The 115,343-nt window shown below is 38.3% G+C and carries 105 protein-coding genes, 2 tRNA genes and 2 pseudogenes (2 of these 109 cut by a window edge); 52 read left to right on the top strand and 57 right to left on the bottom strand.

Annotation, left to right across the window (positions count from 1 at the left end):
• On the bottom strand, positions 1-445 hold the 5' portion of the coding sequence (locus tag H3T44_RS06650) for a hypothetical protein (RefSeq protein WP_198196671.1). 320 nt of this gene lie to the left of the window's left edge; only the first 445 of its 765 coding nucleotides appear in the window; it begins with the start codon at positions 443-445; its stop codon lies off the left edge, out of view.
• A 146-nt stretch (positions 446-591) separates the two neighbouring features.
• Here H3T44_RS06650 and H3T44_RS06645 point away from each other — a divergent pair, with 146 nt between their 5' ends.
• Positions 592-2,085, top strand: a complete 1,494-nt coding sequence (locus H3T44_RS06645; RefSeq protein ID WP_198196670.1) for a peptide MFS transporter — start codon at positions 592-594, stop codon at positions 2,083-2,085.
• 9 nt (positions 2,086-2,094) lie between these two features.
• On the opposite strand, the gene H3T44_RS06640 is transcribed toward H3T44_RS06645, so the two are convergent.
• Entirely contained in the window at positions 2,095-3,396 is a 1,302-nt protein-coding gene (locus H3T44_RS06640; protein WP_198196669.1) for an MATE family efflux transporter, read from the bottom strand.
• Positions 3,397-3,527: 131 nt separating this feature from the next.
• Positions 3,528-4,328, bottom strand: coding sequence for an SDR family oxidoreductase (locus H3T44_RS06635; protein ID WP_232347555.1), 801 nt, complete (start codon positions 4,326-4,328; stop codon positions 3,528-3,530).
• 67 nt (positions 4,329-4,395) lie between these two features.
• Here H3T44_RS06635 and gmk point away from each other — a divergent pair, with 67 nt between their 5' ends.
• The 4 genes from gmk to H3T44_RS06615 are packed head-to-tail and all read left to right on the top strand — an operon-like array spanning position 4,396 to position 9,261.
• Positions 4,396-5,052: a guanylate kinase gene (gene gmk / locus H3T44_RS06630; RefSeq protein ID WP_155567436.1), complete on the top strand. Its 657-nt coding sequence runs from the start codon at positions 4,396-4,398 to the stop codon at positions 5,050-5,052.
• Between the two features lie 7 nt (positions 5,053-5,059).
• Positions 5,060-6,505 carry a D-glycero-beta-D-manno-heptose-7-phosphate kinase gene (gene rfaE1, locus H3T44_RS06625; RefSeq protein ID WP_198196776.1) on the top strand — a complete coding sequence of 482 codons (1,446 nt, stop codon included), beginning with the start codon at positions 5,060-5,062 and terminating at the stop codon, positions 6,503-6,505.
• Positions 6,506-6,539: 34 nt separating this feature from the next.
• Positions 6,540-7,751, top strand: a complete 1,212-nt coding sequence (locus H3T44_RS06620) for an AGE family epimerase/isomerase (protein ID WP_198196667.1) — start codon at positions 6,540-6,542, stop codon at positions 7,749-7,751.
• 4 nt (positions 7,752-7,755) lie between these two features.
• Complete coding sequence (locus tag H3T44_RS06615; protein WP_370552735.1) at positions 7,756-9,261, top strand: replicative DNA helicase; 1,506 nt, start codon at positions 7,756-7,758, stop codon at positions 9,259-9,261.
• 29 nt (positions 9,262-9,290) lie between these two features.
• Here H3T44_RS06615 and H3T44_RS06610 read toward each other — a convergent pair whose 3' ends face one another.
• The 15 genes from H3T44_RS06610 to H3T44_RS06545 all read right to left on the bottom strand — a co-directional run bounded on the left by H3T44_RS06610 (position 9,291) and on the right by H3T44_RS06545 (position 24,534).
• Positions 9,291-9,836 (bottom strand): hypothetical protein, encoded by a 546-nt coding sequence (locus H3T44_RS06610; RefSeq protein ID WP_198196666.1) that lies wholly within the window; start codon positions 9,834-9,836, stop codon positions 9,291-9,293.
• Between the two features lie 14 nt (positions 9,837-9,850).
• On the bottom strand, positions 9,851-11,425 hold the full coding sequence (gene purH / locus H3T44_RS06605) for a bifunctional phosphoribosylaminoimidazolecarboxamide formyltransferase/IMP cyclohydrolase (protein WP_198196664.1): 1,575 nt from the start codon (positions 11,423-11,425) through the stop codon (positions 9,851-9,853).
• 49 nt (positions 11,426-11,474) lie between these two features.
• A complete protein-coding gene (gene rapZ, locus H3T44_RS06600) occupies positions 11,475-12,401 on the bottom strand; it encodes an RNase adapter RapZ (RefSeq protein WP_198195037.1) in 927 nt (308 codons plus the stop codon).
• Between the two features lie 90 nt (positions 12,402-12,491).
• The gene (locus tag H3T44_RS06595; protein WP_232342162.1) at positions 12,492-13,301 is read right to left on the bottom strand and encodes a metal ABC transporter permease; all 810 of its coding nucleotides are present in this window, start codon (positions 13,299-13,301) and stop codon (positions 12,492-12,494) included.
• A gap of 23 nt (positions 13,302-13,324) precedes the next feature.
• The gene (locus H3T44_RS06590) at positions 13,325-14,083 is read right to left on the bottom strand and encodes a metal ABC transporter ATP-binding protein (protein WP_110439190.1); all 759 of its coding nucleotides are present in this window, start codon (positions 14,081-14,083) and stop codon (positions 13,325-13,327) included.
• Entirely contained in the window at positions 14,083-14,985 is a 903-nt protein-coding gene (locus tag H3T44_RS06585) for a metal ABC transporter solute-binding protein, Zn/Mn family (RefSeq protein ID WP_198196662.1), read from the bottom strand. The genes H3T44_RS06590 and H3T44_RS06585 overlap by 1 nt, the downstream gene beginning before the upstream one ends.
• A gap of 48 nt (positions 14,986-15,033) precedes the next feature.
• The gene (locus H3T44_RS09145) at positions 15,034-15,165 is read right to left on the bottom strand and encodes a hypothetical protein (protein ID WP_255412377.1); all 132 of its coding nucleotides are present in this window, start codon (positions 15,163-15,165) and stop codon (positions 15,034-15,036) included.
• A gap of 97 nt (positions 15,166-15,262) precedes the next feature.
• Positions 15,263-16,210: an electron transfer flavoprotein subunit alpha/FixB family protein gene (locus tag H3T44_RS06580; RefSeq protein ID WP_198185083.1), complete on the bottom strand. Its 948-nt coding sequence runs from the start codon at positions 16,208-16,210 to the stop codon at positions 15,263-15,265.
• 2 nt (positions 16,211-16,212) lie between these two features.
• Entirely contained in the window at positions 16,213-16,962 is a 750-nt protein-coding gene (locus H3T44_RS06575) for an electron transfer flavoprotein subunit beta/FixA family protein (protein ID WP_198185084.1), read from the bottom strand.
• A 39-nt stretch (positions 16,963-17,001) separates the two neighbouring features.
• On the bottom strand, positions 17,002-18,648 hold the full coding sequence (locus H3T44_RS06570) for an electron transfer flavoprotein-ubiquinone oxidoreductase (RefSeq protein ID WP_198185085.1): 1,647 nt from the start codon (positions 18,646-18,648) through the stop codon (positions 17,002-17,004).
• A gap of 84 nt (positions 18,649-18,732) precedes the next feature.
• Positions 18,733-19,389 (bottom strand): 2OG-Fe(II) oxygenase, encoded by a 657-nt coding sequence (locus H3T44_RS06565; protein ID WP_198196661.1) that lies wholly within the window; start codon positions 19,387-19,389, stop codon positions 18,733-18,735.
• Positions 19,390-19,403: 14 nt separating this feature from the next.
• A complete protein-coding gene (gene hemN, locus H3T44_RS06560) occupies positions 19,404-20,768 on the bottom strand; it encodes an oxygen-independent coproporphyrinogen III oxidase (protein ID WP_198196659.1) in 1,365 nt (454 codons plus the stop codon).
• Between the two features lie 18 nt (positions 20,769-20,786).
• Complete coding sequence (locus H3T44_RS06555; RefSeq protein ID WP_110439197.1) at positions 20,787-21,653, bottom strand: OmpW family protein; 867 nt, start codon at positions 21,651-21,653, stop codon at positions 20,787-20,789.
• Positions 21,654-22,019: 366 nt separating this feature from the next.
• Positions 22,020-23,780, bottom strand: coding sequence for an ATP-binding protein (locus H3T44_RS06550; RefSeq protein WP_370552739.1), 1,761 nt, complete (start codon positions 23,778-23,780; stop codon positions 22,020-22,022).
• 43 nt (positions 23,781-23,823) lie between these two features.
• On the bottom strand, positions 23,824-24,534 hold the full coding sequence (locus H3T44_RS06545; protein WP_198196655.1) for a response regulator transcription factor: 711 nt from the start codon (positions 24,532-24,534) through the stop codon (positions 23,824-23,826).
• 256 nt (positions 24,535-24,790) lie between these two features.
• Here H3T44_RS06545 and H3T44_RS06540 point away from each other — a divergent pair, with 256 nt between their 5' ends.
• The 6 genes from H3T44_RS06540 (at position 24,791) to H3T44_RS06515 (ending at position 31,727) form a co-directional block, all read left to right on the top strand.
• A complete protein-coding gene (locus H3T44_RS06540) occupies positions 24,791-25,408 on the top strand; it encodes a nucleotide exchange factor GrpE (RefSeq protein ID WP_155566139.1) in 618 nt (205 codons plus the stop codon).
• A 234-nt stretch (positions 25,409-25,642) separates the two neighbouring features.
• The gene (gene dnaK / locus H3T44_RS06535; protein WP_198196653.1) at positions 25,643-27,580 is read left to right on the top strand and encodes a molecular chaperone DnaK; all 1,938 of its coding nucleotides are present in this window, start codon (positions 25,643-25,645) and stop codon (positions 27,578-27,580) included.
• Positions 27,581-27,709: 129 nt separating this feature from the next.
• Entirely contained in the window at positions 27,710-28,846 is a 1,137-nt protein-coding gene (gene dnaJ, locus H3T44_RS06530; protein ID WP_110439202.1) for a molecular chaperone DnaJ, read from the top strand.
• Between the two features lie 34 nt (positions 28,847-28,880).
• Entirely contained in the window at positions 28,881-29,678 is a 798-nt protein-coding gene (gene dapB / locus H3T44_RS06525) for a 4-hydroxy-tetrahydrodipicolinate reductase (RefSeq protein ID WP_198196651.1), read from the top strand.
• A gap of 97 nt (positions 29,679-29,775) precedes the next feature.
• Complete coding sequence (gene metK / locus H3T44_RS06520; protein WP_198196649.1) at positions 29,776-30,963, top strand: methionine adenosyltransferase; 1,188 nt, start codon at positions 29,776-29,778, stop codon at positions 30,961-30,963.
• 11 nt (positions 30,964-30,974) lie between these two features.
• On the top strand, positions 30,975-31,727 hold the full coding sequence (locus tag H3T44_RS06515) for a tRNA (guanosine(46)-N(7))-methyltransferase TrmB (protein ID WP_198185092.1): 753 nt from the start codon (positions 30,975-30,977) through the stop codon (positions 31,725-31,727).
• Here the strand turns inward: H3T44_RS06515 and H3T44_RS06510 are convergent.
• Positions 31,722-32,300 (bottom strand): DedA family protein, encoded by a 579-nt coding sequence (locus H3T44_RS06510; protein WP_155568668.1) that lies wholly within the window; start codon positions 32,298-32,300, stop codon positions 31,722-31,724. The two genes, H3T44_RS06515 and H3T44_RS06510, sit on opposite strands and share 6 nt — an antisense overlap.
• 168 nt (positions 32,301-32,468) lie before the next feature.
• On the opposite strand from H3T44_RS06510, the gene H3T44_RS06505 reads away from it, so the two are divergent.
• Positions 32,469-34,400, top strand: a complete 1,932-nt coding sequence (locus H3T44_RS06505; protein WP_198196647.1) for a S9 family peptidase — start codon at positions 32,469-32,471, stop codon at positions 34,398-34,400.
• Between the two features lie 49 nt (positions 34,401-34,449).
• Here H3T44_RS06505 and H3T44_RS06500 read toward each other — a convergent pair whose 3' ends face one another.
• The 8 genes from H3T44_RS06500 to dalD all read right to left on the bottom strand — a co-directional run bounded on the left by H3T44_RS06500 (position 34,450) and on the right by dalD (position 42,304).
• Positions 34,450-35,142 (bottom strand): pirin family protein, encoded by a 693-nt coding sequence (locus H3T44_RS06500; RefSeq protein ID WP_198196645.1) that lies wholly within the window; start codon positions 35,140-35,142, stop codon positions 34,450-34,452.
• A 74-nt stretch (positions 35,143-35,216) separates the two neighbouring features.
• The gene (locus H3T44_RS06495) at positions 35,217-35,486 is read right to left on the bottom strand and encodes a DUF333 domain-containing protein (RefSeq protein WP_198196643.1); all 270 of its coding nucleotides are present in this window, start codon (positions 35,484-35,486) and stop codon (positions 35,217-35,219) included.
• A 159-nt stretch (positions 35,487-35,645) separates the two neighbouring features.
• Positions 35,646-36,761, bottom strand: a complete 1,116-nt coding sequence (gene nagA / locus H3T44_RS06490) for an N-acetylglucosamine-6-phosphate deacetylase (RefSeq protein ID WP_198196641.1) — start codon at positions 36,759-36,761, stop codon at positions 35,646-35,648.
• 2 nt (positions 36,762-36,763) lie between these two features.
• Positions 36,764-38,065 carry a sugar MFS transporter gene (locus tag H3T44_RS06485; protein ID WP_198196639.1) on the bottom strand — a complete coding sequence of 434 codons (1,302 nt, stop codon included), beginning with the start codon at positions 38,063-38,065 and terminating at the stop codon, positions 36,764-36,766.
• A 36-nt stretch (positions 38,066-38,101) separates the two neighbouring features.
• Positions 38,102-38,890, bottom strand: coding sequence for a glucosamine-6-phosphate deaminase (gene nagB, locus H3T44_RS06480; RefSeq protein ID WP_198196638.1), 789 nt, complete (start codon positions 38,888-38,890; stop codon positions 38,102-38,104).
• Positions 38,890-39,783: a BadF/BadG/BcrA/BcrD ATPase family protein gene (locus H3T44_RS06475; RefSeq protein ID WP_198196637.1), complete on the bottom strand. Its 894-nt coding sequence runs from the start codon at positions 39,781-39,783 to the stop codon at positions 38,890-38,892. Before H3T44_RS06475 ends, nagB begins: the two co-directional genes overlap by 1 nt.
• A gap of 142 nt (positions 39,784-39,925) precedes the next feature.
• A complete protein-coding gene (locus tag H3T44_RS06470; protein WP_198196636.1) occupies positions 39,926-40,828 on the bottom strand; it encodes a glycosyltransferase family 2 protein in 903 nt (300 codons plus the stop codon).
• 99 nt (positions 40,829-40,927) lie between these two features.
• On the bottom strand, positions 40,928-42,304 hold the full coding sequence (dalD, locus tag H3T44_RS06465) for a D-arabinitol 4-dehydrogenase (RefSeq protein ID WP_230882710.1): 1,377 nt from the start codon (positions 42,302-42,304) through the stop codon (positions 40,928-40,930).
• A gap of 280 nt (positions 42,305-42,584) precedes the next feature.
• Here dalD and H3T44_RS06460 point away from each other — a divergent pair, with 280 nt between their 5' ends.
• Positions 42,585-47,564: a type ISP restriction/modification enzyme gene (locus H3T44_RS06460; protein ID WP_198196635.1), complete on the top strand. Its 4,980-nt coding sequence runs from the start codon at positions 42,585-42,587 to the stop codon at positions 47,562-47,564.
• Between the two features lie 258 nt (positions 47,565-47,822).
• Here H3T44_RS06460 and H3T44_RS06455 read toward each other — a convergent pair.
• Positions 47,823-47,898 (bottom strand) — tRNA-Ala (locus H3T44_RS06455).
• 216 nt (positions 47,899-48,114) lie between these two features.
• Positions 48,115-48,555, bottom strand: a complete 441-nt coding sequence (locus H3T44_RS06450) for a carboxymuconolactone decarboxylase family protein (RefSeq protein WP_155579855.1) — start codon at positions 48,553-48,555, stop codon at positions 48,115-48,117.
• Positions 48,556-49,024: 469 nt separating this feature from the next.
• Here H3T44_RS06450 and hemE point away from each other — a divergent pair, with 469 nt between their 5' ends.
• From hemE to hemJ, 3 genes are read left to right on the top strand one after another with little or no spacing between them, the layout of a single operon-like run.
• Positions 49,025-50,089: a uroporphyrinogen decarboxylase gene (gene hemE / locus H3T44_RS06445; protein WP_198196634.1), complete on the top strand. Its 1,065-nt coding sequence runs from the start codon at positions 49,025-49,027 to the stop codon at positions 50,087-50,089.
• A gap of 14 nt (positions 50,090-50,103) precedes the next feature.
• Positions 50,104-50,838 carry an HAD family phosphatase gene (locus tag H3T44_RS06440; protein ID WP_110439217.1) on the top strand — a complete coding sequence of 245 codons (735 nt, stop codon included), beginning with the start codon at positions 50,104-50,106 and terminating at the stop codon, positions 50,836-50,838.
• A 2-nt stretch (positions 50,839-50,840) separates the two neighbouring features.
• Positions 50,841-51,290: a protoporphyrinogen oxidase HemJ gene (gene hemJ, locus H3T44_RS06435; RefSeq protein WP_110439218.1), complete on the top strand. Its 450-nt coding sequence runs from the start codon at positions 50,841-50,843 to the stop codon at positions 51,288-51,290.
• Positions 51,291-51,368: 78 nt separating this feature from the next.
• On the opposite strand, the gene H3T44_RS06430 is transcribed toward hemJ, so the two are convergent.
• Complete coding sequence (locus H3T44_RS06430; protein WP_198196633.1) at positions 51,369-52,148, bottom strand: hypothetical protein; 780 nt, start codon at positions 52,146-52,148, stop codon at positions 51,369-51,371.
• A 225-nt stretch (positions 52,149-52,373) separates the two neighbouring features.
• Here H3T44_RS06430 and H3T44_RS06425 point away from each other — a divergent pair, with 225 nt between their 5' ends.
• The 3 genes from H3T44_RS06425 (at position 52,374) to H3T44_RS06415 (ending at position 54,516) form a co-directional block, all read left to right on the top strand.
• Positions 52,374-52,646 carry a hypothetical protein gene (locus tag H3T44_RS06425; protein ID WP_155564751.1) on the top strand — a complete coding sequence of 91 codons (273 nt, stop codon included), beginning with the start codon at positions 52,374-52,376 and terminating at the stop codon, positions 52,644-52,646.
• A gap of 64 nt (positions 52,647-52,710) precedes the next feature.
• Positions 52,711-52,983 carry a hypothetical protein gene (locus tag H3T44_RS06420; protein WP_155568676.1) on the top strand — a complete coding sequence of 91 codons (273 nt, stop codon included), beginning with the start codon at positions 52,711-52,713 and terminating at the stop codon, positions 52,981-52,983.
• A gap of 213 nt (positions 52,984-53,196) precedes the next feature.
• Positions 53,197-54,516: an MFS transporter gene (locus tag H3T44_RS06415; protein WP_198196631.1), complete on the top strand. Its 1,320-nt coding sequence runs from the start codon at positions 53,197-53,199 to the stop codon at positions 54,514-54,516.
• Positions 54,517-54,568: 52 nt separating this feature from the next.
• Here H3T44_RS06415 and H3T44_RS09215 read toward each other — a convergent pair whose 3' ends face one another.
• From H3T44_RS09215 to H3T44_RS06385, 5 genes and pseudogenes are all read right to left on the bottom strand, one after another.
• Positions 54,569-54,658, bottom strand: coding sequence for a hypothetical protein (locus H3T44_RS09215; protein ID WP_370552734.1), 90 nt, complete (start codon positions 54,656-54,658; stop codon positions 54,569-54,571).
• A gap of 303 nt (positions 54,659-54,961) precedes the next feature.
• Positions 54,962-55,162 (bottom strand): annotated as a pseudogene (locus tag H3T44_RS09210) (SDR family NAD(P)-dependent oxidoreductase); the annotation flags it as partial.
• A gap of 153 nt (positions 55,163-55,315) precedes the next feature.
• Positions 55,316-55,933, bottom strand: a pseudogene (locus H3T44_RS06395) (SDR family oxidoreductase).
• Between the two features lie 442 nt (positions 55,934-56,375).
• Entirely contained in the window at positions 56,376-56,930 is a 555-nt protein-coding gene (locus H3T44_RS06390; protein ID WP_198185105.1) for an alcohol dehydrogenase catalytic domain-containing protein, read from the bottom strand.
• A 255-nt stretch (positions 56,931-57,185) separates the two neighbouring features.
• Complete coding sequence (locus H3T44_RS06385; RefSeq protein ID WP_370552738.1) at positions 57,186-57,965, bottom strand: LysR substrate-binding domain-containing protein; 780 nt, start codon at positions 57,963-57,965, stop codon at positions 57,186-57,188.
• On the opposite strand from H3T44_RS06385, the gene H3T44_RS09115 reads away from it, so the two are divergent.
• From H3T44_RS09115 to H3T44_RS06365, 4 genes are all read left to right on the top strand, one after another.
• Positions 57,910-58,062 carry a hypothetical protein gene (locus H3T44_RS09115; RefSeq protein ID WP_232347552.1) on the top strand — a complete coding sequence of 51 codons (153 nt, stop codon included), beginning with the start codon at positions 57,910-57,912 and terminating at the stop codon, positions 58,060-58,062. The genes H3T44_RS06385 and H3T44_RS09115 overlap by 56 nt on opposite strands.
• Before the next feature lie 250 nt (positions 58,063-58,312).
• Positions 58,313-58,948 (top strand): 7-carboxy-7-deazaguanine synthase, encoded by a 636-nt coding sequence (queE, locus tag H3T44_RS06375; protein WP_122124215.1) that lies wholly within the window; start codon positions 58,313-58,315, stop codon positions 58,946-58,948.
• The gene (gene queC, locus H3T44_RS06370) at positions 58,948-59,679 is read left to right on the top strand and encodes a 7-cyano-7-deazaguanine synthase QueC (protein WP_155564759.1); all 732 of its coding nucleotides are present in this window, start codon (positions 58,948-58,950) and stop codon (positions 59,677-59,679) included. The genes queE and queC overlap by 1 nt, the downstream gene beginning before the upstream one ends.
• Positions 59,672-60,205, top strand: coding sequence for a 6-carboxytetrahydropterin synthase (locus H3T44_RS06365; protein ID WP_110439226.1), 534 nt, complete (start codon positions 59,672-59,674; stop codon positions 60,203-60,205). Before queC ends, H3T44_RS06365 begins: the two co-directional genes overlap by 8 nt.
• Here H3T44_RS06365 and H3T44_RS06360 read toward each other — a convergent pair.
• Both H3T44_RS06360 and ubiA read right to left on the bottom strand, forming a co-directional pair.
• The gene (locus tag H3T44_RS06360; protein ID WP_198196627.1) at positions 60,202-60,852 is read right to left on the bottom strand and encodes a methyltransferase; all 651 of its coding nucleotides are present in this window, start codon (positions 60,850-60,852) and stop codon (positions 60,202-60,204) included. The two genes, H3T44_RS06365 and H3T44_RS06360, sit on opposite strands and share 4 nt — an antisense overlap.
• The gene (ubiA, locus tag H3T44_RS06355) at positions 60,849-61,766 is read right to left on the bottom strand and encodes a 4-hydroxybenzoate octaprenyltransferase (protein ID WP_198196626.1); all 918 of its coding nucleotides are present in this window, start codon (positions 61,764-61,766) and stop codon (positions 60,849-60,851) included. The genes H3T44_RS06360 and ubiA overlap by 4 nt, the downstream gene beginning before the upstream one ends.
• Before the next feature lie 133 nt (positions 61,767-61,899).
• On the opposite strand from ubiA, the gene H3T44_RS06350 reads away from it, so the two are divergent.
• From H3T44_RS06350 to H3T44_RS06335, 4 genes are all read left to right on the top strand, one after another.
• Entirely contained in the window at positions 61,900-62,634 is a 735-nt protein-coding gene (locus H3T44_RS06350) for a 16S rRNA (uracil(1498)-N(3))-methyltransferase (protein ID WP_155564763.1), read from the top strand.
• A 53-nt stretch (positions 62,635-62,687) separates the two neighbouring features.
• The gene (locus tag H3T44_RS06345; protein WP_198193612.1) at positions 62,688-64,073 is read left to right on the top strand and encodes a glutamate--cysteine ligase; all 1,386 of its coding nucleotides are present in this window, start codon (positions 62,688-62,690) and stop codon (positions 64,071-64,073) included.
• A 90-nt stretch (positions 64,074-64,163) separates the two neighbouring features.
• Positions 64,164-65,327, top strand: a complete 1,164-nt coding sequence (locus H3T44_RS06340; RefSeq protein ID WP_155564765.1) for an iron-containing alcohol dehydrogenase — start codon at positions 64,164-64,166, stop codon at positions 65,325-65,327.
• A gap of 33 nt (positions 65,328-65,360) precedes the next feature.
• Entirely contained in the window at positions 65,361-66,014 is a 654-nt protein-coding gene (locus H3T44_RS06335; RefSeq protein ID WP_198193613.1) for an outer membrane lipoprotein carrier protein LolA, read from the top strand.
• A gap of 3 nt (positions 66,015-66,017) precedes the next feature.
• On the opposite strand, the gene rsmI is transcribed toward H3T44_RS06335, so the two are convergent.
• Positions 66,018-66,941 carry a 16S rRNA (cytidine(1402)-2'-O)-methyltransferase gene (rsmI, locus tag H3T44_RS06330; protein ID WP_198196625.1) on the bottom strand — a complete coding sequence of 308 codons (924 nt, stop codon included), beginning with the start codon at positions 66,939-66,941 and terminating at the stop codon, positions 66,018-66,020.
• Between the two features lie 104 nt (positions 66,942-67,045).
• Between rsmI and H3T44_RS06325 the strand changes: the two genes are divergently transcribed.
• Positions 67,046-68,329 carry a penicillin-binding protein activator gene (locus H3T44_RS06325; protein WP_198185110.1) on the top strand — a complete coding sequence of 428 codons (1,284 nt, stop codon included), beginning with the start codon at positions 67,046-67,048 and terminating at the stop codon, positions 68,327-68,329.
• Here the strand turns inward: H3T44_RS06325 and H3T44_RS06320 are convergent.
• From H3T44_RS06320 to H3T44_RS06285, 8 genes are all read right to left on the bottom strand, one after another.
• The gene (locus tag H3T44_RS06320; protein WP_198196624.1) at positions 68,326-69,270 is read right to left on the bottom strand and encodes a lysophospholipid acyltransferase family protein; all 945 of its coding nucleotides are present in this window, start codon (positions 69,268-69,270) and stop codon (positions 68,326-68,328) included. The genes H3T44_RS06325 and H3T44_RS06320 overlap by 4 nt on opposite strands.
• Before the next feature lie 100 nt (positions 69,271-69,370).
• Positions 69,371-70,351, bottom strand: coding sequence for a tetraacyldisaccharide 4'-kinase (gene lpxK / locus H3T44_RS06315; RefSeq protein WP_198196622.1), 981 nt, complete (start codon positions 70,349-70,351; stop codon positions 69,371-69,373).
• Complete coding sequence (locus H3T44_RS06310; protein ID WP_198196620.1) at positions 70,348-71,643, bottom strand: 3-deoxy-D-manno-octulosonic acid transferase; 1,296 nt, start codon at positions 71,641-71,643, stop codon at positions 70,348-70,350. Before H3T44_RS06310 ends, lpxK begins: the two co-directional genes overlap by 4 nt.
• Positions 71,640-72,314, bottom strand: a complete 675-nt coding sequence (locus H3T44_RS06305; RefSeq protein WP_198196618.1) for a lysophospholipid acyltransferase family protein — start codon at positions 72,312-72,314, stop codon at positions 71,640-71,642. Before H3T44_RS06305 ends, H3T44_RS06310 begins: the two co-directional genes overlap by 4 nt.
• A gap of 149 nt (positions 72,315-72,463) precedes the next feature.
• The gene (locus H3T44_RS06300) at positions 72,464-72,949 is read right to left on the bottom strand and encodes a DUF934 domain-containing protein (RefSeq protein WP_155566170.1); all 486 of its coding nucleotides are present in this window, start codon (positions 72,947-72,949) and stop codon (positions 72,464-72,466) included.
• The gene (locus tag H3T44_RS06295) at positions 72,936-74,648 is read right to left on the bottom strand and encodes a nitrite/sulfite reductase (protein ID WP_198196617.1); all 1,713 of its coding nucleotides are present in this window, start codon (positions 74,646-74,648) and stop codon (positions 72,936-72,938) included. The genes H3T44_RS06300 and H3T44_RS06295 overlap by 14 nt, the downstream gene beginning before the upstream one ends.
• A 6-nt stretch (positions 74,649-74,654) precedes the next feature.
• On the bottom strand, positions 74,655-74,975 hold the full coding sequence (locus tag H3T44_RS06290; protein WP_198196616.1) for a DUF2849 domain-containing protein: 321 nt from the start codon (positions 74,973-74,975) through the stop codon (positions 74,655-74,657).
• Positions 74,976-75,100: 125 nt separating this feature from the next.
• Positions 75,101-75,976, bottom strand: a complete 876-nt coding sequence (locus H3T44_RS06285; RefSeq protein ID WP_155566172.1) for a universal stress protein — start codon at positions 75,974-75,976, stop codon at positions 75,101-75,103.
• 333 nt (positions 75,977-76,309) lie between these two features.
• On the opposite strand from H3T44_RS06285, the gene fabI reads away from it, so the two are divergent.
• From fabI to H3T44_RS06260, 5 genes are all read left to right on the top strand, one after another.
• Complete coding sequence (gene fabI, locus H3T44_RS06280; RefSeq protein ID WP_110439241.1) at positions 76,310-77,149, top strand: enoyl-ACP reductase FabI; 840 nt, start codon at positions 76,310-76,312, stop codon at positions 77,147-77,149.
• A 27-nt stretch (positions 77,150-77,176) separates the two neighbouring features.
• A complete protein-coding gene (gene aroC / locus H3T44_RS06275; RefSeq protein ID WP_198196615.1) occupies positions 77,177-78,271 on the top strand; it encodes a chorismate synthase in 1,095 nt (364 codons plus the stop codon).
• A 126-nt stretch (positions 78,272-78,397) separates the two neighbouring features.
• Positions 78,398-78,571, top strand: coding sequence for a hypothetical protein (locus tag H3T44_RS06270; RefSeq protein WP_198185117.1), 174 nt, complete (start codon positions 78,398-78,400; stop codon positions 78,569-78,571).
• 12 nt (positions 78,572-78,583) lie between these two features.
• Complete coding sequence (locus H3T44_RS06265) at positions 78,584-79,522, top strand: DnaJ C-terminal domain-containing protein (RefSeq protein ID WP_198196614.1); 939 nt, start codon at positions 78,584-78,586, stop codon at positions 79,520-79,522.
• Positions 79,523-79,549: 27 nt separating this feature from the next.
• Positions 79,550-79,891 (top strand): hypothetical protein, encoded by a 342-nt coding sequence (locus tag H3T44_RS06260; protein WP_110439244.1) that lies wholly within the window; start codon positions 79,550-79,552, stop codon positions 79,889-79,891.
• On the opposite strand, the gene folE is transcribed toward H3T44_RS06260, so the two are convergent.
• Positions 79,892-80,491 (bottom strand): GTP cyclohydrolase I FolE, encoded by a 600-nt coding sequence (gene folE, locus H3T44_RS06255; protein ID WP_198196613.1) that lies wholly within the window; start codon positions 80,489-80,491, stop codon positions 79,892-79,894.
• Between the two features lie 211 nt (positions 80,492-80,702).
• Entirely contained in the window at positions 80,703-81,911 is a 1,209-nt protein-coding gene (locus H3T44_RS06250; protein ID WP_198185120.1) for a PLP-dependent aspartate aminotransferase family protein, read from the bottom strand.
• A 155-nt stretch (positions 81,912-82,066) separates the two neighbouring features.
• Between H3T44_RS06250 and H3T44_RS06245 the strand changes: the two genes are divergently transcribed.
• From H3T44_RS06245 to H3T44_RS06235, 3 genes are all read left to right on the top strand, one after another.
• Positions 82,067-82,140: transfer RNA gene (locus H3T44_RS06245), tRNA-Gly, on the top strand.
• 137 nt (positions 82,141-82,277) lie between these two features.
• Positions 82,278-83,873, top strand: a complete 1,596-nt coding sequence (locus H3T44_RS06240) for a lycopene cyclase family protein (protein WP_198196612.1) — start codon at positions 82,278-82,280, stop codon at positions 83,871-83,873.
• Between the two features lie 314 nt (positions 83,874-84,187).
• Positions 84,188-85,663: a SulP family inorganic anion transporter gene (locus tag H3T44_RS06235; RefSeq protein ID WP_347375191.1), complete on the top strand. Its 1,476-nt coding sequence runs from the start codon at positions 84,188-84,190 to the stop codon at positions 85,661-85,663.
• A 46-nt stretch (positions 85,664-85,709) separates the two neighbouring features.
• Here the strand turns inward: H3T44_RS06235 and H3T44_RS06230 are convergent, their stop codons facing one another.
• Positions 85,710-86,264: a hypothetical protein gene (locus H3T44_RS06230; protein WP_198196611.1), complete on the bottom strand. Its 555-nt coding sequence runs from the start codon at positions 86,262-86,264 to the stop codon at positions 85,710-85,712.
• Positions 86,265-86,453: 189 nt separating this feature from the next.
• Here H3T44_RS06230 and H3T44_RS06225 point away from each other — a divergent pair, with 189 nt between their 5' ends.
• From H3T44_RS06225 to H3T44_RS06215, 3 genes are all read left to right on the top strand, one after another.
• Positions 86,454-87,641, top strand: a complete 1,188-nt coding sequence (locus H3T44_RS06225) for a homoserine O-acetyltransferase (protein WP_198196609.1) — start codon at positions 86,454-86,456, stop codon at positions 87,639-87,641.
• Positions 87,631-88,233 (top strand): methionine biosynthesis protein MetW, encoded by a 603-nt coding sequence (gene metW / locus H3T44_RS06220; RefSeq protein WP_122122823.1) that lies wholly within the window; start codon positions 87,631-87,633, stop codon positions 88,231-88,233. Before H3T44_RS06225 ends, metW begins: the two co-directional genes overlap by 11 nt.
• A 265-nt stretch (positions 88,234-88,498) precedes the next feature.
• Positions 88,499-89,452, top strand: a complete 954-nt coding sequence (locus tag H3T44_RS06215) for a YihY/virulence factor BrkB family protein (RefSeq protein ID WP_198196607.1) — start codon at positions 88,499-88,501, stop codon at positions 89,450-89,452.
• A 4-nt stretch (positions 89,453-89,456) separates the two neighbouring features.
• Here the strand turns inward: H3T44_RS06215 and H3T44_RS06210 are convergent, their stop codons facing one another.
• Positions 89,457-89,972 (bottom strand): septal ring lytic transglycosylase RlpA family protein, encoded by a 516-nt coding sequence (locus H3T44_RS06210; protein WP_198196606.1) that lies wholly within the window; start codon positions 89,970-89,972, stop codon positions 89,457-89,459.
• A 326-nt stretch (positions 89,973-90,298) separates the two neighbouring features.
• Here H3T44_RS06210 and aroQ point away from each other — a divergent pair, with 326 nt between their 5' ends.
• The 3 genes from aroQ to accC are packed head-to-tail and all read left to right on the top strand — an operon-like array spanning position 90,299 to position 92,584.
• A complete protein-coding gene (gene aroQ, locus H3T44_RS06205) occupies positions 90,299-90,751 on the top strand; it encodes a type II 3-dehydroquinate dehydratase (RefSeq protein WP_110439253.1) in 453 nt (150 codons plus the stop codon).
• Positions 90,751-91,227, top strand: coding sequence for an acetyl-CoA carboxylase biotin carboxyl carrier protein (accB, locus tag H3T44_RS06200; protein ID WP_110439254.1), 477 nt, complete (start codon positions 90,751-90,753; stop codon positions 91,225-91,227). Before aroQ ends, accB begins: the two co-directional genes overlap by 1 nt.
• Position 91,228: 1 nt before the next feature.
• Positions 91,229-92,584, top strand: a complete 1,356-nt coding sequence (accC, locus tag H3T44_RS06195; RefSeq protein WP_155567509.1) for an acetyl-CoA carboxylase biotin carboxylase subunit — start codon at positions 91,229-91,231, stop codon at positions 92,582-92,584.
• Between the two features lie 4 nt (positions 92,585-92,588).
• Here the strand turns inward: accC and H3T44_RS06190 are convergent, their stop codons facing one another.
• Both H3T44_RS06190 and H3T44_RS06185 read right to left on the bottom strand, forming a co-directional pair.
• Positions 92,589-93,149: an adenine phosphoribosyltransferase gene (locus tag H3T44_RS06190; RefSeq protein ID WP_198196604.1), complete on the bottom strand. Its 561-nt coding sequence runs from the start codon at positions 93,147-93,149 to the stop codon at positions 92,589-92,591.
• A gap of 82 nt (positions 93,150-93,231) precedes the next feature.
• Positions 93,232-94,059, bottom strand: a complete 828-nt coding sequence (locus H3T44_RS06185; protein ID WP_122122825.1) for an SDR family oxidoreductase — start codon at positions 94,057-94,059, stop codon at positions 93,232-93,234.
• 179 nt (positions 94,060-94,238) lie between these two features.
• Between H3T44_RS06185 and H3T44_RS06180 the strand changes: the two genes are divergently transcribed.
• Positions 94,239-94,952 (top strand): NAD-dependent deacylase, encoded by a 714-nt coding sequence (locus tag H3T44_RS06180; protein ID WP_110439258.1) that lies wholly within the window; start codon positions 94,239-94,241, stop codon positions 94,950-94,952.
• A 9-nt stretch (positions 94,953-94,961) separates the two neighbouring features.
• Positions 94,962-95,555 carry a uracil-DNA glycosylase family protein gene (locus H3T44_RS06175; protein WP_155567513.1) on the top strand — a complete coding sequence of 198 codons (594 nt, stop codon included), beginning with the start codon at positions 94,962-94,964 and terminating at the stop codon, positions 95,553-95,555.
• A gap of 70 nt (positions 95,556-95,625) precedes the next feature.
• Here the strand turns inward: H3T44_RS06175 and H3T44_RS06170 are convergent, their stop codons facing one another.
• Positions 95,626-97,074 carry a glycosyltransferase family 2 protein gene (locus tag H3T44_RS06170; RefSeq protein WP_198196603.1) on the bottom strand — a complete coding sequence of 483 codons (1,449 nt, stop codon included), beginning with the start codon at positions 97,072-97,074 and terminating at the stop codon, positions 95,626-95,628.
• 141 nt (positions 97,075-97,215) lie between these two features.
• A complete protein-coding gene (locus H3T44_RS06165) occupies positions 97,216-99,654 on the bottom strand; it encodes a DUF3772 domain-containing protein (protein ID WP_198196602.1) in 2,439 nt (812 codons plus the stop codon).
• 206 nt (positions 99,655-99,860) lie between these two features.
• Here H3T44_RS06165 and H3T44_RS06160 point away from each other — a divergent pair, with 206 nt between their 5' ends.
• Positions 99,861-100,463: a YigZ family protein gene (locus tag H3T44_RS06160; protein WP_110439262.1), complete on the top strand. Its 603-nt coding sequence runs from the start codon at positions 99,861-99,863 to the stop codon at positions 100,461-100,463.
• 86 nt (positions 100,464-100,549) lie between these two features.
• Here the strand turns inward: H3T44_RS06160 and tldD are convergent, their stop codons facing one another.
• Positions 100,550-102,001: a metalloprotease TldD gene (gene tldD / locus H3T44_RS06155; protein ID WP_198196601.1), complete on the bottom strand. Its 1,452-nt coding sequence runs from the start codon at positions 101,999-102,001 to the stop codon at positions 100,550-100,552.
• A gap of 40 nt (positions 102,002-102,041) precedes the next feature.
• Positions 102,042-103,082, bottom strand: a complete 1,041-nt coding sequence (locus H3T44_RS06150; protein ID WP_198196600.1) for a COX15/CtaA family protein — start codon at positions 103,080-103,082, stop codon at positions 102,042-102,044.
• 131 nt (positions 103,083-103,213) lie between these two features.
• On the opposite strand from H3T44_RS06150, the gene H3T44_RS06145 reads away from it, so the two are divergent.
• Positions 103,214-103,909 (top strand): TVP38/TMEM64 family protein, encoded by a 696-nt coding sequence (locus tag H3T44_RS06145; protein ID WP_155564791.1) that lies wholly within the window; start codon positions 103,214-103,216, stop codon positions 103,907-103,909.
• A gap of 47 nt (positions 103,910-103,956) precedes the next feature.
• Positions 103,957-104,580, top strand: coding sequence for a glutathione S-transferase family protein (locus H3T44_RS06140; protein WP_198196599.1), 624 nt, complete (start codon positions 103,957-103,959; stop codon positions 104,578-104,580).
• A 65-nt stretch (positions 104,581-104,645) separates the two neighbouring features.
• Here the strand turns inward: H3T44_RS06140 and thiM are convergent, their stop codons facing one another.
• Positions 104,646-105,467 (bottom strand): hydroxyethylthiazole kinase, encoded by an 822-nt coding sequence (thiM, locus tag H3T44_RS06135; RefSeq protein ID WP_198196598.1) that lies wholly within the window; start codon positions 105,465-105,467, stop codon positions 104,646-104,648.
• A 131-nt stretch (positions 105,468-105,598) separates the two neighbouring features.
• Between thiM and H3T44_RS06130 the strand changes: the two genes are divergently transcribed.
• The 5 genes from H3T44_RS06130 to pbpC all read left to right on the top strand — a co-directional run.
• Positions 105,599-106,345 (top strand): SDR family NAD(P)-dependent oxidoreductase, encoded by a 747-nt coding sequence (locus H3T44_RS06130; RefSeq protein ID WP_110439268.1) that lies wholly within the window; start codon positions 105,599-105,601, stop codon positions 106,343-106,345.
• Between the two features lie 160 nt (positions 106,346-106,505).
• Complete coding sequence (locus tag H3T44_RS06125; RefSeq protein ID WP_198196597.1) at positions 106,506-107,483, top strand: COG2958 family protein; 978 nt, start codon at positions 106,506-106,508, stop codon at positions 107,481-107,483.
• A 151-nt stretch (positions 107,484-107,634) separates the two neighbouring features.
• A complete protein-coding gene (locus tag H3T44_RS06120) occupies positions 107,635-108,297 on the top strand; it encodes a DUF421 domain-containing protein (protein WP_110439269.1) in 663 nt (220 codons plus the stop codon).
• 203 nt (positions 108,298-108,500) lie between these two features.
• Complete coding sequence (locus H3T44_RS06115) at positions 108,501-113,279, top strand: alpha-2-macroglobulin (RefSeq protein WP_198196596.1); 4,779 nt, start codon at positions 108,501-108,503, stop codon at positions 113,277-113,279.
• A gap of 84 nt (positions 113,280-113,363) precedes the next feature.
• On the top strand, positions 113,364-115,343 hold the 5' portion of the coding sequence (gene pbpC / locus H3T44_RS06110; protein ID WP_198196595.1) for a peptidoglycan glycosyltransferase PbpC. It continues 351 nt past the right edge of the window; the window shows 1,980 of its 2,331 coding nt (coding positions 1-1,980); its start codon is at positions 113,364-113,366; its stop codon lies beyond the right edge, outside the window.

The raw sequence follows: 115,343 nt of genomic DNA, 5'->3' as shown, positions 1-115,343 counted from the left end.
TAGGTACAGGTGAAAAGTTTGCCTCGGGACTATCCTCCTCAATCTGTTCTCCACGTTGATTGATAATCTCAAAAGCCTGGACAAAAGGTAATGAATAGGCTTTCAACCCACGAATCACCACGTCCTGACCCGGATGAACAAAGGATTTCACAATTTCCCCAAACATTGCGGAAAACATGATTTGCGTTCCATCCGTTAATAACAATCCACCCAAATTGCCATAAGGGGTAGGAAGATATTGTGCAACATTTCCCTTAACAACAGGCAATACTGAAAAATCCAGAACAGTTTTTGCAACCCGATTATTTTTCTGAACCGGATCAACCTTCCGTATATGATGTATATTTCCATTTTCTGGCCTGGCCTGGCTTTCTGACAGATTGGCATTAACAAAGATAGAACTTACCAAAAAACAGCCGGCTAATTTCCATTGATTGTTTTTCATAAACGATCACAAACCTAAATAAATTTAATAAATTTAATACGAATATACACATATTTGTGGTTTTCTGTAATTATATACTGTTTACTTCAAAATGAGAAACAATCAATTTTTTTATAATGATATCCTTTTTTTAGACCGAGACACATGTGCATACCTCTTCTGTAACCATCCATCCTTTCAGGGAGAAAAATAGAGCTTTCTCCGTTGTCCTTTTCATCGAATTATGGGAGCGCTTTGGCTATTACGGTATGCAAAGCATTTTAGTGCTGTTCCTCATTAACAGAATGCATTTCAATGATCAGAATGCCAATCTTCTAATCGGTGCATTTTCAGCGATGACTTATGCCGCACCAGTAATTGGGGGATGGATTGGCGATAAAATCATTGGAAACAGAAGAGCGATGCTTTATGGCAGCATAATTCTTGCAATAGGCTATCTTTTATTGGCAGAGGCAACCCATGATACAGCCATTCTATATCTTACCATGGCTGTCATCAGTACAGGAAACGGTCTTTTTAAACCCAATGCGGCAACGCTGGTTCGACGCATTTATGATCAAAACGATGATCAACTGGACATTGCCTTTACCCTTTATTATATGGCAGTCAATGTTGGCTCGACCGTTTCCATGCTTCTCTGTCCAATTCTTAAAGACCATTATGGATGGTCCGCTGCCTTCATCGCCTGTTTTATAGGACTTGTCCTTGGCATTCTCAATTATTTTGCCACACATAAAAGATTAAATCCCTATTTGCCCAAGAAAGATCAGGATCCATTATCCTGGCCGGTTCAAGGTCTGATTTTTCTAGGGATTGTCACTTTTATTTCCGGAATGACCTTTCTGATTCAATCGGCAACCTTGATTGCTGCATGTATGTGGGTTGCGGCTATACTGATCTTTCTTTTATGGATCATCATGTATTACAGGATTGATTCATCAAGTCGTTATGGTCTAAAAATAATGTATATCCTAACTCTGGAAGGAATGCTTTACTTTATTTTCTATCAACAAATGTCAACATCTTTGACCTTGTTCGCGCAACGGAATATAAATCCCGCTTTTTATATCGGATCATATCATCTTTTCAATTGGTCTTCGGGACAGTTTCAGGCGCTCAATCCCATTGCGATTATCATTCTCAGCCCCATTCTGGCAAAACTATATGACTATATAAACAGGCAATCATATGATATTTCCATTGCCACAAAATTCATTACCGGTTTCAGTTTTGTCGCCTTCGCCTTTGGTATTTGGTGGTTTGCCTGTTTTAGAAGCACAACCCCACAATTATCCTCCTGGGTTATGATATATGGTTATTTTTTCCTTTCTCTGGGAGAACTTTTAACCAGTGGTCTCGGTTTGGCAGTCATTGCCCGCTATGTCCCGGCATCCATGAATGGGTTTATGACCGGATCTTATTTCATGGCTTCAGGTATCTCCCTTTACATAGGCAGTAAAATCGCAAATCTTGCAGCCTCAAAAAATATCAATACAGCAACTGACCATCTTACACTTCAATTATATCAAAATTTATTTTTAAATCTTTTTATCGCTGCCATTATTGTCTTGATTTTGCTGGTTGTTTTATATCCCCTTATTCAAAAATGGGATCGTAATTTTAAAACCAATCAAATATGAAATGAGATTTCATTGATACGAAACCAAGTTTATTTTAATATTACGCAAGACATAAAAAGCGCATAAAACCGCAAAAAATCCAAAAGGCATAACCCCAATTGCCTGACCAACCAATATTCCTTTCGGGCCATAGGTTGCACCAAACCAGACAAAGGGAATTGTCCCCAACGTGGCTCTACCCCAATTAAACAGGGTCGACAATAAGGGATATCCCAAATTGTTAAAAGCCGTATTGGAAACAAATAACATCCCCAAAAATAAATTGCTTAAAATAACCCAGTGACAAAATAACCGCATCAGTTCAATACCTGCCGCCTTTAACGCAAACATTTTGACGATCCATTCCTCTCCAACAAAAAAAAGGATCCATGCACATAAAACACATAAACATACCAATTTTAGCGAGACCATCAAAGTTTCACACATCCGATCCCTAAACCCGGCACCGAAGTTTTGCGAAATAATCGGCCCCACCGAACCTGTCAAAGCAAATACAAACGCAAATGCTACAGGAACGATACGATCAATCGCGGTTTGTCCCGCGATTGCATCGCTTCCAAAAGATGCCATTGTTTTGATAACAAAAGTGTTTCCTGCTGGTGTCGCTAGATTGGTTAAAATCGCAGGAAATGCAATTACAAAAACAGGATAAGAATCAGAAAAGATCTTTTTCCAAACTGGCTTATGAATTAATTGATACTTCCTCAAACTATAAAAACCAAAAACGGCAACAGCCGCTCGTGAAAAAACGGTACTTACTGCCGCTCCTTCCAATCCCCAACCAAAATATAAAATGAACAAAGGATCCAAAACCGCCGTGACCAGGGCTCCTGCAATTGTGATATACATGGATCCTTTTGCATCACCCACCGCCCTTAACAATCCAGACAATGCCATTCCCAACCCTATAAAACATAAAAAGGGGGAAGTAATAGCTATAAACTGACCGGCTTGTTCAAGCACTAAATCCTGTGCCCCTAACAAAGATAAAATTGGATATCGGAAAACCATGATCGCAATACCAATTACAATCATAATTACCGTCATCAATAATAAAAACGAATTTATAATCTGACCTGCCAAATCATGTTTTTTGGCCCCAATCAGCCGTGCAGTCACGACCGTGATTCCAATAGACATACCAATACAGATCGCCACCTGCAAAAAGTTAATTACATTGGCAAAACCAATAGCTGCTGTGTAACGTGTATCCCCCAATCTGGAAATATAAAAAAGATTCAGAAAATCAACCAGAAAAACAGCCATTAACCCAATTGTGCCGGTTCCGGCCATAACGATCACATGCCGCATAATAGACCCTTCACAAAAACGGGGTTTATGTATTGATAGATCTTTGGCAGAAATTATCATAATAAATCACGGTCTTAATTTTAAAGAAATAATAGAAACTTTTACACACAGATCATTGATTCATAAATCTTTTATTTATGACGATCCTGTTCCTGAAGATAAGGCAAATAGATTTTTTCCAAAAAAGAAACAGGAAACAAATCAAGGATTCTTGCGATAATGGCAAGCCAAACTGGAAAAATAACACGCCTTTTTCGCCCTTCTATCCCTTCCAATATCAATTGTGCCGCCTTATCCGCCGATATTTTCCCTGGCATATAAAATTTGTTTTTTTGTGTCATCGGTGTTTCAACAAAACCACAACAAACACTCGTTAACTGAATTCTGCATTTTTTCCACCAACCCATACCACTCGCCACCATAAACCGATCCACAGCCGCTTTTGACGCACAATAAGATGGAGCCCAGGCCGAAGTGAAAAAGCTTGCAATTGAGGCAATAGCAGCTATTCTTCCTCGTATATGTTCTGAATTGCATTCCTGTCTTTGCATCACCTCAATTGCGGGAAGAACTGTATTGAGGACACCATTCATATTGGTCTGCATGATTTTATAGCACTGTGCAATTGGTTCTGGAATAACATGCGCATGGGTCTCAACATGGGGAACGAAAGAAATTCCTGCACAAGCCAATACAAGATCAAGCTGTCCAGCAGATTTAATCCATTTATCCATTTCCTGATGATTGCAGACATCAATAATTTTCATATGAACATTGGCACCCAGTTGACAACATTTTTCAGCCAATCCTGCCAAAGCATCCGAACGCCGGCCTGATAAATGCAATGTGACCCCTGGTTTGGCAAGCCGAATAGCCAAGGCATACCCAATACCTGATGATGCCCCCGTGATTAGAACTGATCGTAATTTCATATACATATATTGTTTACTTTTCTGTTATAAGCTTGAATAATTACTGCTTATCAAGGAATATCAAGGTATGTCTGAATCTAAAGCCAAATCAACATCAACTCCAAGAAAAAGAGGAATCTGTTTTGTTCTTTCCGCTCCTTCTGGTGCTGGAAAATCAACAATTGCCAATGCTCTCCGGGCGACTCAACCCAATTTGTTTCCTTCGATCTCAGTAACAACCCGTGACCCTCGACCCGGTGAGGAACACGGTGTTCATTATCATTTTATCAGTCAAGAAGAATTTGAAAAACAAGCAGAAAATGATGAGTTACTGGAATGGGCAACCGTCTTTGGTCGAGGTTATGGTACACCCAGGGCTCCGGTCGAAAAACTATTGTCGGAAGGCAAAGACCTTATCTTTGACATAGATTGGCAAGGACATCAACAGATTCGTAAGGCTTTACCCCATGATGTTGTAGGTATCTTTATCTTGCCCCCCTCACTTAATGAACTAAAAAATCGCCTTCAACTGAGAGGGTCAGACCATATTGACGAAATTAACAATAGAATGAACAAGGCAATGGATGAAATATCCCATTGGAATGAATTCGATTATGTTATTATTAATCATCAATTAAACAAGGCTATTGAAGAAATTGAATCTATTTTAGCCAGCGAACGATTAAAAACAGACAGACAATTATTTTTAGACCCTTTCATTCAAAATTTTCAACATGAGCGATAATACTAAAATGGATTTTTCAGCCTTAACCATCCTGTGCATAGGCGATATTATGCTGGACCGCTTTATTTACGGAAATGTCCAGCGTATTTCACCCGAGGCACCAGTACCTGTTCTTCATTTAAACAGCCAAAAAGAAATGCTGGGCGGTGTTGGAAATGTTGCCAATAATATTTTATCCCTAAATGGTAAGGCTGTTCTGGTTGGATTAGTCGGAAATGATGAATATGCATTGAAAATAAAAAAAATAATGCGTTCGAAATATATTCCCGAAGATTCCATTATTTCCTCTCCTTATCGCCCAACTATCTGTAAATCGCGCTTTATCGCTGCAAATCAACAAATCATTCGTGCAGATGAAGAAAGTCTTATTCCCCTTCATTCCGAAGAAATCACCTTATTGATTGAAAATATTGAAAAAAATATTCCATCTGTTCAGGCTGTTATCATATCTGATTACGGAAAGGGGGTCTGTCACCCTGAGATTATTCAGTTTATCACACAAAGGGCCAAGCATTACAGCCTGCCTGTATTTGTTGATCCTAAATCCAGGGATTTTTCCCTTTATAGACATGCAACCTGTATCACACCCAATATTGCTGAAGCAAGCCAGGCCGTGCAGATGTCCCTGAAAACTGATACCGATTTTGAAAAGGCAGGACAGGAACTCTTAGATATCACCCAGGGACAAGCCATTCTGATCACGCGATCAGAAAAGGGAATGACATTAGTTGAAAAAAACAGAAACACCCAACATATACCCTCCCGAGCTAGGGAGGTATTTGATGTTTCTGGCGCGGGCGATACAGTTATTGCAACCTTGGCATTGGGGGTCGCCTCGGGATTATGCATAAGGGAATCAATGCATATTGCAAATGCAGCTGCTGGTGTCGTAATCGGAAAAGCGGGAACCTCCACCGCCACCATTGCAGAAGTTAAAAATGAACTGAAAGCACAATCTTCAGAAGAGACTTTTCCTCTTGTTACACCTGAACTAATTTCACTGAATGATTTGACCCTTCAAGTCAATAAATGGAAAAAACAGAGGCTTACTATTGGTTTTACCAATGGATGTTTTGACATCCTCCATACAGGTCATATATCGCTTTTGCAATCAGCACGCACACAATGTGACCGGCTTATCGTTGCACTGAATTCAGATACAAGTATTCAACGTTTAAAAGGACCCAAAAGACCTATTAATCCGTTAAAAGAACGCGCCAGACTCATTTCTGCCATACGGTATGTCGATGCCGTTGTTGCCTTTGACGACGATACCCCCCTTAATCTTATTCAACATATAAAACCTGATATTCTAATCAAAGGGGCAGATTATATTGGAAAAGAAGTTGTTGGACAGGATATCGTTGAACAATATAACGGCAAAGTTATTTTGACAGAATTGCAGAAAGGTTTTTCAACCACCAATATTATTGATAAAATAAAACATTTATAAATCAATGTAATTTGAGTCTAAAAAGTCAAGTATTATGCCTATCTCCCAAAATATAACCCGATACTATATCCTCTTTACTTCCTGGTTATTTGATAAGGCCTTACCATATTGGGGAACAATAGGATGTGATGGAACCGCAGAAAACCCTTTTCTCTACGGAGTTCATGAACAACTAAAGCTTGATGGACAACCTGATTTTCCTGGATACAAACGAATGCGTGTTCAGGCACGTCAACTTTATACCTTTAGTCAAGCAGGACTTTTGGGATGGACAAAGGGCAACATAATTGCTGAAAGAATATATGTTTTTATGCAAAATGCCCTTCAAGGTGAGGGACATTGGGCAAAATCCCTAACACGAAATGGAAAGATTCTTGATAAAGCTTCTGATTTATATGATCTAGCCTTTATCATTTTCTCTCTGGCCTGGTATGGAAAATTGAGTAATAATCCCAGACCCATTCAACAGGCCCGCCAGACCATACAATGGATCCTGCAATTTATGGCTTATCCTGAGGGTGGTTTTAAAAATATTCTCCCCTTGACTACCGGATATCGTCAACAAAACCCGCATATGCATCTTCTGGAAGCAACGCTGGCCTTGTTCGAAGTTACCCAAAATGAACGAGATCTTCTTTTAGCCCACAAACTTATTTCTCTATTTAAAAATCATTTTTTTGATCATCAAGCTGGTGTTTTAGGTGAATATTATACTGAAGGGTGGTTTAATGCTCCTTGCATGGCTCGGGAAAGCATCGAGCCGGGACATCAATATGAATGGATTTGGCTGCTTTACGAATATCAACGCTTGACTGGAATCAGTTATAAAAACGAAATTGACCGTCTATTTCTTTTTAACCGTTTACATGCCATTGATCAAAAAACCGGACTCGTTGCGGATAAAGTAAGAAGAGACGGGACACTAACCCATAAATCTGCCCGATTATGGGTTCAGACAGAAGCTTTACGGGCGACAATTCATAATCAAGATGAAACAAGTTGCCGCCATCTTGTCCAAATTCTTCATAACTTATTATATCGCTATTTTACCCACTGCCCCTCAGGCACATGGCAAGATCAATTAGATGATCACTATCATTATAGAAACGATAAAATACCCACCAGTTCATTTTATCATATCATGAGTGCCTATATACAACTTCATAAAACAATCAACTTATCCACATTATCCACAGATTACCCCACAATTAACAACCCTATTAATCAACAAAAAGTGATACAATAAAAACGTGAGTAATAAAGAATCCAGTTCTAGTAAATCATCTTTGTTGGAAATGTCACAAAGACTGCCTCCAACCAATATTCAAGCAGAACAGGCATTGCTTGGTGCTTTACTGACCAACAATAAAGCTTATGATAAAATCGCCGATTTTTTGATTGGTGAACATTTTTCAGATCCCATCAATAAAGAAATCTACGATGCTATTGTAAAGCGTATTGAAGCCGGTCAAATAGCGGATGCCGTTACTTTGAAAGCTGAGTTTGAACATTCGGGAAAATTGGATCAGGTTGGCGGAGTAGCTTATCTAGGACAATTGTTACAATCCATGGTGGGAATTATTAATGCCAAGGATTATGGTAAAATTATTCATGATGCCTGGATAAGAAGACAGTTAATTGATATTGGCGAGGATATTGTCAACGAAGCTTTTCAATCAAATACTGAAATAAATGGCACTGATCAGATTTCTTTGGGCGAAGAAAAGCTTTTCCAGCTTGCCACGCATAAAGGGCAAGAGGGTGGTTTCGTCACCTTTGAAAATGCCTTAACAGAAGCCATTACAATTGCTGAAAAGGCTTTTACAAACAGTAGCGGAATCGCCGGACTCACGACAGGATTACGTGACTTGGACAAAAGAACTGGGGGATTGCATCCTTCTGACTTAATTATTCTGGCTGGTCGACCTGCCATGGGAAAAACTGCCCTGGCAACTAAAATCGCTTTTAATGCGGCACGCAATCTTTTACAAGAATCACAAATTCAATCGGATACAAATCATCATAAAATAGGAACTGTTGCCATTTTTTCTTTGGAAATGTCTTCTGAACAATTGGCCACCCGTTTACTTTCCGAGGAATCACGTGTTTCAAGTGAACGCATCCGTCGTGGAGAAATTGGACAAAGGGAATTTGATCGCTTTGTTCAAGTCAGCCGAGAATTATCACAGCTTCCTCTCTACATTGATGATACACCTGCAATCAGTCTATCCGTCATGCGAACACGCTGCCGGAGATTATCTCGAACAAAAGGGTTGCGATTGGTTGTCGTCGACTATTTACAACTGATGCGTCCATCCGTTGGCAGTAAACCTGAAAGTCGGGTCTTGGAAATTTCACAAATTACCCAAGGATTAAAAGCTCTGGCAAAAGAATTTAACATTCCCGTTATTGCACTTTCACAACTTTCAAGACAAGTCGAAAGCCGAGAAGATAAACGTCCGCAACTTTCAGATTTACGAGAATCTGGCTCAATTGAACAGGATGCAGATAGCGTCATGTTTGTCTATCGTGATGAATACTACTTACAGCAACGCATGCCAAAACCAACCACATTTGAAAATGAGGATAAATATCAAATTGCCTTGGAAAAATGGCAAGCAGATATGAATAAGGTTCATAATAAAGCAGAACTCATTCTTGAAAAGCAACGTCACGGCCCAACCTGTAAAATTGACCTCTTTTTTGAAGGAGAATTTACACGCTTTACCGATCTTGACGAAATTCACGATTATTAATTCAATAAAAATTAACAAAACCATTCATGTTAATGGCTGTTAACATCCCCCTGAATCAAGGGAACCTGCGTGACTTTTTGAGGGGTAAGGGTTACAATCCGATAAATAATGCCATTCCCTTCCCCAGCGACACCACTTAAATCTGATTCTTGATTGTAAGAAGAATAGTCTTCATCATTTTTTACCACAGGAATATTCATTACAAAAATCCATTTTCCTGCCGGCAAATAGGCAATGTGAAAATCACCTTCTTGATTACAAGTTACGGAAAAACTGTATTGAACAGACTGTGGATTTAAATTCTTGATATTGGTAATACCTCGCATTCTAAACTGCAACTGTTCCATTATATAATCAGAATAGGGATAATAATAGACGGTTTGTCCTGCACAACTTTTCATCGTACCATCGGATAATCGATAGATACCCATACCTGCGACCGCTGCATTTCCTGTTGTTTTAGACCATTGAACCGAAGCTGGATCAAATTGACTTTTCAAGCGATATTCTTTCGCATGAACAAACTGCACAAACAGAAATAAAGAAGAAATACAGAACAAACCTATCCGTTTCATTTTCTCTTGACCTTTTAATGACGGAAATGGCGCATTCCCGTAAAAACCATTGCAATTCCAGCCTCATCTGCGGCCGCAATCACCTCATTATCACGCATTGAACCACCTGGCTGAATAACCGCAGTGGCACCTGCCGCTACGGCAGCCTGCAAACCGTCTGCAAATGGAAAAAAGGCATCTGAAGCAACAACACTTCCCCGGGTCATGGGTTTTTCTAAACCGGCTGCTTGAGCTGCTTCCGCACTTTTGTGGGCGGCAATTCTGGCTGAATCGACACGACTCATTTGACCCGCACCTATCCCTACAGTCGCTTTATCTTTAACATAAATAATTGCATTTGATTTAACATGCTTGCCAATCGTAAAGGCAAAAATCAGATCTTCCATTTCCTTTTCAGTAGGTTCGCGTTTAGTTACAACCTTAAAATCGGAAGGTCGTCCATTATCACGATTTTGTAAAAGATACCCACCCGCCAAAGTGCGAACCGTCATACCTTGTGCCAATGGATCAGGCATTGCCCCTGTTTCTAAAATCCTTACATTCTTTTTCTTTGAAAGGATCTCCAATGCATCTGAATTGACCTTTGGAGCAATAATCACTTCACTAAATATAGTTATAATTTTTTGTGCGGTTTCTTTATCTAATGGACGATTGACCGCAATAATTCCTCCAAAAGCAGAAACAGGATCACACCGTAAAGCCAAATCCCAAGCCTCTGATAAAGAAGATGCGCTTGCTGCACCACAAGGGTTTGCATGTTTGACAATAACAACAGATGGTTTATCAAATTCAGCCACCGCTTCAAAAGCTGCATCTGTATCGTTAAGATTATTATAGGAAAGCTCTTTACCCTGTAATTGTTGGGCTGTTGCAACACCCGGACGTTGTTCATCATTCGTATAAAAAGCAGCCTGTTGATGAGGGTTTTCCCCGTATCGCAAAATCTGTTTCCGTTGGCCACTTAAATTTAGGCGTTCTGGAAATATATCTTTTGCCTGACCTGCAAACCAACTGGCAATCGCAGCATCATATGCAGCGGTCCGGGCATAAGCCGCCTGGGCCAATTTTCGCCGCTGCTGTATTGTTGTTCCACCATTCTGCTTCATTTCCTCTTTAAAAACGGCATATTGATGAACATCCGTCAACACCGCGACATGACTATGGTTTTTAGATGCAGCCCTGATTAAAGCTGGACCACCGATATCAATATTTTCTATAATATCTTCTTTACCGGCGCCTGACGCGACTGTTTCCTCAAAAGGATATAAATTGACACACAACAAATCAATCGGCAAAATATTATGCTGTTTCATTTGTTCCTGATGACTGGCCAGATCACGTCGTCCCAATAACCCACCATGAATTTGAGGCACCAATGTTTTAACTCGACCATCCAGAATTTCCGGAAATCCTGTAAAATCCGAAACCTCCACCACTTTTATTCCGGCATCCCGAAGTGCTTTGGCTGTCCCACCTGTTGACAAGATTTCCACGCTGTTTTCAGCCAATAACTTGGCCAAATCAATTAAACCTGTTTTATCAGAAACAGAAATCAAAGCCCGACGAACAGGAATAATCTGTTGATCCATATTAATATTCCAAACCTAATATTCTAACAATTTACACTTATTATAATTTTTATTGAGGATGGGCAACCCATCGCCATGTCTGAATTCCCTGCCGCGCCAGTTCACGATGGATAACCAATGCAGGGAAACGCATTTCTTTATCTTTAGAATTAACAATACGACGCGCAAGGTCCTCTATAACGGTAACTGAACGATGACGTCCACCAGAACATCCTACCGCAATTGTGACGTATTTTTTTCCTTCTATCGCAAAACGGGGAAAAATCAAACTTAGCATCTGATAAATCTGATCAACAAATTTCTCATAATCAGGATCACTTTTAACATAATCCTGGATCGACGTATCCAGTCCCGTCAGTGCTGATAATTCTGATATATAATAAGGATTATGCAAAAACCGTGCATCGAATACCATGTCCGCCTCTCTCGGAATTCCAACAGGAAAGGCAAAAGACATCAAGGTTAGGGTAAAGCGGTTTTTAGTATCCAGATGATTAAAGTTATACCTTGTTTCCACAAGCAACCTTAATTCCGTAGGGGGAAGATCCGATGTATCAATAACCAGATCAGCAACATTTCGTAATGGATTCATCAAGGCTATTTCAGCATTAATCCCGTCCTTAACCGTACCATTGGCAGCCATTGGATGACGACGACGGGTTGCTGTATAACGTCGCAACAAAACGTCCAACTCTGCCGTGGCATAAATTAGTTCAACCTTAAGGGATGAATTCTGCTTTAAACTATTTAAAACCTCTAGAAATGCATTCACCTCAAACCCGTTGGTTCTGGAATCAATGCCTATTGCAATAGGTCCCTGAACACGCCCAACAACATCCGCAATAAGCTGTAAAGGCGCATTATCAACCAGTTCATATCCAAGATCCTCAAAAACCCGAAGAATGGACGCTTTACCAGCTCCTGATAATCCCGTTACAAAAATTACCAATTTCTTACTTGACGTGAAATCATGCATTCTGAAGAAATCAACTTTTTAAATAAAAATTTTCAAATACCCCATAAAGGGTTATGTTAAGCAATCCTTACTCTTTATACAATATGATATTTATAAATACTTTCGAAATGATATTTTTCTTTTGAAAAAAAGCAAACTTATTGAATAAATGACAAAACTAAAAAAGCTGATCCAAAAAGATACTGGCAAGTCTGTATACCAAGAAGCCACTATACCACTCCAGGCCTCAAATACAGCCAGGAAAACCGAAACCATAAGTGCCCGCCATATTGTCTTACCCCATTGCCTGGCAACAGCAGCAGGTCCAATCATCAAAGAAAAGGTCAAAAGAATACCGGTCACTTGAACACAAGCAACAGTTATGCAGGCAACCAGCATTAGAAAGACTATCGAAACCCATCGTAAAGAGATTCCTCTTGTCTCGGCCAAATCTGGTTGCAAGGTGGCAAATAACAAAGGTCGCATAAAAAACAGCATAACAGCTAGGCAAAATAATGCGAGACCGACAAGATCATATAAAATGACTGTATCAACCGCAAAAATATTGCCGAATAACAAGCTCGTAACTTGTGTCGCGTAATGGGTATAAAAATGGAGAAATAACAGACCTAAACCCATTGATGCTGACAGAACCAGGCCAATAGCGATATCACGATCCCTCAACTGTGGGCCTATAAAACCGATCAATCCACCAGCAAATAAACTGAAAACAAGCAGTCCGGCAAAAGGGGATATTCCCAACAGTCCCGCCCCTGTCGCCCCAGCGAACCCTATATGCGATAATGCATGTCCTGCAAAGGCCTCTCTTCTCAATAAAAGAAAATAACCAATAAACCCTGTCAATAAAGCCACAATCCCTGCAGCGGCAAATGCATGATACATAAATTCAAGGGTAAGCATCCAAGAATATACTTTCGAATTTCTTAATTAAAGGATGTTGTTACAAAACACGTATTATTTGCCTTTATCACCTGTATTGGGAAACCATAAAGCTTCGTTAAAGTCTTTGCTGTAATGACATCCTGAACCTTGCCCAGAATTGCTGATTGATTACCAATACATAATACCTGATTCATAACATGAATTAACGGATTTAAATCATGCGTTGACAATAAGACAGAAATTTTTCTTTCCTGCTGTATATTTTTTATCAGGGCTAGAATAACTTTTACCCATTTGGGATCCAAGTTATTAAAAGGTTCGTCCAGTATAATAAATCTTGGCTCCCCTAAAAGGGCTTGTGCCAATAAAATTCTCTGTTTTTGGCCACCCGACATTTCCATCAAGGATAGATCAGCCAGATCCCTTGCCTCCACATCATCCAGAACCCGATCTATTTCCTGATGGTCTTTTCTTGCTAGAAACGGTAAACCCAAACGATTCCCATGAACAGAACTTGCAATGAATGATCTTCCCGTCAAATGAAAGCTATCCATATTTTGATACTGAGGGATATAGGCTATTTCCTTCCTTACCTGTCTTGGATGTTTTCCAAAAATTTTTAAGGTTCCTTGCTGAACAGGTAAAATACCTAAAATTGTTTTCATAAAACTTGTTTTGCCCGCCCCATTAGGACCGAAAACCCCTATAAACTGGGGCTCATCAATGCTAAAGGTTAAATCTGACAAAACAAGCCGGTTACCAAACTGAATACGCAGCTTATTGCAAGCGAGGATTGTCATCAGGGAATGCTCTGTATTACCGCCTCAATTTTATCTAATGTCTGGTTAATCCATGTTTGATAAGAAAGAGAAACAGGCATAATCTCTTCAACACCAATTACAGGAATTTTATATGTTGACGCCATTTTTTTCAAACGCTCTGTCGCGCCGTTACTGACCTGATTATTATAAAACAAGATTTTTATTTTATGGGTTTTAAAATCCTGGATAAATTGGGCTGTTTGCTGGGGGGTCGGTTCTCCACCGTTCATAATTACCCATTGATAGGATTCTTCCAATACCCTAAAGCCCATATGTTTGGCCATCAACCCAAAAACAGGTTCCGTAGCAGCCACGCTTAAATCAGGATGCTGAACACGAATTTTATGAATACGCCGATCTATACTGTCGATTTCATGCAAAAAATGATCACGATTATGCAAAAAAGAATTCTTGTGTTCAGGATCCTGAAGGGATAATTTTTGCTCCAAATACCCAGCCAATTTCTTGACTGATTGGAGATCATACCATAAATGTGGATTACTACCATCAGAACGATTTAACAAATCCTGAATGGAGATAACCTTTCCGTTTTTTATTTCAACACGGGAAATTAGCCGATTGATCCAGTCATCATACCCTAAACCATTCATGATGATTAAATCAGCTTGACTTGTCATTCTGCTGATATGCGGGGTCAATTCAAATAGATGCGGATCTTGATCAGGATTATTTAAAATCACGTCAACCTTGACGTTATCACCCCCTATTTGTTGGGCTATGTCCCCGTACATATTTTCAGCAGCAACAATATGAACAACTTTGGCTTTTACATCATCATGACAAGCATAAAATAACAAAGCAAAAATACTTAATAAAATACTGAAAAAAAAATTGCCCTTGATTATGTCACCATTTTTCATTATTTAGAATGCCATTCCCCAACTTAAAATTAAACTGCTCACCAATTCCTATAATTCCCAGGCACCAATAATCATAATACTAAGCAATACAATTAGGGCCAGATGAAGAATCAACAACCATTTAATGGTTATAACTGGAACATAATACTTATCTCTTGGTTGCTGTAATTCCCATTTCATCGCCCTAATCCTAACCTTATTAATATTAATATTTCCACTTAACCTTATTCATTCAATTGAAACATTGTTAAAAAATCATGCCTCAATTGAATATCTTTTATCTTAATGCTTTAAGTTTTTCCTCTAATTGAGGGAGAATTTCAAATAAGTCGCCAACAATACCATAATCCGAAGCCTTGAAAATTGGAGCATCAGGATCTTTGTTAATTGCAACCACGATCTTACTGTCTTTCATACCCGCAAGATGCTGAATGGCACCAGAAATGGCTACTGCGATATATAATTCCGGAGCAACAATTTTCCCTGTTTGGCCAACCTGACAATCATTATTGATAAATCCGGCATCAACTGCAGCACGAGATGCCCCAATGGCGGCATTTAATTGATCCGCCACCTTTTCAATTAACACAAAGTTTTCACCGCTTTGCATACCCCGTCCGCCTGAAATAACAACACGGGCAGATTCCAATTCTGGTCTGTCCGATTGGGAAATTTGCAGTTCACAGAATTTGGATAATGATTTTTCCGAACCGGGAAAATTACCCAGAGTCTCAATCTCGGCACTCCCCCCATCTTCAGCAACAGGAGCAAAAGCCGTTCCACGAACAGATAAAAGCTTTTTGGAATCATGAGACTTAACCGTTGCCAAAATGCTCCCAGCATAAATAGGTCTCACAAAGGTGGAGGCATCAATAATTTCGATAACATCAGATACAGGCTGCATATCCAACAACCCAGCAACGCGAGGCAAAATATCTTTTCCTTCAGCATTTGCAGGAACAATAACCGTATCATAAGAATCGGCCAGAGATGCAATCAGATCTGCGGTTGGCTCTGCCAACATATGGGCATACACCTCATGATCGGCAACCAGCACCTTTGAAACACCAGCCAGCGCCACAGCCTTTTTCGTTACTGCTTCTAGGTTTTTCCCAGCTAATAGAACATGAACTTCCCCTAGTTTGGATGCGGCTGTAATCGCTGATCGGGTAATGGAACGAATTTGATCACCTTTTTCATAGCTTGCCAAAACTAAAACGGTCATTCTTAAATTACCTTTGCTTCATTTTTAAGTTTATCAAGTAATGCGTCAACAGAATCAACAATGACGCTTTCACGAGACGAAGAGGATTCTTTTACGGAAATAACTTCCAAATGTTTTTTTGCCTCAATTCCCAATTCACTTAAAGCGACCGTTTCCAAAGGCTTTTTACGTGCTTTCATAATATTGGGTAATGATGCATAACGAGGTTCATTCAACCGTAAATCGGTTGTAATGACTGCTGGCAATGTTAGCTCGAGAATTTCCTGTCCATCATCGACTTCCCTGGCAATTTTTGCGTGTCCATTAGATAACTCCAGTTTACTGACAAAAGTACCCTGTCCCCATCCAAGTTTGGCAGCTAATATCTGCCCTGTCGCATTCATATCATCATCTGAGGCCTGTTTACCCATTAACACAAGGTCGGGTTTTTCCCTGTCCACAAAGTGTTGCAAAATTTTTGCAACGGTCAGAGACTCCACAGCCTTATCCGTTGTCACCAGAATTCCCCGATCCGCCCCCATTGCCATAGCTGTTCGCAATGTATCTTGGCATTTCGCTTCTCCTATGGAAACAACCACAATTTCCGAGACAATTTTTTTCTCCTTTAAACGAACAGCCTCCTCAACAGCTGTTTCATCAAAAGGATTCATGGACATTTTTACACCATTAATCTCAACATCGGATCCATCTGATTTTATCAGCGGTTTTATATTGGAATCAACAACCCTTTTAACCGGAACAATTACTTTCATAATGACCTTTCTCTATAATTACACATAATTAAATGATTTCTACATTCCCCCTGAATAATTGGGACCACTGCCGCCTTCAGGTGTTTCCCAATCGATATTCTGTGTTGGATCCTTGATATCACAAGTCTTACAATGAATACAATTTTGCGCATTAATCTGTAATTTGGGTTCTTGATTCTCATGATCAGCATCAACAACCTCGTAAACACCAGCCGGACAATATCTTGTTTCAGGAGCCTTGAAAATATCCCAATTAACCGTTTTCCAAATTGAGGGATTTTTTAATTTCAGATGAACAGGCTGATCATCACGATGATCAATATTCGCCAAAAATACGGAAGATTCACGACTGAATGTCAATTTGTCATCGGGCTTTGGATAATCAGGTTTAACACATAAAGAAGCCGCTTTTAATTTATCGTTATCAGCCAAACGATGGCGAAAGGTCCAAGGCACTTTCCCCCGAACCAAGGAATCAAATCCCGTATACAATGTTGCAAACTTTGCACCAAATTTTGCAAATGCGGGACGAATATTCCTCACTTGATACAATTCATCATAAACCCAGGATTTACGGATACGAAATTGATAAATCATAGGTTCTGCTTGTTGTGTATTTAATGCCTCAACAATCGACTCAGCGGCAATCATTCCTGATTTCATTGCAGTATGCGTTCCCTTAATTTTTGGAACATTCAAAAAGCCTGCTGCGTCTCCGATTAATAGACCACCAGGAAAGGTCAGTTTTGGAATGGATTGGTATCCACCTTCAGATAATGCACGGGCAGAGTATCCTATTCTTCTGCCTCCCTCTAAATATTTGCGGATAATGGGATGTTTTTTTACACGCTGCATTTCATCAAATGGAGAAAGCCAGGTATTTTCGTAATCCAATCCCAAAACAAAACCACATGAAACCAGATTACTGCCAAAATGATAAAGCCATGAACCACCATAAGTGCGATTGTCCAAGGGCCAACCAAAGCTATGCTGTATATATCCAGCCGAAAATTTTTCCTGTGGAATTTCCCATAATTCCTTAATTCCAATTCCGTATGTTTGTGGGTCAACACCTTGACGTAAATTGAAAAAGCCCATGAGCTTTTTGGATAAGGAACCACGACAGCCTTCTGCAAATAACGTATATTTTGCCCTTAGCTCCATACCTGGAACATAATTGCCTCCCTGGCTGCCATCTTTTTCAAGTCCCATATCACCAGTCACTACACCCATAACTCGATTATTTTCAATTATGAGATCACTACCAGCAAATCCTGGAAAAATTTGAATGTCCATTGCTTCAGCTTCTGCAGCCAGCCACCGACAAAAATCACCCAAACTTCCCACATAATTTCCCTCATTGTCCATTTGAGGCATAATAGATTTAATAATGGGGATATTTATAGACTTGTCTTCATTCGGCAGATAAAAAAATGCCTCATACTGAACCGACGTGTCTAAAGGGGCGTTTTTTTGCTGCCAATCTGGGATCAACTCATTAAGCGCTGTCGGTTCGATCACCACTCCTGAAACAATATGGGCACCAATTTCAGAAGCCTTTTCAATCAAACAGATCTCAAGAGATGGAAGTAATTGCTTTAATCGTATTGCCGCTGAAAGACCGGCAGGTCCTCCACCAACGATTAAAATATCGAATTCCATTTGCTCTCGCACAACCTCACCCATAATTCCTTAATCTCTCTTCTGCTGATATTTATCAAGTTGCAAATTATATATATCTTTAATCTTAATTAAAAAGACTTTATTCAATTACGAGGGAAATGCCAATTCATGTTTTGCACGCCAACTTGAATCTACATAATTTAAAATAAGGGTACGACGCACTCCCTTGATAGGTCGCTTTTCAAAACCATGCCAGGTATTTTTAGCGGGAATAAATAAAAATGCTGAATTGAAAACGCCTGAGCTTCTTCTCAAAGACTGACCTTCCTCATTCATGATATCGGTCCCCCATCCCTCGGCCCCTTCTGCAGTGGACAAAGAAAGCAAAAAGGTTAATTTCTTTGCCCCAATATCTGTATGTGGTTCCAACCAGAACCCATCAGTATCAAGGCATAATTCCAATCTTAACCAAGTATTGGAAAGGTCACCACCTGTTAAATGAGAGAAAGCAGAACGAATTTCCTCTGAATCAAAAACTTGCGCCAAAACCGCACAGGCGGGATCCTCCCTCTGTTTTTGCTGGGTTACAAATACACGATCTTTATTATGATTTTCCCTTTTGCCCTTCACATCACCGGCAATAGATCTTGAATCAGGCATCCAGTTCAACAGAGAGTCACAAATAAATGAAGGCAAGACATTCGTCATTGTCCAATAGGAATATGGCAGCGAATGATAATCAGCATGATCAATTACGTTTTTGATATCTTGTTTGGTTTGCTTTATCTCTTCTACAAGTTGCATAATTTTTCTTTCACCTAAATCGCCTGCGCATGGCGATGGGGAGCTGCACGGTAATAAGCATCAAAAACCACGGCGATATTTCGTAAAAAGGGACGACCTTCTTCTGTCACTGTAATTTCATTATTACGAATAATAACCAGACCATCCTCTTCAAAACAGCGTAGCTTTTTAAGAAACTCACCTAATAAAGACGGATCTTGTTTATATTGACCAATCATTTTCTTTAAATCAACATGTAAGTCACACATTAACCGCTCAATTATTTCCCAACGGAACAAATCTGCTGTACTACGCTGCACTCCCCTTACAACGGGCAAGATATCGAGCTGCTGCATTGCCTTTTGATAGCCATAGGAAGATGGCTGATTTTGAAAAATACCTTGCGGTAAAATTGAAATTGATGAAGCACCAACTCCTAACAGTGCTTTGGCTTGGTCTACGGTATATCCCTGGAAGTTGCGATGAAGTGCACCTTTTTCCATTGCCTTACTCATGGAATCATGAGGCAAAGCATAATGATCAAATCCGATAACTCGATAACCCGCTTTTTTTAAAACTTCATCAATAATCTGTCTCTGCTCAAAACGTTCAGCCGGATTGGGTAAGATTTCCCCCTCCAACAAAGTTTGGCGTTTAAATTTCCATGGGACATGTGCATAACCAAAAACAGCCAAACGATCAGGCCTTAACGTCACAATAGCTTCTATCGTTTCTCGAACACTGGCAGCTGTTTGATTGGGCAGACCATAAATCAAATCACAATTAACCGATTTTATATTTTTCTGTCTGACACGATCAATACAATCAGAAATCATTTCAAAACTCTGGATTCGACCGCAAGCCTTTTGCACTTCAGGAGCAATATCCTGAACTCCAAGGCTAACCCGTGTAAACCCAACAGAGGGTAATAATACAAGATAATCCTCGGAGATATGTCTTGGATCTAATTCTATCGAAATATCGGCATCTTGCTGAACATAAAATAAGGATCGTATTGTTGACATTACCTTTTTCATCGCTTCAATCGGTAATGTTGTAGGAGTACCCCCACCAAAATGAACAAAACTTACTTTACGACGCGATTTTAAAAGGGTTGCCAGTCGTTTCAATTCATCACATAGAAGATTACCATAAGCAACCCGCACATTAACTTGATGAACGACTTGTGTGTTACAGGCACAAAATTTGCACAATTCATCACAAAAAGGAACATGGATATACAAAGAAACAGGCTCTTCTTCAGGAAAAGCCTGCAACCAATGTTTATACTCATTAAACCCGACACGCTCTTCAAACTGTACAGCTGTTGGGTAACTTGTATAACGCGGCACGTTTCCTTCATACCGCGCAAGACGGTCAAAGGAAACTTCGGGTTTCATGCCAATCTCCGCAATGAATTAAAAGCGATATCCAATACCCATACTTACAACGGTTGGATTCAAAGAAGTACGAGCATCAATTCTGTTAGGACTGTCATTAATATGGGCACGTTGTTGTAAAAGAATCTGTTTTACATCAGCATTATAGAACCAGTTTCCAACAATCTGATAATCAAACCCGAAATTGAAAGATGGACCAACTGCTGTTTCCAACCCCACTTTTTTGACAATACCCCCTGCAGGAGAGATATTATGCCAGAAAGCGACTGTCAAGCCAACACCTACATAAGGATTAAAGGCCTTATGAGGACGGAAATGCCATTGTGCTGTCAAGGTAGGAGGTAAAATCCATCCACTGCCCACATCCACCTTACCAAGACCCGGGACACCCTGTGCCTTGATTTCATGACGTGTACTTGCCGCAATTAATTCAAATGACAAATTATCCGTGACAAAATAATCAAAACTTAATTCAGGCATAACCTGGTTTGTTGCATTGACATGCCCTCCAACGGATGTTTTAGAACTTGTATTATTCGTGATAACACCCAATGCACTTAATCTGATGATAAAATCACCTTTACCCAAACCAATTCTGGTTACACCAGGACATGTTTTAAATAAACCACAATGAGGTTTTGGTTTTTTAGGTGGAGCATACATTGGAACTTCACGATACTGGATTTTTCCACTCCAGCCAGAAGCCCAGATTTCTTCTCTTCTCATAGGAATTGCCGTTGCTGGGGCAGTTGTGCTTGAAGCTGGAGCCAATGCTGGATTGGCAGCAGGAGTCAGATTAGGAGAAGCATAATGTTGTTGTGCATAGCCTGCGACTGGCGTAAACAAAAATGCACAGGTAAGAATACGACTTAATGATTTTTTCATTGTGATGAAACCTTACTGATCAAAGTAAAGATGAAATGATCAAATTAAATAGTTAAATGTTCTTTTTTATTAGGATCATAACCATTGATCAGGCAACCAGTTTCTAACAATATATACTTAAACAATACATAATGTGACCAAATAACAACAAATAAATATGTAATCTTTCGCAAAAAAATTAATTAGTTCCTGATAAAGCTTAACAAATTAGGATAATCATTATTTTAATAAGTATTTTTTTTACATATTATATTACAAATATATATTTGTAATATATCTTTAATTGTAATTAAATATTCGAAAATTCTTTGAACGAATCGGTTTTTGTTTGATTAAATTTTTAAATTTACAACAAAATCCAATCAGTTATTTTGCCCTTGGTAAAGAAACCACAAAAGAGGCGCCAATAACTTTTCCTGCATCATCATACCGGTTATAGGCACGAATTGACCCTTTCAAGGCAACCACAATTTGCCGACAAATTGATAATCCAAGACCTGAATGTTGCCCAAAATTTTCTCCTTGAGGTCGCTCTGTATAGAACCGTTCAAAGATATTGTTTAATTTGTTTTCAGGAATCCCCGGCCCCTCATCACTGACCATGATTTCCACGTTATCTTTGACTGCAACAGCCGACAAAATAATTCTTCCCTTTGATGGAGAAAAAGAAGATGCATTTCCAATTAAATTCCTTAAAACCTGTACCAGTCTATCTTCAATTGCCAAAACAGAAAGCGGATATTTAATATCGTCATTTTTCAGATCCACAACAATATAAGGATCATCTTCTTTCTGTGTGGCTGCATTGATATCAGCAAGCAAACGAAAAATAGGCGCTACAGCAACAGCTTTTGGAGCCACCCTTGACATTTCAGATTCAATACGACTTGAATTAGCAATATCCGTTATTAAACGATCCAAACGTTTAACATCATCGGTAATGATGAATAATAACTGTTGACGATGTTTATCATCTTTTATTCTTGGTAACAATTCAATTGCAGAACGAATAGAAGACAAAGGATTTTTTAGCTCATGACTGACATCAGCCGCAAAACGCTCAATTGCATCCATCTTAGCCCATAACTCTCTTGCACTATCCTGAATTGCCCTTGCCAGATCACCGATAACATCTTTTCGGATCAAAAGGGAATCAGGAATCATTCTGTTTCGTCCCGTAGATTTATGAATCCTGTAAGCAGAATTAGCCAAACTCAGTAAAGGTTTTGCAATAGTCAACGACAAATACCAAGATAATAGGACCGTTATTGCCAAGGCAACTAAAAATAGAATCAAAATTGATGCACGCACAGAAAATAGCGCCTGATCAATATCCTGTGCCTCTCTTGTCAATTCAATAATACCTACAAGCTGGTTCTGATGGATGATAGGTTCAGATACGGTAATCAACAAACGATAATCAACCGTCCTACGAATATAAGGGGGAGCTTCATAATTATTTGATAATTCATGCAGCTTAAATGTCTGATTATCATAAGGTACACTATCTGGATCAGCACCCATTTCAAGAAACTCAATTCTTCTTGCATTCGTATAGGGAAGCCAACTTAAAAGATGATCATAAATCTGTTCTAAAAAGCCGTCATAATTTAAATATTTATTTTTATTACTCTCACCAAATACGGTTATTTTTTTCTGTGAATCTTGTTCTGTATTTGAAAAAACTGAATTATCAAGTCGATTATCTTTATAAGATCTATATATTTTTTTTCTTTCATTTTGACTGTCAATAACCAGTTTCCCATTAACAGCATAAACACGTGCACGTACACGTGGACTGGGGTTTGTTAGGCTTAACAAAAGAGGTCTGGCCAATTCAACAGATAAAGATTGATTATTTCGCTGTTCTGGCACCAGAGCATAAAAATCCAAGGATCGAAAAAAAACATCATCCTTAATCTTCTTGATTGCACTTTGGCTGAGTGCTCCAGCATAAATTTTTGCCTGCTCCCGTAAAACATTGATTTCTGTTTCCAAAAGGCTATTCTGAAATTGATTCAAATAAAGGAGTGTAACAACCAAAACCACAAGAGGAAGCGTATTAACCAATAATATCCTTTTCATCAGAGGAGAGAAAAAAAGTTTCTTGAATCTTCTATCCTCCAAAGGGTAATGACGATAAAAAAAACCAAAGAGTTTATAGACTTTTCTAATCTTCTTTGTAACGATATCCAATGCCATACAACGTTTCTATTTTATTAAATTCAGGATCAATCTGACGAAATTTCTTACGGATACGTTTAATATGACTATCTATTGTTCTATCATCAACATAAATATTTTCACCATAGGCAGCATCAATCAACTGATCCCTTGATTTTACCAGGCCGGGCCGTGTTGCCAATGCTTTGGTCAATAAAAATTCAGTTACTGTCAATTGAATATCCTGGTCATGCCAACGACATTGATGGCGCATATCATCCAAGGTTAAAGCACCACGAACAACCAAACCGTTATTGATCCCACCATCATTTTCAGCCTTATTGACTTCATGACGCCTTAACAAAGCACGGATACGCTCCAGAAGAAGACGCTGGGAAAAAGGTTTAGTGATATAATCATCTGCCCCAAGGCGCAACCCCATTAACTGGTCAATTTCCTCATCCTTGGAAGATAATATTATCACGGGAATTTGGGAACGGTTACGCAGTCTCTGCAACAATTCTATTCCATCCATCCGAGGCATCTTAATATCCAAAACCACCAGATCAACAGGACGTGATAAAAGACCTTGCAACGCACTTTCACCATCCGTATAGGTCTGAACAATAAAACCGTCAGCTTCCAGCATCATAAAAACAGAGGTTAAAATATTACGGTCATCATCAACCAATGCTATGACATGTTTCCCTGCTTCCACCTGTTACACTCCACCAATCCATTAAAAATAAATCAAAATCTTATATAAATATGCTAGAATAAAGTTAAATAGAAAATAAATTATAAAATCAATTCCAAAGGTTAATTTCTATATCTTATTTGCTCTATTTCATTCGTATTTCTTGTAACTTTCAAAAAGTTTATTAAAATAGATCTGTCTTAAATTTTGTAAGGATACCGATCTTATCCAATATCTTTTACAATCTTTTTAACAGAATAAAACAAATTTGGTTATTATGACAAAAGAAGAAAATTTACACGCCAATACAGAAAATAGCTCTGTTCCTGATCAGGAACAAGATTCACGGGGTCATGAAACTATTTTCCCACAAGAGGATAACGGCACGGAATCTTCAGATTCCTCTTCCAGCCAGAATAGTGAAGTTGACAAGTTGAAAAATGAACTGCAAGCCATGAAAGATCAGTGGATGCGTTCAGAAGCCGAAAATCAGAATCTGCGCAATCGCCATAAAAAAGAGCTTGAAGATACACGCCTGTATACTGTACAGAAATTTGCTCGTGACATCGTAGAGGCAGCCGAAAACCTGCGTCGCGGCATTGATAGCTTGCCAAAACCAGCTGAGAATGAAGATCCAATGATTACAAAAATGCGTGAAGGTTTTGAAAGTACTGAACGTTCATTTTTAAAAATTCTGGAAAAAAATGGTATCAAATGTGAAGATCCGACAGGCAGTCCATTTGATGCAAATAAACATCAAGCAATGGCAGAACAACCATCTGATGAACACCCTCAGGGAACCATTATTCAAAGCTGGACCCCAACATGGACCCTAAATGACCGTCTGTTAAAACCAGCCATGGTTGTCGTGGCCAAATCTCCTGAAAACACATAATGCAGATATTAAATAACTAAATTAATTAGCTGACTTCCATTAATTAAATGTGTATAATGGAGCTGTTCAAAAGGTTTCTTGAAGATTTCACTAAAGAAACTTATATAATGGTAACAAGTCATAACTGTAACCTCGCCATTATTGGGGGTTAATGTTTAATGACCATGATTTTTAAAAAAGGACTTTTAGAAGGCGCTTCGGGTCTTGTGAAAGTTGCTATTAGGAGATGAATTAATGAGTAAAGTTATTGGTATTGACCTTGGTACAACAAACTCCTGTGTTGCTATCCGTGAAGGTAATGAAACCAAAGTAATAGAAAATAGTGAGGGGGCCCGTACTACCCCTTCGATGGTTGCTTTCACTGAAAACAATGAAATGCTTGTTGGTCAGTCAGCAAAAAGACAGGCTGTCACTAATCCAACAAATACATTTTACGCCGTAAAACGGTTAATTGGTCGTCGGTTTGACGATCCGACTGTAAGCCGTGACAAGGGGTTGGTTCCCTATTCTATTGTCAAAGGTGAAAATGGCGATGCATGGGTTGAAGCCAGAGATAAAAAATACGCCCCTTCACAAATTTCTGCATTCATTTTAGGTAAAATGAAAGAAACAGCAGAAGCATATCTGGGCGAAAAAGTAACACAGGCTGTCATTACTGTTCCGGCTTATTTTAATGACGCGCAACGTCAGGCAACCAAGGATGCCGGTAAAATTGCTGGACTTGATGTTCTTCGTATTATCAACGAACCAACAGCCGCCGCGCTGGCCTACGGTTTGGAAAAGAAAAATAGCGGCACCATTGCTGTATATGACCTAGGTGGTGGTACTTTTGATATTTCTATTCTAGAAATATCTGATGGTGTAATTGAAGTTAAATCAACCAACGGTGATACTTTCCTTGGTGGTGAGGATTTTGATGCTCGAATCATTGATTTCTTGGCTGATGAATTCAAAAAAGAACAAGGAATTGACCTTCGCAGTGATAAACTTGCCTTACAACGTTTGAAAGAGGCAGCTGAAAAAGCAAAAATCGAACTTTCCTCTTCAAAAGAAACGGAAATTAACCTTCCATTTATAACCGCTGATGCTTCCGGTCCAAAACACTTGGTCATTAAACTAAGCCGTGCAAAACTGGAAAGCTTGGTTGATGATCTAATCACCAAAACCCTAGAACCTTGTAAGGCAGCGATCAAGGATGCCGGATTATCAGCAAATAATATTGATGAAGTTATTTTGGTAGGTGGAATGACCCGTATGCCAAAAGTCATCGAGGTCGTCAAAAGCTTCTTTGGCAAGGAACCCGCCCGTAACGTTAACCCTGATGAAGTCGTTGCAATTGGTGCTGCCATTCAAGGTGCTGTTCTTAAGGGGGATGTTAAAGACGTACTGTTGCTTGACGTTACTCCTTTATCCCTTGGAATTGAAACACTCGGGGGTGTTTTCACACGTTTAATCGATAGAAACACAACCATTCCTACAAAGAAAAGCCAAACGTTCTCTACAGCAGAAGACAACCAAAGTGCTGTTACCATCAAGGTTTACCAAGGTGAACGTGAAATGGCGGCAGACAACAAGTTGCTTGGCAACTTTGACCTGACAGGAATCGCACCTGCACCACGTGGAGTTCCACAAATTGAAGTAACATTCGATATTGATGCAAACGGTATCGTTTCTGTATCCGCCAAGGATAAAGCAACCGGTAAAGAGCAGCAAATTCGTATTCAGGCTTCTGGTGGTCTGTCAGATGCCGATATCGAAAAAATGGTTAAAGATGCTGAAGCGAATGCTGAGGCAGACAAGCAGAAGAAAGAAATGGTTGAAAGCAGAAATCAGGCAGATATGATGGTCGCCCAGGTAGAGAAAAACCTGCAAGAGCATGGTGACAAGATTGATGCCTCAACAAAATCAGATATTGAAGCTGCCGTAGCCGATGTTAAAAGCAAAAAAGAAGGTGATGATTTGGAGGCCCTAAAATCATCAACTGAAAAACTTTCCCAGCTTTTGATGAAAATCGGTGAAACCATTTACAAAGCAACCAATGATGCAAATGCAGCCGCAGGGGCTGCTGGAGCAGAAACTGCAGATCAAGCAGGTTCCTCTGCAAAACCAGAAGAAGACATTGTTGATGCTGATTTTGAAGATGTCAATCATAATGACAAAAAATCTAGCTAATGGGTCAATGCCTATTAAATAAGATATATTAACCAATTTGATATGTCGTAAGAAGTCAAGCCCGTCCTTTCAACAAAGGCGGGCTGCTTTTTGTTACGATATCTATTTGAAGATAATTTGAGGACATCAATGTCTAAACGAGATTATTATGAAATTCTAGAGATTAGTCGCACGTCAAGTAGCGAAGAAATTAAAAAAGCCTATCGCAAGAAAGCAATGCAATACCATCCTGATCGCAATCCTGGCGATCAGGAGGCGGAAGCCAAATTTAAAGAAATAAATGAGGCCTATGATGTTCTAAAAGATGAACAGAAAAAAGCCGCTTATGACCGTTTTGGTCACGATGCTTTCCAAAATGGCGGGGCCGGTAATGGTTTCGGCGGTGGTTTTGGAGCTGGTGGCTTCAGCGATATCTTTGACATGTTCGGCGATATGATGGGTATGAATCGTGGCGGTAACAGTCGCAAACGTTCTGGTGCTGATATCCAAATTCAAACCGAAATCCAGTTAACTGAAGCTTTTACAGGCATTAAGAAAAAGGTAAAATATAAAACAAAAAAACCTTGCCAAAGCTGTGATGGATCAGGATCAACAGACAAAACCAATGGAAATAAAACCTGTCCGACCTGTCATGGTTCTGGAAAAATCCGTGCTCAACAGGGATTTTTTCTGGTAGAACGCCCTTGTAATACCTGTCATGGAACAGGCCAGGTCATCAGTAACCCATGTAAAAAATGTCATGGAACCGGGCTTGAAAATCAAGATAAAGAGTTGGAAATCGATATACCTGCCGGAATTGAAGATGGAACACGTATAAGGATTTCGGGGGAAGGGGAGGCCGGCAGCAATGGAAATCCACCTGGGGATTTATACGTATATGTTTCTGTTTTACCCCATGATCTATTTCACAGAGAAGGGGCAAATATATTCTGTCGTATCCCCATTCGAATCACGCAGGCTGCTTTGGGAACAGAACTTGAAGTACCTATCATAGATGGTGGCAGATCAAAAGTGAAAATTCCTGCCGGTACCCAAACAGGTAAACAATTCCGTTTACGGGGTAAGGGTTTTTCTGTTCTACGCTCTTCATCACGTGGTGATATGTATATTGAAGTCAAAGTCGAGATTCCTCAACATTTGACAAAACGCCAGAAAGAGCTGCTTGAAGAATTCGAGGCAGAAGCACAAAATAAAGAAAATGAGGGAAATCCGGAAACAACGAGTTTTTTTAAGAAAGTCAAAGATTTTTTTGAAGGAAAATCCTGATTAATCTATTCTTTGATAAATGAAAGTGTTTAGAATGAATATATCTGTTTTACATATTGGTATTGCTGGCATAACCGGACGTGTTGGACGTCTTTTAATGGAAGAAATTACCTCTAGAGATAATGCTGTTTTATCTGGAGGTACATCACTTTCAAAAGACATTCATGATATGCCAGATTCTGTTCAAATCTTCTCTGACATTGCAAGTCTGGTCGAAAAAAGTGATGTAATTATCGATTTTACAAATGCTACAGCAACAGAAACACATGCAAAAGCATTAAACAATAGTAAAACAGCATGGATTTTAGGAACAACAGGCATATCTGAATCCGTCCAAAAACTTATCAAAGAAACCGCAAAAACCATTCCTGTTGTTCAGGCGGCTAATTTTTCACCTGGTGTAACCTTGATAACCCGACTGGCTTTTGAACTGGCGAAAGCTTTGCCTGCCGATCAGTATGATGCTGAAATTGTGGAAACACACCATCGTCAAAAAGTTGACGCTCCATCTGGAACAGCCTTGGCAATCGGGGAATCCATTGCAAAAGCAAGAAAGGTGGATTTAGGATCTGTTGCAGAAATTGGCAGAAAAGGATTTACAGGGGCGCGGAAAAAAAATGCCATCGGATTTGCTTCCTTAAGGGGCGGGCAAATTGTTGGTGAACATAGTGCCATATTTCTCTCCGATGTCGAGGAAATTGTTCTTACACATAAAGCTTTTGATCGTCGCATTTTTGCAAAAGGTGCCGTTCGATCAGCTTTTTGGTGTATCAATAAACCCGCAGGTTTATATGGTATGAACCATGTTTTGGGACTGGATCCGGTCAAATAATAATTTTTTTTAAATTAATACTTGACGGATAGACCACAAAAGGGTCTGTTTACAATACTTGTGTTTTTTTATTTATTAGTGAGATAGCAGAAAAATTATGCGAAACAATAGCGATTTTCTGTTCGCTTCGGAATCGGTATCAGAGGGTCATCCAGATAAAGTTGCCGATCGTATCAGCGACACCATTTTGGATACCTACCTTGCCGCAGATCCAGAAGCGCGCGTAGCTTGTGAGACTCTTGTTACAACCAATCAGGTAATTTTGGCTGGAGAACTGCGTGGCCCGAAAAGCATTACCAAAGAAATGCTCAATGAAAAAGCCCGTGAAACCATACGTGAAATTGGATACGACCAGGACGGTTTTTCTTGGAAAACCGCAAATATATTAAACCTGTTACATGCACAGTCTCCCCATATCGCAGTCGGTGTTGACAGTAATGAAAGTAAAGATGAAGGCGCTGGCGATCAGGGAATCATGTTTGGTTTTGCAACGTCTGAAACCGAAACCTTAATGCCTGCCCCAATTTATTATGCTCATAAGATCCTAAAAAATCTCAATGACCTACGTAAATCAAGTAACCCTAAGGGTAAAGGATTTCTTCCGGACGCAAAAAGTCAGGTAACCTTGCGTTATGTTCACGGTAAACCTGTTGGCGCAACCTCTGTTGTTTTATCAACCCAACATGAGGAATCCATGCCACAGGAAAACATTCGTGATGTTTTAAAAGGACTGATTACGAATACATTGCCAGAAGGCTGGATGTGTCCAGAAAAAGAATTTTATGTCAATCCTACAGGAATTTTTGTTATTGGAGGTCCTGATGGCGATTGTGGCCTGACAGGTCGTAAAATCATCGTCGATACTTATGGTGGGGCTGCCCCTCATGGTGGTGGAGCTTTCTCGGGTAAGGATCCAACCAAAGTTGATCGCTCAGCAGCATATGCCTGTCGTTATCTTGCCAAAAATATTGTAGCTTCCGGTCTTGCTGATCTTTGTACCCTGCAAATTTCATATGCGATTGGAGTTTCCCATCCTCTCTCTGTTTATGTTGATTTACATGGAACAGGCAAAGACATTGATGAAGCAAAACTTGAAAAAGTTTTACGTGAATTAATGGATCTTTCTCCAAGAGGCATCCGTAAACATTTACGATTAAATCGTCCCATATACAAACAAACTTCAGCCTACGGTCATTTTGGACGCCATCCAGACCCGGTAAAAGATGATTTTACATGGGAAAAAACTGATCTTGTTGATGCTTTGCAAAATGCTTTTAATCGTTAAAACTTAAGTATATGACCATAATTCAAAAAGGTTCTTGTGGAGAAAGTACTCAAGAGCCTTTTTCCAAAACAGATTCATCCCTACCCAAAGACCGTTTGTACGGGCGTCGTCGTGGCCATCCTTTACGCGACAGACAAAAACGGCTTCTTTCAGAATATCTTCCCCGAATCAAATTCCCAACCAGAAATATCAAACACCCCTTTGAGGCTTTTGAAAATCAGCCTAGGGCATTATGGTTGGAAATTGGGTTTGGGGGAGGTGAGCACAGTCTTGCCCAGCACCAAATACATTCTGATATTGGTTATATTGCATGTGAGGTATTCGAAAACGGAATTTGTTCCCTATTATCCAATCTTGTTCGGGAAGATGTTAAGGAAACAGAAGCAACTGTTCCAAATATGCTTCGGATATGGAATGAAGATGCACGTATCTTGATCCGTGCATTACCGGAAAATTCAATTGAAAAGATATTTCTGCTTTTTCCTGACCCTTGGCCAAAAACGAGACACGCAAAAAGACGGTTTGTCCATCCAGAACGTCTGCCTTTGCTTCATCGTATTCTAACCTCCAAAGGACAATGGCATATTGCAAGTGATGATCCAACCTATCAGGCATGGGTTGAAGAAACCATGGAGAATCAACCCTATTTCAAGAAAATCATGCAAACGAACAAACGTCCTGAAAACTGGCCACCAACCCGTTACGAACAAAAAGCCTACAAGGCTGGAAGATCACCAATTTTCTGGATATTTGAAAAATCATGATTTTTTATTATTATCAACTTTTAGTTCCTGTTCTGCGCGTTTGACAAGCCTATGTTCGTTATTACGTAAAAATATAAACACCAGAACAGCAACTACAACAAAGATAATCCCTATAACAAGGCCTATAGTCCCTTTTAGTCTAAGAAATTCCTGCCCCAGGAAATATGCGGTATATGTAAAGGCACCTGCCCAACACATACCCCCCAAAGCGTTATAGATTAAAAAATCCTTCCAATGCATATGTGTTGCACCCGCCAATAAAGCCGTAAAAAACCTTAAAATGGCAACAAAACGTCCAAAAAAAACAGCTTTACCCCCATGATGCTTAAACAAATATTGTCCTAATAATAGACGATCTGGGGTCAATTTGAATTTAGGACCATATTTTTTCAATACTGGATATCCAACAATACGACCAATAAGATATCCAAAATTATCCCCCATAATCGCACCGACAATCGCGGATAAGGCTATATAATTAATATTGAGGCTACTGTAATGAGAGGCACAGTAAATGGATATGGTAATCAGCAAGCTTTCAGCTGGTAGGATTAATCCCATACTTTCCAACATAATGATAAGACCAACAATATAATAGGCATGGGATTCATAATGATGAACAAATTGTAAAATATAATCTAACAGTGTTTAAAATCCATATTGTTTCATTTCTAAAAATCTTACTATCTTTATGACCGATTCTAGCCAATTAAGAAAGATTTAATTTTTATCGAGTTTGTTATGAATATGTTCAAAAAAAATGGCCCTTGTGGAAGTTGGCCCTCCCCTTTCACAACGGAAACTGTTGCAGGAAAGAACGTTATTTTTTCCGAATTACAAATAGATGAGGAAAACATATATTGGCTTGAAAGACGTCCACAGGAACAAAACAGAACCGTTCTTGTCCAATGGAATGAAAACAAGGGTATAAAGGATATAACCACACCATCATTTTCTGTTGGAAATAAGGTACATGAATATGGTGGAGGATCCTATAGCGTTCATAAAAACAGTATTGTTTTTAGCGATCTTTATACAGGTGGGATTTGGACTGTTTCACAAGATCGGCAGGCTACTTGTCTGTATCAGGACAAAGCCTTGCGTTTTGCCAGCTTTAACTTGATTGATAAACATGTTTTCTGTGTTTGTGAAGATCATTCAACAAATAATGTTAAAAACAGTCTTGTTCTATTTTCATTGGATAATCCAAATATAATGATAACACTGGATGAAAAGGCTGATTTTTATAGCACACCAACATTATCAAAGGATCAAGCGAAGCTCGCTTGGATTGAATGGTATCATCCTTTCATGCCATGGGAATCAACGTATTTATGCTGTGCCGATTTTGATATTAAGGATAAAGCGATTAAAAATAAAAGGATCTTGGCTGGTAATAAACAAATTGAATCTCTGATTGAACCAGGCTGGACAGAAAATAATCAGCTCTATGTTTGCAGTGACCGTGAAAATTGGTGGAATCTTTACCATGTAAACTTGCACAATGACGAAGCTGATAACTTAAGAGCCATTACCCAGATGAATGCCGAAATTGGTAAACCACATTGGATTTTTGGCCAAAAAAACTGGTATCCGGTTTCAAATAATAATTTTGTTGTCCAGGCTATTCATCAGGGATTTCCTGAAACATTTGTCATAAGTCATAATAAAATCAAAAAAATCTCCCTAGATCAACCTGAATATTGTCCTGTTCCCATAAAAAATAATGAATTTGCCTGGATAAACTGCTCAACTTCCCGACCAACGGAAATCATTTACCAGGATAATCATCACAATAGACAGGTTATTCAAATATCAAGTCTAGTTCATATACACAAGGAAGACATTTCCATTGGACATACTATATGTTTCCCAACACAGGACCATCAATATGCTTATGGTTTTTTCTATCCACCAACCAATCGGTATTTTCAACCAAATAAAAATGAATTACCTCCCTTGATGGTCATTGCTCATGGTGGACCAACAGGTCAAACTGTTAACAGTTACAATCCAAAGATACAATTCTGGACCAGTCGAGGTTTCGCGGTTGTTGATGTTAATTATCGAGGATCTACGGGTTTTGGAAAAACCTACCGGAATGCATTACAAAAAAAATGGGGAATCCTGGATGTCCAGGATTGTATTGATGCCTGTAACTATCTGATCAAGCAACAAAAGGTTGACCCAAAAAAAATCGTCATAAAAGGCAGTAGCGCAGGAGGCTTTACCGTATTATCAGCCCTAGTCAAATCCAAGATTTTTGCTGCAGGATCATGTTTATATGGTGTGGGGGATTTAACAGCCCTGGCTGAGGAAACACATAAATTTGAATCGAACTATTTAAATGGTCTTATCGGATCTTATCCAGAAGAAAAAGAGCTTTATCATGAACGCTCCCCTTTGACCCATATTCATCAAATTGCATGTCCCCTTATTCTTTTTCAAGGCCTTAAAGATATGGTGGTCCCTCCATCACAGGCAGAAAATATTATTAAAGTTTTAAAAAACAACCATATTCCCCATGCATATTATACATTTAAAGAAGAAGGGCATGGATTTAAACAAGAGGCAACCGTAAAAAAAGTTCTTGAGCTGGAGCTGGCTTTTTTTGGTAAAATTCTTGGGTTTAAACCGGATAGTATTTCTGAAAAGGTAACATTACACACTTAGATAAAAAAGCAAATCCTTTTTTGGATTTGTTTTAATGGGTTACAAACATTTACAATAATTCAAAAAGCAATATTTCAGCAGCTTTAACTGTTGTGATCTGAATATTTTCTTCATCAAAAACAGCAACGCCATCACTTGTTTGAATCAATTGTCCATTTATTCTCAATTCACCAGTAACAACTTGAATCCATACATTTCCGAATCTTTTTAAAATTGTATATTCATGATCTTCTTGTGCCTTAAATCGCCAACGCCAAAGATTCATGTCTTGGTAAATCTTTAGGGAATTTTCACGTGCGTCTGATGATAAAATGAGTTGTCTACCCTCAACCTCAGGAAAATATCTTGTTTCATACCGTGGCTTAATATTTATTTCATTTGGTTTAATCCATATCTGATAAAAATGTAACGTTTCCTGATCAGAGGGATTATATTCTGAATGACGAATTCCGGTACCGGCACTCATGATCTGAAACTCGCCGGCTTTTACCCGTTCCCTAAAACCCATACTATCTTGATGTTCAATGGTTCCTTCCAATACATAGGAAAGAATTTCCATATTCTTGTGTGGATGCTGACCAAATCCTTTACCCACCTGTACCCGATCTTCATTAATTACCCTTAAATCTGAAAACCCCATAAAATCCGGATCATAGTAATTTGCAAACGAAAAACTGTGATAGGTTTCAAGCCAGCCATGGTTGGCATGCCCTCTTGCATTTGCCTTACGTACATAAATCATTCTATAGACTTTCAAATATTCAAGATAATGGAATCGATATTAATCAAGAATGTTTCATAAATACCATTGGTTTCCTAATTCTTAACGGAATGGTCTCTGCGAAATAATGTCCATTCCTCAATAACCTGTCCACCAGGTAAAAAACAATCATTATATTCTCCAAGATCATTTTGTCTTTTGATCAGCTTTCCCTTCAACTTTAGACAATAAACAGAGGCAGGATTGGGCATCCCTATTTTTTGGGCGGGAAATGAGGTTTTATGATTACTTTTATTGGCCGTCTGGCAATTGGACAGGGTAAAAACCGATAATAATATTCCAATATTAACAAAATATTTATTCAAGTTTTACCCCTTTTGAATGTATTTACTGTTTTATAATACTATGTTTCAGATAATTTCAGAACAAATTATTTACCTCCATTCTCTCACCAAATATCAAATAAAAAAACCTAACCTCAAACAAGGTTAGGCTCCATATCAGAATTTAAACCCAATTTGTAGCTAGACTCTTCTTTTGCCTGCAATCCAAACCTGTTCAACCTGCATATTGGCATTCATCACAACAAAATCTGCCCTTTTTCCAAATGCGATCTCACCACGATCAGTCAATCCCTGATATTGGGCTGCATTTGTACTTACCAAACGTGTCGCTTCCGGTAGTGTTGCCCCATGAACCAAAGCGTTACGAAAGGCTTGATCAAGCGTTAGGACACTTCCCGCAAGATGTCCATTCATTCCCATTACACAACCATTTTTAATGATCACTTTCTGTCCACCCAATTCACTTTCACCCTCAGGCATTCCAGCTCCACGCATCGCATCTGTCACAAACAGCAAATGATCGGGTTTTTGACGATGTGCCAATCGAAAATTGACAGGATGAACATGATGGGTATCAAAAATCATCTCAGCGTATGCCTTATCATCATCTAATATGGCCCCGGCAAGACCTGGAGCGCGTCCTTCAATCCCACCCATTGCATTAAATAAATGGGTTCCCCCCACAACACCATGATGTGTATGAGTTATTTGCAAAGCATGTTGGGCTTGGCTATAGCTGCATGCCGTATGTCCCAAACTGACACGAATTCCAGCCTTGGTTAATAAAGGAACAGCCTGTTCAATATATTCAACTTCAGGGGCAATGGTAATGACTCTGACAATATCCAAGTCTATCATTTCCTGAAGCACTTCTGCCTTTGGCATGATATTAAATGGAGGCTGGGCACCCAGTTTTTTGCTACTGATAAAAGGACCTTCCAAATGGGCACCTCGAATATCGGGAAGATCCGCCAATCCCTTCTGTCGCACCTCTTTAACTGCCCGAAGTGAATCAAGAATTTCTTTCCATGGCCGTGTTATGGTTGTTGGTAGAATGGTTGTCGTGCCATGATGCATATGAAATCTTGAAAGCTTTTCAATTGCCTCCGCACCATCCATTGTATCCGCGCCATCTCCACCATGAACATGACCATCAATAAAACCCGGCAGAATATAATATTGTGGATCTTTATTGGATAAATTTCCAGCCTCTATATCAGAAATTATCTCACCAAAAGATATATTACCTGTAACAACCCGATCACGTAATACAATACGTCCTTGTAAATTGGTCATCCCTATGCACCCTCATTAATAATGACAGGTCGAGATGCTTTGCCTCTTTTCAGGTCAAAATAACCATAAATGCCATATAAACCCATAATCGTGTAACAAATAATGGCTATACTTGCAAAAACCGTTTGGAAATCAATAAATTTCGTATAATAACTGTAAATTTGCGGAATAACAGCACCTCCACAAATTCCCATTACCATTAAAGCTGCACCACTAGCTGTTCGTTCACCCAAACCACGTATGGCAATTGGAAAAATAGCGGGCCACATCATTGAATTGGCAAATCCCAATAGAGCGATAAAAGTAATTGAAATATATCCGGTGGTCAACCATGCACCAATAGCAAAAATAATGCCTAAAACATTGGATACAACCAGATAACTTTCTTGAGAAAGAATTTTAGGGGTAATAATAATACCTGCAAAATAACCGGCCAACATTGCAGAAAGGGTAAAAGAAGAAAAGAACTTGGTAATATCGAGAGAAATATGAAAATCTGATCCATAAGTACCGATGGCACTTCCAGCCAAAACTTCCATACCTACATAGGTAAAGATACACAAAACACCAAACCATAAACGAGGAGAGGTAGGAATTCCTCCACTATTTCCTTTTTGCTGGCCATCATCTTCATTGTTGATTTCTGGTAAAGTCGAACGATAAATTCCAAAAGCAACCAAAAGCAAAATCAATGCCATTCCCATATATGGATAATAAACTTTATCAGCAAAAACAGATACAATTTGCGTTTTCTCACTAATGGATCTGGCGGCATCAATACGTTCCTGGATGCCACTGATATTTGTAACAAACATTCCAAAGATTACAGGGGCAAGAATACCAGCACCCTTATTGCAAATACCCATTATTGCCTGTCTTTGGGCACCTTTTTCAATAGGCCCCAAAATACTAACATAAGGATTTACAGCGGTTTGTAGACACGACAATCCAACCCCAATAATAAATAAACCTATTAAAACCCCAATATACCAATGAGATTTTATAAACTGGCCAAAAATTAATGCACCTATTGCCATGACAATTAATGCAATACACAAGCCATTTTTCATGCCTGTCTTTTTTAACACCCATGAGGCGGGAAGTGAAAAAACAAAAAAGGATATGTAAAAAGCAGATAAAACAAAAAAAGCATTGAAATCATCAAGCGAAAAAGCAACTTTTACAAAAGGGATTAGAGGGCTATTAATCCAAGTAAAAAATCCAATAACAAAAAAAAGAACACCTACAATAATAAGAGGTTTTGTCGTATTCTGAGGAGCATTAGGCGATATCTGATTAGACATATATTTTCCTTTTATCCACGCCTTGAATTGTTATTTTTAACGATATTGGGCATATTCAGGTTCGTTTTGGAAAACCCAATCATAATATTGGCGACCTGACAATTGAGAGGCTGCCGCTTCATCAACCAGAATCCTACATGCAGAATGAAGCTGTAGTGCAGACGCACTAATCATCGAAGTGATAGGTCCCTCAACTGCCTTTGCCAGAATTGATGCTTTGCTTTCTCCTAAGGCAACCAATAGGATTGACCGCGCTTCCAAAATCGTGCCAACACCCATGGTCATTGCACGGCTGGGAACCTTTTCCGGATCTCCTCCAAACATTTCTGCATTTTGTCGACGTGTATGAGGGGTTAAGCTTTTATCCCTGGTTCGTGACATTAACGCGGACAAGGGTTCATTAAAACCAATATGACCGGTTTCACCAATACCTAATAATTGAAGATCTATTCCGCCCACTTTACGAATTTCTTCTTCATAGCGTTTACCTTCAGAATGCACATCCTGTGCCATACCGTTTGGAATATGTGTATTTTTCAAATCAATATTTACATGCCTGAATAAATGATAATCCATATAGCTACGATAAGAATTGGGGTCTTCTGCGGACAATCCAATATATTCATCTAGATTGAAAGAATGACATCCGGAAAAGTCCAGCCCTTCATTTTTATGCATCTGGACCAAAATTGCATAAATCCGTTCCATGGTTCGACCCGTTGCCAGTCCTAAAACAATCTTTTGTTTTTCTTTGATTTTCTGGGCAATAAAAGTTGCCGCCAACTGTGCTGTTTTCTCTGCATCTGGGCGAATAATGACTTCCATTAATGTACTTCCTTATTTTTATATGCTTGAAGCGCCAGATAATAGGCACCATCTAAAGATTGACCTTGAGCAGGAATAATATGTTCACGCACATTTGGAGATAATCGAGATAAGAAAATATTTGCCAGTCCCCCTAATAAACACAAAGGAAGATCCGCATATTCGTCTTTTAGTAATGCCAAAGCCAAATCAGATATAATTTCCGCTGCTTTATCCAAGAATAAACTTGCGTCAGAACATCCAGTTTCCGCTTGCTCAATCAGCCATGGAACCAAAGAACCAAATTTTTGTGGTTGCGCTCTTACTGCCCACAACATTGGATCCTCTCCCTGCCGCTTTAAATGGTTATATAATTTTCTGCTTAAATCGGTTTCCGGCTTACGTCCCTCTATACGTTGCAACATGTCAGATATCAATTGCAATCCCAGCCAGGCTCCACCTCCCTGATCATCCTGCGGAAAACCCCAGCCGCTTAATTTTTTATGTTTCTCATTGAAAATGGCATAGGCCACTGTCCCTGTTCCAATGGCAATAACCGCGCCATTTTTACCTTTATGTGCACCTAGACATGATGTATGAGCATCTGTTTCAAAAATAAATTTTTCAAAACCTGTGCATAATTTCCTAAAATTTTCACAGGCAACAGGAACCTCTGCACCGGCCAGACCAGCACCTCCATATAAATTAACATCCTCTGGTGTAATATCCAATTGTTTTAAACTGTTATCCAGAGTTTCTTTAATAGAAAACCAGCTTTCTTGCGTGTTACTCGCAATATTCGCTGGCCCCCCTTTATTTTCTAATAAAAATTTTCCATCAGCTGTAAAAATTTGTATGATGGATTTAGTGGCTCCACCATCAATACTGATTAATAAATCTTGTTTTTTTTTCATAGTCACCCAATCTAGATTATTCGTCGATTAAGCAAATAAAAAATTTAACAAATAAAAAAAATTTATTTACTTTATAAGCACCTCATTTATTAATTAATTATTAACTTTTAAAATTCCAATAGAAGATAATAAATACGTTTCATTATTCTGGTTTAATTTTCCGATTTTCTTTACATCCATAAAGAATATAATGCTGAACAGGGTTAATACCTGCCGCTTTTACATCAGGATAGGTTTCCAGATAAAAATCCTGATCAAATTCACGAATAATGTCCCATTCTTTTAAATGAACTATTTGACTTTTATCTTTAAAATCATTCAGGAATTCCTGTTTTTGATTTCGTGAAAACCAGGGATACCGGAAAAGCGGCTCCTCTTTTAGGTCATTTAGCGTTTTTTCATTATTTCTTGCTTCTTCTGGGGAACCTGTTGAGGGAATGGGCATCAATTTTAATCCACTATCCATAACCGCATAAACGATGGAATTATCTTCCCTGATAATTCCCCCAAATCCAGATTTAACATATCTTGTTGAATAATCCGTATGTTCATGTCCATAACGCCCAAAACGGTTATCCATATAACCAACCAGGGGAAAAGCCTCCCTGCTGACCGTGATACATGAACCCGCAATTAGTGGGGATATGCCCGGATTCTGCGCATTACAATCACCATAAAGCAATTTGTCCTTCCATTCTGGAACGACAAAGGTGACATGTCCATGAATTTGGGCTGCCTTTGCCCATTCCACATCCCATCCATACATCGTTGGGAAAATATCATCATCCAGTAAAATAAACATATCGGCTTGCGTATAGTTGGCCAAGTAGTAAATCCCCCTGTTTTTATTCCAGGCGATACCCTTGTTTTTTCCCGTGATGTAATTTATTTTCTCCCTGTTTAAAACATCAACCGTTTCATCTGTTGAACCATCGTCACATACAATCAGTTCATATTCATTCAAGGAAAACTTTTGGATCAGGCGTATTTGTTCAATTAAATATTCAATCCGGTTAAATGTAGTTATTGCAATACCAATTTTCATAAAATTATCAACTTCACAAAATTAAATTCATTAAAATAACCCTCAATTCTGGTGTAATTGACACTCAACAGGCTTTAATGCTGGTTAAGGGTTTCATAACTAATTATTAACTTTTTTCTGCCAACCTCTCAAATAATTAATTTTGTTGTGTAATAATTTTACAAATTCTGGTTTGCCTGCCAATTTCCCGAACAGCATTTTGTCTCCCGCATATTCCGCAACGGGGTCCCCTGCCTTGAACATTTCGTGAACAGCTTGCTGATCCATAATACCATCCTGATATTGATAGGGAATTAGATCCTTTACATAATTTTCCAGGAAAACAAAAAATAATGCCGGTAAAACGGCAGTTGCATCAGGTGTTTTACCCCGATCGTAACATTCGGTTAAGGTGGGCGTAATAAACCCCGGGATTTTGGAAAAACTGTCTGCAGCCACGCGTTGATTCGTATCTTTTATATACGGATTACTAAAACGATCCAATACAACATCCCTGTATCTGGCCAAATCAAGGGGACTTGGTGTCAGACAAGGGATAACGTCCTCTGTAACATAATTCCATGCCATTTTCCTGATCTCAGCATTGGCCACATCCTCATGAATAAAGGAGAGCCCTGCCAAGGTTCCCGCCCAAGCGACACAACTGTGACTTGAATTCAGGATACGAATTTTTGCCTCTTCCCATGGATCAACCGATTTTACCATTTCAACCCCGACTTTCTCAAGTTCGGGGCGACCATCGATAAAATGATCCTCGATAACCCATTGAATGAATGATTCCGCCATAACGGGGGCGGCATCCCTGAAATGCGTGGCCCCATATACCCGTTCCGGTAAATCGGCTGAGGGACGGGGGGTGATACGATCCACCATAGTATTTGGAGAGGAAGTGTTTTTCCTTACCCATTCCAGCAACTGGTCTTCCCGAGACAGTTTCAGGAATTCGATAAACCCGTTTCTGAAACGTTCCCCATTGTGACGTAAATTATCACAACTTAACAGGGTGACAGGTTGGCCACCCTTTCTAATTCTTTCCTTTAGAATTGCCTTTAAGGCACCATAAATCGTGCAGATTTCACCCTTGAGTTCAGACTGGATATCCCTGCTGCTCTTATCAAGCTGATGATTGGTATCCAGGTAATATCCACCTTCTGTAACGGTAAAAGCGATAATTTTTGTTTCAGGCCTGATCCCCTGTTCAACAAGGCCTTGCATTTTATCATCATAGGGCAGAATTTTTTGAATAGATGTGATTTTTTCATAATCCCGTTCACCTTTTGGGGTGACGGTTTCCAATATATACTGACCATCCTGTTTTGACAGGGCGTCCAACAACGGAGCCGTATCCTTGCGTATCCCCCCAGCCGCCACAATCCATTTTTCCCTGGTGTTTTCCTGTAACAAACGATGAAGATACCATGCCTGATGGGCACGCTGAAAAGAACCAATACCAATATGCATCCATATATTTGTCATGACTGAACCCCTTGAGATGATTGTACCTAAATATTGCAGGATCATTGTGAATGAGATTATGTTCTGTATTAAAACATATTATATAACCAATTGAAATAATTAATAAATATTTTAAACAATGCGAATCATAATCAATTGACCGATTATTAATAAATTAATGATTTATCAAAATAATTTGATGTAATGGAACGATATTTAGCAACAATGTTATTTCAAAAAGGTAAGCATATTTAATAATTTGAATTATTTGTTAATTTCTTTTTAGTATTCATCATTTAAAATGACCTCGGCATTACAGAGTTTACTGGAACAATTCCGTCATGCAACGCAAACGGAACGGGATAAGGGAACCAGTTTTGAAAACCTGATGATCAGGTATTTCAAAACTGAACCGGCTTATAAAAATAAATACAAGGATATTTTACCCTATTCTGACTGGGTGTCCTGTTATGGAAAGCTCCTGAACATCACGGATAAAAAGGACACGGGTATTGATTTGGTCGGGGTCACTTTGAATAATGAACTTCATGCCTTTCAATGCAAAAACTATGATCCGGACAGGACAATCAGCAAAAATGACATAGACAGCTTCTTTACCGCTTCGGGCAAGAAATATTTTACCTATCGCTATATCATATCCACGACTGACAAATGGACAGAAAATGCTGAAAATGCCCTGGAAAACCAGAATCCCCCGGTCAGCAAGATCGATCTGCATCACTTGGAACAGAGTGTTATTGACTGGTCAAAATACTTGCATGAAGAAAAACCGGTTTTAAAACCCAAGAAAAAGCTGCTTGATCATCAGGCGTCCGCCCTGGAAGCCGTGCAACACGGCCTGAAAACCGCGGATCGCGGCAAACTGATCATGGCATGTGGTACAGGAAAAACATTTACCTCGCTAAAAATTGCCGAGACCATGGCGGGTAAGGGGAAAACCGTATTATTTCTGGTTCCAAGCCTTTCCCTGCTCAGTCAGAGCCTTACAGAATGGACGCAAGAGAGTGCCATTGAAATAAACAGTTTCGCGGTCTGTTCAGACAGTGATGTAGGCAAGAAACATGCCAGGGAGGATGATCGTGTCATTGCGGGAATCAGTGATTTGCAATATCCGGCAACAACCCATGCCGAAAGTTTGAAAAAAGCGTTTCACGTGGCCCTTGATAATAATCCCGAAGCCATGACGGTCATTTTTTCAACCTATCATTCCATCGAGGTTCTTAACCAGGCGCAACAGGGTGAAAACGCCATTCCGGCATTCGATCTGGTCATCTGTGATGAAGCGCACCGTACGACGGGTGCAACCTATGAGGGGGATGATGAATCCGCATTTGTCAGAATTCATGACAATGAATATATTCATGGAAAAAAACGTTTATACATGACCGCAACCCCCCGGATTTATGCCGAAGCCAGCAAGAAAAAGGCCAGGGATGAATCTATTGTCGTCTATTCAATGGATGATCCGGCTATCTATGGTGAGGATTTATATGTCATCACATTTTCCCAGGCCGTATCACGGAACTTGCTGGTTGATTACAAAGTCATCGTTCTGGCCGTGGAGGAAAGCCACATCAACAGACGCCTGCAAGAATTGCTGAAGGATCAGGATAATGCATTGAAGGTTGATGATGCGGCAAAAATCGTTGGTTGCTGGAAAGCCCTGTCTAAACAGGGTCTGTATGAAAATCCCGATAATTCGGCAGATCCCATGCAACGCGCCGTTGCCTTTTGCCAGGTCATTGAGGCAACCTATAAAGGCAGGACACACAAAGTCAGTTCCAAACTAATCGCCGAGATGTTTGGCAAGGTTGTTGAACAATATCAACATCACGAAACCGAAGAACGTTCAAAAGAAAATCCTGACGCACTTCCGGACAGGGCCTTGAGCATGACTTGCGAGGCAGAACATATTGATGGGGGAATGAACGCGGGGGAAAAGGAAACGAAACTGGAATGGCTGAAATCCGAAATACCAGAAAATACCTGTCGCATACTGTCAAATGTCCGGTGCCTGTCCGAAGGGGTAGATGTTCCGGCACTGGATGCCGTTCTTTTCCTGACAGCCCGTTCATCCCAGGTGGACGTGGTTCAATCCGTTGGCCGGGTTATGCGCAAGGCACCCGGGAAAAAATTGGGATATGTCATACTGCCCATTGTCATACCGGCAGGCATTGAGCCTGAAAAGGCACTGGATGACAATCAGACCTATCGTGTTGTATGGCAGGTTCTAAATGCCCTCCGTTCCCATGATGACCGTTTTGACGCAACCATCAACAAGCTGGAATTCAATGGAAAGGCCCCCTCAAGAATAGAGGTGATCGCTGTTGCCGACAAGATTGGCCCCAAAAGACAAAAGCAAACCAGATCTCAGGAAATAGCGGCAAGGGCGAGGAAAAGCCATATTATTGGCCAGGCTTCCCCACCCTCATCGAACCGGCAGGGAGACCTGGTCTTCGAGGTTGGGGAAATTGAACGGGCTCTCTATGCCAAAATCGTTAAAAAATGTGGAAACCGGCATCACTGGGAGGACTGGGCAAATGATGTCGCCAAAATTGCCCAAACCCATATCGATCGCATCCAGCACATTCTGGACAACCCGAAAAATCATCAGGCCATTCATCTTTTCAACGAATTTGCCAAAGAGTTGCGGAATGATATCAACCAAAATCTCGATGATCATGAAATCATCGAAATGCTGGCCCAGCATATGGTCACAAAACCTGTCTTTGACGCCCTGTTCGGACATTACCGGTTTACCGAGCACAATCCCATCTCAAAGGGAATGCAGAAAATCCTGGAACAGCTGGACAGGGAGAAACTGGACAAGGAGCGTGCAACCCTGCAGGCCTTTTACGAATCCGTAAAAATGCGTGCCACGGGCATTGACAGCGTACAGGGCAGACAGCGCGTCATCATCGAGCTATATGACAAATTCTTTCGCAATGCCTTTCCACGCATGACCGAAAGGCTGGGAATTGTCTACACACCGGTTGAGGTGGTGGATTTCATCATCCACAGCATCGAGCATGTCCTGAAAGCCGAATTTGGCAGCAGTCTCGCCGAACCCAATGTCCATATTCTTGACCCATTCACAGGTACCGGAACCTTCATCACAAGAATGCTGCAAAGCGGCATTATCACAAAGGACAAACTACCCCACAAATATAAACGTGAAATCCATGCCAATGAGATTGTCCTGCTGGCCTATTATATCGCCACGATCAATATTGAATCAACCTATCACAGTATAATGACGCAACAAAACGATGCTGGCAAAACAGAAAAGAAAGAAGGGGAATATACATCCTTTGCCGGAATCTGTCTGACCGACACGTTCGAAATGGCGAAAGGCAGGCAAAAGGATATCGGAAAGGATATCCTGCTAAGGGAAAACAATGAACGGGTTTCCCGCCAGCAGGCGCTTGATATTCGGGTCATCATGAGCAATCCGCCCTATTCCGCGGGGCAGGAATCCGCCAATGACAATAATGCCAATCTTTCCTATCCAGACCTGGATGAAAGAATTCGTGAAACCTATGCCAAATATTCAACGGCAACCAATAAAAACACGTTATATGACAGTTACATAAGGGCCATCCGCTGGGCATCGGATCGAATCAGGGAATGTGGTATTCTCGGTTTTGTCAGCAATGCCAGCTTTATCGACAGCAACACTTGTGATGGTTTGAGAAAATGTCTGGCTGAAGAATTCACCAGCCTTTATATTTTTCATTTACGCGGTAATGCAAGAACTTCCGGAGAGCAAAGACGTAAAGAAAAAGATAATATATTTAATATAGGAAGTCGTGCCCCCATTGCCATTTCAATTCTGGTCAAAAACCCCAATAAAAACCAGAGGGGACAAATATATTTCCATGATATTGGCGATTACCTCACCCGTCAGCAAAAACTGGAAACAATACGGAAATTCGGCAATATCGATGGAATCACCCGACACAATGGCTGGATCAATATTGTTCCTGACCGGTTCAATGACTGGATCAATCAGCGTGATCCAGATTTCAATGCCTATATTCCCATGGGTGATAAAAAAAATAGGCAGACAATAAGTATTTTTGAAAATTATTCTAACGGTATCAAAACAAATAGAGATGCCTGGGTTTATAATGCCTCATCCAAAAAATTGATTGCCAATATCCAAAAATCCATTCAATTCTACAATGACGAGGTTGATCGCTATCTTGCCCAACCCCAATCCACCAAAATTATAAAGGCTGAAGATTTCGTCATTTTTGATTCAACCAGGTTTTCATGGGATCGTCAAAATAAAAAAGATTTAGAAAAAGGAAAAAAATATCAGTTTGATGCTTCCTCCCTATATAAATCTTTATATCGTCCTTTCACCAAATCTTACTTGTATTTTAACAAATATTTAAATAACATGACTTATCAAATGCCGCGAATTTTTCCAACTGCACAGACTGATAATAAAGTTATCAGTATTACAGGTCGCGGATCAACCAAAGAATTTTCTTGTATTATTACCAATAAGATCCCTGATCTTGAAATGATTTCTAAAGGTCAGTGTTTTCCCCTATATCTCTATGACATTTCCCCCCGTGAAAATGATTTGTTGGAAAAGGAAACACCCAAAAGACGGGACGCCATCACCAATGATGCCCTAAAACATTTTCAGGCCGCCTATCCCGATCAGGCCATCACCAGGGAGGATATTTTCTATTACATTTACGGCCTGCTTCACAGTGAAGATTACCGCAGCCGTTATGAGGACAATCTGACCAAGGATCTTCCCCGTATTCCCCGTGTCAAGTCGTTTGATGATTTTACCGCCTTCACACAGGCGGGACGCATGCTTGCCGACCTGCACCTGAATTATGAAACTGTTGACTGTTACACCGGGGTTGAAATTGATGGGTTAACCCTTACCCCATCAGGAATTGTCGGGGGGAAAGACCATGAATTTCACGTTACCAAAATGAGATTTCCCCAAAGGAACCAGAAAACGGAAGTCATTTACAATGACTGTTTCACCATCAGAAACATACCTGAGGAGGCCTATGACTATATCGTAAATGGAAAATCGGCCCTGGAATGGGTTATGGAACGCCAATCCGTTACAACAGACAAAAAAACAGGCATTACCAATGATGCCAATGACTGGGCCATTGAAACCATGCATAATCCAAAATATCCGCTTGAACTCTTTCTTCGTGTCATCACTGTCAGTCTGGCAACAAGTAAAATTGTCAATGCCTTGCCTAAACTGAAACTGTAACAGTCAACAGAAATGATATTCAAGGAACTATCCTCATATATCATTCCGAAACCAATTGTAATGCGGATAGAATGTTATCGTTGAAACTTGTCTATTAAGAATAGCGAAATTCAAAGTTTAAAATATTGTACCCACTTTTGTACCCATTTTTTATCGCATAGTCTGTCATGAACTGGCAAGAATATGATAGGTAAATATGTATTTTTTCAGGAAAAACAAGGTATCTGTCAGGAATTGGCAATATCCAACCCGTTTAAATGGTGGAGCCAAGGGGAATCGAACCCCTGACCTTCTGAATGCCATTCAGACGCTCTCCCAACTGAGCTATGGCCCCTTTTGAAAAAAATATATAACGGTTAAACCTGTAGATGGCAAGTTAAAAATGGTAACTTTTAATTTTTATCAAATGATGGAAAATTCAGACAATATTCCGGCTTTCTTTGAATAATCCCCACTTCAGGAAAGATATTCAAAACAAAATCCGAAAATATCTATCATCCGAACAGCAATTATTGATTGAACCAACAACAAACATCCCGGATTTCATCAATTATTCAGGTTTGGTCGCAAAAGCGATCGCGAAACGGTTCCAGGCATTGATAACATTAATGGTAACCGTCAACTCGACAATTTCCTGATCATCAAAATGTTTTCTGACCTGACTGTAAATTTCATCAGGGGCATGTTTTTCCGATACAAGCGTCAGTGTTTCCGTCCATAATAAGGCTGCCTGTTCCCGTTCATTGAAATAGGATGTCTCCCGCCAGGCACTGAGGGTCAAGATCCGTTTCAAATCCTCGCCTGCAGCCAGGGCATCCTTGGTATGCATATCAATGCAGAAAGCGCAGCCATTAATCTGGGAAGCCCTTATTTTTACCAATTCCCTCAATGAAACGGGAAGGATTGACTTTTTTGAAGCCTCTTCCAAATTCCACATGGCCTTCATCATTTCAGGAGCGGCCTTAAAATAATTCAGTCGTTTTTCTACCATCTCAAATTCTCTTTCTAAAATAAATTTTGGTTTCCCATAATAAAGAATACCTATTATAAGATGTATTTACAATGAATTTTATTTTCGGTTTTTCCAAATCGATTCCGACAATTTTTCATCTGATTTTATGATTGGGGTACAATGAGGTACATGGGGATTAAATTTCAAGAAAAACAGTCAGGTACTGAGTACCGGGGATTGTACCCTTTTTTTATTTTTCAGTGAGTTGTACACAGGTTTGGTTTAACAATATCTGGATAACCTAAATTTATCGAATGAATTCAACCTATTAAAATCTGTACACTCTGTTGGAAAAATGGGGTACATTTTTTAAATAACGGGTACCACAGTACTAACAGGATTTATAAACAAACATCAAAAAATTTAAATTTTCTTTTTATTTTAAAGAACATGAAAAAGAAAAAAAAATTTGATACTGTTTTATCAAGACGAAAAAGAAAGAATATGAATGTTAAAATCTGAAAAAAAATTGATGAAAGTTCTGAAAGGGGAAAAAATATGGCCACCCCCTTTATGGATGATGCGACAGGCAGGAAGATTTTTACCTGAATTTCGAAAATTAAGGGAACAGGCAGATTTTCTTACACGTTGTCTGACACCTGATCTTGCCGTTGAAATAACATTGCAACCCATAAGACGTTTTGCTTTTGACACCGCCATTCTTTTTTCAGATATTTTAATCCTGCCATGGGCGATGGGACAAAAATTGCAGTTTGTTGAAGGAAAAGGCCCCATTTTACACCCTATTCATTCGGAGGAGGATCTGAAAAAACTCCATCCGGAACAGATTGATGAAAAAATTGAACCGGTCCTGATCACCCTGCAAAATCTTAATAAATTGCTTAATAATGGTGAATCGATTGGAAAAGCTTCACCTGGATCGGTAACCCTGATGGGATTTACAGGATCGCCTTTTACAGTTGCCTGTTACATGGTTGAAGGTAAATCCTCGAAAGATTTTTCAACTGTGTTTAAAATGATTTATCAAAATCCTGACTTGTTTGATAAGATCATTGATCTTCTTGCAGAAACAACAGCAACCTATCTTTGTCATCAAGTAAGGGCCGGTGCCGAAGCCATTATGCTTTTTGACAGTTGGGCGGGTCTGCTCCCTTCAACCCTGTTTCAGCGTTATGTCATTGATCCCACCCGACAAATCATTGACAGAATCAGACAGGTCTATCCTCTGGTCCCGATTATCGGTTTCCCGAGGTTGGCCGGGACACAACTGCTAACCTATATTGAACGGACAGGTTTAAATATGGTTGGAGTGGATCAATATAACGATATATCCTTCTTAAACCGTCAGGTATCCCCCACAGTTGGATTTCAGGGTAATCTTGATCCCTTGTGTCTGTTATATGGCGGGAACATGCTTCAGAAGGAAATTCATCGCTTATGTCATGAATTGAAAAACAGGCCGCATATTTTTAATCTAGGTCATGGAATATTACCTGCAACCCCTATTGAACATGTCGAAGAATTGGTTAACACTGTACATAATTTGAAATAATTGGGAGATTGGGAATGGACGATAGAATAAAACAGGTCATTCAACAGGCACCGCAGGCTGTTCATACTAATGGATCTTTAAAACTGGTTATTTTTGATTGCGATGGTGTTCTGGTTGAAAGTGAGCATATTGTGGCAGAAATTATGGGAAAAGAAGCTCGTCAATATGGATGGAACATAACCGATAAACAGGCCCGTGAAGAATTTACCGGAGTGCAAATGGTGGATATCGGAAAAAAGATAGCCAAGCATGCAAAAAGGAATTTACCGGATAACTGGGCTGAGGAAGCACATAAAAAGGTTGTCGAGGGCATGTTCGGCAATGTGGAAAAAATTCCTGGCGTTGAATCAATTCTGCAAACCCTACATGATTTGAAAATACCTTATCGTGTCGGTTCGAATTCCTCACAGGAGGAAATGAAAACAAAATTTGAGAAAACCGGATTGATGAAGTGGTTTCCCAAGGATCGTATTCATTCTGCTTATGAGGTTAGAAATTCAAAGCCTTTTCCTGACCTTTATTTGTATGCTGCTGAAGAAGAGGGGGTTAACCCTGATGAATGTCTGGTTATCGAGGATTCTGATACAGGTTTAAAAGCTGCCTATGATGCGGGGATGGCCTGTATGTTATTGAGGGATTTAAATAAAGCAGCACCAAATTATAAAGGGGTCATCCGTGTTGATTCTCTTCAGAAAGCTATCGATATCATAAAGGAAATTGTTCAATCTCAGCATAACAGGGAACATTAGTAATGATGTCCTCTCTATTGCCTTATGTCCTGTGGATAAAAGCTTTGCATGTCATTTCAGTTATTGCCTGGATGGCAGGTCAGTTTTACTTGCCCCGGTTATTTGTCTATCATTGTCAGGTAAACAAAGAAACAGATGAAAATGAAAGATTTAAAATAATGGAGTATAAATTGCTTCGTTATATTATTAATCCTGCAATGATGGCGGCTTTTTTATTTGGAATTTTATTGGCCTTGACTCCTGGGATCATTGATTGGCATGCAAAATGGTGGGTGGTTAAGCTGGTGGCTTTATTGATCTTAACAGGATATCACGGGTTTTGTTCACGTTGGCGTCGGCAATTTGCTGCAAATAACAATCATCATTCTGAAAAATTTTATCGCTGGATGAATGAGATTCCCACAATATTAATGATTATTATTGTTATCATGGTTATTGTGCAGCCTTTTTAATATTTTAAAAACATTTTTAATTACAGCAATTGTTACAAATATAAATTGTAACAATTGCTGTTCATAAAGGATCAGTCCTTAATCATTATCTTTCTGGGAAGCGTTACAACTGACCCATTGATAGGATTTTGGAGAGGATTTGTTATAGGATAACATGAACTGATTTTTTTCTTTTTGACAGATATTGTTTTGTTTTAGCAAACCAAGAACAGTTGAATATTCTTTCTCGCAGGTTTCCCTATCATTTTTTTCCTCTTTGCATTTTCTAGCCAGTGCAGCCTGTTGTCTGAATAAGGGATATAGATCTGGAGGAACGATATTGGGTATATCCATTGTCGTGAATTCGTCAATTTTTGAGGAAAATGGAGGGGGAAGAATAATGTAATGATCTTTGGCGAAATTCTCCATTTCATTTATTGCCTTATTGATTCCCTTCAGGGGAATAGTGTAATTTTTTTGTTCATCAACAATTAATGTGAATATTTTTTGTTGTTTCAGATTATTGATAAATTGAACGGTACTAATAGGTTCCAGAACAGTTTTGTAAGTGCCTGTTTCCTCTTTCTTTAGTTCACAGGTAAAATCACCAACATCTAGTTCAATAACGGGTTGATTGCTCCGTAATTTGTTAAGGGTAATGGAAATTCTTAATGAATAGCTGTAAGGATGCAATTTTATTGCAAGATCATTATTCTGTCCGGTATAAGTTAACCAGGTTCGAGTATAATTTTTGGTTAGCGACCAGTTTTCATAATGATCTTCTTGAATAAAAAAAGGATCCTTTGCATTGGTTTTTGCAATGAAGCTATTGCAAATAATCATAAGAAATATAAAAATGTATAAAAATTTTTTTAACATAGAATTTCCTTTAAAAAATAACAAAAAGAATAAAATATATCAGGATTTTAATGATATTATAAAAAATATAGAGTAATTAATCTTTATATTTTAAAAAATATTTGTTAATTAAAGTTATTATTGTAATATAAATTAATGTTATTAATTGTTTTTTCTTTCCTTCGTAAATATATAAAGGTGAATACTACGATACAATTCTAAACTTATTATTGTGAAAGTTGCAAAATGACCAATACACGAATTCCCACATATTTACATATTGTAAGCACAATCGGAATTCTTACGGCATGTTTTATGTATGTATCTTATATTCCTCAAATTATCAATAATCTTAATGGTCATCCAACTCCGCCTTATCAGCCCGCTGTGGCTGCCTTAAACTGTATACTGTGGGTATGGTATGCTGTACGTGTCAAAAACTGGCCCGTAGCGATCGCGAATGCTCCTGGAATTTTATTTGGAATTATCGCTGCGATTACTGCATTGTTTTATCAATAAAATAATTTTTCGAACTAATTTTCGTAATAGAAAACTTGCAATAATTCTAAGGTAAAGAATAAAAATGTTAGAAAAAGATCAAATTCCCAAATACATTCATATTGTGGGTTGGATAGCCACCATAACGGCATGTTGTATGTATGTTTCATATGTTTTTCAGATTATTGATAATCTTCATGGTCAAATTACACCTCCCTATCAACCGGCTGTGGCTGCTGCAAATGGTGCATTATGGGTTTGGTACGCTGTTAAAATCAAAGACTGGCCCGTGGCAATCTCAAACGCTCCAGGTATTGTTTTTGGTGCGATAGCTTGTATAACCGCAATACAATTCTGATTATCATATGAATTCTTGATTATATTGCTTTGTATATCTAATAAATAGCAAAGCAATATAACGTTTAAATATTAAAATTATTATAAAAAAGTATTGGCAAATATATATGGAAAATTAAGAAAGTAAATATATAATAACAATAAATTGAATTGATAATAATTATAAATATTAAAGATAATAATTCTTTAACCTTATGGATAAAGGATTATTTTTATGAATACAGAAAAGCCTTTATTTGGTTTTATGACGGTTCCTTTGATTTGGGGATATATTGCAATCGCGATATTTATGGCCGGTGATGGATTTGAGGCCGCTTTTTTATCGAAATATATAACTGATATAGGATTTTCTGAAGCACAATCAGGTTTTGTATTTACTGTCTATGGGTTAATGGTTGCCTTGTCCGCATGGTGTTCTGGGGTTGTTGCGGAAATTATTACTCCACAAAAAGCGATGTTTACAGGATTTGCCATTTGGGTAGCCATGCATATATTCTTCATGATATTTGGCCTCACCTATCACAATTATTGGATGATGGTGATTTTTTATGGCATTCGAGGACTTGGTTATCCTTTGTTTTTATATTCTTTTGTTGTGCTTGTTATTTACAATGTTGATAAATTGCAAATTTCTAATGCAATGGGATGGTTTTGGGCGGCATATTCTGTTGGATTTGGTGTTATAGGTGGTTTTTTGCCAGGATTTATAAATCCGGTGATTGGGGAATACAATACTTTATGGATGTCTCTGGGTTGGGTTATTGTCGGTGGACTGATTGCATTAATTACGTTGCATAATGCAAGGACCAACAAGGAAAAAGCCAATCTGACTTTTAAAGAGAAAACAGCTGAATTAGGTCAGGCAATTACCATCTTATTCAGAAACAAGAATATATTTATGGCTGCGCTGGTTCGTATCATTAATACGACACCTTTATTTGGATTTGCTGTTGTAATGCCTTGGTTTTTAGTTGGAAAAACATCCCGGGATCATGGATTGGGATTTTCTAAAACTGAATGGCAAAATATCTGGACACTATTTTTGTTTGTTACGATTTTTACAAATATTTTATGGGGTATTTTGGCAGATTATATTGGTTGGTTACGGCAAGTACGCTGGGTTGGTTGCATTGGTGGTGTTTTTGCCTGTTTCAGTTTTTATTACATTCCAATAACATATGGTCATAATATTTGGATGGCAATGATACCGGCAACTTTGTTTGGAATTACGGTTGCTTCTTTTATGCCTATGACTGCTATTTTTACAGCTCTGGAACCGCATCATAAAGGGGCGGCTGTTTCAATATATAATTTGTCAGCCGGATTGAGCAATTTTCTTGGACCGGCTATTGCCACTATAGCGGTACCTTTCTTGGGGATTGGGGGAGCAATCGGAATATATATGGGACTATATGTTTTTGCCGCCTTATTAACGTTATTGATTAAAGTGAAACAGCCTTCAAAAGAGGACAGGATCAAATTTCGAGAAAATGGCATTGAACCAGAATATGATCAGATTATTTTGGAAAATTAGATTATGATAAAACAAAACTGTCAGTAATATTTATTCTGACAGTTTTTTGTAATTAATTTATATAATTCTCGTTATCAATATTTAATGTCTGGCCAGATATATAATTTGAGTCATAAGATGCCAGAAATACGGCTGCTCCCATAAAATCTTCTGGTAATCCCATTCGTCCCATGGGGACAGCCTGACCAACCAGATTTTTTTTCCGGATGGTCTATGTTCATATTTCGTAAAAAGAGCATCAACTTTTTTCCATATAGGGATATTTATAACATCAGGAGCAATAGTATTGACATTGATATTATATTTTGCCAAAGTCATGGAGGCTGATTGAGTATAGCTTATAATGGCGGCTTGGGTTGCACAATAAAGGGAAACAAGGACTTCGGCCTCGACGACCAGCCTGAGATGATTTATTAATAATTTTTCCATCTTCATTTTGTTCTATCATTTGTTTGGCAACAGCTTGCATAAGAAAAAATGATTCTTTTACATTAACGGTAAATAATTGATCAAAGACATCCCATGATTCATCCAATAAAGGTCGCATGTCAAAAATTCCTGCGCCATTAAATAAAATGTCAACTTTATTAAAGTTTTGGAGAGTGGTTGACAGAATTTGTTGTATATCCTCTTTTTTTACTGACACCGCTACTTGTTCCTGTAATAGTAGCTGTTTTGCCTTTGAGTTTCGTAAAATTACTTTTTTTTGAAATAGATATTTTATTTACAGGCAATAAAATAGTGTTTTAAATTTTTTTTATTTGATTTTATAAATAAGGATTTACAAAATCAATTATATTTAATTGATACCAATAGTCTGACCAACATCCACAATCATGGCATAACCAGTAGTAAAGGTTGCTTCTTTGGAACCAAGCCATAATACAGCAGCAGCGATTTCCTCAGGTCTACCAAGACGGCCAATAGGTTCTTAAGCAATTACACGAGCTTTTCCTTCAGGCGTACCACCACTGAATCGCTCAATCATTGGCGTGTCAATAATACCAGGACAAATGGCATTGATCCGAATGTTTGATTTTGCATAATCAAGTGCGGCACATTTGGTAAGACCCATAATACCAAATTTAGTCGCGGCATAAGCAGCTTGCCCTTTAATACCAATAATGCCTGCACTGGAAGAAGTATTAACGATTGATCCACCACCGTTCCTAAGCATAACAGGAATAAGATATTTCATACATAAGAAAACATCATTTAGGTTTATATTAATATAATGGTACCAATTGTCTTCTATAACCTCACCAATCGGTTCAACAGGTTGTTCAACACCAGCATTATTAAATGCTAGATCAATATGGCCAAACGTGGCAACTGCACGATCGACAGTATTTTTTATCTGTTGGCTATTTCTTACATCAGCAGTAATAGCCAAGGCATGTTGCCCAATTTTTTCAATAAGGTTTACGGTTTTCTACAACCTAATTTCGTCCAGATCCACTAAAATTATATTTGCTCCTTCTCTTGCAAAAGCTAGGGCTGTGGCCTTAACTAATACCTTCTGTGGCACCTGTAATAAAGGTAACTTTATCAGTAAAACGTTTATTTTGATTTATAGTCATTTTTTAATTTCTTTTTTAGTAGTAATTTAATGAAAATTATTATTTATTCTTTTGTTTAGGGAATCATTACAGTGTCTTTTGTGAGCTTGCGTGATTCAAGTTTCTGATGGGCTTCAGTAGCGTGTTCCAAAGATAACTGAAGAGGTGATTGAATTTTTATAATATTATTCGAAATAATATCAAAAAACTCTTTACTCATGGAAAGCACGTCGGAACGTTTGGAAAGATATGTTGTTAAGCCAAGCCAAGTTGCATAAAGCGATCCTTTTTCTAATAAAGTTAGAATATCAAAAGGTGGAATAAGTCCTGAAAAAAGCCAAAACTAACAAAAAAACCAAAAGGACGCAAACAATCCCGTGAACCTGGAAAGGTCATTTTACCAATACTATCATAAACAACATGGCATCCTTGACCATGAATGATGGCTTTAACTTGAAAGGTTTGTCGGATTAAAAACCGGGCTGTTAATCCTTTGAGTAAGGATGCGGCTGCGGTTTCATAAGAGATGTTATCAGGCAAGGGTATAAGAAAATGTACAGGAACAATTGTTTGTTCTGCATAAGCACCCAAGGTTTCGATATAAGCTACTCGATCCCCAACGGAAAAATCTTTTACTCCCTCACCAATGGCAATAATATCGCCAGCCCCCTCTTTACCTGGAATAAATGGAAGTGGTGTATTAAAAATCCCTTTTCTTAAATAAATATCGACAAAATTGACTCCAATTGCTCGATTATGGATAAGAACCTCTCCAGCTTTGGGGTGAATAATAGGTATCTCTTCATAATTTAAAACATTTGGATCACCATAATTATGAATTTGTATGGCTTTCATTATCTGTATTCCTAGATTTGTAAATGTATTTTCAATTCGTGTCGTAGATTTTTTAATAAAATCAATAGAATGGATGATTTAAAAATTGCGGATGGATTTAATTATAAAGGGAATAGATTAACGTGATTAGATTTAATAAGTTTTATGTGGTTATGAGAAAAAATCACAAATAAAAATATTGAATTTCAAGATAACCTGTATGAATGTCTTAATATTGATTCAAATTTTTCAAGTAAACTGTTAATAGAAATTGATTTAATCTCTATATCGAATAGCTTGAATAAAATTAGAAAAGGCTAACGACATATTTCTACGATTGGGATAATATAGGTGAAATCCTTGGAAAACAGGGCACCAATCATTCAATGTCTCTTGTAATTGACCATTGTGTAAATAAGGTGCAACAAGTGGTTGGGGAATAAAGGCCAAACCTATTCCATCAAGGGCACTATTCAACATTTGTAAACTGCTATTTAAAATGAGAGGCCCATTAACTTTGACCGTGAATTTTTCATTATGTTTTCTGAATTCCCAGGCATAAATGTTTCCGGAATTATTATGTCGAATATTGATGCATTTATGATGGATCAATTCATATGGGGTTGTTGGAAATGAATTTTGTTGAAAATAATCAGGAGACCCGACTACAGCCATGCGCCAATTGGTTCCTATACGAACAGCAATCATATCTTTGTCTATGGAATTTACAAGACGAATACCGGCATCAAATTTATGTTCTATAATATTTATAAATTCATAATTGATATGTAATTCTAAGATAATATCAGGGTATTGTATAAAAAAATCTTTTAAAAGAGGTCTTAGACACATTTCAATAGAATCATCAGTACAAGTTATTCTTATAGTACCTACTGGTTTACCACGTAATTCATTGAGCTTTTCAAGTTCCAAATTTATTTGATTTAAATGAAATCCAACCGATGTTACTAATTGTTCACCAATTTTGGTTGGAGAAACATTGCGTGTCGTTCTGGCGAGTAATCGTAAACCAAGTTGTTCTTCAAGATCTTTGATTATATGGTTTAAAGTTGATGGAGTTATTCCTAATTCAGCTGTAGCTTTTGTAAAGCTTTATTTCGTGCTACGGCCAAAAATGATTGCAATGCATTAAGTGTCGTTTTTTTCATTTTATTGTCATAGGTTTGAAAAAATAAGAATATTAAATTGAAGAATAAATTTTAAAGTTTGGTTAGAAATTAAAGAATTATTTCATATATATAGTGTATTCGAATTTCCATTCGAAACAATTTCAAATTTTGTATACAAGGAAAACCTGTAATAAATTTTATCTTTAAAAGATAAAAAATTATATGGTACTAGAATACTTCATTGATTGTTTGAACAGTTTTGAAATTAAGATAATGAGCTATGCAGTAAAAGAAATTTTTCTTACCTTGCAGGGAGAAGGCTATTTTGCAGGCAGGACAGCGGTTTTTTGCCGTTTCTCCGGTTGTAACTTGTGGTCCGGACAGGAAAAAGACCGTGCCAATGCGATTTGTCAGTTTTGTGATACAGATTTTGTCGGAATGGATGGTTCTGGTGGTGGACGATTTGAAGATGCAAATTCGTTGGCCATAGCTATTGAAAAACATTGGGGAGAAAGGGACACTTCCTATCGTTTTGTTGTTTTTACCGGAGGGGAACCTTTGTTGCAGCTAGATAAATCCTTGATTGATGTTCTGAAGAAAAAAGGTTTTTTTATTGCTGTTGAGACAAATGGAACGATGCCTGTACCAAAAGGGGTGGATTGGATTTGTGTAAGTCCCAAACAAGGTGCTGCCCTAATGCAAATGCATGGGGATGAATTGAAATTAGTGTATCCACAAGAAGCGATGAATCCCCAGAAATTTGAATCATTATCTTTTAAGAGTTTTCGTCTGCAGCCTAGGGATGATGAGCAGAGAGATAAACATTTGCGTCAGGCAATCCAATACTGTCAAGATCATCCAAAATGGTATCTTTCATTGCAAACACATAAATTAATAGGGATTCCATAATGAAAAAAACAGCAGATTTTTCAGAAGGGGCCCTGGTTTTATTTTCGGGAGGTCAGGATTCAACAACCTGTTTGGCCTGGGCTTTGACACATTTCCCAATTGTCGAGACGCTAGGATTTGATTATGGACAACGTCATTTTGTGGAAATGGAATGCCGTTCGGTAATTCGCGAAAAGATCTTGAATATTCAACCGGAATGGAAAGAGCGTCTTGGAGAGGATCATATTTTGAAATTATCAGATTTGGGAGCGATTTCTGATACATCCTTAACGCGGGAAACCGAAATTGAATGGAATAAGCAGGGATTACCTTCGACCTTTGTTCCTGGAAGGAATTTACTTTTTTTAACTTATGCCGCGATTATTGCAAACAGAAGAAATTTGCGGCATTTGGTTGGTGGCATGTGTGAAACAGATTTTTCAGGATATCCTGATTGTCGGGACGATACGTTAAAAGCTTTGCAGGTTGCGCTTAATCTGGGAATGAATACGCGATTTGTTTTGCATACACCATTAATGTGGCTTGACAAGGCTGCAGAATGGAAATTGGCTGAAACTTTGGGAAATGATTCACTTATTGAATTAATCAATAAGGAAACGCATAGTTGTTATTTGGGCGATCGTACCCATTATCATGAATGGGGATATGGTTGTGGTCATTGTCCTGCCTGCGAATTACGTCAGGCTGGATGGGAGACCTATTTGCGGCAAAAGGAAATGTTTGGTGTTTGATTTGGTTTTTACTCGTCGTTATTCTATGGGGCATCGTTTGATTCACGGGGCTGGAGATATTTGTGCCACACCGCATGGGCATAATGAAGAGGTGAGCGTTTATTTAAAGGCTCATGAAGCGGAAAGACTGGATGGTTCTGCAAATATGGTCCTTCCTTTCTATTATGCAAAAAAGAAATGGCATCAATTTGTGGATGGTTCCATAGATCATTCTTTTCAGCTTTCAGAAGATGATCCCCTTTTGCCCTGGTTTATCAAAAATGAACCAAAACGTGTAAGGCATTTAGTCGTGACACCAGGTGATCCAACAACTGAATTAATGGCTTGTTTATTAATGATCAAGGTCAATACAATTTTGGATGCAGAAAAAACCGGCTTATATTGTTTTAAAATCGATATCAAGGAAACCCCGACAAATACGGTCAGTTTTTCGGGCAATCCTTTTGATTTTGTTCCCCAATCGAAAAATGGACAAGGTCATTGGTGGGAACGGCCGGATATGTCAATTTCTGATTTGGAAATCTAGAGGGTGAGTTGATATAATATCGTGTGACGACTGGTACAATCTTCCAGTTCCATTGTTGTCGGAATATTATATTCATGAATAGGGAAAAGTTCTTCTTTGGGTAAATAATTACGTCCAGGATCTGCAATAATGACCTGTGTACCGGTGGCGGCACATTTTTTTAGCCAGGGCCAGATATGCCTGGTCATTGGGGCTTCATAACAAACGTCACCACAAAGAATCAGATCCCATTGACAGGGTAGTCCAACAATATTTTTGGAATTTTTATCTAGAAGAATATGATTGGCCTTTGCATTTGATGCACACGCTTGCTGTGCCAGAGGGTCAATATCTGCGACTTCAATAAATTGCGCGTTGTTTTTGCCCGCTGCAATGGCGGCAATTCCACATCCTGCTGCAAAATCCAGGACTTTTTTCTGTTTAACAAATCGAGGATGATCTATAATATACCGTGCGAGTGCTTTTCCCCCAGGCCAGGCAAAAGCCCAGAAAGGCGGTTCAATATTTTGCTCGGCAAGCCAGTTTTCAGTCGCTTGCCAAATAGGTGTAATATCACTGGCTTGATAAAGTGAAATTTCCGGAACAAAATCAACTTCTTTTAAAATGGTATAATCGGAAATAAATTTTTGGAATAGTGCCGGATTCATTGAAAAATATTTCCCATTAATAAAGCCAGGGCGATCAATATACCGGCATCACGATTGGATTTGAACAATATTAGGCAACAGGTTGGGTTGCATAAGTCAAAGTTTTTAAGCTGCCATATAAAATGGCTCAAGGGTAAGAGAAGGGCAAAGAAAGAAACCCAGCTATTCTGATTTAAAATCATGGCAATCAATAACATTATGATACAAAAGCCATAATTTGTACCCACGAAAATCTTTCCTGCCTCCCCGGCCCATCGGGCGGTTGATTTGACACCAATTCGTTGATCATCTTCTATATCCTGATATCCGTAAATAGTATCAAAACCGATTTGCCAAAAAATAGTTGCGGCATATAACGCAAATTGGGACCAGGATAAACAGCCTGTAGCGGCGGTATATCCAAGGGGGGCACCAAATCCAAATGTAAATCCCAGAACAAGTTGTGGCCAAGCAAAAATTCTTTTTGCACCAGGATAGAGAGCAACAAGAATTAGGGAGGAAGCGCCCAAAAGCCATGAAAGCGGATTTAGCTGTAATAAAACGAGAAAACCAAGAGCCAAGAGAACAAGTAAAAAACAAACTGCTCTTTTTAGGGAAATTGTATTATTTGCAAGGGGCCTTTGTTGTGTTCTGGCAACCTGACGGTCAAAATCACGATCCCATATATCATTTACAACACAACCGGCGCTGCGCATGATGATACTGCCCAGCGCAAAAAGAAATATGAGTTTTAAGCGTATTGCCCAATTGATTTGATGGGGTAATAGGATTCCCCATAACCCCGGGATAAAGAGAAGCCAGTTTCCAATCGGGCGATCCAGTCTGGATAAAATGGCATAAGGTTTTAAGGAAGACGGTAAAAAATTAATCCAACTTGATAAATTGATATCAGAATATGATGATTTTTGATTCACAGTTAATTCCAAAAGGCAAATTTGTGCCTGAATATCGAGGATGGTGTAAAAGCTTTATGGATTTTATAGTATAAAACTGTTTTTTTACTAGAAAAAGATTGTTTGAATATTTTGTTACAGAATGGTGGAATGAATGTCTTTTGTACCGCGTATCTATATTGATTTAGATCAATCTATAACATTGGTTGCAAATGAACCTTGTTATTTATCCGCTACAATTGTTCATTATCTAGGAAATGTTTTACGATTGAAAAAAGGTGGCAGAGTTATTTTGTTTAATAACCGAGATGGAGAGTGGATTGGTGAAATAGAGCATATATCCAAAAATAAAGGGGTTGTTCATCTGTTGGAGCAGGTAAGGTTACCCATTCTTGCTCATGGACCAACCTTGCTTTTTGCACCCTTGAAACGAGATGCAACAGATTTGGCTGTTCGTATGGCGACTGAATTGGGGGTCAGAATTATTCAGCCTGTTCAGACATTGCGAACAAACAGTCAAAGAATTAAAGATGAAAGGTTACTGGCTATCGCCAAAGAGGCTGCAGAACAAAGTAACCGTTTGACCATTCCCGAAATAAGGTCACTTTGTTCCCTATTCGAAATTTGTGATGTTTGGCCACAGGACAAGCCTTTGCTGATAGCGCTAGAGCGTGGAAATGAAAGAAAGATTGATGCAACTTTTCAACCATTATATAATGGAAACGAAGGGCTCCTTATTGGTCCCGAAGGAGGGTTTGATGAATGTGAAATCGAAAAATTACTTTCTTATAAATTTATACTTCCTATATCCTTGGGAAATCTTGTTTTAAAAGCGGAAACAGCTATTGCTGCAGGACTTGCAAAATTATTTCCTTATGTAAAAGCTTAATATAGTATAATAATTACTTCTTTTTTAAAAATGTAAATGTAGATAGATTGTATATGTCCAGTTTAATTGATCATGATCAGACTCTAGTAACTTCCGTAAAACAATTGGCTGATTATTTGGCCGGTGGATGTAAACCTGTTCAAAATTGGCGTATTGGTACTGAGCATGAAAAATTTGGATTCATTAATTCTCAGAATGATCGTGATTATTTATTCCCTCCCGCTTATAAACCGGATGGAATAGAGGATGTTTTAAAAAATATTCAAGATCAGCATGAAAGCTGGCAGCCGCTTTACGATATGAATAACCTTATCGGATTTAATGGTGACAGGGGTTCGATTTCCCTTGAACCGGCTGGACAATTTGAGCTATCTGGGGCGCCTGTTGAAACTTTGCATGAAACGCGCCGAGAAATGGATTTGCATTTTCAGGATATGCATCGTGCTGCTGACTCTTTGGCATTGGGATTTTCTCCTTTGGGATTTCATCCGTTTGCACGACGTGACCAAATGCCCTGGATGCCCAAAAAGCGATATGAAATTATGAAAGCCTATATGCCAAAGGTTGGAAAACTTGGCCTGGATATGATGACAAGAACTTGTACAGTTCAGGTCAACCTGGATTTTTCTTCAGAAAAAGACATGGCACGTAAAATGCGTGTATCTTTGGCTTTACAGCCCATATTTACCGCTCTATTTGCAAATTCACCCTTTTATGAAGGAAAACCGAGCGGGTTGCAGTCAATGCGTGCATATATCTGGACAGATACGGATAATCAGCGTGCAGGTATGCCCGATGTTTTTTTTGACGATCATTTTGGTTTCGAACACTATATCGAGTGGCTGTTGGATGTGCCGATGTATTTTGTCATTCGTCATGGTAAGATGATTGATGTTTCCGGGGCATCTTTTCGGGCATGGATACAGGGTAGAACACCTGCGGGTTTGGAGCATGAGAAACTGACCATGGGAGATTTTAAAAACCATATAACAGTCGCCTTTCCTGATGTCCGTTTGAAACAATATCTTGAAATGCGGGGTGCGGATGCAGGATCAAGGGAAATGATGATTGCAATGTCGGCTTTCTGGACGGGATTATTGTATGATTCTTCAACGTTGCTGGCCGTGGAAAAGCTGGTCAGGGAACAGGAATGGTCTGTCTATAAAGCTTTAAGAAATAAAGTGATCGGACAGGGATTGTCAGCATCAATCGGTAGAGAAAACCTTAGGGAATTTATGAGGCGTCTTCTTCAGTTGGCTCAACAAGGATTGAAAAATCGCAATTTTAAGGATGAGAATGGTGATGATGAAACCAAGTATCTGATTCCCCTATTTGAAATTGCTGAGGGAGGTCCAACCCAGTCTGAATATTGGTTACACCGTTATGAAACGGTTTGGAGGGGAGATGTAAGGCGAATTATGAAAGAGTCTATGATTTAGGGAAGATAAAAAATTAATTTTATTGTTCTTTGAGTCATTAAGGTTGAATATTGTAAATTAATAAATTGATTTTATAAAAGGAATTTAGTCATGTCGATTCAAAATTTTGAATTTTATAATCCAACACGTATCGTTTTCGGACAAAATACAATTGAAAAATTGAACAGCTTAATTCCTAAAAATGCAAAAGTACTAATTACTATAGGAGGGGGCAGTGTTCGCAAAAATGGAACCCTTGCTGAGGTACAAAAGGCATTGGGTGGTCGTCATGTCGAGATTTTTGAAGGAATAGAAGCCAATCCTATTTTTGAAACTCTCATGAAAGCTGTTGAGAAAATTCGTCAGGAAAATTTTGATTTTATATTGGGCGTTGGCGGAGGATCTGTCATGGACGGGACCAAATTTATCGCCGGGGCAGTACATTGCAAGGATGATCCTTGGAAATTGGTACTTGATGGTGGAAAAGATATTCAGCAGATTGTTCCTTTCGGATTTGTTTTGACCTTACCGGCAACAGGTTCGGAAATGAACAGTAATGCTGTTATCTCACGGAAGACAACAGAAGATAAATTGCCGATTAAAAATGAGCTTTTATATCCTGTATTTTCTATTCTGGATCCAACGAAAACATTCAGTTTACCGAAAAAGCAAGTTGCAAACGGAATTATTGATGCTTTTGTCCATACTACAGAACAATATTTGACTTATCCAGTTAATGGATCCATTCAAGATCGTTTTGCTGAAGGGATTTTGTTAACTTTAATTGAAGAGGGTCCAAAGACCTATAATAATCCAGAGGATTATGAATCTCGCGCAAATTTTGTATGGGCAGCAACAATGGCCCTAAATGGCTTGATTGCCGCAGGGGTTCCGGAAGATTGGGCCACTCATATGATTGGACATGAACTGACAATTTTGTATGGTCTTGATCATGGGCAGACTTTGGCGATTGTACTTCCATCCTTATTAGAGGAAATGCGTCAAGATAAACGTGAAAAACTTCTTCAATATGGTAAGAGAGTATGGGGATTAACAGGATATAGTGATGAAAAGATTATTGATGAAGCAATCAGGAAAACAAGGGAATTTTTTGAAAGTTTTGGTGTAAAAACCTATTTACACGAATATGATATTGATAATAATGCTGCGGAAAAGGTAATTGAGCAATTAAAGAGACATCATATGACCGCATTGGGGGAAAGAAAAAATATTACACCTGATGTAAGTTATCGTATTGTGCAGGCAAGTCTGTAACAATAATTACATTTCTGCTAAAAGGGTTTTGCCATGCGATTGTTGAAAGTTGTTTCCATTTGCTGTTTTATTACCGTTTTGGAAATGGTTGGTTTAAGAAATCTTGCTTTTGCTCAGGATAAGACAGGGAATGCAATGACGGGTGTGACACTGACGTCCAAGCAGCTAAATAATATTCAGCAGTTGGAAAATTGGATTGATAATCTGACAATAATGAAAGCCAATTTTCAGCAGATTGCCCCGAATGGTCAACGAAGCACTGGACAGGTTTGGATCAAGCGTCCAGGGCGGATTAGGTTTGAATATGATAAACCCAGTCAATTATTGTTGGTAGCGAATGAAGGGAAAATGGTTTTTCATGATGGAGCTGTTGGTCAAACAACCACCATTCCAATTGATCAAAATCCATTAGGACTGTTATTAAAGCCGGATCTTCATTTTTCCGGAGATGTCACGATTGTTAAATATGAAAAGGAAAATGGTTTAATTCAGGTCACGGTTGTCAGGACGGCCTCTCCTTCAGAGGGAAGCTTGACGTTGATATTCAATCAAAATTATATGGTTTTAAGAGGATGGGAGGTTGTTGATGCGCAGGGTCAGGTTACCAAAGTTGACCTGTATGACCTTCATCCTAAAAAATCTGTTTCTGATGAGTTATTTAACATTCATTTTAAGGATGATGAATAGGGATTATATTTTTTGCAGTTCAAGTGCACGTTTATAAACAATTTTTTTGGGCAAGTGAAGAGCGGTGGACACAACTTGGGCAGCGTCTTTAATGGACATTGTTTTTAAGGCCTTAATAAGATTTGTATCAAGATCTATCATATCATGGTTATTTTTTTCTGAAGAGGGGGGGGCCAATAATACAATCATTTCACCTTTTGGTGGGATTTTGGAAAATTGATCAAGCAAAGATTTTAAAGTACCACGTTGAATTTCTTCGAATTTTTTTGTCAATTCTCTAGCTACGGCTGCCTCACGATTTTCGCCAAAAACCTCTTTCAAATCTTTTAGCATATCGATCAATCGATGGGGTGCTTCATGCCAGATATAGGTTGGGGTCAGTCCTATATTTTCTACTGCCTTTAAGATAGCAAAAGAATTTTGCCGAGCTGTTGATTTTGGTGGCGGAAAACCAATAAATAAATAGGGATGTGGTGGAAGTCCTGATAAAGTTAATGCCATTAAAGCTGCATTTGCGCCTGGAATGGCTGTAATTTTAATATTTTCTTTTATGACAGCATGGGTTAGTTGATATCCTGGATCAGATACCAAAGGGGTGCCTGCATCAGAAATCAATGCAATTTTTTTACCCTGGTGAAGTAAATTTAAAACATGATGGATACGATGGGTTTCATTATGTTGATGCAGGCATTCGGTTGGGGTTGTAATACCATAGGTTGATAGAAGTTTTGCACTGACCCGTGTATCTTCACATAAAATCAAATCGCATTCCTGTAAAATCATTTTGGCACGAAAACTTAGGTCACCAAGATTGCCAATTGGTGTCGAAACCAGAAAAAATCGAGCATTATTTTCAATGGTACGATTATGTAAAAGCCTGTTTGATTGGATTGTGTTAATATTTGATTGAATATTTTGTTTTTGCATTTTAATAATAACTGATAATCAGATTTTGATTAAATCAAAGGAGAATACTATTGATAGAGCAGAAAATACCTTTTAAACAAAATTGTTTGGGATTGAATTCTTTTATGGCAAATTTGTTAAAGGTCACTATCCCTGTATGCTTGCTGGCAGCTTGTTCTTCTAGTCATAGTGATAATAATACTCCTATTACGACACCTACTCAAAATTTGCAACAACCTTCCAAAAAACAAATTGGGCTTCTTCTTCCCTTGACGGGGAGAAATGGCGGATTGGGAAACAATATGTTAAAAGCCGCCCGGCTCGCCATTGATGAACCCTCTGCACTCGACGTTCATGATACGGCAGAAACGGGTGGGGCTTCTGCAGCAGCCCATAAAGCCATTGAGGCAGGTGATGGCATTATTCTTGGTCCCTTGACAGCTAAGGATACAACAGAGGTTGCAGCAGTGACTGGTGCGGTCAATATTCCGGTTCTTTCCTATAGCAGTAATGCTTCAATTGCATCTTCAAATGTGTGGATTTTTGGAATTACGCAAAATCAGCAAATTGAAACTTTGGTAAAAGCAGCCAAAAATGAAGGGCGAATGAAATTTGCGGCTTTTTTACCTGATAACAGTTTTGGTCGGGCAATGGCAGATGGATTAATTAAAAGCTGCTCTGATCAGGGATTGATGCAACCCACAATCGTGTATCATGCGGCTGACCTGTCTGACATCACACAAAAATTGAAATCAATGTCAAATTTTGATGAAAGAACGGAAGCGGCTAAAACAAACTCTCAAAACCAGAATTCAACTGATACCACTGCAGCGAATGGACCCAAGGAAGATGGAGATAGTTTACAAAATGAACTTATTCCTTCAAAACCTGAAAAAAAGGTCGAGACAAAAAAACTGAAACTGGATAAACCTCCGTTTGACGCCTTGCTTTTGGCTGATACAGGATTACAGTTGCAGTCTGTTATCAATGCGATGAATGAAGTGCAGGTTTCTACAAGCCAGGTCAGGATTATGGGACCTACTTTATGGTCATCTTTTGCCGGTAAATTGGGAAAATTAAAAGGGGCCTGGTATGTCGCGCCCAATCCGGTCAAACGTCAGGAATTTATCCGGCAATATATGGCAAGATATGGACAAACTCCAAAACCCCTAGCGGACTTCACCTATGATTCAGCTGCATTGGCAAACAGTTTGAGAAAACGTCCAGGTGGTTTCTCAATAGAAAATCTAACGCGACCGGATGGATTTAATGGTATTGATGGCTTTTTTGCCCTGCATCCCGATGGAACAGTAAAACGTGATTTACAGATTTTTGAAATTCAGTCCTTTGGTGGAGGAAAAATGATTTCAACTCCAAAAGATAATACATCGGGCAGTATGACACATTAGGGTTTATAGTATTCTTTTGGCCATCTTTTATGCAGCCAGAGCCATTGCTCTGGTTGTTTCCTTATCCATTCTTCAATTTTGTCATTTATGCGTTGGGTTAATATTCGAACATTTTCTATATTGTTTTCGACCAGATCCGAATAATCAATGGGTGTTTCGACAATAATGCGCAGTCTTGCAGGTCCAAGTCGTTTTACATAACCGGGAATGATGGGACAACGTAATTTCAGGGCCAGGCTTGCAACAGCGGAAGAGGTCATTGCAGGTTTTCCAAAAAAATTAACCCGAATGCCATCATTCATCTTCTGATCACTTAGAACACCAAGTCTTTTTCCTTGTAAAAGGTGTCTTAATGCTTGTTTTGCCCCTTTTGCTCCCTTTGCAAACATGGGAATTTTTTGTTGCATGGCTTGATATCGTAATTGAAGGATAAGCTCATTTACATAGGGATTGCTAGCTGCACGGAAAAAAGAAGAAAAAGGAACCCCATATTGTGCAACCCCCGGTGGCAACATTTCCCAGTTTCCAAGATGACCTGATACAAATAAAACCGGTCCTTTACGCTTTGCCTGTCCAATTAAATAATTTTCCCCAATGATTTCCCAGCCCGCACCTTGTTTGGTATTTTGTTCAAGATTAGCAAGATGTGGAAATTCTCCAACCGTTCTTCCAAGATTTTCCCATACGCCTGCTATAATTTTTTGTCTTTCCTGCAAGGAGAGATCAGGCATGACAAATTTTATATTTCTATCAGCTATTTTGGAAACGGGAAGTTTCGTGCCAATTTTTTGACAAATCCATCCACCTAGATTGGAGGCTTGTTCTGGAGAAAGTTTTTGTAAGAGGTTAATACAAATTTCAGCGATCAGATATTCACCGTAATATAAACATTGTTTCAACCAATTGGAAATAATCTGACGGGATGGTAAGGGCAAGGACATGAAGGAAATTTTTATTGAATGGATTTTACTAAAACGGAATGGATGACAGTCTAAAAGATTACATAGAAAAGATATAGAGAAATCTTGAAAAATAAATTGGTTAGAAATGAATCATATGGAATATCTTTTGTAAAGATGCAGGATCGTGCCATGTCAAACAAACCTCTAGTGGAGTGGCCAAAGGTCTGAATTGATCTGGTAACCTAACATAGTCCTTGGGTGTTGTTACCAGGGGCAATTGATAATGGCGATGAAGTGATAAAAGCTTGTTTAGGTCTTTGTTTGTGTAATGATGATGATCTGGAAATGAAATTGTTTTTGAAAGGATAAGTTGGTTATCTCTTAAGGTTTGAAAAAATTTTTCAGGTCGTCCAATGCCTGCAAAGGCGATAACAGATTGATTAGAAAACTGTCGAATGGCAGGATTCATTGTTAGATTTGCCCTGAAAACGGGTACATGGGATGAAATCGTGGGTAAAAGCCCTGTTTTATCTTTGCCAATAAAAATACAGGTTTTGACTGTTTTAAGCCCTTGTATAACAGGTTGTCGTAAAGGGCCGGCAGGCAAAAGTCTTTGATTTCCAAAACCTGTTACACCATCAACAACTAGGATGGATAGATCTTTATACAGGGTAGGGTTTTGCAAACCATCATCCATGATTAGTAATTTTACAGTACTTTTCTTTATTGCTGCTTTGGCCGATGCGGCTCGATTGCCACCAATCCACGTTGGTGCAAGTCGGGCCAATAAAAGGGCTTCATCACCAACATCTTTGGCATTATGCTGATTGAGATCAACCATAAATGGTTCTGCAATTCTGCTTTTTCTTTTATAGCCACGTGTCAAAAAGGCGAAAGGAATTGATTGTTGTTGGCAATAATGACCCATTTCCAGCGCTACGGTAGTTTTTCCTGTGCCACCAATAGTCAAATTTCCACAACAGAGAACAGGAATAGGGGCATGCCATCCTGGTTTGTTTATTTGATAACGGGTGATAAGTGAGGTTATGAACGAAAAGGGGGTTAAAATTTTTGCTGTTGGTGTGGGAGGATATTGTTGCCAGAAAAAGGGAGCCTTCATATGGATTGCCTTGCTAATTTTAGAAGATGAGTGCCAATATCCGTAGCAAGATTGCTTTTTTGTTCCATGATTTCCAAGGCCAGGCAGGCTTGTTTTTTTCTCAATTGTGGGTTGGACAGCATTTTATCAACCCAGTTTGTCAGATCGTCTATGGTGTGAATTATTGTAACCGCTTTCTGTAAATGATAATAAGCCTGTCTGAAATTATGTATTTTGGGTCCAGTTGCAATGGTACAATTTAATTGCGCAGCTTCAAATGGATTATGTCCACCCCCTTTATGAACAACATCAAGACTGTTGCCTATGAATACAATGTCAGCCAATCTGTAAAATAGTCCAAGCTCTCCTAAAGTGTCACAGAGCCATAAACCGTTTTCAAAAGGAAGCTCATGTTTACTGCGTTGGGCAACCATTCCTATCTCATTAATGATTTCCTGTCCTCGTTCAGGATGGCGTGGTACAATGATTGTAATAAGGTTGGGCCATTTTTTTCTTAATACAGCATGCGTTTTGGCAATAAGGGTTTCTTCGTTAGGATGGGTTGATGCTGCCAGCCAGATTGGAGAATTATTAAAATAGTTTTCTAACTCGACCAATTCTTGAGAATTAAAGTAGAGTTTTTGTGCTGTTTGTTTTAAATTGCCCAAATAATCGGTTGTAATCTGTAGATGTGCAAAATTATTTTGGTCATGTTCAGATTGGGAAATGATCCATTGAAAACGTGATAGAATGTTTTGGATAAGGGATGGACAAACTTTCCAGTTTTTTAATGAGCGATCGGAAAGGCGTCCGTTGATTAAAGCAAGCGGTATTTTTTTTTGGCAGGCCTCTTTGATAAGATTGGGCCAGATTTCACTTTCTGCCAGAACAATAAGGGATGGATGCCAATAAGTTAAAAAACGATTGATCCATTGTGGAATATCGAGGGGTATAAATTGATGAATAATATGTCTGGCTAATATTGGATGATGCGATATGAAATTTTCTAAGATACGAAAGGAGGTAACTGTTCCTGTTGTAATCAAAAAACTTTGGCTGGAATCCTGAATATGAATGGCTTGAATGACCGAAAAAATGGAAACAAGTTCTCCAATACTTGCGGCATGAAACTGTATGATTGAACCGGCAGGTCTGGATTGGGTAGGATAACCTTGCCTTTCTTTAAGGCGATTGGGAATTTCTTTACCCTTTTTGCAACGGTTTTGAAGATAAAATGGTAAAAAGGGAGACAAACAATTCGTTAATGCAGTCCAGGTTGATAAAAGAAAATGATCCTCAATTATGTTTTTCATGATTGTGCCAGCTGGTTGGCTTGATGTAATTGGTTAATGATTTCTGTTTCAATTGTATCATAATTTTTCTTTGTGACCTCGATAGGTGTGCGACAAACCATTTTTCCTTTACCGAACGGTAAGGGGACGATCAATTTATCCCAGTTGTTTAGGCGTATTGAGCTGCAATAAGCTCCGACAGGTACGATTTTGGTTTTGGCAAATAAGGCAAGCTTGATCAATCCCGGATGTAAATGATGGCGTGGGCCTCTTGGCCCATCGGGCATGATGGCGATTAAATGACCTGTTTTGGATAATTTTAGAAGTTTGCGGAAAGCGGTCGCCCCACCTTTATCTTGTCCATTTTTATTGGCAGATCCTTGTACTGTCCATATTCGCCACGGATTAACAATTTTGCTGATGAGGCGTCCATCATTATTTTTACTAATAAGTACATATAGGGTAAGATAAGGGTTCTGAGGTATGGCCCACCACCACAAACGTGGTGAAAGGATCAGGGTTTCATGCCAAAAAATGACAATGGCGGGTTGACCATCCCTACAAGTAAGTAAAGAGCGTGCTTGCGGGTCAATATCAAATTGCCAACATGTTGTTTGTAAGGCCAGTTTTAAATAACCTCTTAAAATAAAGATTAAACTATTTTGAATTATTTTTTTTATGGAGGCAAACATTTGAAAATGGATAAAATGCTGTTTGAAACTGATGGTGATAAAGATTTACATATGATTGATATAGGAATCTATTGTACAATTTGAACAAGATTTTATTTTATTAGTTAGATAACAGTATATTTTAAAATATATCGTTACTTGTAAGAGACCTAAAGCTTTCTTACCAAACCCTGTTTGGGCTCTTTTAAAACGGAAGACTGAAAACCGATTGTAAAATGCTGTCTATTTTCTTTCCAACTTGCTATATTGGCATTATCTGGGATCAAGATGGTTGTAAAACCAACCCTGGTTAGAAATTGATATTGATCGGGAAGAATATGCCCAATTGCCCGTAATTCTCCTGTAAATTTTAGATGCTCTCTGATTTGGCGAGCTTGTGAAAAAGCCCTGCCATCTTTAAAAGAGGGAAATTCCAGGACAATAAGGGAGAGCTTTTCAAGATAAGGTCTTAAGTGTTCAATATCTTGATCGCATGGCAATAAAACACCAAGTGGTTGATGAATTTTATCGATATTGTCAAGCGTGGATAAAAGCGTTTGCGACAGGATCGGATAATCAGGTAACGATGTTGGTAAATTATTTTCAATTACAATCCAGGGATTATCAATAATTTCACCATCTTTAAGCAGTAACATAGACAATTTCCTTGAATGGGCTGATACCTAGGCGATTGTAAGTATCAATAAAATATTCATTTTCATGACGTTGCTCAAGATAAAAATCAATTAGCCTGCGAACGGCTTCAACCGCTTCCTCCGCAGTAAGTGCCGCTCCTAGTATGGCACCAATTGCGGCTCTGCCTTTATAGGAAGATCCGCCAAGTTTTATTTGATAGAATTCCTCTCCCTTTTTATTGACCCCCAAAACACCAATATTCATGATATGATGATGGGCACAGGAATTGATACATCCATCGACTCCAATATGTATGGGACCTATTTTTTCCTGTAAACGGATATCCTGAAATAGAGACATTATTTCCTTGGCGACAGAGATTGACCGCGCATTTGCCAAGGAGCAGTAATCAAGTCCGGGACAACAGACGATATCTGTAATTAATCCCTGATTTGGCATTGCCAGCCGATATTTTTGCAAAGCCTGCCATAGAAAAAATAATTGGTCTTTTCTTACATGCCCCAAGACAAGATTTTGTAAATGAGTCACACGAATTTCCCCGAAAGAATATTCCTCCGCCAGATTGGCCAGAGCACTCATTTGATCTGCAGTCATGTCACCAGGTGTTTCCCCGATGTTTTTAAGGGAAATGACGGTTGCTATATAATCTTTATGAAAATGAGGGTGGCTGTTATGTTTTACCCATCGGTCAAATTCCGGATTGTTTTGCTGATGTTTTTTCATGGTTTCAGAAGCGTTTGGGATATCGGCAAGATTGGGATGACCAAAACGTTTGTGAATCGAATTTATGATATCGTCAGACAAACGGTATTGTTCTAAATCCATGGTATCAAATTCTTTATCAACCTGTTTGCGATAAGCATCTATACCAAGATTCTCTACAAGAATTTTGATTCTCGATTTATATAAATTATTTCGACTTCCATGCAGATTATAAACACGGATAATGGCTTCAAGATAAGCAAGCAAATGTTCAGGGGGCAAGTCATCACGGATGATTTTACCTTTAACCGGAATGCGGCCCAGGCCACCACCAACCCAGATTTCAAAAACGGGTTTATTCTGTTCATTGCGACGGGTTAATATGCCAATATCATAAAAACAAGCAGCGATACGATCATTTGAAGAGCCACTTATAGCAATCTTGAACTTTCGGGGCAAAAATGAAAATTCAGGGTGAAGCGTTGACCATTGACGCATAATTTCTGCATAAATACGGGGATCCAAGATCTCATCTTGCGCCACACCAGCAAATTCATCACTGGTGATATTACGGATACAATTTCCACTGGTTTGGATGGTATGGATTTCAACAGATGCCAGATACGTTAGAATATCGGGGACCTCCTCTAGTTTTGTCCAATGAAATTGTATGTTCTGACGGGTAGTGAAATGACCATATCCACGATCGTAGTAACGGGCAATATATGCCAAACCACGCAACATTCTTGATGATAAAATACCATATGGGATGGCGACACGAAGCATATAGGAATGTAATTGAAGGTATACACCATTCATCAATCGTAAGGGTTTAAATTCATCTTCAGAAAGTTCACCATTCAGCCGTCTTTCAATCTGTAACCTGAATTGATTGATTCTTTCTTTTAAAAAATCAAAATCAATTTCGTCATAGTTATAACGACCAATGACTTTTATGGTGCTTGAATCGGTATCATGGGATGGAAACTGTTTCATTGATAATCATCTTATTATAGAGCGTGGATTAAATTCAGGATGTGTACTGGGACCAAACGCTCTAATATTTTCACGTGCTGATGCTGGATGGAAAGTGTTTATTAACTCTACATAATGTAAATCAATTAAAAAATGGGCAGTATTGGACTGGATGATTTCCTGCAATTTTTTTTCGGCATTTTCCTTATTGGAAAAAAGTTGAGCGTCTTCCAGCATTATTCCCCAATGTTCTTGCGGGGTGAACCACACAACCCGCCCATCCAGAAGACGATTTGCGGTTAAAACATAATAATCAGATTGATCGGCCTGCCTGTCTTGAGAAACCACAATAGATAATTCCTTTTTATAACTATACAAGTGTGTATATATAACATTATTTTTTATAATTACACAAAAAAAATAGTAAAAGGAAAAATTATCCTTTTACCATAAGGATAAATGAAGATGATGTTTTATCGATTCATCAAGACAGATATATTGGCGTTTTCAAGCATGTAACGTGTGACCCCTCCCAGAATCAGCTGCTGCCAACGTGGGTGGGAATAGGCACCCATGCATAACATGTCCGCTCCTATCTCATTACAGGTTGAAAGGATTGTATTTCCAACATCCCTGTCATTGCCCAATTGATGGGGAGTTGCTTGAATGTTATGGAATTTGAGATAGTTAACAACATCTTGAATTTTTTTACCATGATTTTCATAATCATTCGTATATAGGATATAGACCTGTTCAGCATAATGAAGCCATCTCAAACTTGCATGCAGGGCAGCGGCTGATTCTGCGCTGCCATTCCAGCAGATACAGATTTTTTTGCCGGTTGTCAGGGGTTTTTGTTTTGGGGCGATAATGATGGGGCGGCCACTATCGAATAATAGGGTATGAAGTGCTTCGGAAGAGGAAATTTCACTGTCTGAATCGGGGTGAGAAATCACCGTTATGTCGGACAAGCGTGCCCAGTAAGTAATTAATTCATTTTCCCGTCCAACCATATTGGTGAAACTGGCCGTAATTTTTTCCTTAGCAGGTTCAGTAAGGTCTGGGTCGGTTAATTCGATATTGTATTTATCGATAAAATTATCGAATATTTCTCGGGCAAGTTTTAACCGTTTTTGATTTTCTGAGGCGGCAATATTCATGACCTCTTCAATCATGGATCCGGACAATCCCTCACTAGTAAGCGGAATGAGGTCTTTTCTATCGGGTTGAATATGGATAACGGCAAGATGAGCATTATAGTTTTTTGAGAGGTAATAGGCAGTGGTTAGAGTAGATTCAGATAAAGGGGTGCCTTGAATAGGAATGAGTATTTTCTTGACGCTAAGCATTGTTTATTCCCTTTCCTTAAAATAAACGGGGTATAATCTTGGATATTAATCGCTTATTTGATTTTTTAATAGATAAAATGAATTCTAGGCTGAAATAGAGCGCTGAAAAGAATCACATTTTTGTGACAGTAATGCTGGAGCTTAATTAAAACAAAAAGTTGAGGGGTATTATTTGATAATGTTTGGGTTTAATCCCTAAAGATTGTATCCATAATGAAAATGATTTCTTTTCTTTTTTTTTTGTTTTAAAATGAACGCCAATTTAGGAATTGTTCTGGCTACTTTTTAATTGTCAAAAGACATACAAAAACAAAAAATCTATTAAGGGGTGTTATGATAACGAAAAATGATGTTTTGCCTGTAAAGGGAAATTTAATGCAAGGAAAACGCGGTTTGATTATGGGTTTGGCCAATAATCATTCGATAGCATGGGGAATATCGCGTGCTTGTGCGTTACAAGGGGCAGAGCTTGTTTTTACTTATCAGGGAGATGCCTTGAAAAAAAGGGTCGCCCCTTTGGCCGAAAGTTTGGGATCAACCTATCTTTTGCCTTGTGATGTCAGTAAAGATGAGGATATCAGCAACGTATTTGAAGATATTGCCCAAAAATGGGGAAAACTAGACTTTGTTGTTCATGCGATTGGATGGGCTGATAAACAATATTTGCGTGGACGTTATGTCGATACTCCTAGAGAGGCATTTTTAACAGCCATGGATATCTCATGCTATTCTTTTACTGCTGTTGCAAAAGAGGCCGCAAGATTAATGCCAGATGGTGGATCACTTCTTACCTTGACATATCTGGGATCTGAACGTGTGATGCCTCATTATAACGTTATGGGTGTAGCCAAGGCGGCTTTGGAGGCTTCCGTGCAGTATATGGCAGCAGATCTTGGACCTGATAATATTCGTGTCAATGCGGTTTCCGCTGGTCCTATCAAAACATTGGCGGCAAGTGGAATAGGCGATTTCCGTTATATCCTGAAATGGAATCAGCTTAATTCTCCTTTACAACGTAATGTTACCATTGATGAAGTTGGCGGGGCGGGTTTGTATTTCCTTTCTGATTTATCTAGAGGGGTCACAGGTGAAATACATCATGTTGATTGTGGTTATCATCTGGTTGGAATGAAAAATCCCGATGCACCTGATATTGCCTTGTCAGATAATTAATCAATTTTACAGTGAGTGAACAGTAACGTGTCGTGTAATAGTTTTGGAAGCTTGTTCAGGGTTACGACATGGGGGGAAAGTCATGGGCCTGCAATCGGTTGTGTTGTTGACGGGTGTCCTCCCTTGATTCCGCTTTCTGAGAAATTGATTCAACCTTGGCTGGATTTACGCAGACCTGGACAATCCTCATTTACAACCACGCGTAATGAGCCCGATCAGGTGAAGATATTATCAGGTGTATTTGAAGGTAAAACGACAGGCACTCCTATATCATTATTGATTGAAAACACCAATCAGCGTTCCAAGGATTATTCCAATATCGCTCAGTCCTACCGTCCAGGTCATGCAGATATTACCTATGATTTAAAATATGGTATACGGGATTATCGAGGGGGAGGAAGATCTTCAGCCAGGGAAACAGCCATGCGTGTTGCTGCTGGAGCGATTGCCCGTTTGATTTTGGGAAATTCAATTTTTATTCGTGGGGCCCTAATTCAGATTGGGGATAAAAAAATCAATCGTGATCGATGGTCATGGGACGAGGTTAAAAAAAATGAATTTTTTTGTCCCGATGCACAAATGGTCGAGATTTGGAGGAATGAATTATCCATAATCCGTAAGGTTGGGTCATCCATCGGTGCGGTGATTGAAGTGGTGGCCGAAGGGGTTCCCGCAGGATTGGGGGCGCCAATTTATGGAAAACTGGACGCTGATATTGCCCAGGCCATGATGAGTATCAATGCCGTAAAAGCTGTTGAAATCGGTGAAGGCTTTGCCGCTGCAACCCTACGGGGTGAAGAGAATGCTGATCCTATATATCTTGAAAATGGTAAGCTTTCATTTGCCTCTAATCATGCGGGCGGTATTCTGGGCGGTATTTCCAGCAGTCAACCAATTGTGGTTCGTTTTGCAGTTAAACCGACAAGCTCAATTCTTGTCCCTCAACCCTCAATTAATTCAGAAGGTGAATCTGTTGAAGTAATTACCAAAGGTCGACATGATCCTTGTGTCGGTATACGGGCTGTTCCAGTTGGAGAGGCCATGCTTGCCTGTGTCTTAGCAGATCATTGGTTAAGGCATCGCGGTCAAATCGGAAAATTTGGGGAGATAATTCATAAATAATAGAACATTATATTGATGAACTGTATTTTATAAATAATCAGCTATTTTGATTTCAAGTTTAATGAAAATGTGGTTATACTTTTAAAAATAAATTTTGGTTTCAAAGTTTATTGGGACTGCCAGACTATGGATGATAATAAAAAACAGAATACTGATTTTGAAAAAGAATTTGTAAGGGATCAATTAATTAAGGTGGCAAGAAACTCTGCTGCAAAAGGCATTCCAGCAGATGTGTTTGAGGCGTTGTTGATTACTTTATCCGATGAAATCGATTTCAAAGCCGTAATGATAGAAAATTAAGAGAAAAGTGCAGTGAGTTTAGATCCTTATACCATTTTGGGAATATCGAAAACAGCCAGTCAGGATGAGATACGTAAAGCGTATCGAAAATTGGCCAAAAAATATCATCCTGACCTAAATCCCGGAAATAAAGAGGCTGAGGATAAATTTAAAGCAATTAGCGTTGCGAATGAATTGCTTTCAGATCCAGAAAAGAGGGCCCGTTTTGATCGTGGTGAGATTAACATTCATGGTCAGGAACAGGGCTTTCCGAGGGGAGGTGCCGGATATCGTCATTATGCTGATGGAGCGCAAGGGTTTCGGTACAGTCAGGGTGAAGGAATGCACGGTAATCAATTTTCCGAGGATGATTTGCAGGATATATTGAACCGGTTTGGCGGCGGTGGCTGGGGTGGCTTCTCTGGTCGGGGTTTTTCTCAAGGAAGATCCAGTAGAGGTCCACAGAAAGGGCAGGATCGACGCTATAGTCTGAAAATTAGTTTTCTGGATGCGGTTAATGGTACAACATCGAGAATTACCTTATCTGAAGGGGGAACACTTGATGTTAAAATCCCTCCTGGAATTGATGATGGTCAGACCTTAAGGTTACGCGGAAAAGGGGATCCTGGCTTTCAAAATGGTCCTGCCGGGGATGCCTTGATTACCATTCAGGTAATGCCTCATGCCTATTTTAAAAGAGATGGTCAGGATATAAGAATGACGTGGCCTGTTGATCTAAAGACAGCGGTTTTGGGCGGTAAGCTGACTGTTCCAACCCCTACCGGTGAGGTTGCGTTAAATGTGCCGGCTCATTCAGATAGCGGAACTGTACTAAGGTTACGTGGACGGGGTATTCCATCCCATAAAAATCTTGAGGCTGGGAATCTATATGTAACTTTACAAATTACGATTGGTAAAGTCGATCCCGCTTTGGAAGAGTTTTTACGTAAATCCATTGATCAATCCAATTAAATTTAAAAAATGTAAAAGGGAAAGAAAATGATAACCCTTGAAATGTTATGCTATAATTTACCTGAAATAACAGCCAATGATGTCTATCACTGGATAAATAATCAATGGTTGAGGCCAGAAAAGAAAGAGGGAAATTATTTATTTAAGGAGATTGATGAGGCAAGGGCCAAATTAATTCTTGAATTAAGGGATCATTTAGGAGTGGCAGAAGATTCAATGTCTTTGGTTCTGCAACTTTTGGACCAGCTTTATACGACGCGACGACAAATGCGTTATTTATGTGAAGTGATTTCCACGGAGAAATATCCTGATGTTCAACAAATTTTACGTCGTATTCTAGATGATCATTCAACGATTGAGATCAATTAGTTACATAAATGAAACAGAACGATTTAATAAAGTTGAAAGTTCTGCTCTTGCATTTTGATCCTGTTGGAAAACACCAAGCAATTTTGATGTAACCATAGATACACCTGGGTTATGCACACCTCTGGTTGTCATGCATTGATGAGTGGCCTCAATGATTACAGCGACCCCTCTAGGTTGTAATACCTCTTGGATTATATTGGCGATTTCCGCTGTCATTCTTTCTTGAATTTGTAATCTTTTGGCAAAAACCTCTACAATCCTGGCCAGTTTGGAAATGCCGACGACATAGTTATTGGGTAAATAGGCAACATGAGCCTTTCCAATAATTGGAACCATATGGTGTTCGCAATGACTTTCAAAGCGAATGTCACGTAAAAGGACAATTTCCTTATATCCACCGACTTCTTCAAATGTTCGGCCAAGGATTTCTTTCGGGTTTTCCTTATAGCCAGAAAAAAATTCGGCATAGGCATTTATAACACGGTTTGGCGTATCTATTAACCCTTCGCGATCCGGATCATCACCAGCCCAGCGAATAAGGGTACGCACCGCTTCTTCAGCTTCTGAACGAGAGGGTGCGGAAGTTTTTTTATCAGTCATATTCTATAAATCTTTTAAACCAGTAAAACTGTTCAATGTTTCTGTTCGGTATGAAGTAATTTTGGACAATATAAAAAGATATATATTAATTTTGTAAAGGGAAAATTTAACGGTTTTGTTTAAAATGAAACTACACGATTTTATTATATTTTCCTTCAGTTTAAAATATATGGAAAAAATTAATATATTTTCAATTTAAAAGATTACTTATTTATTGTTTGTTTTTGCAAAAAATTGTTAATTCATCAAATCCTTTTTGCAGATCCTCAAGTAAATCCTGTGGATCCTCCATTCCTACTGAAAAGCGGATAATGCCATCAGTAATTCCGAGTTTTAAACGATCCTCTGGACTGACCTTCATATGTGTTGTTGTTGCCGGGTGCGTTACAATACTCCGACTATCACCAAGATTATTACAAATTAATATGAGCTGTAAGGCATTCATGAATGTAAATGCACCTTTTTTTCCGCCCTTGACTTCAAAGGCGATCATGGCACCTGGCGCATCCATTTGTTTGCAGGCAAGGCCATATTGAGGATGTGAGTGTAATCCGGGATATCGAATAAGATTAACAACATCAGATTTTTCAATAAATTCTGCGCAGATTTTTGCATTTTCGGTCATTTTTTCCATACGAAGTGGAAAAGTTTCCAGACCTTTCAGCAATATCCACGCATCAAAAGCTGAAATTGTAAGTCCTGTATTATGAACAAAAGGTATAATATCGGCTTCAAGCAAGTCTTTACTACCTAGAATAGCACCTCCTAGGACACGCCCCTGTCCATCCATATGTTTTGTACAAGAATAGACAACAAGATCAGCCCCTACTTTCAAAGGTTTTTGATATAATGGAGTGGCAAAAACATTGTCAATAATCAATATTCCGCCTGCCTGATGGGTCAAGTCAGCAATTTGCCGAATATCCAGAATGTCTAGCATTGGATTGGAAGGGCTTTCAATCAAAACAGCTGCTGCAGGTTTGGATAATGCTTTTTTCCATTCCTGAATATTCGTGCCTTCAACAAAAGCGGTTTCGATTCCTAATTTTGGTAAAAAATTTTCAACAATCCAGTAACTTGATCCAAAAAGCGCCTTAGATGCGATAACACGTTCTCCATGTTTCAAATTGGAAAATAAGGCAGCAAAAATTGCACTCATTCCTGTTGAGGTGGCAACACAACATTCAGCCTCTTCCAAATGAATAAGTCGATTTTCAAGGTTGGTAATGGTAGGATTATTAACACGGCTATATTGATAATGCCTTTCTTTTTTTTGGAAAGTGCGTTCTGCTTGTTCTGCACTTTCATAAATGAACCCAGATGTTAAAAAAAGAGCTTCACATGTTTCAGCAAAGGAAGAACGTTCAATATTATCATGAAGTAAACGGGTGGCTAGACGATGGGAAGAGGTTTTGTTCATAATATTTCTCTTTGATAACCATAAGGAGCGTTCATGATAGAGGAATGCAAGAAAAGTGGTTAGTAATTTCTTTATTTTTTAAAAATTATCAAAAAAGATATATTTTTCTATCCAATTTGGTTATTTTAATGTGAAATATTATTTTTCATATTTTGGCGGGTGTAATTCAATGGTAGAATGACAGCTTCCCAAGCTGTTCATGAGGGTTCGATTCCCTTCATCCGCTCCAAGAAATATTATTTATTTTAAACTATATAATATCTATAAAATTGATTATTTAGATATTCAACTTAATTTAGTAATATTGTTTTATTTTAATCATAAATAAAATAATTTATTACTTTAAATATTAAGTTGAGGGATATAGTGAAAAATTATGATGTGGTTATAATTGGGGGTGGACTTGCCGGATTGACATTGGCCAGTCAATTGCTGCGTGATATACCTGATATTTCCATTTGTCTTATTCATGATGCAAAATTTCCCAATGAAGAGACAGCTTTCAAAGTTGGAGAAGCAACAATTGATTTGGGTGGGTATTATCTTAGGGAATTGCTGGGAGATGAATATCTAAGTCGGGAACATTTTATAAAAATGGGAATGCGGTTTATTTATACAAATGATAAACTCTATAAAGAAATGGGAATTAGAAATTTTCCTCAAAAAAATTCCTATCAATTTGAACGTGGCAAACTAGAAAATCATTTTTTTTCATTATTACAAGATAAAATTGATATTTTACAAAATACGCGTTTTCTTGATGTTGAAGATGAGGGGCATTTTAAAAAAATCCACGTAGTTGAATTGAGCAAAGTCCAGAAAATCATTAATTCTCGTTGGATTGTTGATGCATCCGGACGGAAAAAAGTTATTTCCAGGAAGTATAATTTATCAAGCAAAGGTAATTTACCCAATTCTTCAGTCTGGTTTAGAGTCAAGGGGGCTGTTCTGGTAGATGAAATCTATCCGGCAGAAGAAGATAACCCTTTTTATGGCATGGATAGAAGCTACAGTTCCTTACATATTGATGGAAAGGGATATTGGATCTGGGTGCTTCGGCTTTCTGATCATACGACCAGTGTGGGAATATGTTTTAGTGAGAATATTCATCAATTTGACAGTTTATCGGATTTGGAAAAAACCTTTGAATGGTTAAAAACGCATGAAAGGGCTTTTTATGATTATTTGCTGAAGAAACAATTTTCCATTCTTGATTTTAAATATTTGAGAAAATACGCATCTATTGCGCAGCCCTGTATCTCTGAAAATCATTGGGCATTAACAGGGGATGCATGCATTTTTTTGGATCCAGTTTATTCAAGTGGTATAGATTTGATGTGCATTGAAAACACGTTTATAGTTGATGTCCTTGCACAGGAAAAAAATGGTCAAGACATAAAAGAACGTATGGCATTTTATAATTCGGTCATATCAGATCTGGTAATTGCTTATAGTAACGTATTTGATAAAATGTACGAACAAAAAGATAATTGGTATTATATTTTTGTTAAATATGTTGTTGATTCCGTATTTTATTTTGGATCAATTTGCCCCTGTTTCATGAATAAGGGAATGAGAGATTTTAAAAACGCAAAGATTATATGGGATAAAATTCATAAAATTTATATGGAATATGATAAGGTGAATTCCATACTCAAAACCAAGAAATTTTCTGAAAACAATAGGCAGAATAATTTGGACTTACCAAGATTTATCAATCTTTCTGAAAGTCTATTTGCCAAAATAAACAGTTATTTGACGGAACCTGATAATGACCTGGAGAAATTGATTAACCTGTTACAGGATAATTACCAGGTCATGTGTAAAATATGTGAATATATTTCTTCCGATAGGAATTTATATGATTTGTATATTAGAAGGGATGGACCGCCAGAAATCTTTCATACTTCATGGCGTTATGGTGAATTTTTTCCCAATCCAGAAATGGTGAATAGAAATTAATTATTTTCTGATATAGATATTTATATTTTATTATTCTGAAAGTGGCATTTTTATAGAAAAAGTGTTTACGTATTGATTCTGTGAATATTTTTAATTATAAATTATTAGTTTTTGTTACTAGATTGATTGATTTTAAAACTAAATTCTTATTGTTTTGTTGAATCGGAATGTTTGTTTTAACGCCGCCCTAAGTTAGCACTGTGTAACTAATTTTATTATTTCTGTTTTTTTAAAAAAACAGGAACAGGATTGATGCGATCAGTCTGTTATTGATTAATTTTTCAATTTAAAAATATTTATAGGATTATAATATGTTGCTGTCTTGTAATCGACAAGAATGGCTTGGAAATATTCGTGCGGATATTCTATCTGGTATTGTGGTTGCATTGGCCCTGATACCAGAGTCAATTGCTTTTTCCATTATTGCTGGGGTTGATCCGAGTGTAGGACTTTATTCGGCTTTTGCCATTCCTTGTGTCATTTCGTTATTTGGCGGACGCCCTGGAATGATATCCTCATCGACGGGTTCAATGGCTTTACTGATGGGGCCTTTGGTAAAGACTCATGGATTAAGTTATTTACTCGTTGCATCAATTCTTGCAGGTATTTTTCAGATCATTGCCGGATATTTGAAACTTGGTGAATTAATGCGTTTTGTTTCCCATTCTGTCGTGACTGGTTTTGTAAATGCGTTGGCAATTTTGATTTTTATGGCACAGCTTCCGCAATTAGTGCATGTGACATGGCATGTTTACGTGATTGTTGGTGGTGGATTGGCAATTATTTACCTTTTCCCTTATTTAACGAAATTAATACCGTCTCCCTTGATATGTATTATTATAATGACCGCCATTTCAATAGGTTATGGTTTAAATATTCCAACGGTGGGTGATATGGGTAAATTGCCAGGTTCTTTACCAATTTTGGCTATTCCAGATATTCCTTTGGACTTTCATACCCTCATGATCATTTTACCATATTCTGCTGGACTGGCAGCGGTAGGATTACTTGAAACCATGATGACAGCAACGATCGTTGATGAATTCACGGATACTTCAAGTGATAAAAATCGTGAGTGTAAGGGGCAGGGAATTGCCAATATCTGTACTGCTTTTCTGGGCGGTATGGCTGGATGTGCCATGATTGGTCAATCGGTTATTAATATCAAGTCCGGGGGAAGGGGACGATTATCTACCTTGGTGGCTGGTATTTTCTTGCTCATTCTTGTTGTTTTTTTAAAGGAATGGGTGGCCCGGATTCCTATGGCCGCCTTGGTGGCTGTGATGATCATGGTTTCTATTAGTACTTTTTCCTGGCGTTCAATTCTTGATTTAAAAAAATATCCGCTTTCTACCAATATTGTCATGATTTTAACGGTCTGTGTCGTGGTTGGAACAAATAATCTGGCCTATGGAGTATTAACAGGCGTGCTGGTTGCCTCTCTTGTTTTCGCAAGCAAGGTTTCACATTTCATGCTGATTAAATCAGAAAAAAAAGATCAGTCTCGTATTTATAAAGTGAATGGTCATATATTCTTTGTAACGGTTGATCGTTTTATAAATAATTTTGATCTCAAGGAAGAGATTAAGAATGTTACAGTCGATCTAACCCATGCGCATTTTTGGGATGTAAGTTCAGTTATGGCATTGGATAAGGTTGTTATTCATTTTCGCCAACGTGGTATAAAAGTGGAGGTTCAGGGAATGAACGATGCCACGGCGACTATCATTGACCGTTTTGGCATCCATGATAAACCAGAGGAAATTGAAAAGGTTATCGGGAGTTATTAATCAGGATCATTCTTGGCGATATATATAGTTAATGTGTTTATATCGCTTATTTAGGTCTATTTTTTTGATATTTATGAATGGATTTTTTTAATTCATTTAGATTGGGTCCCTGTTGGGTTTCAACATAAGTTGTTTTATTCCATATCCAGACATCTGAACCTTCAACTATCAAATCATGCATCCCTTTGTGGGATGTTTTTTTTATTTCAATATTGCCAGTAACAGAATCGAGTATTTTTACCCAATGATTGTTACGGTTAAGATAGGCTGTGGTGGTACAGCCTCCAGACCCACAAAGACTGGCGGATTGTAACTGGGTAAATAGAACAGTTTGCGGTTTTTTTGTGCTGGAGAGGTTTGCATTGCCAATAAGGATAAGCGGTTTCTCACCATGTTGAACGGCAAAATTAATATCGGTTTTATTCAAGTTATATGCAATTGTTGAAAAATTGTTCGCAGGTTGGGGGGTTAAAACGACTCTTCCTGATTTTGGATTTTGATAATTTCTGTTTTTTTTCGTATGATGGGAAACTGCGTAAGAGGATTGGACAGTAAAAGCAAAGGCACTGATTATACAAAATACAACAAGTTTTTTATTCATAATTATTAAGGCCTTTTTCTAAACAAGAATATTTGATATTAATAGATGAACTTTTAAAAAAACCTAACTTATACAGAGATAACATTTTTAATTTCAAATGATTATATAAGATAGTGCAGTTTATGGCAAAGAGATGATTTTTGGGATGGATTTTCATATTTTATAGTAAAAAGGATACCTGTATTATTTATGGTAACTTCAGGGATTAAACAGGTTGCAGCTGACGAAACACAAAATGAATCTATTCAGAAATTACTTTTTGCTGAAGGACTTGTTTTGGAAAATGGTCAAAAACTAAACCACTTGGAAATTGCATATCAGACTTATGGAAAGTTGTCATCAGCCAAGGATAATGCAATTTTGATTTGTCATGCTTTAACTGGCGATCAGTATGTTACAGGTATTAATCCAATCAGTAAGAAACCTGGTTGGTGGAGCAGAATGGTTGGTCCTGGGCTACCTATTGATACAGACAAATATTTTATAATTTGTAGTAATGTTTTAGGAAGCTGCATGGGAACGACAGGACCACGTTCCATACGAACAGATCATCAGAAAATAGGCTATTGGGGAATAGACTTTCCTGCAATTACCATTAGGGATATGGTCAATGCTCAAAAACTTCTAATCGATCATTTCAAAATTGATCAGTTATTTGCCGTTATCGGTGGTTCAATGGGAGGAATGCAGGCATTGCAATGGGCGGTAAGCTATCCAGATCAAGTTTATGCAGCTATACCAATTGCCACCTCGTCTTTTCATTCGGCACAGAATATTGCATTTAATGAAGTGGGAAGACAGGCCATATTTTCAGACCCCGATTGGCAAAATGGAGATTATTGGCGATATGGTGTTATCCCATCCAGAGGGTTGGCTGTAGCACGTATGATGGCACATATTACCTATTTGTCAGAAGATGCATTAAACCGAAAATTTGGACGGAGATTGCAAGAAACAATGATAGATTCTTCGTCACCAATTTTCGGGGAAATGTTCCAGGTAGAAAGCTATTTGCATTATCAGGGATCGAATTTTGTAAGACGTTTTGATGCAAATTCTTATGTGACAATCTCCCGGGCAATGGATTGGTTTGATTTGTCCCAAGCTTATGATGGGGATCTGGTCAAGGCATTTTCACAGGTTAAATCCAGATTTTGTGTTATCAGTTTTTCTTCTGACTGGCTTTTTCCCACTTCACGGTCAAGAGTGATAGTCAAGGCATTAAATCGTGTTGGAGCCAAGGTTTCTTTTGTTGAAATTGTAAGTGATAAAGGGCATGATGCCTTCTTGTTGGATGAACCGGATCTTGATCATGTAATCAGCGGTTTTCTGGCAGGAATTAAAAGACAGAGGCAATTGGAAAATAATGCGTCTTGATCAATGTTGTATTGTTGACATGATTCAGCAAAATTCAACAATACTGGATATTGGATGTGGTGATGGTACATTAATCGATTATCTGTGCTGTAATCATCAATGTGATGCACGAGGAATAGAGTTGGATATGTCCTGTGTTACCAAGGCGGTAAGTAAAGGCTTATCTGTAATTCAGGGAAACGCAGATTTTGACTTGCAGAATTATCCCACGGATGGTTTTGATTATGTCGTATTATCGAGGACTCTACAGGCGGTTAATCGCCCACGTGAAGTTTTGCAACAAATGTTGCGAATAGGACGGTATGCTATTGTTTCATTTCCAAATTTTGGCCATTGGACTGTAAGAATGCAACTGCTTCTTAAGGGACATATGCCCATGACAAAAGTATGGGGAACCCATTGGTTTGAGACGCCGAATATTCATCCCTGTACCTTAACAGATTTTGTATCACTATGTAAACAAGAGGGATATCATATTAGTCAGTGGATGGCTATTGATGATCATGGCGAGGGGGAAAAAGCCCCCTGGCGACGTTCAATACGTTTAGCCAATTTTTTTGGGGAACAGGCCTTATTTTTGCTGACACGTTGATTAAATGAGACAATCAATGCAACTGTTACATATCTGATATTATATTGATTATATATAAACAAAATTGATATTCATTGGATTAGTTAACAGAGTATTTTAGATTTCTATTTTTATGTCATGAATTGATTAATAGAATTGACGGGGTTGGATAATATTACTCTATCATTTACATTACATCATGGTTTTGTAGAGTCATATTTCTTATGGGTACGAATAAAATTTTTAGAATAATTTTTTAATATTTGATTGAGGTTTAAAAGAAGTAATGCGTGACTTGGACCGGTCTTCTGAAAGTCATATTTTTGTTGAAAAACATCATTCCCCTTTAAAGATATCATTTCACGGATGGATAAAAATTATAATGGCGACCATTCATACACTAATTGATGGTCCATATATGCTGGTCGCAGCTGGTTGCGCATTTTTTTCTACCTTGTCGCTATTTCCTTCTATAAGTAGCTTGATTTCCATTTATGGGCTGGTTTTTGATCCACAAACGGTTGAGCCACAACTGGAATTTCTACAACATTTTTTCCCCCCGAATGTTTATGTTTTTTTACAGGAAATGATTAACAGTATTGTCGAGCAAACCCATTCCACTTTAACAATACAATTGGTTGTTTCCATTTTGTTCGCTCTTTGGTCTGCATCCATTGGGACAAAGGGTTTGGTTACGGGGCTAAACGTTGCCTATAATACGCATGAGACACGGAGTTTCTTGAAATTTCAGGTTCTATCTGTTGTTTTGACATTCTGCGCTATTTTGGGAACGATTATGACCCTTGCGGTTATTGTTGCTTTACCGGCAATTTTGAATATTTTGCCATATCAATTTCTAAATATTCTTACAGATTACTTTCCTGCTTACAATATGGTGAGAATAAGTAGTAACATTATTGTTTTTCTTTTTGCAACGTGGACTTTTGCTTTATTTTACCGTTTTGGGCCCTGCCGTTCCAACGTGCATTGGCGTTGGACATGTCCAGGCGCTTTTATCGCCACAATTTTATGGTTGTTGGCTGCCTTTTCTTTTTCTTATTACGTTGCCCATTTTGCAAATTTTACAAGTACTTACGGCCCATTGGGAACCGTGGTTGCTGTTATGATGTGGTTTCTGGTTTCCTGCTATGTTGTTCTGGTTGGCGCTCAGTTCAATGCCCAGATAGAAGGATATATTTTAGATAGAAGCGAGGCTTCTAACAAGATACCAAAGTCATAGAAAATTATTGGGGAGTTTCAGCAACTTCGATATTATTCAGGGGTTTAATTGTTACATGGGCAGTTCCCCGGCTTAACATGCCAATTTTTGCTGCAGCAGCTTTTGATAGATCAATAATGCGATGTTTTACGAAAGGGCCACGATCGTTAATGGTGACGATGACTGAGTGCCCTGTATCTTCTGATTTAACCAACACTTTGCTTCCCAAAGGAAGGGTAGGATGAGCTGCGGTAAAATTCTGGTTGTTGAATGTTGAGCCAGAGGCTGTTTTACGTCTTTGCGTATGTCGCCCACCGTACCAGCTGGCAATACCGCTTTGAAAAGCTGTTTCATCTGTACTGATGATCATGTCTGCAGGATGTCTATTTTTGTGAAGAGTGTAGGGCATCACTCTTTTCTTTAATTTTCGAATCCGGTGAGAGGTGATCTTATGAGAAGCGGAGTTAGCATATACTTGCATGGATTGAACATTTAATCCGATAACAAGTGACAAAGCCAGTAATTTATTTCGACGTTTCATATACCCTGTTTATTATAGCGTTTTTTGATCATAATGATTAAGAAAACTGCCATAATTCCTTTAAGTTAATATAAACCATGTTAAAAGCTAGAGAAAAAAAATGGCAAAAAAATGAAAAGATTTGCTTTTGTAACTTTACGCTAATACAATTGACGCACATATGGCAAATAATTTGTTTAATCTATTGTTTCTGGCTGAAATGATATAAATAGACATAGTTTATCAAAAAATTAAGAGAAAATTTAATTAATTTGTTGACTGTTTATAAGAGAGGCTTTTTAAATTCATATAGTGTTAAACCTGATTAAAGGCATGAATAACTAGTGATGGAATTGCCCCTCGTATATGTTTTGAATGGTCCTAATTTAAATATGTTAGGAATGCGTCAGCCAAATGTGTATGGTCATGCAACCTTGGATGATGTAGAACAAATCTGTATTCAAAATGCAGAACAGCTCGAAATAGCAATTGATTTTCGCCAATCCAATGATGAGGGGGAACTTGTTTCCTGGATTCAGGAGTGTAGGGGAAAAGCAAAGGGAATTATCATTAATGCAGGAGCATATAGTCATACTTCTATAGCAATTTTAGATGCTTTACTGGCAGTTGATTTACCTGTTATAGAGGTACATATATCAAATATTTACCGCCGGGAATCATTTCGGCATCATTCTTATGTTTCTCATGCGGCGACAGGGGTAATCTGTGGATTGGGTATTCAGGGTTATGCCTTGGCCTTGGCTGCGTTGGCAAATCTTATATTGGAAGAGGATAGTTGATGAGCAAAATGCTCGTAGATGTAGAAGTTATTCGTAAATTGGCTGATATTTTAACTGAAACAGGGTTAACAGAAATCGAGGTTTCCGAAAAGGATCAGCATATTCGCGTCGTAAAGAATATTACCGTTAACGCAAGTCCAGTAACAGCTCCCGTTTCCATGGCTCCTGTCATGAATTCCGCGCCTGTGCCTGTAACGGTTAATAATGATGATGCCAAACAGGAAGAAGATCTCTCTAAACATCCTGGCGCGCTGCTAAGTCCAATGATTGGTGTGGCCTATTTAACGCCGGAACCTTCTGCCCCCCCTTTTGTAACTGTTGGACAAGAGGTTCAGTCTGGACAGATCATCATGCTTATTGAAGCGATGAAAACGTTTAATCAAATTCGTGCCCATAAATCAGGAAAATTGACGCGTATGCTTGTTAATTCCGGTGATCCAGTAGAATATGGTGAGGTTCTGGCGGTAATTGAATAAAATGTTTTCAAAGATTTTAATCGCGAATCGTGGAGAAATTGCTCTTCGTATTTTACGGGCATGTCGTGAAATGGGTATTAAAACCGTTGCTGTGCATTCAACTGCGGATACAGATGCAATGCATGTGCGTTTGGCAGATGAAAGCGTATGTATTGGTCCCCCTTCAGTCACAGACAGTTATTTGAATAAGAGGGCAATTTTATCTGCAGCAGCCATCACAGGAGCCGAAGCAATTCATCCCGGTTATGGTTTTCTTTCCGAGAATGCAGATTTTGCCGAACTGGTTGAAGAGCATGGATTTGTTTTTATTGGTCCTTCTGCCCAGCATATTCGTATGATGGGTGATAAGATCCAGGCCAAAACAACCATGAAGAAATTCAATGTTCCTCTGGTTCCAGGTTCAGATGGAGCCCTGTCGGATCTTGCTACAGCAAAAGAGGTTGCAAATAAGATTGGTTATCCAGTTTTGATCAAGGCTTCTGCTGGGGGTGGAGGTCGCGGCATGAAAGTTGCCTCTACAGAAACAGAGCTGGAAGAGGCGTGGCAGGTTGCAAGGGCTGAAGCAAAAATGGCTTTTGGTAATGACGAGGTTTATATGGAAAAATATTTGGATAAACCTCGTCATATAGAAGTTCAGATTATTGGCGATCAACATGGTAATGTCTTATTTTTGGGTGAGCGGGACTGTTCTTTGCAGAGACGGCACCAAAAAGTGTTGGAAGAAGCTTTGTCTCCCTGTCTAACTGTAAACGAACGTGATTTTATTGGTAAAGTTGCCACCCATGCCATGCAGCAATTGGGATATAAAAATGCCGGTACGCTTGAATTTCTTTATCAGGATGGACAATTTTGTTTTATTGAGATGAATACGCGTTTACAGGTTGAACATCCTGTTACCGAACTGGTTACCGATGTTGATCTTGTTGCAGAGCAAATTCGTGTGGCTGCAGGTGAAAAATTAAAATTAAGCCAAAAAGACATTCAGTTTAAAGGACATGCAATAGAATGCCGTATTAATGCCGAGGACCCTGAAAATTTTGTACCCAATCCTGGAAAAATCGAAGTTTTTCATTCTCCAGGTGGACTGGGGGTTCGTTTGGATAGCGCTTTATATGTTGGTTATACTATTCCACCATATTATGATAGTATGATTGCGAAATTAATTGCCTATGGACATGACAGGGCAACCGCAATTGCAAGAATGCAAAGAGCATTGGAGGAAATGGTTGTGACAGGTGTAAAAACAACCATTCCATTACAGCAGAAAATATTGGCAGATAAAGAGTTCCAGAAAGGTGACTATACCATTCATTGGCTGGAACATTTTATTGAGAAAAACAAAGCTGAATATAATTGAAGCTTTATTCATTATAAGTGATTGCTGAAAATAAGGGGACGTCAATTTTTTCGCGTCCCTTTAAATTTTTTAGTTCAATTAAGGCAGCTGCTCCGATGATATTGGCACCAGTTTTACGTAAAAGTTTAATAGCGGCCTGCAACGTTCCACCAGTTGCGAGCAAGTCGTCAATAATAACAACGCGCTGTCCGGGCTTGATTGCATCTTCCTGAATATGGATACAATTTTGTCCATATTCCAAATCGTAATCAATTGAAATCGTTTTTCCAGGCATTTTGCCGGGTTTACGAATCATTATCATTCCACAGCCTAATGCTGTTGCAAGGGGTGATGCACTAACAAATCCTCTTGATTCAATTCCGGCAATTAGATCGGGTTGCCAAGCTGCAATTCCATGTGCCATACGTGCAGAAGCAATCTGCCAGGCATCAGCATTGCGTAGAAGTGTGGAGATATCGTAAAATAATATGCCTTCATGAGGATAGTTAGGAATAGTACGAATATATTTTTTTAAATCTATATTGGTGGGCGGTGTGAAATCTGTTTGATTAGGTGCGTTGCTCATTTCTAACAATCATTAATAAATTTAACATAAACCATTCATGTTTTAAAAGGTTCAAATACGTCACGCAATAAATTTATTGATCTTATGAATGTAGGTTATTTTTCTGCCAGTTTTTTTTTCTTTTTTCACAAAACTTTTCCACAAAAGGCATTAATCGTAGGATAAAATATGGTTTTAGCATCAAAAGTTTAGTTTGCAATCCTGACCATTTGGGAATGTAATATTCCAATCCTTTTTTCTTGAGGGCTTTCATAATTGTTTTACAGACAATTTCAGGTTCAAGAGGTGGAGAGCAGAAATTAAGCAAAGACCCTCCATTTTGCATTTCATTATGAAGCATTTGCGTGTTAATGGCGCCAGGAAAAATGGATGAAACATATATTTTCCGGGGACGGAGCTCCATGGCCAACGCCAAGGCAAATCCACGTAAACCATATTTACTGGCAGAATATAATGCGCTGTCTTTTAGGGGGAAAATACCTCCCAATGAATTTACAAAAATAATTGAGCTTTTTTTACGCATAAGCGGAAGTAAGCCCTTGGTCAAAAAAATGGCTCCATTAAGATTTACCTGAAGTTGGTTAAGTATTAATTGATCACTTAAATTTGAAAATGAACCTGGATAAATATTTCCTGCACAATGGATTAAAGCATTAATATGATGGAATTGTTTTTTAATATCCTCACATAAATACTGTATTTCATTAAGATGAGAAATATCGCAAATACGAATAATGACTTTATCTCCATAATGGAGAGAAATTTGTTCTAATTGCGCAAGATTTCTTGCAATCATAATAATTTTGTAATGTTCTTCTAAAAGGTAAGAAACAAGTTTTTTGCCCAACCCCCCGGTTGCTCCAGTAAGAACAGCGATTTTATTAGATTGTTTAAAAATATTTAAATTCATTTAGATAAATCTCAAACTTAAAAGGTCATTATACTAAGTTATAGAATACTATTTAATTAAGTATAACATAATATTTTAAAATATAAGATATTTAGGTTTATATAGCGTAATTAATCAAACTTGTTTATTTTTACCATAAAATAATTTTATGAATTAAATGTTATAAGAAGTATCGAGCAATGAATAAAATTGTTGTTTTAACTGGAGCCGGGATCAGTCAGGAATCGGGTCTTGATACGTTTCGTGATGCTAATGGCATCTGGGCGAAATATAATATGGAAGAAGTTTGCACCTTGGAAGGATTTAAGAAAAATCCTGAAAAATTACATGAATTTTATAATCAGTTACGTTCGAATTTGCCTAAATATTTACCCAATGCCGCTCATATTGCCTTGGCGAAACTTGAACAGGCTGTCTTGAAAAAAGAAATTGAAGCTGAATTGGTTTTGATAACGCAAAATATTGATGATTTACATGAACGTGCCGGGAGCCGTTTTCTTTATCATATGCATGGAGAATTGTACAAGATAAGATGCACAACATGTGATCGACGTATGGAATGGCATAAGTCATGTTTTCCATATACATCTTGTCCATATTGTCATGCTGTGACATTACGGCCAGATATTGTATGGTTTGGGGAAATGCCTTATTATATGCAAGAAATTGGAAGGGCATTATCAGATTGTAACTTATTTGTCGCCATTGGTACTTCCGGTGTAGTCTATCCGGCTGCTGGGTTTGTAAACGAAGTACAGGGGCGAGCGAAAACAATCGAGTTAAATCTGGAACATTCTATGGGCACATCAAATTTTGATGAATCCTGGCAAGGTTCAGCAACAGAATTGGTTCCCGAATTTGTCAATTATTTATTAAACGCCTATCAGAAATAAGGGAAAAGAATGACTGACTCTTTAAACCGTCTTTTGAAAGAGGTTCGGGCTTGTCATATCTGCAGGGATTTACCTTTGGGTCCAAAACCCATTTTACAGGTAGGTTCGTCTAAAGTGCGGTTGTTAATCACTGGACAGGCTCCGGGTACACGTGCACATGAAACGGGAATAACGTTTAACGATCCTTCGGGGGATCGTTTGCGTGAATGGATGGGAATTAACCGATCCTTATTTTATAATGATCAATTGATTTCAATTATTCCAATGGGATTTTGTTATCCAGGCAGTTATGAAAGGGGTGGGGACTTACCTCCTCGTAAAGAATGTGCGCCACAATGGAGAGCCAAACTTTTGAAATTATTGCCTAATATTGAATTAACCCTTCTGGTTGGATCTTATGCACAAAATTATGTCTTGGGAAAAGGAAGTCTAACAGAACGAGTTAAGAATTTTCGGGATTATTTACCTAATTTTTTGCCTCTTCCTCATCCTTCATGGCGGACAAGAATTTGGGCAAAAAAGAACCCTTTTTTTGAAACGGAAGTTTTACCAGAGTTGAAAAAAAGGGTTTGCGATATTTTGAGTTTAAACATGAAATCTTAAATATTTATTTAATAACTTATCATATTAAATAAAGGAAACTGCATATTGGCAGAAGTTGAAAATAATTTTTTTATAGCCAACTTATAATTTTTCCAACATTATGTATATGTATTTTAGATTGTTCTTTTTTGGATAAAAGATTATATGCCAAGATAAAATCTGCATAGGTTATATCTTCACTATTTTGATATAAGTAATTATAAAAACTGTATAGATCATATACAGAATCAGGTGAAACATTGAAATTAATTTCTAAATCCTTTGATTTCAGTTGAAGGTATTCCCATTCCTTACAAATGTTTTTGTTGACATCTACATCTCCAAAAAAACCTGTATCAGGATTTAACGACATAAATTTTTTAGAATAAGGTGTTTGTAATGAATGGTAAGGTGTATTATCAATTGAGCAAACTGAAAATTGATATGTTGATGAAAATTTATTTAAAAATTTAATAATGAAAGGAATAGTAGATATGGAATTGCTTTCTTTATAGAAAAGATAAATCAAATTTGGTTTATGATTGTATATAACGCCATATATTGGTATCATGTTTTGTATATTTTCAAAATTAAATAAATATCCTTCACGCATATGTAAAGCTAGATACCGTTCTTTTGTTGAGCAAAGTTTGAAACAATTTGATTGCTTGTTGTTGGATTTTTTCTTGTTAAAAGATCCCGTAATTTCAAATATATAACGATATACACATTCCTGTTTAAGGGTTACTAAGATTGCATTGGCTTTTTTGATGAAATCTTTTCTTTCTTCGTGTTGTATATCATTTCTATTGAAATGCTTCCATCGACCTTCTGAATTTATCAAATCTGTATTTAGACGGTATTGAATTCTAATTATATAATCTTCCATCGATCGGTTAATATAATGGTTGATACATGCATTATCCCATATAACAGTATCACTATCAGCACGTTTGTTTGAAACAGGTAATCCACACGCATTTGCATAATTTTGAGGGATTGTTTTGAAATAATGAGGATTCTCATATTCAAACGAGTAATTTCTAGGCCTTATAAAACATTTTGTTAATAAAGTATCGGAAAAATTTTTATCACAGTGCTTAGTATAAGCTTCATAGGTTGGAATTTTGCTCTTTAAAACTCTATCTGAATTTCCATAAATTCTCCAATTTAAAGAAACACCATTATAGTGTAAGAATCTTTTAAAAAAATCCTGTATAGATAGATCGTGTTCTAGTGATACATATTCATCGGCATCCAAAAATCCAATCCAGTCATATTCTTGATTCAATGCTTTTCGACAAGCGCTTTCAAATGCATTAGCTTGTCGATCATAAAAATAAGGAATACTGACAGGATTTGTTAGTTCAATTTCAATATTATATATATTAGAAACAGTTTTTAATATTTCATATGTTCCATCTGTTGAGTGATCATCATAAATAAAAAATTTATCGATACCGATAGCAAGATGCCAAGAAATCCATGATAAAATGTTTGGATTTTCATTTTTAAGAAATAAAGCGAGACAAATTTTCATACTTAAATAACTTTTTAGAAAAATAACAATAATACGTATTTAAAATTATAAATATATCGAAATAATAATATAAAAATAGCAAAAAATTAATTATTTTTTAATTTTTCTTAATGTTAAGTTATTAATATTTATGTATATTGTCTATTTGTCACCCTTTTCTGAGGAGGGTTTGTTATTGGATAGCTGATTTATATTATTTAGATATTCAGATAAGATGTTATTTCTTACTGCATCTGTATTTGCCAGATAATTTGTATAACAAACAATGGTCATGACTAAAGAGCTTTCTGTAATGTTATCAACCCATATATAGGGTTTCGGATCATCTAGAACATCTTTTTGTTTTTCCATGATTTTCATGATTAACGTGCGTGCTTGATCCAATTGTTGAATGGTAATTACAGGTAATTTAAATGAAACCAGACCCATATGACGTCCACGGGTGGCATTCTGAACAGAAGATGTGATAATTTGTGAATTTGGAACAATTAGGGTCGAAAAATCTGACAAACGAATTTCGGTAGCTCTTACTTTGATGCTCATTACCACTCCTTTAACACCATTTATGATAACCGTATCCCCTATGCGGACGGGTCTTTCAGCGAGAAGGATAAGACCGGAAACAAAATTCTGGACAATGGCTTGTAAACCGAAACCAATACCGACAGAAAGAGCGCTGACAATCCAGGTAATGTTTTGAGTTGTTACCCCAAGGATGGATAAATCAATAATGGCGACAACGACCCAACAGCAATAATTGAAAATTGTATCAATTGAATTACAGGTTGCATTATCCAGACTGGTTTTTGGAAAGAAGTTTTTATTTAACCAGTTTCTGACAATTCTTATACAATATATACCAATGAAAAACACCAAGATTGCCTCGGCGATTGTTGAAAAGGAAAATGTAAAGTTACCTATTTTTTGGTTGGTTAGGGTGGTTGTTAAATGTTGGATGAAGACGACCAGATCAAAATTGCCGGGGGAAATAATGGAAACAATTGTCAGAATGACAGTTGTTAGTGTGATGACACCGGTAATGATGGTTGATAATTGTTCCATGCTTTGAGGTTTTATGCCTAAAAGCTGTATTTTTTTACCCAGCCAGCGATCCGGATCAAAGATGAGGTTTGTTATATCATTCAAAAGTATTCTTAAAAGACTTAAAGTACTGAAAACCAGAATTACCCAGTTAAGCCATACACACATTGAATAACCCAAATGGATGTATCCTGTTAGGATGGCAACAATAGAGATGATACAGAATAATGGGAGCCCGATTGCAACGACAAGAAGTGTGATATCCGGACTTTGATTATTTTGTGCTGAATGAAGTTTGATTCTTTTCTGACCCACTTCGCGAAGCTTTATGGGAATGGACAAAAAAAGGATTGAGGCGACACAGGCAAAAAAACCATTGCATAATTGCTGTGCTATAATACTTACACCACTAACATTATTGATATAACGGACAATTCCAAGAAGCAGGATAATGGCCATATAAATATTGGGTAGAATATTGATTGAATGCGCAACTTCATCACCAATGGGCAATAACCGCCATTGTGGATTTTTTACAGCAAGGAAACCTCGATAAAGTCCAAAGATAAAACCGCAAAAATAAAGTTGGTGAATTATGTTTTGTGCAAAAGCATAGGCTTGTGGGCTGATCGTATTGTGGTTATTAATGGTTACCAAAATGAGTGTGGCAGATAATCCTGCGGTAAGAGAGGCTATTATTGCTGAACACAGCGTCATTAAACTGCGTCTAAGACGTGTAGGGGGAATGAATTTTTCTGTGAACTGTACCAGTCCCTTTTCAATAAGAGGACGTAGGATGAAAATTAACAGAATAGCGCCAAGAAAACCTGCAAGCATTGTAAGACGGCTTCCCCAGCCATCTTGCCATGTTTTGGTGAATAAACTGCCAAAATCAGAATATAGTTTATTTATGCGGGAACTGTCATCATCGTAATGAATGGCAATTTCATGCCAAAAATTATATCCTAGGGGGGAGGATATGCGGGTAAATAACTGCACCTGTTGAATCTTGGATAAAGCCTGCTGAATTTGTGCAACCTGACTATTGGCTTCCAAGGATATGATTGTTGCCTGCTGAATTTTTGCGCTAAGATCATTTCTATTTTGAATAAAGGATTTTTGTCGATCATTTAAATTTTTAATATCATCTTTATTTTTATCACTTCCTGTATTTTGGATAACGTTATCCAGTAGCTTTAAAGCCTGATTATATCCCTTCAGACGAGGGGTCAAATCAGTTACAATCGTATCGGCCGAGGTGGATATCGATCGTGCTTGATTCAGCAGATTTTTGAATTGTGTAAAATCTTCAGAATGCTGAAGGCTTTGTAAGCTTTTATTAATATTTCCCAATTGTTTTATAAGCTTATTTAAAATTGGTTGAGTTGTTGTATCGGGAATATTGAGAAAAACAGGTGTATTTGAAGAGGTTGATGAGGAAATAAGAGAGTTGGCTGCTTCTTGCGCGTGGGTATTTTGTATAGATATTATTCCAAAGGAAAGGAAAAGACTAAATAATAGGTATTGCACTATTTTCATAGAAGCAGCTCCAAGTTTAAAGGCAAATTTGTTTTATTTTATAACGACTTGGTAAAGTAAACTATAAAAATATGTAAAAATATTGTTTTTTTGTATGAAATAAGGCGAAAATGATTTTTTTGGAATGAATTATATGGGAATTGTTAGTAAAATGTATTCTCAAACATTGCTTTATTACAATAAAAACATAATTTCTGAATGAATTAATGATAGCAAACAATCTGATTTATACGTTAACCGCCCCTTATCAGTTTCAGCAAGAAATTCGAAAAAGTATATTTTTGGCACATGCTGTGCCCGTCTATACAGAAATGCAGGTTGGAGAATGGTTGCAACGATTAAAAATACCAGAGGCAACACATAATTGCTGGGCTTATCGTATAGGACAAAATTATAAAAGCAATGATGATGGTGAACCTTCCGGAACAGCGGGGCGACCCATTTTACAAGTTATAGAAAGACAGAATTTTGATTGTACACTAGTAATAGTTATTCGATGGTTTGGCGGTATTAAGCTAGGCGCAGGCGGTCTTATTCGGGCCTATAGTGGAACTGCGGCTGAATGTTTACGTCAGTCTTCCTCCAAATTATATATTCCTAAAAAAGAAATCATAATTGTCTGTTCTTTTTCAGATTATGCTTTGGTAAAAGCCCGTATTGGAGAGTATCAAGCAGAAATTGCCATGGAAAATTTTGAATCCATGGATGTGGAGTGTCATCTTGTTGTGCCTGAAGAACAGTATTTGGCTTTGAAGCAGCGTTTACTTGATCTGACAAGGGGACAGATATTGATAGAGGATATTATATAGTTAAAGATCGGTGATAAAATACAGGAGGAGAGATGATTTCCTGATCCTTGGGGTATAAGGATCAGTTACGTTTGTATTGACAAAAATTAGAAATCTGTTCCCCCGACGGTCAGGCCGGAAAGTTTAAGGGATGGCTGTCCAACTCCAACCGGTACGCCTTGACCAGCCTTGCCGCAAGTTCCCACCCCTTTATCTAATTCAACTTTATTGCCAATCATTGTGATTTTGGTAAGGGCATCTGGACCATTTCCAATCAGGGTGGCCCCTTTAACTGGATGGGTGACCTTTCCATTTTCTATCAGATACGCCTCAGAAGTAGAGAAGACAAATTTACCAGAGGTAATATCAACCTGACCACCGCCAAAATTGACAGCGTAAAGACCTTTTTTGGTGCTTTTAATCATATCGTCCAACGTATCTTTTCCAGCCAGCATAAATGTATTGGTCATACGAGGAATTGGCGCACAGGCAAAAGATTCTCTGCGTCCATTTCCCGTTGATGGTTTATTCATCAGACGGGCGTTCAAACGGTCATAAAGTAATCCTGTCAAAATGCCATCCTCGATCAGGTTTGTCCGTTGAGTTGGAGTTCCCTCATCATCAATATTAAGACTTCCCCGTCGTTCAGAGAGGGTGCCGTCATCAACGACAGTAACCCCTGGAGCTGCAATTCTTTTACCCATTAAACCGGCAAAAGCAGAGGTTCCCTTGCGATTGAAATCACCTTCTAATCCGTGGCCGATAGCCTCATGTAATAAAATACCAGGCCATCCAGACCCGAGAACGACATCCATTTCACCGGCAGGTGCAGATTTACTTTCCTGATTGATTAGGGATTGATGCAAGGCTTCATGAACAGCATTTTTCCAAATATTTTCCTGTGTAATATGATCATAACCATAGCGTCCACCACACCCATAGGAACCTATTTCTCGACGTCCATTTTTTTCTGTTATGATGGTAACATTAAGTCGAACCAGGGGACGGATGTCAGCAACACGGAATTGACTGGTCCGGATAATTTGAATGGCCTGCCATTCTGCCGATAGGGATGCGCTTACCTGAACGACATGAGGACTTTTTGAACGGGCATAAGCATCAATTTCATGAAGCAAATGAGCCCGATCGGCAAATTTACCTTGATGAAGTGGGTTGTCAGGGTGATAAAGCTGATGATTGGTCAGGACAGGTTTATCACTGATTATAGATTCATGATCTGATTTCAATTGGCTGACAGTTTCACTGGCACGTTTTAAGGCTTTATCACTTAATTCATTGGAAAAAGCGAATCCTGTTTGAGTATCCAAGACTGATCGTAGGCCAAATCCAGAAGTGATATCTGTTGTCGCGGTTCGGATGGTTCCATCATCAATACTTATCATTTCACTTTCACGATATTCAAGAAATAGTTCTCCATCATCCATGGAAGAAAGGGTCTGATGAATGGATTTTTCTGTCTTATCCCGATCCAGCTGGGTTTTCTGTGGATTAAAAAATATAGAATCTGTCAGGGTCAAGGCATTGATGGGGTCAGTCATAAATGATAGCTTTCAAGAGGATCAAAATAAAAAATGTTAGTTATGATAATGATTTATTTTTACGCATATGATGTAGGGCAATCGTAACTGTTGTCAATAAAACGATTGCAAAGGCTTGATGAACGGTGCCTGCCCAGACGGGAACAACAAGCAATAATGTTGTAACCCCTAGGGCGTATTGGATAAGGACAGCCCATCCCATTGCCATAAAGCTGTCCTTGGTCGCCTTGTCCAATGAGGATTTCAGACCTGTCATAACGGTTATTAGAATCATTATGCCCGTAAATGTTGCCAAGAGCCTATGATTGAATTGAATTGTTGAAATATTTTCGAACCAGTTTAACCAGAAAGGGGATAGTTTATTATAATCAGCAGGAATCAGGTGGCCGTTCATTAGGGGAAAACTGTTAAAGGAATGACCCGCATGAGTTCCTGCAGTAAAACCACCGGCAACAATGGTGACTAGCAATAAAATGAAATCAGTTTTCAATAAGGTTTTAATAAATTTTACGGCTGGGTTTTGGGTCAGTGGATTGGCAACAGGGTTGCTTAATGAAAGGGCTGTCCATAAAATAGCGATATAAAGAATAATGGCGCAGGCTAGATGCAAAACGAGACGGACCGGTTCAACCGCGGTGCTGTTTGCTCTGAATCCAGAATGAACCATGAACCAGCCAATACCGCCCTGTAATCCACCGAGAATAAAAAAAATGAACAGGCGCAGAGCCAGTTGTTTTGTGATCATTTTCTTATAAATAAACCAGATTAAGGGTAAAATGAGAACTAGACCTATTAATCTTCCCAGAAAACGATGGCTCCATTCAGCCCAGAAAATTTGTTTAAATCCATCCAGTCCAAAACCATTGTTAAGAATTTGATATTGTGGAATGGTTTTATAAAGATCGAATTCCCGAACCCATTCTGCGTGGCTTAGAGGGGGGATGATACCAGTGATTGGACGCCAATCCATGATGGACAGACCGGAACCCGTTAGTCGTGTATATCCCCCAAGGGCTATCATGCAAAGAAGCATAAAGCAGATGAGGAACAGCCACGTTGAAATTGATTTATTGTTTTGCATGAGTAAAGAAATTCTAAATAAATGATAAAGGGTATCGTTTTAAAGAAAAGTGAGATATTGTGTTTTTTTTAGTCCTATAAGAAGGTTTTTGCAAGTCAAGCCTTTCATAAGGTCAATAATTTAGTTGTGTTATGAAAAGAAATAAAAATTTAACTCAATACAAAACACTAATTGGTCAAGTAATAAAACCATTATGTATGGTTTTTGGAATTGTTATTGTTCTTTTACTTGCTCGTTATTTTCACGGCTTTGATTTGTTTTTAAATGATCATACGTTATTAAGGCGTGGGATAAAAGGTCCCCTGATTTTCTTATCCATTGCCATCATTATGTGCATGGTCGGTTTTCCAAGACAGCTTGTCTGTCTTACGGCTGGGGTGGTATACGGTTTTTGGTTGGGTATTTTTTACGCCACGATTGCGACTGTCATAGGAGCGTTATTGGCCTATAACTGGGCCCGGTGGCTGGGACGTGAATGGGGGAAAAAATATCTTTCCCATGCAAAACTAAAAAAAATTCATCATTTTATTCAAACAAATCCTTTTCATACCGTTCTTATCTGCCGTTTGATGCCTGTGGGCTCTTCCGTTCTGCTGAATACCATGGCTGGTATAGTTGGTATTTCCGTTATGCCTTTTATTTGTGCTACTTTTCTGGGAAGCTTTCCACAAACGGTTGTTTTTGTTTTACTCGGCGGCGGAATTCGGATTGGCCATTTTGGGCAAATTACGTTAAGTTTACTTTTATTGGCTGTTTCAATACTTGCTGGTTTGATTTTAATGAAACGTTCTTTTAACAAAAAAGATGATTTATTATTGCCTGAATAATTATAAAAGCATTATAATTTTCTCAGGATATTTCAAGGAGGCTATTGATGTTAAAGCTTTATACAATTCCAGGCGCTTGCTCAACAGGATGTCATATTGCCCTATATTGGTGCAAAGCTGATTTTGACTTTGAAATTGTTGATCATGATGGTTTAAAAAAGGATGAATTTCTTAAATTGAATCCATCAGGTCAGGTGCCCGTATTGGTTGATGATCGGTTTGTGCTGACTGAAAATGTCGCCATCATGAATTATATTGCGGATTCTTTTCCACAAGGGAAGCTACTCGGAGATGGTAGTAAGCAACAAAGGGCAGAGGCTTTGCGTTGGTTGGCTTTTGTAAATTCCGATATTCATCCTGTATTCGGTTTGATTTTTGGAGGACAACAAATCAGCGGCGATCAAAAAGTGATTGAAATCCTTGATACTGCCGCTCGTAAAAAACTTCATAAATTATACGGTCAGGTTGATAAACAACTGGCGGAAAAGGAATGGATTGCGGGTTTCCGTAGTGTGGCAGATCCATATTTATTCATGACCTTGACCTGGGTTCAAAATCTAAAAATAGATATTTCGAGTTATAAGAATCTGTTGCAGTTTTATATGAGAATGCAAAAAGATGATGGGGTTCTTGCTGTTTTCAAGGCGGAAGGTATTCCGAATTTCGTTTGATGTCCAAATAAGAGATGATGAAAATGAAATCTCATTTTCATCATTTTGGAAAATTATTTTATCCATTATTTGACAAGATTAATTTTTGCATATTTTATAATCTTTTCATCGTTCAATAGATAAAGCTCGTCAATTAATCCGATTTGCAGACTGCCGGGGGCGTTGATATGTTGCATAGCGATATCGGCGGCAATGCCAATAAAAGCCATTGCCGCGGAACAAGCATATAGGGTGTTTTTTTCAACAGCCAGGCATGCTGCGGTGATGGCGGTTGCTGCACAACCAGATCCTGTTACTTTGGTTAAGAGAGAGTGGCTGTTTCTTACGGAGACAATCTCTTTTCCGTTGGTGATATAATCTGTTTGGCCACTGATTGACACAGTGGTTTTATAAGATAAGGCCAGTTGTTTAGCGGCTTCCAGTGCATCATGAGAGGAATCAAGACTATCCACTCCATGGCCCTGTGTTCGAGGAGATGTATTTTGATGATAATGGTAAAGACTGATAATTTCTGACGCATTTCCTCGAATGGCATTGGGGAAATTCTGTAAAAGACTGAGCGTTGTTTTAGCTCGATAAAGAGAGGCACTGATGCCCACCGGATCGAGTATCCATGGAATGTTTTGCTGGTATGCGGTACGACTGGCCAACTGCATGGAGCGTAATTGGGGTGTTGATAAAGTCCCGATATTGATAACCAGAGCGTTGGATTTTTGAACGAATTCCTCAACTTCCTCCTCCGCATTGGCCATGGCGGGTGATGCGCCAAGCCCAAGTAAAATATTTGCGGTAAATTGGGTTGCAACCTGATTGGTTATATTGAGGATAAGTGGATTTTTTGCGCGTATGGCATGAAGAGTGGAAATTAGGATATCGGGTTCGATCATGATAATACAAAGTTTTTGTTTTATAGGTTATGGTTTATGAATGGAGATTATAGACTATTTCGTTGCAAAAGATATCTGCCTTACGTATTCTAGAGATAATAATGTCTTTTAAAATTTGAGAGAATAATAAAGTGGATCTTGGTCTAAAAAATAAAAAAGTGCTTATTAGTGGCGGTTCCAAAGGAATTGGATTGGCGATTGCCCAAAAATTTATTGATGAAGGTGCGTTTGTCAGTATTTGTGCCAGAAATCAGCAAGGTATCGATAAGGCTATTCTGCAATTGGGTGACCGGGCCATGGGCATGACTGTTGATATTAACAAGGCGGATGAAGTTGAAAGATGGATCAAGGAAAGTCACAAAAAGATGGGTGGGCTTGATCATGTGGTGGCGAATGTAAGCGCTCTTGCCTCGGGACGGGATCTGCAAACCTGGAAAAAGGCGGTTGATACAGACCTGTTAGGTACCGTTGCCCTGGTTAACGAGACATTGCCTTATTTAACCAAACAGAAAAACGGATCAATTGTTATCATATCCAGTGTTTCCGCTTCTGAAATAGACGTATTTGCTGAACCATATGGCGCCTTAAAGGCTGCCTTGAATCATTATGGCAAATCGGTTGCACTAAGAGTTGCAGAACACAATGTAAGGGTTAATCTTGTTTCTCCAGGAACAATTTATTTTAAGGGAGGGATATGGGATCAAATTGAACGGGAGCAGCCTGAACTTTATAATACAGCCTTGAAGAATAACCCTTTAGGTCGTATGGGAACACCAGAGGATGTGGCCTCAACAGTTGTTTTTCTGACAAGTGAACAGGCAAGTTTTATTACAGGAAGCAACCTTGTTGTTGATGGCGGCATGACAAAACGCGTGTAAAATTATTGATAAATTGCCTGCCCAAGCCTTTTTAAAATCAAATAGGCGGTATCGGGCAATTTAACCGGTTATATATATTATGTTCTTTAAATAAGGTTAACCAATTATTTTAATATCATATGATAGAAATAATGAATTTATCTGAACAATTTATAATATTATGAAAAATTATACATTAATTCAGCAAGTTGTTTTATTTTTAAAAAATAATCCGCGTAAACGATTTACCGCGCGTGAAATTGCAATCCAATTAGTTAAAATTTATCCTGATTATTATAAGCAAAAAAGGCTAAATAGCCAGCAGCGCTTTACCTCAGAAAATTCTTTTATTTCTCAAATTGTTGCTGAAATTGGTTCACGTATTAAAAGGTTGAAACAATCAAATGCAGGAATATTGATTCAGGACCAGCCTCGACCAAGAGTTTACGAATGGAAAGGTAATTCCAAGCTCAAGAGCAATTTTATAGATAAACTGAAAGATGAAGAAAATGCAGGTAAAGACATTTTAAATTTGCCATTAAAAAAGATGAATTACACGGAAGCTGATCTTTATCCTTTATTGATTGAGTATCTTGGTACGGAATATAGTTTAAAATGTGATAGAATCAATGAAAAATTTTCTAAAAAAGGTAAAGGGGAAAATGGCAACAAATGGTTGCATCCGGATATTGTTGCTTTGCAGGCAGTGACTGAAGACTGGAATAGTTTGGTTAAAACTTGTGTACAGTCAGGGGATGCTAAAATGGCTTATCTATGGTCTTTTGAAGTAAAAAAACAGATTTCCCGCTCAACAGTTCGTCAATATTTTTTTCAGGCCGTTAGTAATTCCAGTTGGGCAAATTACGGTTATCTGGTGAGTGCAAGCATTCCAGATGATGGAACGATGAATGAGCTGAGAATGTTGTCGGCTTTACATGGTATTGGGTTAATTATACTTAAAACAGATAATGTAATTGATAGTCAGATAATGATTCCTGCGGCATTTAGAGCAGAGGTGGATTGGTGCTCGGTAAACCGGTTGGTTGAAGAAAATGCGGATATGAGATTGTTTATTCAAAAAGTTGCCAGTTATTATAAAAGCGGTTTGTTACAAAAAACTGGATGGAGTAATGATTTACTAAAAGTTGAGAGTAATTAAATATAAATTATTAATATATATTAATTTAACTATAAAAAACTGATTTGATTAAAATAATTCTTAAATAAATATATAAATATTTTCCAATATGTTATAATTTGCAGAGTAAAAATGAATTTATTCAGTGTTTTATTCATATAAGAGATTTTTCATGAATTTTTATATGTTGGTTTTTGTAAAATTTATTATCGGCTTTGCTGTTGTAATTTTTTATTTTAATCAGTCCGGCAAAACGCAGCTTTCCCAAATGACCCCTATTGATCTGATTGGAAATTTTATATTGGGTGGAATAATTGGGGGGGTTATTTATACAGATAGTATTTCTCTGTCTCGTTATATTGTTGTCTTGATAATTGGCACTCTATTAATGCATTTTCTAAATTATATTGCCAAGAAATTTGATGTTTTCCGTGCCTTGGCCTTGGGTAACACGATTGTTTTTATTAAAAACGGTTCTTTATTAATGGATAATATCCAGGATAAAAAAAATAAAATTGATATTATCAATATTATGTCCAGCCTACATTCCAGAGGCATTGGTTCAATGCAGGAAATATATTATGCCCAAATTGAGCCTAATGGATCGTTGACAGTTAAAAATAAAGAGGAAAAGGATCCTTCTGTCATTTTAATCCTTGATAGCGAGATCAAGGATTGTCCATCCCATTTGTTGGATATAAGTCAAGATACGGTCCAGCATTTACTTGATAAATATTCCTTGAAACTGGAGGATGTTTATCTAGCCGAATACTACGATAAAAAGATCATGTTTGCTTTATATGACGGTAAAAGAATAACTATTCCATTTTATTGAGCATCTATAGTGCTATATAAATTAATTTGAATATTTAAGTTTTTGTTTTTTAGTTTGTTTTTGAAAAATGTTTTATTTTATTGGATTTTTAGATGTTTGAAAAACAAAGGTTCTTTGCCTTTTTTATATGTTTATTTATATGTAGTTTTTTTTTTAATTCATTATCTGTTAAAACTGTTTATTGCAATTCAAATGTTCAGAATTTGGGTAATGAACAAATTTTAAAGGTTGTTGACGTATCTGAAATAGACAGGGATGGTTGGGACTGTCTTGCGGTTACTTTTTCATCCCCCCTGAATGAAAACCAGAACTTTGAAGAGATATTGCATCTTTTTGATGCAAAAAAAGGCAAGGTGGATGGCGCCTGGATTTTATCTGAAGATCATCAGGAACTTATTTTTAATCATCTTGAGCCTAACCGGAAACTGGTTTTAACTGTTGATGCTGGATTAAAGGGTAAAGACGCAAAAATTCTCAGAAAAGAATATACGGCCAAAATCACAACAAACGATTTAAGTCCAAATATCAGCTTTGCCAGTCAGGGTTCTTTGTTTCCCGTAAGATTGGCCGAGGGTTTGCCTATTATAACATTGAATGTAAATCAGGCAAATGTTGAATTCTTCAGAATAAAAAATGACCAGCTTGTCAATTTTTTTGAAGATAAGGAATCTTCCTCAATCTTGTCAAATGACATGATCTCGGCTTTGGTTGATAAGGCGGATCTGATATATACGGGTTCTTTTAAGCTAAATGTAGATAAAAATCATCGTCAGAAAATTTTACTGCCGATTTCTTCCATTAAACCTTTACAAAAAAATGGTGTTTATTTTGCGGTTATGCGTTCCGCGGGAATGTATAATTACAGTTATCCTGTTACAGTGTTTACGATTTCTGATATTGGCATTTCCGTACATCGTTATCAGGATAATGATCAGATCAACGTTTTTACACAGTCTCTAGAAACGGGTGATGTCTTACCAAACGTAAATATCAGTGCCTTGGATAAAAAAGGGCATATCATTGCGACAGCTTTTTCAGATAAGGACGGTTATGCAAATTTGACAAATATGTCAAAAGCTAGAATTTTGCTGGCAACACAAAATGGTCAAACATCCTTTATCCAATTAAAGTCTCCAGCTTTGGATTTATCAGATTTTAAAATTGATGGAGATATCCAGCATGATTTACAGTTTTTTGTTTTTGGCCCCCGTGATTTGTATCGTCCGGGAGAAACCGTAATATTGAACGCTTTATTGAGGGATGCGGATGGGCAATCTGTTCAAAATATTCCAGTCAATGCTATTGTTTATAATGCAGAGGGAAAAAAGGCTCAAAATTTTGTTTGGAAAGCCTCAGAGACAGGATTTTATCAATATCAGTTAAAATTACCCGCCAATGCTGTAACAGGCAAATGGTCTGTCGTTGTGAAAGCGGGGAAGAAAGAATTGAATCAGTATCGATTTGCAGTTGAGGATTTTTTGCCTGAACGTATGGGTCTTACTTTACAATCGGAAAATCTGGAAAATTCGAAAAATAATGTGCCTCTGACCTCTCGGCAAGATTTGCATGTCAAGGCGAATGGCTGGTATCTGTATGGGGCACCGGCCAGTCATAATCTTTTATCAGGTTCAATTACCATGCACTCATTGAGAAAAGCGGTTCCTCAATTAAAGGGATTTGAATTTGGTGATAGTCAAGAAAAAAATCTTGATAAACGGATGGATTTTGACGAGATTCATCTGGATCAGCTAGGTTATGGCCAAATTAAAATGGCCAATCAATGGCAAGGGATCAGATCACCTGTTCAATTGATTATTGAGGCCAGCCTGTTTGAAACCGGAGGACGTCCAGTGGTGAGACATTTGACGCAATTTGTATGGCCAGCCAAGCAATTGGTTGGTATCCGGCCCCTTTTTGATTCGGTTACCTCGCATGACAAGCCAATTCGATTTGAGGTTGTCATGGCTGATTTCGAAGGGCATAAATTACCTGCAAAAAATTTAAAAGCAAGATTTATTCATGAACGTCATGATTATTATTGGACGTATTCTGATGATACAGGGTGGGACAGCCATTTTAATAAGAAAGATGTTATAGAGGATGAACAGCTTTTAAACATAGGCCAAAACAAAACAGCGATGCTGACATTTCCTTCCAAAGATTGGGGATTCTATCGATTGGAAGTGTTCAATCCAGATACCGGTTTGACATCCAGTTATTCTTTTGAAACGGGGGCAGTTGAAGAAGCGGGTTCAGAAGAGAATTTGCGTCCCGATCAGGTTAAGGTCATGCTGGATAAAACGGCTTACAAAGCTGGCGATATTGCCCGAATCACTTTGACCCCTCCTTCTGATGGCAAGGGTTATTTGGCGGTAGAATCATCAGGTCAGCTATTATGGCGGCAATCTATTCAGGCTTCTGCTAAAGGTTCAAGTTTTACCCTTCCCATTAATTCAAAATGGTTACGTCATGATGTATATATTACAACTTTGATTATCCGACCCGGTGACCGTAAGGTTGGCGCCACTCCAAAACGATCTGTGGGAATATTACACTTACCTCTTGATCGGCAGGATCGTAAGTTAAAACTTAAAATGAAAATAAATTCAAAAATCGAGCCTTTAACGGATCAGAAAGTTAAGGTCAAAGTTACGGATGCATATGGGAAACCTGTAAAGGATGCCGAGGTTTTGTTATCCGCCGTGGATACAGGTGTCTTAAATATTACGGATTACAAAACTCCAGATCCTTTCAGGGCTTTCTTTGATCGCAAAGCTTATAATGTTGATCAGTTAGATGTTTATGGCAAGTTAATCGAGGCAGGTCAAAACCCTTTGGCAAGTTTGGCTTTTGGTGGGGATGCAATGGTGAAGGGGGGGAAACTGCCCGATACCAAGATCAAGATTGTTACGTTACAACCCAAGCCTATTCATGTGAATGATCAGGGTGAAGCCGAGATTTCAATTACTGTTCCAGATTTTAACGGCGAATTAAGAATTATGGGGCAAGTTTGGACAGCTGGTCAATTTGGTATGGCAGAAAATAAAATAACAGTTGCCGCACCTATTGTTGCCGAAATGTCCACACCACGTTTCCTGGCAGGGGGTGATGAAACGGTTCTGGCACTTGATCTTACTAACATGACCAGACAGTCACAGGAATTATCTGTGCGTTTCAAGACAGAAGGATTTATTTTTGCAACGCGTTCTGGGGATCAAGCTGTTATATTGGCACCAAATGAACGGAAAATATTAAAAATTCCTGTCCAGGCAAAAACAGGATCAGGAGAAGGAAAAATCAGGGTTGATGTTTCAGGAATTGTCTCCAACGGTAAAAAGCAATTATTGAGCCGTTCATGGTCAATTGGAACACGCCCGTCTTATGCTGCTCAATTTATAATAGAACAGACTAAACTAAATAAAAAAAGTTGGCAGATATCACCATCAGTCTTGCATAATATCGGGATTTCAGGTCGTGAGGGGAGACTGAACATAAGTCCTTATCCACCCTTGAATTTATCCAGACAGATTGAGGATTTACAAACTTATCCCTATGAATGTGCCGAACAAACAACAAGTGGAATTTATCCTTTCCTCTATGTAAATAAGGATATCTTAAAACAGCTTAATATTAAAAACAAGCTAACCGATCAACAGCGTCATGATGCGATTAATTCAGCGATTTTCCATATACTAACGATGCAGCGTTCAAATGGGGGATTTGGGTTATGGAGCAGTGACAGCCCAGAAGAATATTGGTTAACCGTTTATATCACGGATTTCCTTATTCAGGCACGGGACCGGGGTTATATGATTCCTGAAGATGTCTTGCAAAATGTCTTAAAACGTTTGTTAATATATGTTCAAAACGGCAATGAGATTGACCCTTATTACAGTCGTGACTTTAATGAATCGCGTTTTACGGTTCAAGCCTATGCTGGATATGTATTGGCACGAACAAAACAGGTACCTTTAGCCGCATTAAGAAATCTTTACAATCATCGTAAACAGGCACCATCAGGACTTTCTTTAATTCAGTTGTCAGCAGCATTAAAGCTAATGGGAGATGAGGGACGTTCTGCACAGACCTTAAATGAAGGTTTACATTATGGACAACGTGTTCATGATTGGTGGATAGGAGATTATGGAAGTGATATTCGTGATAATGCGTTAATTCTTGCACTTTTACAGGATAATCATTTGGTCAGTGATGACGTTGTTATACAAAGGCTGTTTGCTTTAAGTCACCAAATTGAAGATAAAATATATTTGTCTACACAGGAAAAGAATGCAATTTTTCTGGCAGGATATCGCTATGTTTCAAAATCCGCTAAAAACTGGAAGGTTGAGGTCGACGTGGCAGGGAATCATTATAACCTGACAAACCAAAAATCTTTTTTGCAATTCAATGATCAGGAAATGAGACAGATCAATACGCTTCGCCTTGCCAGCAAAACGGGAGATGTTGATCTATATCCAAATCTCGGTTTATCCGGTTATCCGTTACGGGCTCCTGTACAGGTTCAGAAAAAGGAACTGAACATAGAAAGAGAATTTCTTGATATTTACGGTAATCCAGTGGATTTGAAAAATGTCAAAACGGGTGATCTTATATTGGTTAGAATTAAGATATTTTCGTTTTCAAGAATGCATGATGCCCTGGTGGTTGATTTCCTGCCCGCTGGATTTGAGCTGGAAAATCAAGATCTTTCAAATGCTTCTGTCAATTTGGAAAATGCAGGGGAGGTAATTAAAAAATCTCTTGAAAAAATGCAGGAAGCATCCATTCAACATCAAGAATATCGTGATGACCGTTATGTAGCCCAATTGGATCTTACAAATAAAACTGAACTGGTTTATTTGGCCCGTGCGGTGACACCTGGAAGGTATCACATACCATCGGCAACATTACAGTCGATGTATCAGCCAGGCCGGTTTGCAAGGACCAGTGGCAATATGACATTAATAGTTAAAGCACGTTAAAAAATTAATAAAAAGGTCATAATCAGGTGTGCATCAATATATGATGGTGTACGCCTTTTTTATTAGAAATAAATGGTGTGTATAGTGCGTGTGATAGGTCAGATTTACCGAAAAGGGGTAATATTCTGTTTATTTATTTGTATTGGGTTATTTATAGCGGATAAAACCAACCCTCTTCCTTTACCAAATATCAGTTCTTCTCGTGTCGTTTTGGCAGAGGATGGAACGCCCTTATGGCGTTTTACCAATCAAAAAGGGGTCTGGCGTTATCCTGTTACCATCCAACAGGTTTCTCCATATTATATTCAGGCTTTGTTAGCCTATGAAGATCGGTGGTTTTATCATCATCCCGGCATTAATCCTGTCGCTTTGGGCAGGGCTTTTGGACAAGATATTTATCATCATCATATCGTATCGGGTGGTAGTACGCTCTCAATGCAGGTTGCCCGTATTGTTGATCACTGTCCCCATACTTATTTGGGAAAAATTGGGCAGATTTTCCGGGCGTTGCAACTTGAATGGCATTTGAATAAAGAACAGATTCTAACCATTTATCTAAATCATGTATCTTATGGGGGAATGGTAGAGGGTATTGCGGCGGCGAGTTGGACATATCTTGGTAAACCACCGGATCAACTTACCAAAGGAGAGGCAGCCTTGCTGGCTGTTCTACCACAAGCGCCCAGCCGTTTACGACCAGATCGTTATCCTGAGCGTGCCAAGAAGGCTCGTGACAAAGTTCTGGAGCGGCTGGCTCAATTCAAGGTATGGTCAAAGAGAGATATTGAGGAAATTAAAGGGGAAAATGTTTTATTAAGTGAACGTCAGATACCACAATTGGCTCCCTTATTGGCGAGACGATTATCACTTCAGAACAAAGATGCAGTCATTCATAGCACTATCAATATAGATATGCAACGTCATTTGGAGGAACTTCTTGAAAATTGGAAAAACCGTTTGCCACCGCATAATTCCGCTGCCATTTTGGTGGTGGATTCAGCGACAATGCAGGTTAAGGCCTATCTCGGCTCTGTAGATTTACAGGATAAACAGCGTTTTGGTTATGTGGACATGGTAACCGCTATCCGTTCACCGGGTTCAACATTAAAGCCTTTTCTTTATGGGTTGGCCATGGATGAAGGGCTTATCCATTCTGAATCCTTATTGCAGGATGTACCAAGACAATCTGGTCATTATAGGCCAGAGGATTTTTCTTCTTCATTTGTTGGACCCGTTTCAGTAAGCCAGGCATTGCGAAGGTCACTTAATTTACCAGCCGTACAAGTGTTGGAAGTTTATGGAGCCAGAAAATTCTATGGCAAATTAACAGGTGCCGGCATTAGATTAAAACTGCCTCAAATGGTTGAACCAAATTTGGCAATTATTCTTGGCGGGATTGGTACGTCTTTGGAAAATGTTGTTACAGCTTATAGCGCGTTCGCAAGAAAGGGGAAGGTTGCAATGTTACGTTTCAAGAATAATGGATCCATGAATGAACGGCCATTATTGTCTGAAGGTTCAGCCTGGGTTATTCGGAAAATTCTGGAAGGTGAAAGTCCATTGGACAGTAATTTTGATCGGCAGATTTTTCAGCAGGATCATTTGGCATGGAAAACAGGGACAAGTTACGGATATAGGGATGCTTGGGCTGTTGGCGTTGGCAAACATTATATAATGGGGGTCTGGATTGGAAGACCTGATGGCACACCTGTGGCAGGCCAATATGGAATAGCTTCCGCAACCCCCTTGTTATTTCATGTATATGATATGGTCAGAAACCAAGCTTCACAGACGTTTTCATATAGTATTAAAGATCATGATCCGGCAACAGTAAGCGTTGCACAGATATGTTGGCCATCTGGACAGATATTGCCAGATAGGGATCAAAATTGCCGACAAAAAAGGACCGCATGGATTATAAACCATATAGTTCCACCCACTTTGGAAATGGCCGATCAACCGTTAGGAACGGGTATCAGCCAAACGGTATGGATCAATAAACGAGGATTTCAAGTATCGTCTGATTGTCCAGGAGCCATTGAAAAAAAAATTGATCTGTGGCCA

Source organism: Commensalibacter sp. M0355, assembly GCF_016101365.1.
GTDB classification, from domain to species: Bacteria; Pseudomonadota; Alphaproteobacteria; order Acetobacterales; family Acetobacteraceae; genus Commensalibacter; species Commensalibacter melissae.
Note: the sequence above shows the minus strand (reverse complement) of the source record. Positions and strands in the feature narration are given on the sequence as shown.

Coding starts and splice junctions, on each gene's coding strand:
- H3T44_RS06640 (WP_198196669.1), bottom strand. CDS start 3,396: ATGCGGCATGTGATCGTTATGGCCGGAACCGGCACAATTGGGTTAATG.
- H3T44_RS06635 (WP_232347555.1), bottom strand. CDS start 4,328: ATGAAATTACGATCAGTTCTAATCACGGGGGCATCATCAGGTATTGGG.
- gmk (WP_155567436.1), top strand. CDS start 4,396: ATGTCTGAATCTAAAGCCAAATCAACATCAACTCCAAGAAAAAGAGGA.
- rfaE1 (WP_198196776.1), top strand. CDS start 5,060: ATGGATTTTTCAGCCTTAACCATCCTGTGCATAGGCGATATTATGCTG.
- H3T44_RS06620 (WP_198196667.1), top strand. CDS start 6,540: ATGCCTATCTCCCAAAATATAACCCGATACTATATCCTCTTTACTTCC.
- H3T44_RS06610 (WP_198196666.1), bottom strand. CDS start 9,836: ATGAAACGGATAGGTTTGTTCTGTATTTCTTCTTTATTTCTGTTTGTG.
- purH (WP_198196664.1), bottom strand. CDS start 11,425: ATGGATCAACAGATTATTCCTGTTCGTCGGGCTTTGATTTCTGTTTCT.
- rapZ (WP_198195037.1), bottom strand. CDS start 12,401: ATGCATGATTTCACGTCAAGTAAGAAATTGGTAATTTTTGTAACGGGA.
- H3T44_RS06595 (WP_232342162.1), bottom strand. CDS start 13,301: ATGCTTACCCTTGAATTTATGTATCATGCATTTGCCGCTGCAGGGATT.
- H3T44_RS06590 (WP_110439190.1), bottom strand. CDS start 14,083: ATGACAATCCTCGCTTGCAATAAGCTGCGTATTCAGTTTGGTAACCGG.
- H3T44_RS06585 (WP_198196662.1), bottom strand. CDS start 14,985: ATGAAAAATGGTGACATAATCAAGGGCAATTTTTTTTTCAGTATTTTA.
- H3T44_RS09145 (WP_255412377.1), bottom strand. CDS start 15,165: ATGAAATGGGAATTACAGCAACCAAGAGATAAGTATTATGTTCCAGTT.
- H3T44_RS06580 (WP_198185083.1), bottom strand. CDS start 16,210: ATGACCGTTTTAGTTTTGGCAAGCTATGAAAAAGGTGATCAAATTCGT.
- H3T44_RS06575 (WP_198185084.1), bottom strand. CDS start 16,962: ATGAAAGTAATTGTTCCGGTTAAAAGGGTTGTTGATTCCAATATAAAA.
- H3T44_RS06570 (WP_198185085.1), bottom strand. CDS start 18,648: ATGGGTGAGGTTGTGCGAGAGCAAATGGAATTCGATATTTTAATCGTT.
- H3T44_RS06565 (WP_198196661.1), bottom strand. CDS start 19,389: ATGCAACTTGTAGAAGAGATAAAGCAAACCAAACAAGATATCAAAAAC.
- hemN (WP_198196659.1), bottom strand. CDS start 20,768: ATGAAACCCGAAGTTTCCTTTGACCGTCTTGCGCGGTATGAAGGAAAC.
- H3T44_RS06555 (WP_110439197.1), bottom strand. CDS start 21,653: ATGAAAAAATCATTAAGTCGTATTCTTACCTGTGCATTTTTGTTTACG.
- H3T44_RS06540 (WP_155566139.1), top strand. CDS start 24,791: ATGACAAAAGAAGAAAATTTACACGCCAATACAGAAAATAGCTCTGTT.
- dnaK (WP_198196653.1), top strand. CDS start 25,643: ATGAGTAAAGTTATTGGTATTGACCTTGGTACAACAAACTCCTGTGTT.
- dnaJ (WP_110439202.1), top strand. CDS start 27,710: ATGTCTAAACGAGATTATTATGAAATTCTAGAGATTAGTCGCACGTCA.
- dapB (WP_198196651.1), top strand. CDS start 28,881: ATGAATATATCTGTTTTACATATTGGTATTGCTGGCATAACCGGACGT.
- metK (WP_198196649.1), top strand. CDS start 29,776: ATGCGAAACAATAGCGATTTTCTGTTCGCTTCGGAATCGGTATCAGAG.
- H3T44_RS06515 (WP_198185092.1), top strand. CDS start 30,975: ATGACCATAATTCAAAAAGGTTCTTGTGGAGAAAGTACTCAAGAGCCT.
- H3T44_RS06510 (WP_155568668.1), bottom strand. CDS start 32,300: ATGTTGGAAAGTATGGGATTAATCCTACCAGCTGAAAGCTTGCTGATT.
- H3T44_RS06505 (WP_198196647.1), top strand. CDS start 32,469: ATGAATATGTTCAAAAAAAATGGCCCTTGTGGAAGTTGGCCCTCCCCT.
- H3T44_RS06500 (WP_198196645.1), bottom strand. CDS start 35,142: ATGATTTATGTACGTAAGGCAAATGCAAGAGGGCATGCCAACCATGGC.
- nagA (WP_198196641.1), bottom strand. CDS start 36,761: ATGACCAATTTACAAGGACGTATTGTATTACGTGATCGGGTTGTTACA.
- H3T44_RS06485 (WP_198196639.1), bottom strand. CDS start 38,065: ATGTCTAATCAGATATCGCCTAATGCTCCTCAGAATACGACAAAACCT.
- nagB (WP_198196638.1), bottom strand. CDS start 38,890: ATGGAAGTCATTATTCGCCCAGATGCAGAGAAAACAGCACAGTTGGCG.
- H3T44_RS06475 (WP_198196637.1), bottom strand. CDS start 39,783: ATGAAAAAAAAACAAGATTTATTAATCAGTATTGATGGTGGAGCCACT.
- H3T44_RS06470 (WP_198196636.1), bottom strand. CDS start 40,828: ATGAAAATTGGTATTGCAATAACTACATTTAACCGGATTGAATATTTA.
- dalD (WP_230882710.1), bottom strand. CDS start 42,304: ATGACAAATATATGGATGCATATTGGTATTGGTTCTTTTCAGCGTGCC.
- H3T44_RS06460 (WP_198196635.1), top strand. CDS start 42,585: ATGACCTCGGCATTACAGAGTTTACTGGAACAATTCCGTCATGCAACG.
- H3T44_RS06450 (WP_155579855.1), bottom strand. CDS start 48,555: ATGGTAGAAAAACGACTGAATTATTTTAAGGCCGCTCCTGAAATGATG.
- hemE (WP_198196634.1), top strand. CDS start 49,025: ATGTTAAAATCTGAAAAAAAATTGATGAAAGTTCTGAAAGGGGAAAAA.
- H3T44_RS06440 (WP_110439217.1), top strand. CDS start 50,104: ATGGACGATAGAATAAAACAGGTCATTCAACAGGCACCGCAGGCTGTT.
- hemJ (WP_110439218.1), top strand. CDS start 50,841: ATGATGTCCTCTCTATTGCCTTATGTCCTGTGGATAAAAGCTTTGCAT.
- H3T44_RS06430 (WP_198196633.1), bottom strand. CDS start 52,148: ATGTTAAAAAAATTTTTATACATTTTTATATTTCTTATGATTATTTGC.
- H3T44_RS06425 (WP_155564751.1), top strand. CDS start 52,374: ATGACCAATACACGAATTCCCACATATTTACATATTGTAAGCACAATC.
- H3T44_RS06420 (WP_155568676.1), top strand. CDS start 52,711: ATGTTAGAAAAAGATCAAATTCCCAAATACATTCATATTGTGGGTTGG.
- H3T44_RS06415 (WP_198196631.1), top strand. CDS start 53,197: ATGAATACAGAAAAGCCTTTATTTGGTTTTATGACGGTTCCTTTGATT.
- H3T44_RS09215 (WP_370552734.1), bottom strand. CDS start 54,658: ATGGGAGCAGCCGTATTTCTGGCATCTTATGACTCAAATTATATATCT.
- H3T44_RS06390 (WP_198185105.1), bottom strand. CDS start 56,930: ATGAAAGCCATACAAATTCATAATTATGGTGATCCAAATGTTTTAAAT.
- queE (WP_122124215.1), top strand. CDS start 58,313: ATGAGCTATGCAGTAAAAGAAATTTTTCTTACCTTGCAGGGAGAAGGC.
- queC (WP_155564759.1), top strand. CDS start 58,948: ATGAAAAAAACAGCAGATTTTTCAGAAGGGGCCCTGGTTTTATTTTCG.
- H3T44_RS06360 (WP_198196627.1), bottom strand. CDS start 60,852: ATGAATCCGGCACTATTCCAAAAATTTATTTCCGATTATACCATTTTA.
- H3T44_RS06350 (WP_155564763.1), top strand. CDS start 61,900: ATGTCTTTTGTACCGCGTATCTATATTGATTTAGATCAATCTATAACA.
- H3T44_RS06345 (WP_198193612.1), top strand. CDS start 62,688: ATGTCCAGTTTAATTGATCATGATCAGACTCTAGTAACTTCCGTAAAA.
- H3T44_RS06340 (WP_155564765.1), top strand. CDS start 64,164: ATGTCGATTCAAAATTTTGAATTTTATAATCCAACACGTATCGTTTTC.
- H3T44_RS06335 (WP_198193613.1), top strand. CDS start 65,361: ATGCGATTGTTGAAAGTTGTTTCCATTTGCTGTTTTATTACCGTTTTG.
- rsmI (WP_198196625.1), bottom strand. CDS start 66,941: ATGCAAAAACAAAATATTCAATCAAATATTAACACAATCCAATCAAAC.
- H3T44_RS06325 (WP_198185110.1), top strand. CDS start 67,046: ATGGCAAATTTGTTAAAGGTCACTATCCCTGTATGCTTGCTGGCAGCT.
- H3T44_RS06320 (WP_198196624.1), bottom strand. CDS start 69,270: ATGTCCTTGCCCTTACCATCCCGTCAGATTATTTCCAATTGGTTGAAA.
- lpxK (WP_198196622.1), bottom strand. CDS start 70,351: ATGAAGGCTCCCTTTTTCTGGCAACAATATCCTCCCACACCAACAGCA.
- H3T44_RS06310 (WP_198196620.1), bottom strand. CDS start 71,643: ATGAAAAACATAATTGAGGATCATTTTCTTTTATCAACCTGGACTGCA.
- H3T44_RS06305 (WP_198196618.1), bottom strand. CDS start 72,314: ATGTTTGCCTCCATAAAAAAAATAATTCAAAATAGTTTAATCTTTATT.
- H3T44_RS06300 (WP_155566170.1), bottom strand. CDS start 72,949: ATGTTACTGCTTAAAGATGGTGAAATTATTGATAATCCCTGGATTGTA.
- H3T44_RS06295 (WP_198196617.1), bottom strand. CDS start 74,648: ATGAAACAGTTTCCATCCCATGATACCGATTCAAGCACCATAAAAGTC.
- H3T44_RS06285 (WP_155566172.1), bottom strand. CDS start 75,976: ATGCTTAGCGTCAAGAAAATACTCATTCCTATTCAAGGCACCCCTTTA.
- fabI (WP_110439241.1), top strand. CDS start 76,310: ATGATAACGAAAAATGATGTTTTGCCTGTAAAGGGAAATTTAATGCAA.
- H3T44_RS06270 (WP_198185117.1), top strand. CDS start 78,398: ATGGATGATAATAAAAAACAGAATACTGATTTTGAAAAAGAATTTGTA.
- H3T44_RS06260 (WP_110439244.1), top strand. CDS start 79,550: ATGATAACCCTTGAAATGTTATGCTATAATTTACCTGAAATAACAGCC.
- folE (WP_198196613.1), bottom strand. CDS start 80,491: ATGACTGATAAAAAAACTTCCGCACCCTCTCGTTCAGAAGCTGAAGAA.
- H3T44_RS06250 (WP_198185120.1), bottom strand. CDS start 81,911: ATGAACAAAACCTCTTCCCATCGTCTAGCCACCCGTTTACTTCATGAT.
- H3T44_RS06230 (WP_198196611.1), bottom strand. CDS start 86,264: ATGAATAAAAAACTTGTTGTATTTTGTATAATCAGTGCCTTTGCTTTT.
- H3T44_RS06225 (WP_198196609.1), top strand. CDS start 86,454: ATGGTAACTTCAGGGATTAAACAGGTTGCAGCTGACGAAACACAAAAT.
- metW (WP_122122823.1), top strand. CDS start 87,631: ATGCGTCTTGATCAATGTTGTATTGTTGACATGATTCAGCAAAATTCA.
- H3T44_RS06215 (WP_198196607.1), top strand. CDS start 88,499: ATGCGTGACTTGGACCGGTCTTCTGAAAGTCATATTTTTGTTGAAAAA.
- H3T44_RS06210 (WP_198196606.1), bottom strand. CDS start 89,972: ATGAAACGTCGAAATAAATTACTGGCTTTGTCACTTGTTATCGGATTA.
- aroQ (WP_110439253.1), top strand. CDS start 90,299: ATGGAATTGCCCCTCGTATATGTTTTGAATGGTCCTAATTTAAATATG.
- accB (WP_110439254.1), top strand. CDS start 90,751: ATGAGCAAAATGCTCGTAGATGTAGAAGTTATTCGTAAATTGGCTGAT.
- accC (WP_155567509.1), top strand. CDS start 91,229: ATGTTTTCAAAGATTTTAATCGCGAATCGTGGAGAAATTGCTCTTCGT.
- H3T44_RS06190 (WP_198196604.1), bottom strand. CDS start 93,149: ATGAGCAACGCACCTAATCAAACAGATTTCACACCGCCCACCAATATA.
- H3T44_RS06185 (WP_122122825.1), bottom strand. CDS start 94,059: ATGAATTTAAATATTTTTAAACAATCTAATAAAATCGCTGTTCTTACT.
- H3T44_RS06180 (WP_110439258.1), top strand. CDS start 94,239: ATGAATAAAATTGTTGTTTTAACTGGAGCCGGGATCAGTCAGGAATCG.
- H3T44_RS06175 (WP_155567513.1), top strand. CDS start 94,962: ATGACTGACTCTTTAAACCGTCTTTTGAAAGAGGTTCGGGCTTGTCAT.
- H3T44_RS06170 (WP_198196603.1), bottom strand. CDS start 97,074: ATGAAAATTTGTCTCGCTTTATTTCTTAAAAATGAAAATCCAAACATT.
- H3T44_RS06165 (WP_198196602.1), bottom strand. CDS start 99,654: ATGAAAATAGTGCAATACCTATTATTTAGTCTTTTCCTTTCCTTTGGA.
- H3T44_RS06160 (WP_110439262.1), top strand. CDS start 99,861: ATGATAGCAAACAATCTGATTTATACGTTAACCGCCCCTTATCAGTTT.
- tldD (WP_198196601.1), bottom strand. CDS start 102,001: ATGACTGACCCCATCAATGCCTTGACCCTGACAGATTCTATATTTTTT.
- H3T44_RS06150 (WP_198196600.1), bottom strand. CDS start 103,082: ATGCAAAACAATAAATCAATTTCAACGTGGCTGTTCCTCATCTGCTTT.
- H3T44_RS06145 (WP_155564791.1), top strand. CDS start 103,214: ATGAAAAGAAATAAAAATTTAACTCAATACAAAACACTAATTGGTCAA.
- H3T44_RS06140 (WP_198196599.1), top strand. CDS start 103,957: ATGTTAAAGCTTTATACAATTCCAGGCGCTTGCTCAACAGGATGTCAT.
- thiM (WP_198196598.1), bottom strand. CDS start 105,467: ATGATCGAACCCGATATCCTAATTTCCACTCTTCATGCCATACGCGCA.
- H3T44_RS06125 (WP_198196597.1), top strand. CDS start 106,506: ATGAAAAATTATACATTAATTCAGCAAGTTGTTTTATTTTTAAAAAAT.
- H3T44_RS06120 (WP_110439269.1), top strand. CDS start 107,635: ATGAATTTTTATATGTTGGTTTTTGTAAAATTTATTATCGGCTTTGCT.